Below are 110,056 nucleotides of genomic sequence, written 5' to 3' on the forward strand. Positions count from 1 at the left end.
CACCGACGAAATCGACGAACTGATGGAGGCCATCGACAGCGCGCGGCAGTTGTTCGCCTAATCCGACTCCTTTTTCCGGCTCTCCTGTGTTTCGGATGATATGAGACGGGAGGTGCGTGAACGCGCCGAGACGTACTTCGACAGCGTCTCGGCGAGCGAATCGAGCCGAGGCTCGTCAGAGCGAAGCTCTGACGGCGTCTCGCCCGCCCACGACTGGCATCACGTCGAGCGCGTGGCCCGAATCGCCGAGACGCTCACCGAGGAGTACGACGCGGACGAGGACGTGCTGTTCGCGGCGGTCTGGCTCCACGACATCGGCCGAGCGAGGGAGGACCGCGGCGAAATCGACGACCACGCCGAGTGGGGCGCGCGGGAGGCGGGCGAAATCCTCCGGGACCTCGGCGCGGACGCCGAGACCGTCGAGGCGGTCCAGCACTGCGTCCGGGCGCACCGCTACTCCAACGACGTGGAACCCGAGACCCGCGAGGCCGAGATTCTCTCCGACGCAGACAACCTCGACGCGCTCGGCGCGGTCGGAATCGCCCGGTGTTTCTCCTACGGCGGCGAACTCGGCAGTCCGATACACGACCCCGACCTGCCGCCGGAGGCGGACGACAGCCCGGTCGGCGAGACGCAGTTCAACCACCTCCACAAGAAAGTCCTCGCGCTCCCCGAGCGAATGTACACAGAGGCGGGCCGGGAAGTCGCCGAGGAGCGCCGGGCGTACGTTGCCGAGTTCGCCGAGCGATTCGAGCGTGAAGTCGCGGGGGATGCCTAAACGGTGACAGACGAGCGGTGACGGTGTACGAACGACGATATAAGCGACGTACAGGTGTCGATTTCCTATTCAGGAGTGTTCTCTCGACCGATATACTCGCTCAGTTATCCGGAAGTAACTTCGTGTGATGAATCGACAGCGAACCGTTCGGTTCGAACTCCGTATGACTACTGAGGCTGACATCTTCTTCGTCTGGCCGGACCTGTCCGACGAGCGTGGCGGTCATCTGCTCACTGAAGCGTGGTTCAGAAATCACTGTCTCGTCTCGTAATTCGTCGCCTTCGTTGAATTTGAGGACCATCCGCGTCGGTTCGAGGTCGTCGGTCGCTCCTGTAAGCTCCGTCCTGACCCGGATTCGTATTTCGGAGTCGGCCCACTCTTTGACGGTCGCTTCGAACGTCTGATTGACCGACTCCGGGAGGCTCGCGCGTACCTTCTGTGGCGGCCGTTGCGTCGGTCGGGATTCGGGCGACTTGGAGAGCCTGCCGAGGCACCCTCCGACACCGATTAAACTGTTTCCAAGTACCGAGCAGACGAACGTTCGTCTGGAGGGCATCATGTCGGTCCGACGTTTCGGCTCGTCGGACAATTATCTTACTTCGTGTCAAACTGCCACTAATATGTCGGGGCGAGGAAGACCATCCGGCCCGTTCGTCCGGAACCGGCCGCTTTTTGCCAGTTCCGTCACACACTCCGGACATGGTAGACTGGACTATCGCGTCCCTGATGGCGATTCACGTACTGATGGCCGTCCTCTGGACCGGCGGCTACCTCGTGACCGGGATGCTCGTCCTGCCCGCGGCCCGGCGAAACGACGCGCCCGGGTTCGCGCTGGACGTGCTGGACTCGCTGAAGTGGTTCGCGCTCGGCGGCATCGTGGTGATGGGCGCGTCGGGCGGCGGCGCGCTCTGGTACCTGTACGACAACGAACTCCCCGAGGGGCTTCGCGGGACCGCCCTTATCGCCATGATGACGCTCTACGGCGTCTTCGCGCTGACGAGCGTCTGGTCGTGGTACGAGACCAAGAGCGCCCGCGAGGCGAACGTCCGCGAACTCCCGACTCGACTGAAGATGGCGTTCCGGACGAACTCGCTGGTCGCCACCCTGCTCGTGGTGGACGCCGCGCTCATCAACTACGTGGTGTAGTCGCGCAATTGCGTCTGCGCAACCCTTTTACGCCGTACTCACCTATCTGCGTTCAACAATGGGCATGGGCTCGGACATGTATCGCCAGCAGATTCTCGACCACTACAAGAACCCGCGTAACTACGGGGAACTGGAAGAGAAGACGTTCTCTCACGCTGGCGAGAACCCGATGTGTGGCGACGAAATCACGATAGACGTACAACTCGACGAGGACGACGAGGTCATCGAGCGAGTCGCGTTCCGCGGCGACGGCTGCGCCATCAGTCAGGCCAGCGCGAGCATGCTGAGCAAGGAGCTGAAGGGCATGTCCGTCGCGGAGATGCAGGAACTCGACCGCGACGACGTCATCGACCTACTCGGGGTGGACATCAGCCCGATGCGGGTCAAGTGTGCGGTCCTCGCAGAGAAGGTCGTGCAGGACGGTGCGGAGATTTACGAGGGCGAGAAGGACCTCGACAAGACGACGACCGAAGACGACGACGAGTAACTCGGCGGTTCCGTTTTTCACCGCGAGCGAACGTAGCGATTCGTCTGTTCCCGTGAGCGACGCCATTCTGCGATTCTATACGCCCGAACCATCGGGGACCGGTCACGCGAGGTCGTAGTACTCCTCGAACACCTCGACGGTCGCCTTGAACAGCGCGAGGATGATGGGGCCGACGAAGATACCGATAGCCCCGAGGAAGTACGCCGCACCGAACACGCCGAGGAGGACGACCCCGGAGTGAAGCGACGACTCCTTGTCGATGACGAGCGCTCGCAGGTAGTCGTCGGTAATCGCGACGACCGTCATCCCGTAGACGACCAGCAGAGCGGCGGCGAGCGGTCGCCCCTCCACGACGAGATAGATGGTCGCACCGCCCATGACCGGAGCGACGCCGACTATCGGGACCATCGCCAGAAACATCATCACGACCGTCCAGAAGGCGGCGTCGGGGACTCCGAGCGCGAAGAGACCGAGTCCGGAGACGAACCCCTGTAGAGAGGCGACGAAGACGTGGCCCTTCAGGACCGCCCACGTCACTTCCTCGGCCGCGCCGTAGAGTCGGTTCTGCACGTCTTCCGGAAGCGGTGTGACGTCTTTGGCCCAGCGAACGAGGGTATCACCGTCTTTGAGCAGGTAGTAGAGCAGGAATAGGAACAGGAGAACGCCGAGGAAGACATGGACGCCGGTACTCGCCAGACTGGAACTCCGCTCGGCGACCATCGACCCGAGACTCTCGATGAACCCACTGACTTGGGGTCCGATTTGAACGCCGAAGGTTCGCTCGACGAATCGCTCGGCCGACTGAAACGTGGGGAGTTCGCTCAGACTCGTCGGCACGTCGCCGACGCCTTCCAACGCGGCCCGAATCAGGAACGCGGCCGGTCCAACGAAGAGGACGACCGTCACGGCGACGAGCAAGAGTGCGGAGACCCGCTCCCCGATTTCCGGTGCTAACCGCCGCTGGGCCGGTGTGAGTACGAACGCCACTAGCATCGCCGCGAGGAGATAATCGAGGAACGGCCTGACGACGAGTATCGAGAGAACCGCGAGAGTGCCGACTAGAACGACTGCGAACGCGGTTCGGGCCTTCATGTATCTCCATAGATGTGACTGGTGCGTAAAGGCAGACGGGCCGACTCGACAGCTAGGGTCGTGTGCGTACGCTTCGACCGACCAGTCTCGGCCATCTGTCACGCCGACCGAGTATCTACGACGAGAGAAGCGAAGAGTAGAAAACGAATACCGCCTTACTCGGGCTTCAGACCGCCGTCTTCCACGCGCATGACGGCCTCGCCGTCGGCGAGATTCGGCGCGTCCACGAGGCGGACGATACGCTTGTCGCCTTTCGATTTCCGGAGATAGATGCGGAACGTGGACTTGTGACCGAGGATGTTCCCGCCGATGGGCTGGGTCGGGTCGCCGAAGAACGAGTCGGGGTTCGACGCGACCTGATTCGTCACGACCACCGCGGTGTTGTGGAGGTTACCCACCTTGTCGAGGTCGTGGAGGTGCTTGTTGAGTTTCTGCTGGCGCTCGGCGAGTTCGCCACGGCCGACGTACTCCGCGCGGAAGTGGGCCGTCAGCGAGTCCACGCAGAGCAGGCGGACGGGATACTCGTCGTCTTGGGTCTCGTTGGCGAGTTCCTCAGCCTTCTCGGCAAGGAGCATCTGGTGGTTGGAGTTGAACGCCTTCGCGACGTGAATCTTATCGAGGAAGTCCTCGACGAGTTCCTCCATCGCCTCGTCGTCGTCGGGCGTGCCCTCGATTTCGCGCTCGTCCATCGCGGCCTGAATCGCCTCGTCCGGGAGACCCCGAACCATGTCGTCGATACGCTCGGGTCGGAACGTGTCCTCGCTGTCCACGAACATGGCGCTCCCGCCGAGACCGCCGTGTTCGCGCGGGAGTTGGACGTTGACCGCCAGCTGGTGGGTGACCTGCGACTTCCCGGCACCGAACTCGCCGTACACTTCGGTGATGGACTGGGTCTCGACGCCGCCACCCAGGAGGTCGTCCACCTCGTCGATTTTCCACTTGAGCTTACCGATTTTCTCGCGGCGTTCCAGCACGGCCGCGCCGGTCTCGAACCCGCCCACGTCGCGGCCTCGCGGGCCGCCTGAACGATGTCGGAGGCGGTCGAGTCGCCGACGTCGGCGGTGTTCGAGAGTTCGCTAGGGGCCGCGACCGCGAGGCCCTCGTAGGAGTCGAAGCCTGCGTCTCGGAGCTTTTCCGCCGTCGCCGGACCGACGCCCGGCAGTTCTTCGAGGTCTACGTCTGCTGCCATCGTACACTTCGCTTGTGCTCCCCATCATATAAACCCCCGCTAACACCATAGTGAAAGTGAAAATGGCAGACGTGACCGGGATGGACGAATACGCTTATCGGGATTTAAAAAGGATAATCGCGAGTCGAACGACATCAGCGAGTCCGTCGGGAACGCGTCTCACGAGGTCAGTTCCGTCTCTCCGAACTCACTAGAGGTCGGCGTCTTGGAACCGCCAGTACCCCGCGACGACCGGTACGACGCCCCACGCGACCAACACGACCGCCGAGAACCAGTCTTCGAGGTAGAACGGAACGTCGCCGGCGAGACGGTTGGCGAGTGCGAGTTGCTCGGGCGTGGCGGTGGCCGGGACGTCTTCGAGGGGGAACTGGGGAACCTCGCTCACCCGCCGGTCGAGGGCCGCGCCGGCGAGGACGCGGTACGCTTCGAGCGGGTTGAGGCGCTTCAGGAGGAAGTACCACGGTTCGGCGCGGAGACCGGGGACCGAGCCGGTAACCGCGTAGTAGGCCCCGACGGCCACCGGTTTCCAGAAGAACACCATCCCGACGAACGACCCGATGGTGAGCGTCATCGCCCGGCCCCGGGTCGCCGCCGCGGCGGACCCGCCGACGGCCACTCCCGTGAACGTCAGACCGACCAGTACGCCGGCGGCGACGAACCCCGCGAACGTCGCGGCGTCGGGGGCACCGTACAGTACCACGACGAGGACGCTGGCCGCGGCGAACCCGACCGCTAGCGCCGTGCCGGTGACAAGTCCTCGCCCGGCGAGCTTCCCCACCACCACGTCGAACCGGGAGAACGGGTAGCTCAGCAACACCCGCAGGCTCCCCGACCGGCGCTCGCCGACCACGGACATGTAGCCCGCGACCAGTGCGATACCCGGGACGAACAGTTGCGCCAGCATCGCCACCCCCGTCAGCGCCATCGCGGCGTCGACGGTCACGGGGTCCGGAAAGAGCTGTTCGGCCGAGAGCAGCGACATCACGAGGAAGGCCACGAAGACCGCGATGATTCCCCAGAGAAGCTTCGAGCGCACGGCGTCCTCGAAGTCCTTGCGGGCCACGTCCGCCCAAGTCGCCGTCACGCCGACACCCCCTTCACGGTGACCGGTTCCTCGTCCCCAGTGTCGGGACCGCCGTCCGTCGTGTACGCCGCGAACACGTCTTCGAGGGACGCCGCCTCCGAGTCCACGTCGAGTATCTCGACGCCGGCGTTCGCGAGTCGCGTGACGACCCGCGCTTTCGCACGCGAGTCCGAACACTCGACGCGGAGGATACCGTCCGCCGACGCCGCCGACTCGACGCCCGTGATGTCGGTCACGTCGAACTCGACGGGTTCAGTCACGCGTAGGCGAAGTTCGGAACCGGCACCGACGGTCCGCCGAAGCCCTTCGACGGTATCGACGGCGACCAGTTCGCCGTCGTCGAGGATTCCCACGCGGTCGCAGACCGCCTCGACCTGTCCGAGGACGTGGCTGGAGAAGAACACCGTCGTTCCGCGCGCGGCCTCCTCGCGGACGAGTTCCCGCATCCGCCGGATGCCGTTGGGGTCCAACCCGGCGGACGGTTCGTCGAGGACGAGCAGGTCTGGGTCGCCGACCAGCGCCATCCCGAGCGCGAGTCGCTGTCGCATGCCCTTCGAGTAGTCGCCGACCGACCGAGCGGCGTCGTCCCGGTCCAGTCCGACCCGGTCGAGAACCGCGTCGGGGTCGTCGGCGGCGTCCTTCCACTCGGTCGCGAATTCGAGGTGGCGGCGTCCCGAGAGGCGGTCGTAGAGACCGAACCCCTCCGGGAGGACGCCGACGCGTTTCCGCAGTTCCTCGGACTCCGCGCGAACGTCCATACCGAGTACCGTCGCGGTCCCCTCGGTGGGGCGCACGTAGTCCAGTAGCACGTCGATGGTCGTGGATTTGCCCGCGCCGTTCGGCCCGAGGAAGCCGAACACCTCGCCCTCCTCGACGCGCAGGTCGAGGTCGTCGACGGCCACGACGCCTCCGTCGAACCGTTTAGTGAGTCCGTCCGTCTGGATGGCAATCATCGTCGTGGCCGTACTGCAAGCGTGACCAAGGACTGTTCTCCGGATATGCTGGGACGATTTATATCCCCCACGAGCGACAGAGGAAACGGTCGCTCCGGGATGAGGGACTGCGTGGCACCTCACGATTTATTGGCTCTCGGGATGTGGTACCGGATATCATGAAGGAGGCCCGCGTCACAATCGACGACTCGGAGTTCGATGCGATGGGAATCGCGCGACTCGTGTCGCTCTGTCGCGAAGCGGGACTTCGGAACGTCGAGGAACTCGTCTGCCGCGGAACCGGTGCCGTCGTGCAGGTGGAGGTGGAGACGCCGCTCGACGAAGCGCGACTCTCGTCGCTCGACTGCGTGGACCGGTGGGAGCGCGTCGCCGAACTGGCCGACACGCGGCTCTACGTCGTCGCGTTCACGGCACCGAAACTCCCCGAACGCCTCGCGGACACCGCGGACGACCTCGTCGGCACCTGCGACCCGGCGGTTACCGACCGCGGTGCGACCGTGTCGTTCGTGGGACCGCAGGAGGCGATAGCCGGTCTCGTCGAGGAGTACGAAACCGCCGGCGTCTCGCCCGACCTCAGAAAACTGGGGGCGTACGCCGGCGACGACCGACCGCTCGACGAGTTGACCGACCGCCAGCGCGAGGCGGTACGGACCGCCTACGAGATGGGGTACTACGAGGTGCCGCGAGAGGCGACGACCGAAGACGTCGCCGCCGAGTTCGGCGTCGATTCCTCGACGGTCGCCGAACATCTCCAGCGCGCCGAGCGAAATCTGTTGGGCCACCACCTGTAGCGCCGACTGGCCGGACGCCGGTCTCGTTCGGGGAGACGCCGCGTCACTCCCACGGGTGCCGACCGCGAGTGTTCGGGAGGAGAGCGTACCAGTACTCCTTGTTCTCCTCGATGTCGAGTTCGCCGTCGAGATTGCTCTCCAGTTTGAACTCGGCGCTGGAGTCGCGGTCGTTCGTCCCCTTCGGCACGAGGGGGTAGTACGCGCCTCGCCGGAACGAGTACACCCAGTAGGCGTACTGACCGTCGGCGGTTCCACCGCCTCCCGTTCGATGCGTCTGCGACGCATCGCCCTTCTCGAACGCGAAGAGGGCCGCGAGCAAACGCGACCCGTACCCCCGCTCCATCAGCGTGTCGGCGGCGAAGTTGAGACTGGTCACGAGGTCCTCGAAGTCGTCGTCCCGGAGGATGACCCACGAGTAGCCGTAGTCGTCGGTGTGGGCCTCGGTCTCGGTGCCGGTCTCCTCCGCGCCGACCTCCAGAATCTCGTGTACCTCCTCGACCGTGTCCGCGAAGTCCGCGCTATCGACCTCGGAGAAGCAGAGCGCGGCCTCGCCGACTGCCTCGTAGCCCAGTTCGGCCTCCATCGTGATGTAGGCGGTACTCATCCCGAACAGGTCGTCGGGGTCGGCCTTCCGGGTCGCGTCGGTCTCGGCGCGGATACCCAGCACTTCCCGCAGTCCGTCGAGCAGTCCCATGGCTACGCATACGGACTCCCCGATAAAAAGCCGTGTCTCCCGGTCGCGCCACGCCCTCGGTCGCGCCGAACGTGCGAGGAATCGCGCGACAATCCGACGTGGGGCGGCCCAGACCGTCTCAGTCGTTCGAGACGTGGAACACCACCTTGTAGAGGCGGCCGTCGTACCCGATGCGTTCGCCGGTCGTCTCCTCCGGAAGCGCGCTCCCGAAGACGCGTTCGAGGAGCGCGCGGTAGTCGGCCGAGAGGTCGCCCGACTCGGCGTACTCGCCGGACGTAGCCCTCTCGAAGATGGTTCGCTGACTCCCCGAGAGGTTCGTCCCGTCTAGCCAGACGCCGACGACCTCCTCGCGGACGAACTCGCGGAACGCGGTCGTGGAGTTCGCCACCTTCGTCGCCGCGTAGGTGAACTCCATCTCGGTGAGTCGGCGGCGTTCGACGGAGAGCCGCACGACCGAATCGCCGTACTCGACGTACTCGTACTTCGGTTCCGGCAGGAGTTCGCTCACCTCGGGGTCGCGGTTACGGAGGACGTAGAAATCGCGCTCTCGCCCGGCCGCGTCGTCCGGGTCGCCGCGACTCGTCGCCTTCTTCGCAACTTGACTCACCGCGTGGTCGTCCGCCCGAGGATACGCCGACAACTCGACGGCCTTCCGCTCGGCCGCCTCGCTCTCGGCGACCGCACCGCGGAGTATCGGCCGCTCGTGCGTCCGCCGCCCGGTCTCCTCGACGGTGACGCGATAGAACCGACCGCCGTACTCGACCAGCGTCCCGTCGTCGAAGACCGTGTAGCCGTACGTCCGCGGGTTCCCGTCGAGCGTCGCCGAGAAGACGCTCAGTGCCTCGTCCGATAGCCCTCCGGCTTGCGTCGCGAAGGCTACTCGAATCCCATCGTCACCGATGGGGTGCGCCTCCAGCGCGTAGCTCGTACCGCGCGCCTCGGTTTCCGCCCGAGGTCGGGTACACCCGGCGAACCACGGGACCGCGGCACCGACGCCAGCGACGAACCGCCGTCTGTTCATGCGAAAGAACGTTCGGAGAAACGACGAATAATTTCGGGTTCGACTCGACTACATCTCGCGTTCGAGTTGGCGAAGTCGCTCGACCCGCTTCTCCGTGCTCGGGTGCGTGCTGAACACCTTGCCGATGAAGTCGCTCTTGATGGGGATGATGAAGAAGGCGTTCATCTCGGACTGCTCGCGGAAGTCGTCCTTCGGAACCTTCTCCATCCCGCTGTCGATGGTCATCAGCGCCGAGGCCAGCGCCGAGGGCTTGCCCGTGATGGTCGCGCCCCCGCGGTCGGCCGCGAACTCGCGGTAGCGCGAGAGCGCCCTGATGAGCAGGAAGCTGATTATCCAGACCACCAGCGACGCCGCGATAGCGACCCAGACCTGCGGTTGGCCCTTCTCGCGGTTCCCGCCGCCGAACCACCAGCCCCACCGGACGACGAGGAAGGCGATGGTCGAGAGGAACGACGCGATGGTCATCACCATCACGTCGCGGTTCTTGACGTGGGCGAGTTCGTGGGCCAGCACGCCCTCCAACTCGTCTTGGTCGAGCGTCTTCATCAGGCCGGTCGTCACCGCGACGGCGGAGTTCTTCTGGGAGCGCCCGGTGGCGAACGCGTTCGGGACTCTGCTGTCCACGACCGCCACCTTCGGTTTCGGCAGGTCGGCCTGCTGGGAGAGGCGGCCCAGCGTCCGATGGAGTTCGGGATACTCGTCCTCGCTGACCTGCTTCGCGCCCATGCTCCACAGCGCGAGTTTGTCGCTGAAGAAGAACTGGGCGATGGAGAAACTACCCAGTAGTGCGACCGCGAGGAAGATGTTGTTGAAGTACAACAACAGGCCGCCGACGAAGGCCACGTACAGCGCGAACAGCAGGAACATCGTGAGGGCCATCCGTCCCCGGAGTCCCCAGTCTGCTTTCCACTTCATGTGCGACCATAGGGTTTCACCCCGTTTAAACGTTCGTCGGCCGCCCGCGGTCGCTCCGCGCCGACACCGGCGGGCGGTTCGAGCGCCGCTAAATCTACTTGGTCCTCCCCGTGTCAGTTCTCGACGATGTCTCATCAGTCTCCGGACCCCGTCCGTCGCATCGGGGTCGCCACCGGACTCACCGTCCTCGGAGTCGTTCTCAGTGTTCTGTTGTCGATTCCGGCGCTCGCCGTCTCGCTGAACGCGCTCGCGCAGTTCGGCGTCGCGCTCGTCCTCTCGGAACTGGGGTTCGTCGCGGCCGCACTGCTGTTCCTCCGAGTCACCGACCGCGACATCGACTCGCTCCGCATTCGGGTTCCGACTCCGAGCGCGCTCGGGGTCGTCGTCGCGGGAACGGTCGCGCTCTTCGTCTATCGATTGGTCGCCATTCTGGCCGCGCAGGCCGTCGGTCTCCCGCTCGCGGGCAACTCCGTCACGCAACTCGCCGAACAGGGCGTCCTGAACACCCTGCTCCTGCTGGTCCCGCTGTCCGTCCTCGTCGTCGGCCCGGCCGAGGAACTCCTCTTTCGCGGGGTCATCCAGTCGTACCTCGACGGCGCGTTCTCGCGCGGGGCCGCCGTCGTCCTCGCCAGCGTCTTATTCGCGCTGGTCCACCTGCCGACGACGTGGGTCGCTACCCCTGACCTGCTCGCGGTCGGCGTGACGCTGACTATCCTGTTCGGTCTCTCGATTCTGCTCGGGTATCTCTACGTCTGGACCGACAATCTGGTCGTGCCCATTCTGGTTCACGGTCTCTACGACGCCCTGCTGTTCGGACTGGCGTACGTGGTGTTGTCGTCGGACGCGGTTTCGGAGGGCGGTTCGATGGTGGCCCTGAACGTTTAGGTCCGTCTGGTCCTACCTCTGTCCGTGTCGAAGCAAGTTATCGTCACTGGCGGTCTGGGACGCTCCGGTCGCTGGATAGCCGACCACCTCGCCGACGAGGGCTGGCAGGTCGTCTGCGTTGACCAGCACCACCCCGGGTGGGAGATAGACGCCCGCGAGAATCTGGACTTCCGGGCCGCGGACCTCACCGACCGCGGGCAGGCCCTCGACTTACTTGCCGACCTCGACCCCGACGCGGTGGTCCACTGGGCCGCGCTCCCCTCGCCGACGCGCCACGCCGGGGGTCGCGTCTTCGAGACGAACGTACTGGCGACGTACAACGTCCTCGTGGGCGCGGTCGGGCGGGCGCACGCGTCGCGTGGGCCTCCAGCGAGAGCGCTTACGGCTACGCCTTCGCCGAGGAGAAGCGCCCGCCGGACCGACTGCCAATCCGGGAGGCCCACGCCCTCCGGCCGGAGGACCCCTACGGCACCTCGAAGGTCGTCGGTGAGGAGGTCGGCAAGATGGTGGCGCGCCGGTTCGGCGTCTCCGTGGCCGCCATCCGACCGTCGTGGATACAGTACCCCGGCGAGTACGAGTGCGTGGACGCCCGCGAGGACCTCGCTGCGGGCGCGGGTAACTTCTGGTCCTACGTGGACGTGCGCGACGTGGCGACTATCGTGGCGGCGGCGCTGGAGGCGGACTTCTCCGGACACGAACCCTTCCACGCCGCCGCGGCGGACAACTACCTGACGACGCCCATCGAGGACGCGCTCCGGGAGTTCTTCGGCGAACTACCCGACGACTGCAACGTCTCGGGCGACGATGCGGCGCTCTCAGTGGGGAAAGCCGATGAAGTGCTGGACTGGGAACCGGACCACTCGTGGCGCGATGCGGCCGACGAGGCGGTCGAAGGGCCGGAGTTGGTGCGTCGGGAGTGAGTCCGGTCGCCCCCATCGTCGGCGTCGGCCGAACGCTCGTCCCACTCCCAACGCGGCATTACCTCGCGGTAGCGACGTGATTGGTTCCGCGTCGGTACCGTTACCGACGAATACCGAGTCGCCGGACAGTTCACTCCGGACCGCTCAGTGGCGGTTCCGATTTCGGCAACTCGGGCCGCGGTGGGTGAGTAACGACACCTGACGCTTCGTTTTCGACAGACTGAACCACGCTCGACCAGCGCGGTAGTCGTGAAAGCATGGGACGAATCGTACGGTCGGAGAGTATTCGCTTACCGAATGGGGGAACTTGGCGATTACGACCGCGTAACCTCGATGTGACGAAATGAGATATAATTATCCTCCCGAACGATGGTCGTGATTGAACTACCCCAGAGTGTGCCATGATATCATGGCACAAGATTGGGCGCCATCCACGACAGCATCCCGACGCACGGTCCTCGAACTCCTCGGCGCGGCGGTAGCGACGACAGGGAGCGTCGGCGCGGCGGCCGCGCGCGACCAGTCAGCGAGCGGTACGCTGGAGAAGGTCGGTCACTCGCTGCTCTCGAACGTCGAAGGGGGATACACCGAGGCCGCCATTCGAGACGACGGTCGGTTCGGTCTCACGGGGAGTTTCTTGGGGAGCGGGGGGAGTTACCTCGTCGACCTCGAAGACCCGAGCGACCCGACGGAAGTCCACCGACTCCCGTCGTCGCCGCTGGTCAGGAACGCCGACGTGAAGTTCGACAGTCGAGACGGACTCTACTACCGGTCGGAGGAACCGAACAGGGGCGACGTGACGGTGGACGGCGTCGCCGTTATCGACTACGGGTTCGCCGAAGGGTCCCCCGAAGAGCCGGTCTTCCTCTCGCAACTCAACGCCGGGCCGACGCACAACCTCTTCCCGCACCCGAACGCGCCGGTCGTGTACACAGTGAACGCCCATCACGGCGAGTTCGGCTTGGACGTCTTCGACGTCAGCGACCCCGCCAACCCGGAGAAAGTACGGGTGGCCGGACCGCCGGGCGAACTTCACGACGTCGTCGTCGACCCGGAGAACGAACACATGCACGCGGCGTACATCGGCGGGGAGACGCGAGGCTACGTCATCCTCGACGTGAGCGACCCACTGAAGCCCGCGGAAATCGGCCGGTTCAGCTACGAGAGGAAGCCGACGTACAGCGACGCGGGAATCGTCGGGTTCGAGAACTGCCACTTCGCGGACTACGACCCCGAGCGGGGAATCGGAATCGTGGGCGACGAGATGGCGTACGGCATCCCCGGCGGAAAGCACTTCTTCGACATCGGCTGGAAGGACGGGTCGCCGAGCGACCCGAGACACGTCGGGTTCACCCGGTCGCCAAACGCCGAAATGATGAACCCCGACCCCGACGAGGACGGCGAGGTCGAGGGATGGGAGTCCTACGACTGGACGACGCACAACCACGACGTGGTGCCGAGGGGCGACCGGTCGCTGCTCGTCAGCGGCGACTACCTCGAAGGGATGGTCCTCTACGACGTGACGGACCCGACGAACCCGACGCCCGTGGACCGGTACGCCACGGACGACATGGCCGACCAAGCCGAAGGGCCGATATTCGGCGTGGGGGGCGCGCCGTTCTGCTGGGGCGGTAACTACAACCGGGAGCGCGACCTCGTGTTCGCCAGCGACATGGTCACGGGCGTGTACACGTTCCGGGTCAACGCGTAGTCCCGCGCACCGACGACCGAACTCCGGCCCCGGCGGTTTTCCTGTCGGCGACCGACCACCCTCTATGAGTCGGCCCGACCGCGGAAGCGGTCTCCTCCTCGGCGCGGGGGCGTTCGGTTTCGGACTCGGCGCGCTCCTCGACGTGGTGGTCTTCCACCTGATTCTCCAGTGGCATCACCTGCTCTCGGACCGCATTCGGACGACGACTCTGGACGGTCTGCGGGCGAACATCTACTACGACGGCCTGTTCTCGCTGGCCATGGTCGGCGTGCTGCTGGTCGGCGCGGGCCTGCTGTGGCGGGCGCTGAATCGGTCGGCGGAGTCGCGCTCGGCGGTGCGAGCGTTCGGCGGTGTCCTCGTCGGTACCGGAGTGTTCAACGTCTTCGACGGAATCGTGGACCACTACGTGCTGAACATCCACGACGCGGTCCACGGGACGCAGGCGTTCAATCCCCACTGGGTCGGTGCGAGTCTGCTGCTCCTCGGGGCGGGTATTCTGGTCGTGACGAGGTAGCACCAGTCGTCGCTCTCTTCGTCCAGACCCCGAAATCGACATGCAGTCGGATTGGCAGGGGGACTCACTGCACGTCGGAGCGGGGAGTCCGGGTCGAAACGTACCCCTTCGCGGTGTTACGATTCGTGGAGACGTCTGTACAGTTCCGTCGGCAAGATTAGGACGCGAGGCGGTCCAGTTTCACCGCGGACGGGGAACATCGTCACGTTACCGACTTCGACTGCTCCGAGCACGTTCATCGTCGAGAGGTCGTAGCAGCGGTCCGAGTCGCCGACGCGATACATCTCACTCGTCACATCTACGGACCCCGAAAGTGGGACGAGTATCGAAAGGACGGCGTCGGCTACCTTGAGAAGTATCGGAACGAGAATCACCGCCGTTCCGAGGATGTGGTCCGGAACGTATGCAATCGAAGCTGCAGCGAACCACGCTCCCAGTACCACTGCCGCCGAGAGTCGGCCGATATCGATAGAATCGAATACACGCTTTCCATCGACTCCCATCACTGTGACGACCTGTCCAAGCGAACGTTTCCCGCCGAACATGTAGACTGTCAGCACGATACCGACGATACCGAGCGACGAAACGCCGGACAGCACGACGTACCGCCACGACTCGGAAACGAGGCGGTCTGACGACGGTGAGAGTAGGAGTAGTGGGACGTTCGAGAGGACGAACACGAGGAAGCCATACACTCCACCGAACTTTGCGTACGCGAACGCCCGAAGCGGTCGCCACGAATCGAAGTCGACTCGCCAACTGACGAGTCCCGGTCTCACGTTCTCGTTCGGTTCCATCGGTATCGCTGTCAGTCGAGACACACTCGACGAGGAGGGAGAATCTTGTGGTCGCTCGTGGAGTCGAGTTCTCAGACGAACGGTGGCGTCCACGATGTACTTGTCGATGCACTGAACGACAGTTCCGCAGTCCATGAAGTTCTAGAAGTCATCGCCACAGACGTGGGAGATACAGCTGAAACACGCCGCGTAATCTGCCCATCCGGCGAGTTCACCCGATTTACAAGCAAGTCTGCAGTAACTACAAGCGCTAGGGAACGCGAGGTCCGCAGCACACGCGCCGAAACTGACGAGACACTCTTCCTTGACGCCTTCGGGATGATAACCAGTACGGACTCGCCATCCGCTTCTTCAGACTTAAACCCTCGAAACCCCTACCTCCCTCCATGACTACCGAGGCCCGCGAGTTCTGTCCGAACTGCGGGGACCCCATCGAGAACGACCCCGCCGAGCGGACGCCCCTCCCCGACGCGACTGGCAAACGCGGCAGGGAACAGAAGCTCTGCGATTCGTGCTACTTCGACCGATTCGACCTCGTGGACGCGCCCGAGCGCATCGAGGTCCGCGTCTGCTCGCAGTGCGGTGCGGTCCACCGCGGCAACCGCTGGGTGGACGTTGACGCCCGCGACTACACCGACATCGCCATCGAGGAGGTCAGCGAGGCGCTGGGCGTCCACCTCGACGCCCACGACGTGTCGTGGCAGGTGGACCCCGAGCAGGTGGACCAGAACACGATTCGGATGCACTGTCACTTCTCGGGCATCGTCCGGGACACGTTCGTCGAGGAGGACGTGGTCGTCCCCGTGAAGATTTCGCGCCAGACCTGCGACCGGTGCGGGCGAATCGCCGGGGACTACTACGCCAGCATCGTGCAGGTCCGCGCGGTGGACCGCACCCCCACCGCCGAGGAGATAGAGCGCGCCGAGGAGATAGCCAACGAAATCGTCGCCGAGATGGAGGCGACGGGCGACCGGAACGCCTTCGTCACGGAGGTCAGCGAGACCGACGATGGCGTGAACCTCAAGGTCTCGACCAACAAGATAGGCATGAAGATATCCCAGAAGATAGTCGAGGAGTTCGGCGGTAGCTTCTCGGACTCCGAGACGCTCGTGACCGAGGACGAGGACGGCGAAGAGGTGTACCGCGTGACCTACGCCATCCGCCTCCCGCCGTACTCGCCCGGCGAAATCATCGACCCCGAGGACGGCGACGGTCCGGTCCTCGTCCGGAGCGTCCGCGGGAACCTGAAGGGGACGCGACTCACCACCGGCGAGGACTACGAGGCCCGCTTCGAGGACGGCGACGCGCCCGAGGCCCGGCGACTCGGCCGCATCGACGACGCCGAGGAGACGACGCTCGTCGCGGTCGAGGACGAGCGCGCGGTGCAGGTGCTAGACCCCGAGACGTACCGGACCAAGACCATCGCCCGCCCCGACTTCGTGGACGCCGACGCCGAGACGGTGCCGGTGCTGAAGAGTCGCGCTGGTCTCCACGTCGTGCCAGAACGAGACGAGGAGTAGGAGCGATGACGAGTCACCCCGACCTCGCCGCGGTCGTCCCCAAACCGGAGAGCGAGGCGACCATCGCGGCCTTGCAGGACGAAGGCGTCTACGACCCGACCCGGAAGGTCCGGGAGTTCGACGCAGAGACCGTCGCGCTTCCGGTGACCGACCCGCCACAGCAAACGTCGGTGCTGAAGGTGGTCGAACAGGTGGACCCCGAGCGCAGGCTGCCGGACCTCGACGCCCACCTCCGCGAGCGCGGGTGGTCCGAGGCGGAGATAGCGCGCGCCCCGGGGTCGTGGGCGGTCGTCGGCAGCGTCGTCCTCGTCACCTTCGGCGACGCCGACGACCCCGACGGAGCGGAGGGCATCGACCGCGAGGAAGTCGGCGAGGCCCTGCTGGACCTCCACGGCGAGGCCGACACGGTGCTGGCCCACCAGGGCGTCTCGGGCGAGCACCGCGAACCCTCCGTCTCGGTCGTGGCGGGCGCGGGCGACACCGAGACGGTCCACACCGAACACGGCACGCGGTACGCGCTGGACTTCGCCGAAGTGATGTTCTCGCCCGGCAACAAGGCCGAGCGCGCACGGATGGGCGAGGTAGTCGAACCCGGCGAACGCGTCTTCGACATGTTCGCCGGCATCGGCTACTTCACCCTGCCGATGGCCCGCGCCGGGGCCGACGTGACCGCGGCCGAGCGCAACCCCGCGGCGTTCCGGTTCCTCGTGGAGAACGCGATGCTCAACGACGTGTCCGACCGCGTCTCGGCGTTCCGCGCGGACTGCCGCGACGTGGCGGTGGACCCGCCCGCCGACCGCGTCGTGATGGGCTACTACGAGGCTTCCGAGCCACGCTCGGAAGACAGTCGGGCTTCGCCCGACGCTTCCTACGAATATCTCGACTCGGCGCTCGCGGCGCTGCGGCCCGGCGGCGTGGTCCACATGCACGAGGCGACGCCGGAGGACCTGCTCTGGGACCGGCCGGTCTCCCGACTCCGGGACGCCGCCGCGGACGCCGGGCGCGAGGTCGAGGTTCTCGACCGCCGCAAGGTCAAGAGCCACAGCGAGGGCGTCTGGCACGTCGTCGTGGACGCCCGCATCGACTGACGCCACTCGTCACTGGTCTTTCGCCCCTCGTCTCTCCCGCCCTCGGTTCAGTCCCTACGTTTAAGATTCGGCGTTCTCACGTCCGGGTATGCCCAAGTGTCCGTCCTGCGACGCCGACGTGGCGAACCCGAACTACCGCCAACAGATGGTCGAACCCAAGTCGAACCGAGACGGCGTCACCGTGACCGCGACCACCGGCCAGCGCTACTGGATGGTGTTGTGCCCGAACTGCGACGCCGTCCTCGGGATTCTGGAGGACGACTGAGCTATCGAACTCTCCTTCGTCACGAGGCGGAGTCGTCCGTGACCCAAACCGTTATTTCGGTCCCACCGCTTGCGTCCCGTATGGACGACGACACGCGACAGAAACTGATTTCGCTGTTCTTCGTGTTGCTGATGCTCAGTTCGGGCGTCGCCTACACGATTTCGATTATCTGAGCGGCGTTCGGCGCGGAACGCCGTCCAGTCCACCGCACCGACTCCCCGATAGCGTCGCCAGCGGGCAGCGCGGTGGCTTTCGGGGTTCCGGACGAGCGACAGACTGCCTTCGAGAAGGAAGCCGTCACGCCGCGCTGCGCTCGGTCACCCCGAATCGAACCCGGCCGTGAGCGCCATCGTCTCTAACGCTCGGCAGCCGATTTACCGTGGTATCTAACCGCAAGGATTTATTAGATACCGAATCCGACAACCAACCGTGAAATTCGAACTACTGCCAACCATCCTGCGTTCGTTCGAAAGCACGGTGGAGGGAACGGTGTGAGTCGGCGGCGCACCGCTGGCATGTTCGTCCTGCTCGGTTTCCTGTGGGGAAGTTCGTTCGTCACCATCGACCTCGGACTCCGCTTTTTCCCGCCAGTCCTGTTCGCCGCGCTCCGGTACTACATCGCCGGCGCGGCGGTCTTCGGCGTGGCGCTACTGACGACCGACTACTGGCGACCCCGAACGAGGAACGACGCGGCAGTCGTCGCCGTCGTCGGGAGTCTCATGATAGGGGGCCACCACGCGTTCCTCTATCTCGGACAGCAGTACGTGTCGGGACCGGTCGCCGCGGTCGTCATCAGCCTCGGTCCCGTCCTGACCGCGGTCTTCGCGGGCGTCCTCCTCGGCGACCGACTGACGCGACTCGGCGTCGCGGGGTTCGTCCTCGGTATCCTCGGCGTCTCGCTCGTCGCCCGACCGAACCCCGACCAGTTGCTCTCTTCGGACGTGACGGGTATCGCCATCGTCTTCGTGGCGTCCGTGTGTTTCGCGCTCGGTGCCGTGCTCACCCGTCCGTTCGACTCGGGGCTTCCCGCTCGGAGCGTCCAAGCGTGGGGGATGCTGGTCGGCGCGCCCCTGCTCCACGCCGTCAGCGTCGCCCGCGGCGAAACGTTCGCCGCCATCGAGTGGACGCCGGCGGCGACCGCCTCGCTCGCCTACCTCGCGCTGGTGGCCGGTGCCGCCGCCTTCCTCATTTACTTCGCGCTCTTGGACCGACTCGGGCCGACCGAGATAAACCTCATCGGCTACCTCGAACCCGTCGCGGCGACGCTCATCAGTTGGGTGGTGCTCGGCGAACTCGTCGACCCGCTGACCGCGGCGGGACTCGTCACCATCTTCGTCGGGTTCGCCTGCATCAAACGCCGCGCGCTGTCGGACCTCGCGGCGTCGGTTCCGTAACTACGAGATGGTCTCCATCGGGAGTGTGCGTCAACTTCGCCCCTCGCGGCCCTCTCAATCTCCTCAAAACTTCCTCTTCTGTCCTCACCGCACCCTCCTCACTCTACGTCCCACACGTCCGCCATCGGACTCTTGCGCCCGGTCGAGGTGTCGTCAGACGAATCGTCGCCCGACGACGGTCCTCCAGACGAACTACTGTCCGACGACCCGTCGCCGGAGGACTGCCCGGTCGCGGTCCGTCCGTCCGCGGAGCGGGACCCCGAACCGGACCCGCCGCGAGACCCCGCCCCGCGACTCCGACCGCCACGAGTAGTGGTCGCACCCGCCCCGGCCGCCGACTGACTGGCGCTCCGCGGGTCGAACTCCGGCAGGTCCGGGCGACTCATCCGCTCGACCTGTTCGGTGAACCACGGCGGCGTGTCGCTCTCCGCGCGGTCGAACACCTGCAGCAGACTCGAATCGGCGAGGTAGGTCGCGCCGTAGTCGTCGGGCGACCGGACCACCCGGCCGCAGGCCTGAATCACCGTCCGGAGCGCGGCCCGGTAGTACCACGCCCACTGGCCCTCTTCGAGTCGGTGGGCGACTCGGGAGTCGTTGGTGTTGAGGAACGGGGCCTTGCAGATGACCTGCCAGCGCGCCAGGTCGCCTTTGAGGTCGAGGGCCTCCTCCATCTTGACCGAGAGGAACACCTCTTCGCCGTCGCTGGCCTTCCACGACTCCAGTTCTGCGTCCCGGTTCTCCTTGCCGTGAGTCCGGACTCGGTCGCCGACGCCGAACTCGTCGAGGCGGTCGGCGAGGCGCTCCTGAATCGCGTAGGAGTGGGCGTGAATGATTCCCTTCTCACCGCGGTGTTCCTGCATCACCCGAACGACGGTCCGGGCTATCTTCGGCAGGGTGTCGTCACGGTGTTCGTAGGTCATCTTCCCCTGCGTCACGTCGTAGAGCGGTCGATTCTCGACGGGGAAGGTGTGGCCCACGTCCACCAGCGCGACGTTCGCGGGGTCGAGTCCGACCTGCCGACAGAACGCCTGCTTGTTCAGAATCGTGGCCGAGAGGAGCGCGAACCTGTTCCCGCGGTCCCAGACGGTGTGGTTCAGGTAGCGCTCGGGGTTCATCGGCTTGATGGTAATCGCGCCGCCCTCCCCGTCGGGTTGGTCCACGACCCACGTCGTCGCGCTTTGGGAGTCGCGGTAGTCCTCAACGAACCAGTCTAACTCGCCGATGAGTTCCTGCAGTCGGTCGCGCTCGGCGACCTCCTCCGGACTCAGTTCCTGTTCGGCTATCAGGTCGTCCTTCCGGCGCTCGCAGACGTTCTGGAGTCGGTCGGCGTACTCCACGGCCCGGTCCACCCCGGTCATCTCGGGCACCTTCAGGTCGTCCCAGATGGGGACCGTCCGGGGGTTGAGGTCGATGGCGGCGTACATCTCGGCCCACTCGGCGAGTCCGTGGGCCTCGTCGATGACCACGCAGTCGCGCTTCCGGAACACCTCCGACCCGGCGGTCCGCATGAAGTACGCCAGCGTCATCGCCGCTATCTCCCGACTGCTGGCGATGGCCCGGTCCGAGAAGTAGGGACACCGGTGCTTGACCGAGCAGTCGTACCCCTTCTCCCGGGCGCAGGGCGCGCGGTTGACCGGCGTGTTCGTCTCGCCCGGCAGGATGCACGAGTAGTTGCGCTTGCCCCGGATTATCTTCAAACCGTCCAGCAGGTCGTCCTCGGCCACGTCGTCCAACTGGGACACCTGCGGCGTGGTGTAGTAGGCCCCGGTCGCGTCGCTCGGCGCGGCCTCGTCCGGCGTCCGAGCGCACCCGGCGATGGCCCTCGCCAGCAGCGACTTTCCGCTCCCCGTGGGGGCGCGGACCAGCACCACGTCGTTCCCGTCGGCGAAGGCGTCCCTGATATCTCCGAGGGCGTCGCGCTGGTTACCGCGGTAGGAAGGGGCGGGGAACTCGTCGAAAATCCGCTCGGGGTTCACTGTCCGAAGTCACGGCAGTGCGATAGATAAAGGCTATTGATTCGGGCGATTCGCGGTCGGTCGGAAGGCGCAGGCGGTCCGATGCGGCGACCTTACGACTCCCCGAGCGCCGCCACGTCCTCGGCGGTCGGGTCGTCGGGCAACCTGTCGATGCAGTCGAAACAGAGGAAGTGTTCGGTCCCGTCGCTGTCGAACTCCAGCGTCATCCCGCCGGTCGCGTCGTGTTCGAGGGTCCAGAGGTTGGCGATACCGCCCGCGATTTTGACCTGTTCGCCGCACCCCTCGCAGGGTTCCGTCGCCATGACTGCACCCAGCGTCCCCAGCGTGAAAGCCCTGCCGACGAGGCGCTCGGACCGCCATTACCGTCGAGTCGTTTCGAGAGGATTCCGAATCGTATTTATCCTAGTTCGTGGTGAGCGTGTGTATCGAAGTCGGCCCCGGCCGACGTTGGAGAGAACCAATGCACGACACAGAACCTTCCGTAGCGACCGCAGTCGAACCCGGGAACCACTCGCCGAACGCCTCGCGGGCGTTCTACGACCCGGACGGCGACGCGACGCTCGTTCAGACCGTGCTGGACGCGCTGGCCGACGCCTCGGAACGCCCGAGCGACGAAGTGACCGTCTGCCTCTACGACGTCGTCGACCCCGACGCGCTGAACGACCTCTTCCGGCCGACGCGAAACGGACCGTCCCGCGACACCGGCCGCGTCTCGTTCTGCGTCGAGGAGTTCACGGTGGACGTTCACGCCGACGGGCGCGTCTTCGTCCGCCGGACGAACTGACTCTCGTCGGCCGAATCGACCTCCTCGGCCGAACTGATTCCGATTCGGCGCGACGTCGTCCCGGAGCCATCGCCTCGCGCTACACCTCGTCGTCGGGGTCGTGCCTGTCGGCCATCCGTGCGGCCTCGGCGGCGTACCGCTCGCGGCGCTCGGGGTCCTCGACCGATTCGAGGCGGTCGGCCGCCACCTCGACCGCGGCGGTCGTCGGTTCCACCAGCACCCGCTTGGTGCGGTTCCGCCGGAGGTACCGCCCGCCGTCCGTCGTCGCGTAGGTGATGACGATGTTGTGTTCGTCGCGTGCGTACGTGCGCTCGACCATCCAGACCCGGACGGTCTCCTCGTCGGCGTCGCCGACCGTCTGCTCTCGCTCCATGGCCGACGGTTCCCGTTGGGGGCGTTTAGTCCCGGTCCCGAACCTGTCGGGTGCGTTCTCCCCGATACCTTATGCTACTCGCCCGCATACTCTCTCGCGACAGCTATGGAGGTGAACTGCGAGGAGTGCGCCGGTTGTTGCATCGACTGGCGGGCCGTCTCGGCCGCGCCGAGCGACCACGAGCGTCGGGGGCCTCGCGTTCCCCTCGACGACACCTACAACCTCGTCCCGCTGACTCGCGGGGACGCCCGCGCCTTCCTCGACGCCGGACTGGCCGACGCGCTGACGCCGCGACTCTGGCGCGACGAGTCGGGCGTCGAAATCGACGGCGTGTCGGTGTCGGCCATCCACGGCAAACCCGCGTTCTTCCTCGGACTCCGGAAGTCACCCAAGCCCGTGGGTCCGTTCGGGACCGACCCGACGTGGCTCCCGACCTGCGTCTTCCTCGACCCGACGACGCTCCAGTGTCGGATTCACGGCGAGGACACCTATCCGGAGGAGTGCGCCGACTACCCCGGCCACAATCTGAAGTTGGAACACGAGACCGAGTGCGAACGCGTCGAAGCGGCCTTCGGCGGGAATCGTCTCGTGGACGACGACGTGCCCGCGGACCTTCCGGGGTTCCTGCTCGGCCCGCAGGCCGTCGGGCAGAAGGTGTTCGTCTTCCCGGACCCCGAGCGACTGGAGGGCGTCGTCGCCCGCGCGGCAGCGGGCGAACTCACCGACGAGGACCGCGCGCTGTTCGTCGCGGCCGCGGTGTCCGCCGCGCCCGGAACGACGACGGTGAACCGGGACCGATTCGAGTCGGCGCTCGCGACGGCCCGCGAAGCCGACTCGTGGGCGGGCCGGGCGATTGACGACTGGGAGGACCGCGCCGCCGAAACCGGAACCGCGGCCCCCGACCCCGCGCTGGCCGACCGAGTCGAACGCGGCGCTCCCGAGACCCCCGGTTGGGACGACTGAATAGCAAAACCATCGAGGCGCCCGCCAAGATTCCCGATACGGTCGGTCGGCGCGTCGCGCAGAATCAGAGACCCCTACTTGCCGGACTTTATCTCCTCGAACTTGTCGAGTAGCGCCTCGGCGGAGTCGCCCGAGTCGTACTCCACGGAGCCGTGATACGTCGTTCGGTCGTCGTCCTCGCTCACGTCGACGGTGTTGTTCTTGCGTTCCCGGCGTTCGTGTTCGTCTTCGTCATAGGCACCCATTGACATGGCAACCACACGCAAGGAGTAAGCCTCGGCAGGTAATGAATGTAACGGATATTCACATTCTTTTCGATTCTCGAAAACAGGTCACAATCAGCGGACGACGATTCGAGTCGATTCGGGCGAGTCGAAGCCCTCACGCCGACCTCTGACCGCCTCCGCCTCGGAGCGAGTCGCTCTCTCGAAACTGACCTCTCACTCGCCGCGTACTGACGAGTCGTCCGTCACGTCGCTCGGCTTCTACGTAGTACGGCGAGGGTGCGTTCGGGAGACGCGTCGGCGATAACGGTGACACAAGAGGTAAATTGCTCGCGTGACAAGATTCTCCCGTGGCTAGTCCGCTCCGCTTTCGCCGCTCCACGGAGCGGTGGACTGACGAGAAGGTCGAACGTGACCTGTACGCCCCCCTAGACGAGAAGTTCGGCGCGAAACTGGTGACGCCCCACTACGTCGGACCGTCGGGGTACGAGACCCGACGCATAGAGATGGGCAACGGCGACCTCGCGCTGTTCCTCTGGAACGACGACGAGGCGTTCTGGCTCGGCAACACCGAGACGCCCTCCACCCTCTGGCGCACCGAGAAGTACACCTTCGAAGAGATTCCCTACTCGGTCGCTCGGTGGGCACAGCGCGAACTGCTCGCCGACCTCCGGACCGAAGACCCGTGGCTGGCCGACTACGGCCACCTCTCGTGGTTCTTCCTCCCGGTCCTCTTCTCGAAGGACGGCAGGCACTCGACGCGGACGTTCTTCCGAGACCACGCCGCGGGCTTTCCGGACGCGACCAGCGACGACGCGCTCGCGTTCTACGAGGCGTTCCTCCGGACGGGCGCGCTCGACGAGTATCGCTACGAGATGGCGTCGAAACTCGGCACCAGTCCGCAGGTCGACCCCGTGCGGATGGCGTCGGCGATGAGCGAGTTCACCGCCGCGAAGGTCCTCACCGACGCCGGGTACGACGTGACGCCCGAAATCGAGGTGACGACCGGCCACTCGCTCGACTTCCGGGCGGAACCGCCGGGCGGCGGCGAGTCCCCGCTGGTCGAAGTCACGCGGCCTCGGCCCCCGACGCGACGCCACGCGGACACGCCGGTCGCCGCGGTGCGCGAGACGGCCGAGACCAAGACCTCCGGCCAACTCCAGAAGCACGGCGGCGGCGCGGTGCTGTTCGTGGACTGCTCGGGGTTCCGCGAGGACGAGTGGGCCGCCGTCAAGGGCGAGAAACCGGAAGTGCGTCACCGGCCCGCGGTCGTCCTCCGCGCGCGCCCCTCCGGCACAGTCGAGGCCTACCGCAAGGGGTCGCTGCCGCTGGACCTCGACGGTGCCGTCGAGTGGGTGTGAGTCGGTCAGTCCTCCGTACGCCGAAGGTTTCGGCGAATCTGTTCTCGCGCGTCAGTCTGGGAGGGGTGGCCACGTCGTCGCCACCGTCTCTTGAACGAGTCGGGTCTGAGCGCGGCGCAGCCGCTCGGACGCCGAGGACGCGGAGATGTCCAGTTCCGCGGCGACGGCCTGTAGGGAGGCCCGCCGCGGAATCTCGAAGTACCCCAATTCGTAGGCCGTGCGGAGCGCCTCGTGCTGGCGGTCTGTCAACCCGTCCCCCGGCGGTTCGGGTTCGCCATCGCGAGTGAGACGGTGCAGTCGGAACCCGCTGTTGCGCCGCCAGAAGGACGAGAACTCGTCGAACGCCGCTCGGTCGGCGAACCACCCCGTCTGTCGCCACCCGTCGGTTTCGACCTCGATACGCTCGATGATGGCGTCGGCCGTGGCGAGCGCTTCGAGGTCCGCGAGGTCGTCGAGACGGTCGCCGAGTTGCTCCTCTAGGCTGAGTGCCGGGACTACCTGATACCGACGGGTGTCTCCAGCCTGTCCGATGCGGGTCCACTCTCCGACGTCGAACGCGTCGTCGAGGCCGTTCTCGACGGTGGTCGAGGAACCCCCGGTCGCGGTGACGAGGAACAACGGCCGAGGACCGTGGTTGAACTGCAGTTCGAGGGTCAACGACGCCTCCGGTGCCGCCGCCGCGACCTCGACGAGCGGGAGAGCGTCGCACGGGATTCCGAACTCGGCGAGGAGTGCCATACGTCGTCGTTCCCGCCGATGCCTTTGGGAGTATCGAAAGGCGCTCGTCCCGGTCGCCGCCGGTTCAGTGCCCACCTCATTTAAATGGCCGCACGGCTGAGAGAACGGTTTAGCCCGGTCGCTCCCGAACGAACGGAGACATGCAGACGACACGTTCCGCAGACGGCACAGAGGTAGTCTACGAACGACACGGCGACGGTCGGCCCCTCCTGTTACTCCACGGGGGAATGGCTCCACGGGAGTACTGGAACCCGGTCGTTCCCCACTTCGACGAGTACGCCGCCGTCGTCCCCCAGCGACCGGGGTTCGGGACCTGCCTCGACGACCGGGCCGAGACGAGCGCAGACGAGGTACTGGAGCGCGAGGTCGAGTACGTGCAGGCACTCGTCGACGACCTCGACGGCGTTCCGGTTCTGTTCGGCCACTCCTTCGGCGCGCTCACCGCGGTCGAAGCCGCGGCGGACGCGGGGGTGGAAGCGGTCGTCGCCTACGAACCCGCGGTCCTCCCCGAGAGCTACCGGGGACAGGCCGACCTCGCCGAACGCATGGCGGCGCTCGTCGAGGCGGGCGAACCTCGCGAGGCGGTGAAACGGTACGTCGAGCAGGTCCTCCATCCGGATGGCATCGACGACCTCGACGCGTGGTTGGCGGAGTGGCCGGTCTGGCCGGACTGCGTCGGTCTCGTCGAGGAAGTCGTCCGGATGAACCGTGCGGTCGAACGGTACGAACTTCCGGACCGCCTCGGCGTCGATGCACCTGCACTCGTACTATCTGGCACCCGCGGTCCCGACTTCCTGCGCGAAAGCGCTCGTGCGGTACACGAAGCGCTTCCACGCAGTCGCCTCGTCGAGTTCGATGGTATCAGTCACAGCGGTCCCGCGGAAGCGCCGGAACCGATATCGGCAGAAGTCCGTTCGTTCCTCCGTGCGTAGTCGGTTGCATCGTGCGCCGCGTTCGACGGAGGCGATTCCGACGCGTACACGTCGAGCGAACGTCGGCTTTCCGGGGCACTCGTAAGAGTCGTCCCGAGAGTGAGAGGTTCGACCGCCGACCCCGGTTCAGAAACTGACCTGACCGGGACCCATCGTCCCGAGCGTCGTCGGGTCGCGGTCGCTGTACCCTTTTCGACCGATGGCTCCGCTGCTGACCGCCGAGTAGAGCAACTCCTCGGCCTCGACGGAACTGCTGAACGTCTCGGCTTCGACCCGGCGGAGTACTTCACCGAGCGTCTCGGTCCCGTTCGGGTGGTCGAGTTCGTAGTCGCCGTAGGAGTCGGCCAGTTGGTTCGTCGTCGCAGGGTAGTCGTGTTGACGGATGAGTTCCGTCGCCTGCTTCAGTGACATCGACAGCTTCTACATCAAAGTTAATTATAAACCTTCCTGCGGTAGGACATTGGAGAATATAAGGTATCTAAGGGCGGCGATTCCCGGCGTCGTCTCCCGTTTCGATAGCGAAGCGTTTTCGGAGACCCGCCACGTTCTCGGGGTATGAGCGTCTTCGCGGACCTCCACGTCCACACGACCAACTCCGACGGCGAGATGCGCCTGTCGGAGGTCCCCGAGGCCGCCCGCGACGCGGGCGTCTCCGTCGTGGCCGTCACCGACCACGACCGCCTCCACCCCGAACTCCCGACGCCGGTCACCGCCTTCGAGGGCGTGACGGTGGTCCACGGCATCGAGTTACGGGTCGAACCCGCCGCGGGCGAGCGCGTGGACCTGCTTGGCTACGGCGTGACGCCGACGCCGGACCTCGTAGACGAACTCGACCGGATTCAGGCCGACCGAAAGGAGCGGGGTCAGCGGATAATCGAGAACGTCGAGGACCGACTCGGCATCGACCTCGGTCTCGACGCGCGCGAAGGTCTCGGCAGGCCCCACGTCGCCCGCGCGGTCGCCGACCACCCCGAGAGCGGATACGACACCGTCGGCGACGTGTTCGACGACCTCATCGGCGACGGGGGTCCCTGCTACGTCGCCCGCGACGTGACCTCGTTCGAGCGCGGCGTCGAACTCCTCTCGGACGCCTGCGGTCTCGTCGGACTCGCCCACCCGCACCGTTACGGCGACCCCGAGGCGGCGTTGGAGTTGACGCGAGACCTCGACGCCGTGGAACGATACTACCCCTACGACGAGGAGGTGGACCCTCGGCCCGTCGAACGCGCCATCGCCGACCACGATTTGATTCCGACGGGCGGGAGCGACGCCCACGACGACACGCTGGGCCGCGCGGGCCTGTCGAAACCCGAGTACCGCCACTTCCGGTCGTCGGTGAGTCTGTAACCCGGTCGCGGCGAACGCTATTTTCGTCTTCTCGACGCTCTCTCGCCTATCGGACAGGTCCGACGGCCCGAACGCAGGGGTTAACTTCCGGCAGTCGCTACTTCGTGATATGCGGTGTCACTACTGCGACCGCGACGCGTCGTTCGCCCCCGAACTGAACGGCGTCCGGGTCGGTCTCTGCGAGACACACTTCCGCGAGCAGTTCGAGACCCTCGCGGAGACCGAGGCGCTGGCCTACCTCCGGCAGGAACTCGACGTGGACCGAGCGGAGTAAGGAATAAGACGAAGCCCTTCTCTGTTACGTGGTCGACTCCTGTTCCGGTGACTCTCCTCATAAGACTACGCTTCGGAGTGTATTCTCCACGTGAATATCGTCTCGAAAACGTAGTTGAATATCGACCCGACGCCGATTCCGGCGGTATTCGCTAATAGATACCACACACCGAGATAGTGATTCAGGAAATAGAGGACGCCTAGCGCGATTCCAACTCCGCCGAGACGAACGACGTTAGACCGGAGGAGTCGGCGGACGATAGCGCCGGGCGAGCGAGACGCAGTTCCGGCGAACGTCCACCATTCGTTTAGGACGAACATGAAGAGAATTGCGGCCTCCCCACTAATTATTTTCCCGACGACTGGAGTCAGATTCCCAACGTCCACGAGGCCGACAAGAACGAGATTGTCGAACACCGCTCCGACCGCGCCGACGGACAGAAACTGGCCAAACTGAACCCCTCGAAGCAGTGACTGTACTCTCTTCTCCATCAATCGTCACCGTCCGCGACGGTCGTAAGCGTCGATTCCGACGTTTGGTTCACGTTCACGTATCTTGGGCTATTTGCGATTGTCGTCGTCCGTCGCCGAACGTCTATCAGGGCACTTGCGAGTTCGACGGGCGTCGAAACGGGGTCGACAGTCGATTGCGGTCGATCCTCCCACGTAATCGGAACCTCCGCGATATCGTACCCTAACGCTCCGGCTACCGACACTAGCTCCATGTCCCACGCGAAGCCGGGTTCGTAACAGTGGTGACCAATCGACTCCCACGCAGTCGCTCGGACCGCCTTCGCTCCGCACTGGTAATCCCGACAGCGCGTGGGAAGCATCCACTTCGCGCACCCCGCGAAGATATCGCCCAGAAAGCGCCGGGTAACCGTCTGATGGGCCACTATCTCTGAATCAGGGTGACGGCGCGATCCGATACTCACGTCGGCGGTATCTTCCCGTATCTGTTCGACGACTCTGTTCAACGATTCGGTCGGAACACTTCCGTCCGCGTCTGAGAACGCCAGAATATCCGCGTTCATCTCGTCGAACCCGGACATGATTGCCGCTCCTTTCCCTCGGCGTTCCTCAACTGTGTTCACCTCTGCTACTGCTGACAGGCGTTCTTTCCCCTCCTCCTCGGGTTGGTCGTACTCGACGATGATTTGTTCCGGTCGTATCTCTCGTTTTATATCCTTAATATAGCTTACAACTGTCTCTACATTAGGTTGATAGGCTGGAATGACGATTCCGATACTGTCAGACATTTACTTCCCCCGAAGAAGTAGAGACGTAAGGCAACTACCGCTCGGCCACCTATGGCTATTTATTCGATGCAGTCGCCCAGACGTGTTCTCCATAGGAATAGCGCGGGCCGGTGTCATCTAGTATCTTATGAATGTGCGTTTATTACTAATATATGTCGATAATCATCCGTAACCCCGATAGTACTCTAGCTCGTCCTTCGCGGGTAGCCGTCTCGTTATCAGTAGGATGTTCCGACCTGTCCGTTAGGATAGAAAAGTTCAAACACGGACCAACCAAAACGCCAACTAAATTGATGAACCACAATACAAACCCTTCTGTCGGAACGCGAGAGTTCCCTCTCTCGCTGGACACGATTAAAACCAGTCTACCGGCCGTGCTCTTCGTGCTGGTCAGTCTGTTCAACGTTGGGCGACGGTTCCTCTTCGACTATCGGCTATTAACGGACGATGCGGCTTTCTTCCTCCACGGTGGATGGTACATGTCGCAGGGTGCAAATCTCTATACGAATATCTGGGACATCAATCCGCCAGTTCCGTTCGAGATTAGTTGGATATTCTCACTCGTAACTGGAGGGAACACGCGGGGAATGTACGCACTCGCCGTTCTAACTTCAATAGTGCTCGGTGCCGGTATTATCCTCTTGATTACGGATGTCGTTCTCGGAATGACAGAAGACGTAGAGGCAGCGATGTGGGCGGGTCTTTGTCTTCTCGTCGTTCCCGGTTTCCATTGGAACGCCAGTGCGGGTATCCATCCGAAGTATCTCGTCATGTTCCTCGGATTCGCCTCCCTCTACTTTGCGATTCGGTCACGACCGGCGCTCGCGGGCGCTTGCGTCGCTGCCGCGACACTCTCGTGGCAACTCGGTGCCTTCTTCCTTCCCCTTGCGTTCGGTCTCCTCCTCTCTGAAGACCGGATAACCAACACTGTCTGGTACATAACCGGAGGTATCGTCACCACGGCAGTGATTTTCGCTCCAATCGCCCTCACTTCGGGGGTACGTCCGTTTCTCCTCGAGGTAGTCATTGCACCCTCGAAGACGGGCGACGCGATAAGCATCTCTAACTTGGGAAAGATTCTGACGATGCTAGGTATCTCCTCCATCCCGATGGCTCTCGGAGTCTTCGGTGCGTTACTCCACGACAAGACGGATTCGTGGTGGATTCTCTGTGGCGGAACTCTCTTTCTCTTCCAACTCGTTGCGCTCGATTTCGACGGCCGAAGAGATATGTACGTCGGTCTCTGCTTCGCAGCCGTCGGTTTTGGTCTTCTCGTAGCCCACACTAATCGGGAACGACTTCTGAAAGCAATGGTGGCACTCCTCCTCGTCGTTTCCATCGGCCCACTCGGTGGGTTCGGAGTCGTCGATTACTCGGTTACTGCGAGTGAACAGGCGAGACCACCTCATCCTCTCTTCCAATCTAGTATCCACGCTATCGGCGAGACGGTCGGAGTCTCCGGTACTTCGTATCAGTCGCTATCGCGTCGAGACGAAATCTCTCAACAGAACCTATTCTGGAACACAATATCTCCGGACCATTGCCACTATATGATGAGCAGAGCAGAAATCCAGTGGATGGACGCCACGGGAGTGGGTCGTGACGAGTGCGGACAGCTACCGCTTCGACAGGTGTAATGTAGTCTCTCACGGAGTAACACCGCTTCTACCCTGTCTGCGAAGCGCGATAAAATAAGTTCCTGTCAGGCCCGACCGGCGTCCACGTCGATGGCGTCGACGGGACAGACGTCCACGCAGAGCATGCAGTCGATGCACTGGGCCTCGTTGGCGGGGTCGGCCTTCTTCTCGCTCTCGGGGTGGTCGGGGGTGTCCACCCACTCGAACACGTCCACGGGACAGTCCTCCAGACACGCGCCGTCCGCGATACAGAGGTCGAAATCGACGGCGACGTGCGTGCCGTGGATGCCGAGTTTCTCAGGTTCGTCGACCGGACCCCACACGTCGTGGCCCTCGTGAGTGTCTAGCTTCTCGCGGTTCTCGTGAAATTGCGGGTCGATTGCCATCGGAGTTCACCTACCACTACTTGGGCGACTAGGTACTTAAAACACGGTACTTCATTTAAACGTACCGGCGAGCGAACTCGGTTTAGGTCGGGCTAAAAACGCGTGACGGGACGGTTTTGGGTGTTTCGGCCGCGAGAGCACTCAGAAGATTTTAAGTTGAGAAACCGTCCGAACTCCGAGTTAACGCGGCGGACCTCACCTCCAGACGCGAACGCTCGGACGACAGCATCTCCGCCGTCCGCGGCTACCTGCGCTCGCAGTTCGGTTCCGGACCGAATCGACGCCACGCCAGTCCGAGAACGCCGACCGTCAGCACCGTCACGGACACCTGTACGACGTTCGCGCCCAGTCCGCCCGCGACCGCACCGCTCGCCAGCGCCGCCCCGCCGACCGCGCTCCCGCCGATGCAGCAGAGACTCGCCAGTCCGCCGATGCCGAGGAGTCGCCACGGCACGTCGCGTCGGGTCACGGGCGGAAATTGCGGGGCGCGGCCTTTCGCTCTTTTGTCCGAGTCGTTACAGGAATCTCGTTCAGCGAGCGTTTTTACCGGATGGCGGACAAGTCCGGGTCGAGTCGTGTCCGACCGCTCCCCCTCGCCCGCGTCGCTCGCGCCCGACCGCCTCCCGTCGTCGCCGGTCCTGAAGTACTACCTCTATCAGGCGACCGTCTCGTTCGGCTTCTTCTCGCCCGTGTTCACGCTGTTCCTGCTCGACCGCGGACTCGACTACACCGCCATCGCGTCGCTGAGCGTGCTGTACGCCGTGCTGACCGTCGTCGGTGAGATACCCACGGGCTACGTCGGCGACCGAATCGGCAGGCGGGCCAGCCTCCTTCTGAGTTCGGTGTTCATGACCCTCTCCATCCTCGGGTTCGCGCTCGTCCGCTCGTACCTCGGTCTGGCGGTCCTCTACGTCCTGTGGACGCTCTCGCTCGTCTTCCGGTCGGGGACGGGCGACGCGTGGCTCTACGACACGCTGGAAGCGCGACTCCGGTCGGACCGCTTCGCGCACGTCCGCGGCCGGGGCCAGTCGGTCCGGCAGGCCGTCACCGTCGTCACCATGCTCGCGGGGGGCCTCCTCTACAGCGTCCGGCCGACGCTCCCGTTCGTCGCCTCCGGCCTTCTCAACGGCGCGGGCGTGCTCGTCCTCCTGACGTTCCCGAAGAACCGCCAGTACGTCGATGGTGACAGCGGGGGAAGCGACGATAGAACCGACCGCTCGAACGACGCCCTCGACACCGTCGCCGCGCTCGGCGTTCTCCGCGAACAGTTGACCCGGCCGCGCCTCCGGTGGTTCGTCGCGTACGCCGCGCTCTTCTTCGGCGTGGTCGTGGCGGCCGACACCTACGTCCAACCCGTGAGCACGGAGACGCTCGGCGTCCCCGTCGCCTCGATGGGGTTGCTGTACGCCGCCTTCGCGGGCGTCTCGGCGGCCGCGAGTTACTACGCCGGGCCGGTGCGGGACCGCCTCGGCGTCCGGGGCGCGGTCCTCGCGGTCCCCGTCGTTCTCGGCGTCGCGCTGGTCGCGCCCCTGCTGTGGCCCCTCCTCGCGTTCCCGGCGTTCTTCGTCCTCAAGGGGTCGCGCTCGCTCCTCCACCCCATCGTCACCCAGCGCGTCAACGACGAGGTGGCGTCGGTCGGGCGCGCGACGGTCCTGAGCGCCGCGTCGATGGCGTACGCGCTGGTCAAACTCCCGTTGTACCTGCTCGGCGGCGCGGTCGCGGACGCCACCTCCGCGCTGGTCGCGGTCGGCGTCCTCGGCGGCGTCTTCCTCGCCGGAATCGCGGCGGTCCGGGTCTTCGCGTCGCCGCTCGCCGAGAGCGAGTCGGACCCGGTGTCGGGGTAGTCTCTCGGTCGGACCGTCCGCGTCGCTCCGTCGCTCGGCGTCGTTCTCGCTGGCGGCACGCGATTGCTCCGACGGGCGACGCCTTGCCGACGCGCGTAGCTTTTTCCGCGCGGCCCGACACCTGACGACCATGCCAACCATCCCGAGTCCCGGTCTCGGCACCTCCGGAAACGACGAATCGGACCAGTGCGCCGAGACCGTCCGACAGGCCCTCGAAATCGGCTACCGACACGTAGACACCGCCCAGATGTACGACAACGAGTCGGCGGTCGGCGACGGCATCGCCGCGAGCGAGGTGCCCCGCGAGGAGGTGTTCCTCGCCACGAAGGTCCACCCCTCGAACCTCGCGCCGGAGGACGTCCGCGAGACGACCGCCGAGAGTCTGGAGCGCCTCGGCGTGTCGGCGGTGGACCTGCTGTACGTCCACTGGCCGATGCGGGCCTACGACGCCGAGGCGACGCTGCCGGTCTTCGACGAACTCCGCGAGGAGGGCACGGCCGAGAACGTCGCGGTGAGCAACTTCACGACGGAGTTACTGGACGAGGCTCGCGAAATCTTGGACGCGCCGATAGCCGCCAATCAGGTCGAGATGCATCCCCTGCTTCCGCAGGACGACCTGCTCGACTACTGTCGGGAGCGCGACGTAACCGTCGTCGCCTACGCGCCCCTGATGCAGGGCGAGGCGGGCGACGTGGACGAACTAGCCGAGATTGCCCAGTCCCGCGACACCACGCCCGAGGCGGTCAGTCTGGCGTGGCTCCGCCAGCGCGACGGCGTGGTTCCGATTCCGAAGGCCACGGGGGAGGACCACCTCCGGGCCAACTTCGAGACGCCCGACCTCTCCGCGGAGGAGGTCGAGCGAATCGACGCCATCGAGGAGCGCGAGCGACTGGTGGACCCCGACGACGCGCCGTGGAACTGACTCGCGGACTCAGAGCGGTTCGACTTCGTCGCCGACCTCGATACGTCCCGACTCCACGACGTCGGCGCAGAGACCGCCCCGGTGGAGGAGCGCCGACACCGCGCCCTCCTCGGTCAGCGATTCGAGGTGGCCGCAGGGTTCGCAGAGTTCCACGCCCTCGCACACTACTTCGCCGACCCGGAACCGCTCGCCGACGAGGTGATTGAGCGCGGCGTCGCGGGTCGTGAGGTTCCGACGGTGCTCGCCGTCGCGCAGGTCGATGCCGTCCTCGGCGGCGGCGTCGAGTGCCTCGGCTTCGACGAGCGTCACGTCTGCGTTCTCCTCTCCGAAGTGCCGGTCGCCGCGTACTCCCTCGCCCGCGAGCGCCTCGACGGAGTCGGTCGGTTCGGTGTCCTCGCCCGAGTCGGGCGCGAGGTGGATTGCCTCTACGAGTCCGGTTCCGTCCATAGACCGTAGTCAGACCGAACCCACTTAATTCTCGCCCGTCGCACGCTGGCCCGCCGCTTCCTCGTTCGCCCCGTCGCGTTTCTCGGCCCACTCCAGCACCGGTTCGAGGCGGGCCGCCAGTTCCCGACCGTCGTCGGTCATCTCGTACTCGACGCGGGGCGGAATCTCGTCGTACTGCGTCCGAGTCAACAGGTCCGCCTCGGCCAGTTCGTCGAGTCGCGCCGACATCGTCGAGGTGCTGGCGTCGGGGAGGTACTCCTCGAGTTCCCGGAACCGCGTGGGGTCGGTCGCGTTCACGACGCAGAGAATCTGCATCGCGTACTTCCGGCTCAGGCGGTCCATAACGCCGCCGAGTCGGCAGTAGCAGGTGAGTTCGTCGTCGGTCGGGTCGGGTGTTGTGGGTTCGTCGTCCATCGCTTCGGTCCCTCGAAGTTGGTTCTATACTTCGGACTCGACAGTATAAGCACTTTGGGTATCAAAGTATAGTCGATGTCGGAACCAGACAGCGCGAACGTCGAATCGAGTGGAGAACCGAGCGATGTCGAATCGAACGAGACCGAATCGAGCGACCGACCGAACACTACCGGACGGAACGACGCCGCACCGGTCGAGGAGCGACGACTCCGGCCGGAAGTCGCGGAGAACCTCCGGACGCTGTTCGGCACCGACGACCGGCCCGAGACGTTCGGCGGATGGCTCGACACCCTCGCAGAGACGTTCGGCGACGACTGGCCGCCGGCCGTCCCCGAACTCTGCCACGACGAGGACGGTCGCCACCGCGCCGAGACCGACGACGAGACGTACCGGTTCGTCTGCGTCCTCGACGCAGTCCTGCTCCCGTTCCTCGTCGACGAGTCGGTCGAGGTGCGCTCGGCGGGACCGGAGACGGGCGAGACGGTCACGTCGGTCGTCTCGCAGGCGGGCATCGAGACCGACCCCGAGGACGCCGTGCTGTCGTTCGGTGTCGCGTCCGTCGAACCCGGCACGGAGGTGACGGCCCGGTTGACCTACGAGACGATGTGTCCCTACATCCACGCCTTCCCCGACCGAGACGCCTACGAGCAGTGGGACGAGCGGACCGACGCGCCGACGACGGCAATGCCGCTCTCGGACGGGTTCGCGCTGGCGCGGGCGATGGCGCGGGTCTGAGTCCTAACAGTCGGCCGAGAGCGAATCAGACCAGTTTTGTACCTCGGAGGAGACACTCCCAGTCGTGCCGCGGTTCGACTACCCCTGCCCCGACTGTCGGACGACGAGCAACCTCCACGGTCCCGACTGCGAGTTCGAGGGCGCGTCGTGGTCCGACATCGAGAAGGCCTACACAGACATCGTGGCGGTCCTCTCGGGCGGTCCGCTCCCCGACCACGCGCTCCCCGAGGCGGTCCACGGCCGCTGGAGTTCCGTCCACAAGGCCGCGCTGGACCGCCTGCGCCACGAGCAGCGCGTGGTGGAGGGCGAAGGCGGGCAACTCGAACTGCTGACCGCCGCGGAGTACAAGGAACACGTCACCGACCCGAACGTCGAACCCATCAAGACCGTCGCCGAGAAGGGGTCGGTGCCGGGTGCCCACGACAACGCCGTCTTCGCCATGATAGCGTGGTACGAGATGGTGGGTCTCTCGTGGGAGGAGACCCGCGACCGGGTCGTGGACTGGCTCCGCAACACCGGGACGTGGACCCGCGGCGGGTTCGAGGAGGCTTCGCCGCAGGAACTCGTCAACAAGAAGCGCCACGTCTACGAGTCGGGCTACGGGTGGAAGGAGAAGGCCGAGGCCGCGAAGGCGGTCATCGACCGGAGTCTGTAGTACCGGCGTCGATACCCACCGCGACGGTGGCCCGCGCTACTCGTTTTGGAGAGTCGAAAGAGAAGTCGAAGCGACCGGACCGACGTTAGTCGCTCTGGATGCGGGGCGCGAGCATGAAGGTGACGTTACCCTGCCCTTCCGCGATGTCGAAGTGGAGTTTGACGGGGAACTCCTCGCCGAGTTCGATGGTGACCTCCGCGTCCTTCGGGATGGCCTTGTTCATATCCTTGAGGTAGTCGAGGCTGAACAGCGACCGGGCGGGACCGGCCTGCAGGTCCACGAGGTCGTCGCGGTCGAGTTCGAGGCGCACGTCGTCGGTGTCGCCCTCGGCCTCCACGACGAACGTCTCGGCGTCGGCGTCCACCGCCAGCGCGATGTGGTCGCTGACCATGTCGGCGGCCGTGACCGAGCGGTCGATGTCCTTGCCTTCGATGACGATTTCGGCCGGGAGGTCGAGGTCCGGAATGTCGGGTTCCTGCCGGATGGAGTCGGGGTCGATGAGCGCGAGGGTGTACTCCAGTCCGTCGATTTGGATGTGGAGTTTGCGGGTCTCCTCGTCGAGTTCGAGGTGAATCGGCTGGTCGCCGCTGGCCATCCCGGCGATGTCTTCGAGTCGGTCGAGATTCACGCCGATGATACCGCCGTCGGCCTCGTAGGATTCGAAAGCAGACGCGTCGAGTTCGAGGTCCACCATTCCCACGTTCGCGGGGTCTACTGCACGAATAGCGAGACCGTCCTCTTCGAGGTGGATTTTACACTCGTCCACCAGCACGCCCACGGAGTCGATAGTGTCCTTGAGCGTGTCGGCGCTCACGATAGCCTTAAACATCTTGGAGAGTGGTACGAACCCCCGCCATAAAAAGTCCCCCCTTCGGGCGCGTGCGCGTGTGAACGACGGCCGAGCGCGGACGCGGCGGCCCGACGGCACCGACGCTTATCGACTCGCCACCTCTCTCGCCCACGTGTCGCGCCACTCGTCCACGTGTTCGGCCAACACGTCGTAACTGAACTGGACCGGTTCGTCGGGGACGTGGGCGTACTGTCGGAACTCCTCGGGGAGCGACGCGTTCTCGACCGTGGGGATACCGACGTTCTTCACCGCGGTCTTCCGCTGGACCTCGGGGTCGAGCAGGAACTCCGCGAACGTCCGGACCAGTCCGTCGCGGTCCGTGGTCGCGAACTTCCCCACGCCGTCCACGTAGGCGTACCCTTGGTCGTTCGGGAAGCCTATCTGGTGGCGACGCATGTCGGCGTCGTTGTTGGCGGCGTACACTTGGTCGGTCGAGTACGAGACCACCATCGGGGCCTCGCCGTTCGAGTAGGCGGCGTACGCGTCGCTCCACGACCCCAGCACCCGAACGTCGTTGTCCATCAGCTTCTTCCAGTAGTCGAGGTAGGAGTCACTGCCCTTCTGTTTGATAGTCCAGAGCAGGAACAGCAGGCCGGTCGTCGTGTTCCGCGGGTTCGCCAGCAACAGCGAGTCCCGGTACGAGTCACCGGTCAGGGCGTCGAGCGTCGGCGGGGCCGAGACCTTCCGCTCGTCGTAGACCAGACAGACGTACGACGCGCCCGTCGGCAGAACCCGCCGCTCGGGGTCGAAGTGGTACTCGTCGGCGATGTTCTCGGCGTTCCGAACGCTCCCGGTGTCGAACGACGCGAACAGTGGGTCGTCCAGTGTCCCGTTCGCCCGGACGAGGTCCTCGGGAGTGACGCCGACGTACGCGTCGGCCCCGAGGTCCACGCCCTCCTTGCGTCGCTGGACGAAACTCGTGAACTCGTTCTCGTTGACGACCCACTTCAGCGTCGCGTCGTGACGACGCTCGAACTCTTTCTTCACCCACGCCCCGGCGCTCGTGCTCGGCGCGTCCACGAACGACTTGTACGTCCCGACGCGGAGCGTGTCCGGCGAGGAGCGGAGCGCGCCGCCGAGGCAACCGCTCCCGGCGACGGCGGTGACCGCGGCCGCAGTACCCCCGAGGACGCCCCGCCGACTCATCGGTCCGGGTCGGTCGCTCGTCGGTGCGTCGGACGGTCGTTGGTCGGTCATCGGTCGCTCCGGGCGTCTCGTCCGAGATGCGTCTCGACGCGCTCGACCTTCTCCTCCGCCGCGAGGTCCTCCTCGCGGAAGTGGTCGATTTTCAGGTTCGTCAGCGTCCGGGAGGCGTCGATAGCCTCGGTCGCCGCCTGCGCCGCGGCGAACACCTCGCCGAGGTCGTCGGCCTCGATAGTCGTCTCCATCGGGTGCGTCTCGTAGCGAACGTCGAAGCGTTCCAGCGCGTCGATGGCCGCCGCGATTTCGGCGTCGAAGTCGGCGTCCGAGTCGTCCAGCGGTGCGACAGTCAACATCGCGGTCACGGTCATGGCAAGAGCTGGAGATTCGCGGATAATATAACCACGTGGTTACTGCCGGGTGGAACTGTTCGCATCTCGACGTGTAGCCGGGACCGGGTCCCATTCGCCATGCTTACGAGTTGTCGCCACGTACGACCGTCAACGAGTTACGCATCTATGAGTCACAAAGACCACTACTACAATAAATCGAAGCAGGAGGGCTACCGCTCTCGGGCCGCGTACAAACTCCAGCAGATAGACCGCGAGGAGAACCTGCTCCACGAGGGCAAGACCGTCGTGGACCTCGGGGCGGCCCCCGGCGGATGGCTTCAGGTCGCCGCCGAGGAGGTCGGCGAGGGGGGCACCGTCATCGGCGTTGACCTCCAGCGCATCGACTCCATCGACGGCGTCGAGACGGTTCGGGGCGACATGACCGAGGAGTCCACGAAGGAGGAGGTCCGGGACCTCGCCGGCGACTCGGTGGACGTCGTCCTCTCGGACATGGCTCCGAACATGACCGGCGAGTACAGCGTGGACCACGCCCGGTCGGTCCACCTCGCCCGGCAGGCGTTCGAGACGGCGCTGGACGTACTGGACTCCGGGGGCGACTTCGCGGTCAAGGTGTTCGAGGGACAGGACTTGGACGACTTCCGGTCGGACCTCGAACCCGAGTTCCAGTACGTCCGGACGCTCCGGCCCGACGCCTCGCGGGACTCCTCCTCGGAAGTCTACCTCGTCGGCAAGGGTCGGATGACCGCGCCCGTCGAGGCGGGCGACGTGGTGGAGGTCGAAATCGTGGATGAGGGGTCGGAGGGCGACGGCGTGGCCAAAGTCGAGGAGTACACGCTGTTCGTTTCCGGGACCGAGCAGGGCGAGACGGTCGAGGTGGAGGTCACCGAAGTCAAGCCCCGGTTCGGGTTCGCCGAACCGGTCTGAGCGTCGTCGTCGGGCGGTCGAGTTTCTCCTACCGCGAAATCCAGCAGTACGTCTGAATCCCGCCGAACAGAAGCGCCAGCACGCCGTTCTCTATCAATAGGAACAGGTGCGCCTGTCCCGGATTCAACTCCCGAACGACCAACAGCAGGACCGCGAACACCGTCGCGAGGACGAGGTTGTACTTCGCCAGCGCAGACCAGCACGACTGGTCGAGTTCGATGAGACCGTCGCTTCCCATGCGACCGCATCGACGCGCGAGCGGAAAAACCTACAGTCGCGCTCCGACCCCTGCCCACCGCACTAGCCCTCTGAAGAAAATGACCACGCCGACCAGAAACGCGGTCAGCGCCGCCAGCATCGACGTCGATTCGAGCGCCGCGCCGCCGAGGAAGGGACCCCGAACGAGCATCCAACCGCCGAACAGGGCCACGGCGAGACCGAAGACGGCAGTCAACCCACCGAGTAATTTTCGCATGTCCGTCTGGCTCACTCTACGCTACGAAAGAAACGTTTACGGCCGAAAATCGATACCGAGAATCGTCAGTTACCGGTCTGGTTGCGCGCCTCGTCGAGCCACGCTGGCTCGGCGACGGTGGTCTCCCCCACGTCCGAAATAGTCATCGAGTAGGTCGTCCGGAACTCCTGACCGTTGCGCGAACTCGTCGCCTCGACCGTCACCGAGTGGACGACGCCGCGCTCGTCCACGAGAATGGTCGCGTCGAACTCGCTGACGTTCGCTCGGTCGGTCGCAGTGGCGTTGCTTCCGTCTGCCTGCAACACGAGGAGCGTCGTTCCGTTGACCGTCCGGACGCCGGTCGGCGTGAAGTTCGCCATCCCGGCGAACTGGTCGAGGTATCCCGACCCGGAGTACGACGGAACGAGTCGCATCGCTTCTTGGCTGCGGTTGGTGACCTGATACGCGGCCTCGCTGTTGTCGCCGGTCGCGATGCGCGTGTAGCGTTTCTCCGGCGTTAGATACACCGACATCTGCCGGCCCGACGCGGAGCCGTTCACGAGGACGTTGTCGCGGGCGGACCCGACCGCGGCGTCCAGCACGACCGACCGATTCCCGGCCGAGGAGTTCACGGTCGAATCGATGCTGAGCGTGAGACTGCTGTTTTCGAGGGCCGACTCGTGGGCGTTCGCGAGCGCCGTCACGTTCGTCCCGTCGTCCGAGACGCCCGCGGGGTACGAGACGTCGCCGAGAGTCTGTTCGCCTGCGCCGTCGCCCGGGAGCGCACCGGAACAACCGGCGAGGGCGACGAGGCAACTGAGTACGAGTAACTGGAGGACTCTTCGTCGCATGTAATTCACCGTCCGAGAGCGGGATGAAAGATGTGTCGGTGTCCTGCTGGCGCGAGTATCAGTCGGCGGTCCGGGGCGCAGGCGCGGCCGACCCCCGCGACCGGAGGTAGCCCACCGCGGCGTAGACGAACGGCGTGTCCGCGAACGCGATGAGCAGTTTGAGGGCGTACTGGCCGACGACGAGTCCGAGGAGCGCGTTCAGCGCCATCGCGTCGCCGCCCCTGAGCGCGGGCATCGCGGCGAACCCGACGAAGACGAAGATGAGGGTGTCGAGCAGTTGGCTGGTCGCCGTCGAACTCACATTGCGCACCCAGAGGTAGTCGCCGTCGGTCAGTTCGCGGATTTTGTGGAAGACGCGAACGTCCCAGTGCTGGCTCACGACGTAGGCTAGCAGGCTGGCCACGACGATGTCGAGGCTCGCACCGAGGACGCGCTCGAACGTCGCGGGGTCCACGGAACTGAACGGTGCGGCGGGCGCGGCGATGGTCGAGTACACCAGCGCCAGCAGGACGAAGTTCATCGCGAAGCCGACGTTCACCATCTTGTGGGCCTCCTCGGGTCCGTAGAGTTCCGAGTAGCAGTCCGACGCGAAGAACGTCAGCGCGTACGCCAACGCCGCGCCGGGCATCACGAGCATGTCCTCCGTGAACGGTAGCTCGAACGGGATGGAGAACCCGAGCAGTTTCGACGCCGTGAGTTGGGCGGTCACCAGCGCGGTGACGAACAGCGCGACGAGCGCGATGCGACCGGTCGGAATCGACGCGGTGTCTCGGTAGTCGTCAGTCATCTTCGAGTCGGCCGTGTCGCTCGTCTATCTCGTCCAACACGTCCAGCATCTTCCGGACGGACGCCCGGATGGCCTCGCTGCGGTTGACGAACTTGCCGTCGTCGCCGACGTGGTCGTCCAAGTCGGCGAGCAGTTCGTCGGGCACTTCTACGCTTATCTTGCTCATGTATTCGCATGGTGCTATCGAGGTAATATATGATTCGGCTTTCTTTTGTCCAGTTGATGGCCAACTTAGCAATCCTCAGATATATTTAACACTGTTTGGTTCATATTCCGTTTCATGGCAAATCCGTCGTTAGTCCCCTATTCGATTAAATTACGGAAAAAGGGGGAAACGAATCAGTTCCTTGACCTCCACAACCTCACCTCGGTTTCAGGGTGGCCATCAACCGGCGGGACGAAATCGTTAGAAAACTTCGTTGAGTTCCTCGGTGACAACCTCCGTCTTTGGCACCGACAAACGTTCGTAAACGAGGAGGCGGAGCGAACCTTGACAGTTTCCGATTATGCAGTCTCTCCAAGTAAGGGGTTTGCTGAAGGCGTCCTCCGCTATGGCAAATTCGGTATAGAATCCAATCATTTCTCTCTTGAAGAAAGAACTAGAATTGATGTCGTACGGGACTCAGAGACGGCTGTGGAAAGTCCGTTCTACTTCTATACGCAAATAACCGAAGACAATCCAAAAAGAGGCATTATGTTCCTCGAAAGACGCGGCGGAAGGGGTGTAAAGACACTTGTCCAAGATGCACTTTGGAACGCCCTACCAGACAATTTGATTCTAGAAATCAATCCGGTACGTGGGACTCCGGATAATCCTCACTACATGAGTCACTTTATAGAGGGAATAGAGGCTAATCGAGATTCCAAAGACGAGATGTCCCCAGGCCGGGGTGGACCGAATACGTATTTTGAATCGCTGTACGAAGGAACAGTTTCCCCGTACAAGTACTCGGGATTCAGGCGGCAACAGTTGGTCTGGAAAGCAGTACTTCTACTGAGTGCTGCAGTAACTGATACAGGTGAACTCTCCGCGGAACTGAACGAGGAACAGAAAATAATCATTAGAACGGCTATCGCGATTATCGTAGGGGCAACGGTAGGAGCAACTGTTAGCTACGATGCGGGTATCGCAATTGGAGTCGGTGCATGGAGTACCTCCTTCTTAGAGGGTCTGTATCAAAACAAAAGAGGCGACTAGAGGTATCCACTGTTACCGCCGACCGCCGACCGTCACGACCCACAGACCGCCGAGTCCGATGAGGTACGCCACCGAAATCGGGATGGCGATGAGGAACATCGTGTAGAGGCTGTCGGGCGTGACCAGTCCCGCGACCGCGAAGATGGCGATGGTGACCTCGCGCCAGCGGTCTTTCATCGCGTCGAACGAGACGATGCCGCCGCGCTCGAACAGCCACATCGTGAGGGGGATGTCGGCCAACAGCCCGATTCCGGCCGTGGTGAAGAACACCAGCCAGAAGAAGTTGTTGACCCGGTAGGAGATTATCATCTCGGCGCGGACCGCGTCGGCGACCAGCCACGAGATGATGGTCGGCGCGACGACGGTGTAACCGAGCGCGCTCCCGGCGACCAGTCCCACCGCGATGACGCCGGTCCAGAGACCGAACACGCTGCGGTTGCCCGACGCGAGACCGCGCTCCTTCATCGCGGGCCACGCCCAGTAGAGCAGCAGCGGGAGCACCGCCACGGCCGCCAGCAGGGTCGATATCTTGACCTCGAACACCAGCGCCTCGACCGGGTGGAGCGTCACGATGTTCAGTATCTCCCCGCTCGACCCGGTTTCCGGCCGGACTTCGGCGGGAATCCGCGAGAGGAAGTCCTTGCGGATTATCCCGATACCGCCCCGGTAGAGGAACATGAACACCGCGGCGAGGACTATCATGAACACCGCGACGAGGTACATCATCTTCGAGGTGAGGCTCTCGAAGATGAACCGGAGGTCGTAGAACCACCCGCCGATGTCGTCCTCGGTGGTCTCGTCCTCGGTGAACGCGTCGGCCATGCCCGCGGCGGTACTTTCGAGGACGTTGCCCGACGACTCGGACTCCTCGCGCGGGAACGTCGCTTCGGTGGTCTCTCCGTCCGCATCGGCGCCGGCCGCCGCCTCGGCCCCCGCGGCCCCTGCGGCGGCGTCCGCTTCGCCCTCCTCGTCGTCCTCCGGGTGGAGTTCGTCGTAGCGGTCGAGGATGGCTTGAGCCTTCTCGGTGTCGTCGGCGTCCATCGCCTGACGGGCGTAGCCGACGGCCTCCTCCTCGCTCATGTCGGCGAAGACCTCGGGCGGTGCGGCCCGGACCGCACCGGCGTCGAGATTTTCGAGGTCGATGTCGGAGGGAGCGCCTGCCGCGGGCGCACCCACGCCAGCGGCCTGCGCGGCGCTCGCGGCCTCGTCGAGCGCCTGCGTGAGGTAGTAGAGGAACGCCACGACGAACGCGACCAGCGCGACGGCCCCGGACGCGACGAGGACCGCCTCGGTTCGCGGGAGTCCGAGCGCCTCGCCGACCGTCGGGAGCGCGTACTTCGACGGGAGTTCGGCGTTCACGGTCTCGACGCCTGCCCGCGTGAAGAACATGCGAACGACGAGGAACGCCAGCGCGGGGACGCCGAGTATCCGAATCCAGTTGTCCCGGATTACCCCGGCGAAACTGAGTCGTTCGCTCCCCCGCTTGAGCGTCACGACTATCTTCGTAAGGTAGAGGCTGAACCCGTACAGCAGGATGAGCGGCGTCGCCCACATAACCTGAGTGAACGGGTCCGGCGGTGAGGCGACAGCGCCGAACACGAAGATGCCCATGATGGCGTAACGCCACTTGTCGCGGAACGTCTCGTACGGGACGATGCCGGTGTAGCCCAGTCCGCTCATCGCCAGCGGGAGTTCCGCGGCCAACCCGAACGACAGCGAGAGAAACGCGATGAACTCGGTCCACTTCACGATGGAGTAGCGCGTCTCGAAGCCCGCAGTGATGGCGTTGTTGGCGAGGAACTTGAACATCAGCGGGAAGAACACGCCGTAGCCGTACAGCATGCCGCCGAGGAACAGTCCGAGCGCGAGCAGGACGAGCAGGGCGATTTTCCACCGAGCGATGGGTGCGCCCGGGTACCACGACTGTTGTCGGAGCGAGTCCCGCGAGTAGTAGAGTAAGACAGGTAGCGCGATGATGATGCCGGCGACGGCCCCGATTTTCGCCTGTAACAGGATGACGTCGAACGGCGTCACGGCGATGATGGTGACCGATTCGGCCAGCGATGGCGGCATCTGGGCCTTAGTGACGCTCTTGAGGAACGGCCACCCGACGGAGCGAAGCGCGTAGAAAGAGGCGACGAAGCCGACGAGGAAGACGATGAAGACCTTCTGGAGGTGGTCCTGTGCCGTCGAGAGCATCGCACCGACGGTCTCACGACCGCTGTTGACGGTACGGGCGGTATCCTCGTCGACGATGCTACTTCCGGTCCCAGACATCCTTTGAAAGGGGTAGCCGTGTCTTAGTTATCAATCTTCTCGTCCTTCCAAGAGAAGAAAGCCTATAATGACAGGACTGCTTAGACCGACTGAATGGCTGACGAATCGGAGGCGACGGCCAGCAATCTCTCGCCCGCGGAGGACACCGGAACCGCACCGCGAGAGACCGAAACGCTGAACGAGCCGGCACCGACGCCGGACGAGCCGTTGGAAGACGAGGAGATGCCGCTGGCCGACCACATCGAGGAGATGATAAAACGGCTGGCGGTCGTCATCGCCGTCGCGGGACTGGTCACCGCCGTCGCGCTCCCGTTCTCCGAGCAAGTCATCAACTTCCTCTGGTACAACATCATCCCGTTCGACCAACTCGGTCCGCAGGCGCGTCCGCGTCTCTACCACCCCTTGGCACTGGTCCTTACCGAACTGAAGGTCGCCAGTCTCGCCGGTGTCATCGTCGCGCTGCCGGTGTTCGTCTACGAGACGTACCTCTTCATGCGGCCGGGCCTGTATCCGCACGAGCGCCGGTACTACCTCGCGGCCGTCCCGACGAGTCTCGTGTTAGCCGTCGTCGGTGTGAGTTTCGCGTTCTTTCTCGTCCTTCCCGCGGTGTTCACGTACTTCATCTCGTACACCGAAGGGGCCGCTCAGTTGGCGTTCGGCCTGAGCAAGACGTTCAACCTCATCCTGATGCTGATGGGGTATCTGGCGGTCGTGTTCCAGATTCCGCTGTTCATCATGCTCGCCATCATGATGGGCCTCACGACCCGGCGATGGCTCGCCGACCGGAGGCTCCTGTTCTGGGGCGCGTTCCTCGGCATCTCGTTCCTGTTCACGCCCGACCCGACCGGGATGGCACCCATCCTCGTCACGCTGACGATGATTACCCTCTTCGAGGGGACGCTGTTCCTCCTCAAGTGGACGGACCGCTGACCGTTTCACCGGCCTCCCGCGATTCTCCGCGTTCCAACGTCCCGTTTCCGTCGGCGTAATCGGCGTATAACTAAGGGCCTACGCTACCAACGAAGTAGTAGCGTTCGCGCCTGCCACTTAGCTCGCGTGCCAGCAGCTATACACCGCAGTTCGCGTGCCAGCAAACTGCCACCCTGGGTGCGAACGCCCATGCCATTTCTGAACCTTTTTCGCGAGCGCCGCGAAAACGAGTCGATTATTCGGCGGTCGGATACTCCGATGCGAAGACGTCCTCGACGACGGGTTCGTCAGCGTCTGCCGTCTCGTCTCCGTCCAGTGTCGCGTCACCCGCTACGGCAGTCTCGTCTCCCTCGGGACTGACGCTGCCGGTCTGATAGCCGTGGAGGTCGAGAGTCACGTGGTCGAACCCGAGTTCGGTCAACCGTTCGCGGGCGGCCGCCACGAAGTCCGGGTTCAGCGCCGCTTCGAGTTCGTCTTCGCCGACTTCGATGCGGGCGAGACCGTCGTGGTCTCGGACGCGGAACTGCGAGAACCCCCACTGGCGGAGGAGGGTCTCGGCTTGCTCGACCCGCGAGAGTTTCTGCTCGGTCACTTCGAGACCCGTGGGAATTCGCGAGGAGAGACAGGCCATCGAGGGCTTGTCGGCCACCGACAGGTCGTAGGTGTCGGCCAGTTCCCTGACCTCCTCCTTGTCGATGTCGTGGGCCAACAGCGGCGAGTAGGCGTCGAGTTCCTCGACGGCTTGCAACCCCGGTCGGTGGCCGCCGTCGGCGTCGCTGGCGTTGGTCCCGTCGCAGACGACCGGAATACCGAGGTCCTCGGCGGTCTCGAACATCTTGCCGAGGCGCATCGTCCGGCAGTGATAACACCGGTCGTCGCCGTTGGTCACGAAGTCGGGGTCGTCCAACTCCGAGAACTCCACGATTTCGTGACGGACGCCGATTTCGTCGGCGACTCGCTTGGCGTCGTCCAGTTCCGCCTCCGGCAGAGTCTCGCTCTTGGCGGTACAGACGACGGCGTCGTCGCCGAGCGCGTCGTGGGCCAGCGCCGCGACGACCGACGAGTCCACTCCGCCCGAGAACGCGACGAGTACTCCCTCGCGCTCGGCGAGGTCCTCGCGGACCGCCTGCGCTTTCTCCGCTACTGAAGCCATGTCCCGATGGTTCGGGTCTGAGGGAGAAAAGCGCGTTGAACGCGGCGACGAACCGCAGTTTCTCCTCGGGACCGCTCGGCGCTCGACTCGCGAATCTATCGGACTCTATTATTCCGTCTAGCTGCCTAGATTTATCTACTAGTGTAAGATAATAACTGATGTATGTCCTCCCATAACGAAAGCGGTACGACCCGACGACGACTGCTCAGAAGTATCGGTGTGACGGGTCTCGCACTCGGCGCGACCGGGACCGCGAGCGCCGGGAGGTTCCGACCCGGGAACTGGAACGTGCCAGCGCCGCGTACGGGTCCCCGACCCGAGTGCGGTGGGCCGTCTCCGAGCACGCGCGCTCCGTACTGTCCGAACTCGCCGACCGAGACGTCCTTGACCGGGGCGACGTCACCGAACTCGACTTCGAGGACGTCTCGGTCGAACCCTTTTATCGAGGCGGAACGGCCGTCACTCACCTGACGACGGAGACGTCGCTTCCCGACGCGACGGTCGAACTCGCTACGCGCCCACAGACCGGTCGCGCCTACGCCACCGTCAGGACCGCCGACGAGACGTACACCGTCGAATCACCGGCGGGTAGCGACGACGTGACCGTCCGAAACTGTTACTACGAACACGACTGCACGAACTACGCCTGCAGCAGTAGCGGGTGCGTCTATCTGGAGCGTCAGTGCTGCAACTACGGCGACGGGTACCACTGTGACGAGTGGTCGAAGGACGGGTGCTGTTCCTGCTGACCGCCCGGACATATTTCTTCGGACGTCACGCCGAACATCGCCTAGAGCCACGTCGGAGTCCGGTGTGCGCTCGAAGTCGAGTGTGACTGCTCGACCGACGACTCTCCGCGAATATTTTTAAGCACGGGGTCGGTACTCCACGCCGAATGGAGTTGGAGGCGATACCGGGCGTCGGGTCGAAGACCGCGACGGCGCTCTCGGAGTTAGACGACCCTGAACGTGCGCTTCGGACGGGCGACGTCGCCGAACTCGCGAGCGCGCCCGGCATCACCGAAGGCCGAGCAGCGGCCATTGCGCGAGGGGCCATCCGGGAACGCCACGACGACCCCGGCGGCTTTCTGGCGACCGACCGAGCCAAGGAACTCTACCGCGACGCGCTCGGTCTGCTGAAAGACCGAACCGTCACGAGTTACGGCGAGAAGCGCCTCGAAACCCTCTATCCTAGCGGGGTCGAGTCCCGCATCGAAGAGGTCCGGGAGTTCGCCGAACGCGCGCTCGAGCGCGACCCGGACCCCGAGGTGCTGGACGCGCTCGCCGACGTGGAACCGCTCGCGGAACCCCGCGACGTGTCGGTCCGCGACCGGTGTCTGGCGACCGCCGACGCCGAGCGGTACAGCGAGGCTCAGCGAGCGATTCCGGAGTTGACCGTCGAGGTGGTCGAGGACGCCCGCGACCTCGCGGACCTCGCACGGGGCTACTCGACCGTCATCGCGCTCGACGAGGCGTTCGCTGGCGTGGCGGTGGACGGCGACGTGCGGGTCGAACCGGACGCGCTGGAGCGACCCGCAGAGGTCGTCCCCGAGCGCGTGCTGGCCTTCTACGCGTCGAACCGCGAGTGCCTGCAGGCCGCCGCGCGGGTCCACCGGGCCGCGGGCATCGACCCGCCGCTCGACTTGGAAGCGCTGGAGTCGGCGCTCGAACGCGTGGATTCGGAGGGGACCGTGGTCGGCGACGACGAGTTGGACCGACTCGCCCGCGCCATCGACGACCTCGACGCCGCGGTCTCGACGGCCGAGAGCGTGGCCAACGACGCGCTCCGGACCGCCATCGAGGAACAGGACGTGACCGTGGAGGGGTCGGACCTGCTCTCGCTGGTCGAACAGGGCGCGGGCGTCGATTCGCTACTGTCGCGCGAGTTGAGCGACGAACACGCCGAAGCCGTCGCGCAGGCCCGCGAGGAACTGATAGAGTCGCTGGACCTCGACTCGGGCGAGGCCGAGGTCGCCCGCCGGGCGTTCCCCGAGGAACCGACGTTCCCGGTCGAGCGCGACGAGGAGGTCGTCACCCGCCTGCGCGAGGACCTGCAGGCCGCGAAAGACCGCCGGGCCGCCCGCCGGAAGCGCGAACTCGCCGCCGACCTCGCGGACCGCCGCGACGACGCCGAGCGACTGGTTCGGACCGCGCTGGAACTGGACGTTGAACTGGCGATAGCGCGATTCGCCGCGGACTTCGACTGCGTGATGCCCGAGTTCGACTCGGAGCCGTCCGAATCGGGCGATTCGACCCGCAGTTCCTCGTCTCGCGGCGCGTGCGGGTTCGACATCTCGGGCGGGCGCTCGCCCCTACTCGACGTGGCGTTCGAGGCGGTCGAACCGGTCGATTACGACGTGTCCGGCGTGGCGCTCCTCTCGGGGGTCAACAGCGGCGGGAAGACCTCGACGCTGGACCTCGTGGCGCTCGTCACGATTCTGGCACACATGGGGCTTCCGGTGCCCGCGGAGTCGGTCCGAATCCAGCGGTTCGGCGAACTCCACTACCACGCCAAGACGCAGGGCACCCTCGACGCCGGGGCGTTCGAGGCGACCCTCCGGGAGTTCGCGGGCCTCGCGACCGGTGGGACCCGAACTTCGTCGAAGGACGCCGACGCCGGTGGGAATCGCCTCGTCCTCGTGGACGAACTGGAGAGCATCACCGAACCCGGTGCGAGCGCCAAGATTATCGCGGGCATCTTGGAGGAACTACGGGGACGGGACGTGACCGGCGTGTTCGTCTCCCACCTCGCGGCCGAGATTCGGGAGATGGCGGACTACGACGTCTCGGTGGACGGCATCGAGGCGCAGGGACTGGAGGACGGCGAACTCGTCGTGAATCGCTCGCCCGTCAAGAACCACCTCGCGCGCTCGACGCCGGAACTCATCGTCGAGAAGTTGGCTGGCGACAGTAGCGGGGAGTTCTACGACCGACTGCTGGAGAAGTTCTAGTCTCCGGCTTCACGCTGTTCCGCCCGTCGCTCGAACGGCGACGTATCGCCGTCTGCCGAGTTGGCGCTCGTTCGGTTCACGACCGGGCCGATGAGTCGCGACAACTACGTAACAGAGCGGCGAAAATCCGGCGGTTCACCGTACCAGTTTGTATACTGACACTCGTCACCCCGCGACTCGTCTCCCGGTCGCTAAGGACCGCTTAGCCGCCGTGACGGACCTCTCTTCCGTTTAATATTTTTGGCTGCCGAAAGGTTAAGTAGCTGGGACAGCGAGGTGAAAGTGATGGCAGACGACCCCGAGGAGGGGATGCTCTCGTGGGACGAATCCGTGTTCCGAGACGAACACGTATTCGAAATCGACTACGTTCCCGAGACGTTCGCCCACCGCGAGAGCGAGATGCGGAGCCTGAAGTACGCGCTCCGACCTGCCGCCCGCGGCTCCCGTCCGCTGAACGTCATCGCGCGCGGTCCGCCCGGCACCGGTAAGACGACGGCGGTCCAGAAGGTGTTCGGCGAGTTGGGTGCTCAGACCGACGTTCGGACCGTCCGCGTCAACTGTCAGGTCGATTCGACGCGCTACTCGGTGTTCTCTCGCATCTTCGAGGGTATCTTCGAGTACGAACCGCCGTCCTCCGGCATCTCGTTCAAGAAGCTCTTCCGCCAGATTACGGAGAAACTGGTCGAGGAGGACGAGGTGCTGGTGGTCGCGCTCGACGACGTGAACTACCTCTTCTACGAGGGCGAGGCCTCCGACACGCTATACTCGCTGTTGCGCGCTCACGAGGCCCACTCCGGCGCGAAAATCGGCGTCATCGTCGTCTCCTCGGACCTGAACCTCGACGTCATCGAGGACTTGGACGGCCGGGTCCAGAGCGTCTTCCGGCCCGAGGAGGTGTACTTCCCGGTCTACGACCGCGAGGAGATAGCCGACATCCTCCAAGAGCGCGTGGACCGCGGCTTCCACGAAGGCGTCATCTCGACCGACGTTCTCGACGACGTGGCCAAACTCACCGCCGAGAGCGGCGACCTCCGGGTCGGCATCGACCTGCTCAGACGGGCCGGTCTCAATGCCGAGATGCGCGCGAGTCGGACCGTCAACACCGAGGACGTCGAACAGGCCTACGAGAAGTCGAAGTACGTCCACCTCAGCCACAGTCTCCGGGCGCTCTCGGACAGCGAAATCGAACTGCTCGAAGTCATCGCCGAGAACGACGGCGAGCGCGCCGGTGACGTCTACGACGAGTTCCACGAGCAGACCGGACTGGGCTACACGCGCTACTCCGAAATCATCAACAAACTCGACCAACTCGACATCATCGACGCGACCTACACCAACGTCGAGGGTCGCGGGCGTTCACGGCAACTCTCCCTGCGCTACGAACCCGAGGCAGTGCTGAACCGACTCGAAGGGAGTTAGCCACCGACTGGTGCGACCGTGTTTGCGTATCGAGGGACCGACCGATTTCCTGTATCGACACGCCGACTCCGAGCGCCAAAAAGAGCACCGACCGCAAGCGTCCGAACTACCGCTCGCTGACTTCTATCTGAATCGAGTCGGGAACGTCCTCTTCGACGAGTTCGCCGGAGAACGCGAACCTGTCGTCTCCGGTCCCCACCGTGCCTTCCACGCGGGTCCCCTCCTCACCGAGGTCGGTGACCTCGTCGGTCGCTCCACCGGCGTCTTCGTCCGGTTCTAGATTCCGCGCGTCGCCGGTCACCCTGAACGTGTAGTTCACCGGTTCGTCGGTGCCGGGATTCGTGACGACTGCCTCCATCGGTAGTTGTTCCTCCTCTGTTCCGTCGCCCGTTTCTGCGTCGGTCCGCTGGCGAAGGACCTGCAGTAACTCGGCCAGCGTCCCGCTGGTCTGGAAGTCCGAGACGACCGTCTCGCCGCCCTCCGTGACGTCGGCGAACGACAGTTCGAAGCGAGCGTTCCGGACCGCCTCGCTCGTGTTCTCGGCGGTGACGCCCGCGTCCTCGGCGGCCGAACTAACCGCGGACGCCGACAGGTCCCCGTCGGCGGCCAACTGCCGGACCTGCGAGGCGAACTCGACGTGGGCCGCGGGTATCGTCTCCGGCGGCAGGAGGTCGAGGCTCATGTCGCTGAACTCGAACGTCCGGCCGGAGGCGCTCGCGCTCCCGCTCGGAGCAGTGATTGTGATTCCCCGACCCTGCCGTTCCATCACCACGTCGGTGGCGGTGAACTCGGTACTACCGCGCTGGACGGTCAGTTCGCTCCACTCCGCGGTGCCGAGCGCGGCGACTTCCTCCAGCGACGCGCCGTCTCGCAGGAGCGCGCGCGTTCCCTCGGGGACGACCGACCCCACCGTTCCGGTGGCGGCAATCTGGTCGGCGACCAGTTGGCCGTCCGTCTCCACCGACTCGGCGACGACCTCTACCGAAGCGTCCGGATTGACGTCCACCTCCGCGAGCGTGGCCAGCAGGGGCGACAGCGACCGTCCGCTGAACGACTCGACCATCGCCGCGCGAATCGTGGCGTAGGTCTCGGCGGACACGTCGTCGGCGGACACGCTGACCTGCGCTATCGACAGTGACTTGTCCGCGCCCTCCATCGTCCAGTCGCTGACTTGGAACTGCATGGTCCCGTCCTCGTAGGAGAAGGTCACGCGACCGACCGAGGAGGTGACTCCGCCGAGGCTTACGGTTACGTCTTCTATCTGTAGCGGTTCGGTCTCCTGTGCCGATGCGCTCGTCGTCGCGTTGACGACCCCGCCGAGCGAGAACGCCGCGGTCGCGAGTGCCGCCCCGAACTGACGTCGTTTCATGTCTCTCACGCCGAACAGTTACCGCGGTATCTGGGATAAATAGGAGATACCGTTTGAACCGTTCGACGGGATAAGCCGCGTTTTCCGCGTCGATAATGCGCGTGACTCCGGACTACGCCGGGTCGCGGCAGTTCCCGGCCGTGGTGTTGCATTCGGTCGATAACCGGCTGTTACGGTCCAGCCTCGGTCGTTAGGCTAATCGTTACTCGGTCGAGGACGGGGAGTGCGTCGCTCGCCGAACGAAGGCGCGGCGGAGAATCCGACGTTGACTGACAGCGCGTTGAGGGAGAAACGCGCTCGGGACTGAACGCCCGGCAGTGTCCCGGACTGCCGGGGCGGGTCGCGGTCGTCTCACCGTCGTCAGTCGTCCGTCGTCGACTCGATTTCGGTCGGGTCGTCGCGACATTCGTCGGTCTGCAGGACGAAGGTGCGCTCGGGCGGCGGCGCGACCCGGAGTTCCACCGTCTTGGCGAGGTAGTAGTACTTCCGGTTCCCGCGCTCGTAGTGGGCGACCAGTCCGGCCTCTTCCATCTTCGAGAGGTGGTGGACCGCCGTCTTGCCGTCCATGCCGACCGACTCCGCGAGTTGGGAGACGTACTGCGGTTCGCGCGAGAGTTCGCGGAGTATCTCGATTCGCGCTTTGCTCCCGAGCAAGTCCATGAGCGACACGATAGGTCGCGTACGACCTCCCGCACAAAAAATGAACGGGCGTTCGCGGGTCGCCTCGTCGCTCCGAGTCGCGGTTCGGACTCGCGGGTCGCGCCGGTCGGCGAGCGTGCGGGCCGAGCGTCGCGCGGGCCGGGCGATATTAGACGCGTCGGGCCGAACACCGACGACATGGGGGACCGGGTCAACCTGCCCGACGACAGAGACCGACAGCGAACCACCGTGACCGACGGCTTCTTCGAGCGCGAAATCCACCTCTCGCGGGACGCCACCGCCTCGTTTCTCCGGGAGTTGGCCGACCAAGTCGAGAACGACACCCGCCTCACGCTCTCCTCGCAGGAGTGGGAGATTCCGTTCGAGTACCGCGAACCGGTCGAAATCGAGGTCGAGTTCTCCGGCGGCCGCGAGGCCGAACTGGAGGTCGAGTTCGAGTTCACGGAACCGCGCGGCGGCGACGAACTGAGCGTGGAGTGACGGGAACTGGACGCGGCCGAACGAGCTGGACTGCGACGACAAACAGTGGACTGTCCGAGCGAGCTAGCTATTTCTCGAACGAGCTAGCTACTTGAGCAAAGGAGTCAGCGACCGCACCGTCACGGCACCGCAACCGCGAGAGCCTCGCGCCTCCCCAACCGCTTGCGGTCCTTGACCGCCGCTTCGCTCTGGTCTGCGGTCCTCAGCCCTCGCGCGGCTTGACGCGGCACCACGAGAGCGCCGCGCCAGCGCACGCCGAGAGAAAACGCAATAAAACCCCGAAAGCGAACGCCGCCGACCCCACGCATCGCCTCACTCGTACCGGAGCGCGTCGATGGGGTCGGTCTTGGCCGCGTTCCACGCCGGGTAGAGACCCGCGACGACGCCGACGAGGACGCCCACGGCGACCGCGATTGCGAACCACTCGTAGGGCAGGACGAGGCTCAGGCCGATGTACTCCCCAGCGGCGTAGGCCCCGGCGATGCCGACCGGGATACCCAGCACCGACCCGAACAGGCCGAGCAGGACCGCCTCCAGCAGGAACAACTGGAGCACGTCGCGGTTCTGCGCGCCGACCGCCTTCATGATGCCTATCTCCTTGGTTCGCTCGGTGACCGAGACCAGCATGATGTTGGCGATGCCGATGGACCCGACGACGAGCGAGATGACCGCGATACCGGTCACGAAGTTAGTGAGGGTGTTTATCAGTTCCTTGAGTTGGTCCACGAGGTCTTGGTCGGTCTCCACCGAGAAGGCGTAGCTCTCGGGCACGAGTCGGGCCGCGTCCGAGCGGTTCGTGAGGTACGCCCGCACCGCCTCTTTGGTCTCGGGCACCGCCGCGAAGTCCTCGGCGACGACCGTCACGGTGGGGTAGACGCGCTGGCTCTCGCCGGTGGTCGGACTCTCGATGGTCGTCCGGTAGAAGGGGTCGGTCGGCACGAACACGAGCGGTTCGGACCCGCCGCCGAGTCCCTCGAAGGCCCCGCCCGACGCCGAGGCGTTGAGGAGACCGACGACCTCCGCGTCTATCGACTCCCCGGAGGCGAGTCGGAGCGTGACGTTTTGGCCGACCGAGAGCGCCGGGTCGAACAACTGGGCGGCCTGCCGGTTTATCACGACCTCGCGCCGGCCCTCACGGAAGGCCCGGCCCGCCGCGAAACTCCCCGCGTCGAAGTGGCTCGGCGAGGTGGCGACGACCTGTCGCTGGGCGACCGTCTCGCCGCCCGCCGAGACGGCCGCGGTGGGTACCACCCCCCGCGGGACGACCGACTCGACCCCCGAGAGATTCCGAAGTCGGTCGAGGTCGTGGGTCGTGAACACCGGTTGCGCGCCCGCGCCCGGCCCGCCGTTCTCGCCCTCGGGGCCGGCCCAGACGTAGATGTTCGGCGTGCGGTCGGCCCCGACCTGCCCGAGGACGTCCGCCTGCAGGCTGGTCCCGAGGGTGACGAAGGTGATGACCGCCGCGACGCCGATGATGACACCGAGCGCCGTCAGCGTCGAGCGAAGCTTGTGACTCCGGATGGACCGCCAACTGAGACGCAGGCTCTCTGCGAACTCCATCAGGGACGGTCGGTCTCGACGCGCCGGGGGGACTCTATCTCCTCTATCCGTTCGACCGTGCCGTCGAGGACGTGAACCACGCGGTCGGCGTGTTCCGCGATAGGGCGCTCGTGAGTCACCATCAGGATGGTGTTGCCCTCGTCGTGCAACTGCTGGAACAGGCCCATTATCTGTTCACCGGTCTCTTGGTCGAGGTTCCCGGTCGGTTCGTCGGCGAGGATGATGGCCGGGTCGGCGGCCAGCGCGCGGGCGATGGCGACGCGCTGGCGCTGGCCGCCCGAGAGTTCGTTCGGCCGGTGGTCGCCCCGGTCGCCGAGTCCGACCTGCGCGAGCAACTCCTCGGCCCGGTCGATGCGCTCGCTCTTATCGACGCCCTGAAACACCAGCGGGAGCGCGACGTTCTCGGCCGCGGTCAGTTTCGGCATGAGGTTGAACGTCTGGAAGACGAAGCCGACCTCCTCACCGCGGACCCGCGTGCGCTTGCGCTGGGAGATGGCCGACACTTCGCGGCCGTTGACCCACACCTCGCCCTCGGTCGGCGTGTCGAGACAGCCGATGAGATTGAGCAGCGTGCTCTTGCCGGACCCGCTCGGTCCCATCACCGCCGTGTACGACCCCTTCGAGATAGAGAGGTCTACCCCGTCGAGCGCGTGGACGGGTTCGCCGAGGAAGTAGGTCTTCCTGACGTCGCGGAGCGCCACGGCCTCCTCCGCGGCGTCGCCGTGCGCCTCCTCGCCCTCCCCCCGCTCGGTCTCCACGTCGGACTCGGTACCCGAGTCGCTGGCAGCCATTGTCTTTCGAATCACGGGAGGGATTGCCAAAACACTAGCGCCCGTCCCGGGTGGAAACGTCCCGTTGCACTCGTTGGACCGCTCGTCGGTCCCCGTCGGACCGGACCCCGTTGCACTCGTTCGACCAGACTTTTCACCGCGGAACGCCCAGATGCGGGCATGAAGACGACCGGCGGAAGCGAGGCGGCGAAACGCGCGGCGGGCGAGAGCGCGGCCGAGGCGGTCGAAGACGGGATGGTCGTCGGTCTCGGCACCGGTTCGACCGCGGCCCACGCGATTCGCGCCATCGGCCGGAAGGTCGATAGCGGTCTCGACGTGCGCGGGATTCCGACCTCGTTTCAGTCCCGAGAGTTGGCCAAGGAGTCCGGGGTCCCGCTGACGACGCTCGACGAGACCGACGAGGTCCACCTCGCCATCGACGGGGCCGACCAGTTCTCCGGGCCGCATCTCGTGAAGGGCGGCGGCGCGGCCCACGCCCGCGAGAAAATCGTGGACGCGGCCGCCGACCGCCTGCTCGTGGTCGCGGACCCGAGCAAGTTCGCCGACGAACTCGACCACCCGATTCCGGTCGAGGTCCTGCCCGACGCCAGAACGACCGTGGCGGAGGACGTGCGCGCGCTGGGCGGGTCGCCGACGCTGCGGACCGCCGAACGCAAGGACGGCCCCGTCGTGACCGACAACGGCAACCTCGTGCTGGACTGCGATTTCGGTGATATCTCCTCGCCCGGCGTTCTCGCGGCCGACCTCGCCGAACTGCCTGGTGCGGTCGAACACGGCCTGTTCGTCGGCATGGCCGACGAGGTCCACGTCGGGAGCGACGACGGCGTCGAAGTCCGGCGGTTCTGACGGTCTCCGGTCGGTATCCCGCGGTCTCCTCACTGTAGCCTCCCGTTCTCGTCTCTCGAAGCGATAGCTCTCGGACCGACGCCTCTCGAAGACGTTCCTGAACGCCAGTTCCGAGCGACGAGCTATCAGCTACGGGGCGTCTACGTCGAAAAGAAACGAAGTAATTGCCGATTTACAGGTCGCGGGGCTGGACGGTCTTTCGGTCGTTGGCCTCGGCGCGGCGGGCAGCCTCGTCGAGGAGTTCTTCGACGCGCTCGTCGAGGGCATCGTAGAAGTCCGACGCCACGTTCTTGTCGTTCAGTGCGTCCTTGACAGCGGCTTTGACGATGAGGTCTGCCATACGACCATTTCTTTCCTGCCACCCCTAATAAAGCTTCTCAAATTCTCGGGCGAGCGGGCCTATGTCGGTCATTTCCCGGTCATCTATCAGGAATGCCAAAAGGAATAAATACTAGGGAGTTGTGTGGCGCCGTTCCGGCAGGTCGGTGGATAGGAGTACGTAGAGTACCGAGAGTTGGACATGCGTGATTTGCTCGAAGCGGTCGCCGCCGGTGAGGTGAGTCCGTCGGAGGCCGAGGCACGATTGGCGGGGTACGCGACCGGCGACGCCGGACGGTTCGACGCGGCCCGAGAGACCCGGAGAGGCGTCCCCGAGGCGATTCTCGGCGACGGAAAGACGTCGGAGGAGGCGGCCGCGCTCGCCGAGACCGCGGTCGAGACCACCGGCCGAGCGATTCTCACGCGGACCGACGACGACCAGCGACGCGCCGTCCGCGAGCAGTTGGCCGACGACCATCCCGACGCCGAGGTGACGGTCCACGACCGGGCGAACGTCGTGGTCGCCCACGCCGCGGACTTCGAACCGCCGGACCTCGCCGCGACCGTGGGGGTCGTCACGGCGGGGACGAGCGACGCGGTTCCGGCGGGCGAGGCCGCGGTGCTCGCCGAAGAGATGGGCGCGACCGTCGAACGGACCGACGACGTGGGCGTCGCGGCGCTGACTCGCATCGTGGACCAACTCGACCGTCTCCGGGGTGCGGACGTGCTGGTGGTCGCCGCGGGCCGCGAGGGCGCGCTTCCGACCGTGGTGGCGGGACTGGTGAACACGCCGGTAATCGGTCTGCCGGTCTCGACCGGGTACGGGTACGGCGGCGACGGCGAGGCCGCGCTGGCGGGGATGCTCCAGTCCTGCTCGGTGTTGTCGGTCGTAAACGTCGATGCGGGGTTCGTCGCGGGCGCGCAGGCGGGACTCGTCGCTCGCGCCATCGACGCCGCGGTCGGCGACGAGTCTCGACTTGAGTAGCCACGGAGACACTCTTTCGCCGGACGATACCGGCGACTTCGACCGGCCTATTCCACTCGCGCTGACAGGATTGGCGTTCAATTATCGCAAACGTTCTTTGCGTTTTCGGAAAACACGCTCACGTTCGGGAAGCATTTTTGGTGTTGTAGGACAAAGATTTGGATACTGGCAGTGACCCTGCCAGTTGAAACCCAATGCCAAAGTGTGACCACTGCGGCGCGCACGTCTCCGAACGATTCGAACGAGTGTTCGCCGACGAGGACGGTCGAGTCCACGCCTGCGTTTCGTGTTCGGCGAACGCCGGAATCGCGGAAGTCGCGCGCCAACGCGCCAGAGAGGCTCGAGCATAGCCCGCCGAACGGGCGGGAACCGAAAGGATAAGAACCACCACGCGAAGCCTGTAAGGCGTGTCAGTCCACTGGGTCTACATTATCGAGTGCGACGACGGCAGCTTTTACACGGGCTACACCACCGACGTGGAGCGCCGCGTCCGCGAACACGACCGCGGCGAGGGCGCGAAGTACACCCGCGGACGCACCCCGGTCGAACTCGTCCACCGGGAGCGGTTCGACTCGAAATCGGCGGCCATGTCCCGCGAGTACGCTATCAAGCAGTTGTCGCGGGCGGAGAAGGAACAGTTAGTGGAGCGCGACGGCGAGTCCGAAGCCAGCGATTAACGCAGGGGGTCGCCCTCGGGCACCGACGCCGGGAGACCGACCAGTTCCGCGCTCCGACGCCAGAGTCGGGTCCGGAGTTCCTCGTCACTCGCCGCTTCGGCGGGCGACGCCCGCTCTCGCCGGTCGAAGTACGCGCCGGACACGTCGGCAACTTCGTCGCTCGTCGTGAGGGAGACGAGCGCGTCGGCGGCCCCAGAGACGCTCTCGAAGGGTCCGACCGGTGCGACGCCGGCGACCAACGACGCCGCGCTGGTGAACAGGCACGAGAACCCCGTCGCGTTCCGGACGAGACGCGTACCGGGAATCCAACCGGGGTGGACGCAGTTCGCGGTGACGCCGGTCCCGGCCAGTCGGTCGGCCAACTCGCGGGTGAACAGGACGTTCGCCAGTTTCGAGTCGGCGTAGGCGTCGAGCGCGTCGAACCCCTCGCCGCGGACGATGGCGTCGATGTCCGACAGCGAACCGTTTTCGTGGAGTGAACTCGACGTTGTGACGACTCTCGCGGGTGCGATCGCGCGCAGGCGCGGCGCGAGCAGGTTCGTGAGCAGGAACGGCGCGAGGTGGTTGACCGCGAACGTGAGTTCGACGCCGCCCTCGGTCGTCCGGCGTTCGCTCTGGGAGGTGCCCGCGTTGTTCACTAGCGCGTCGAGGCGGTCGTAGTCGGTCCGAACTGTCCGGGCCAGTTCCCGGACCGCGTCGAAGTCGCCGAAATCGACCGGGTAGAACTCGCCGTCGCTCTCGGGTGCGGCCGCCCTGACCGCCGACAGCACGTCCGCACCTGCCTCGCGGTCCCGGCCCGTGAACAGTACGGTCGCACCGCGTTCGGCCAGCTTTCGAGCGGCCTCGCGGCCGATACCGCTCGTACCGCCGGTCAGGAGGACGACTCGGTCCACGCTGACTCAGTCGTCGGCGTCCGCTTCGGCCTGCTCGGCGTCGGCCCGTTCCTCGTCCACCCCGGCGTCCGGCGCGGTCACGTCCGGGTCGATGAAGGCGTACTCGACGGCCTGTTGGCCGAGTTTCCGGACGCGCTCCTCGATGTCCTCGTCGATTATCTCGCCGTCCTCTATCTTGTTGCGGGCGCTCCGGATGCCGACCTGATGGGGGAGGACCCACGCGTGGACCCCGCGGGCGGTGATGCGCATGTGGTCGAGGGTGCTGGCGAACGACCCGCCTCCGGCGGTCGCCAGCAGGCCGACCGTGGTGTCCTCGTACTCGTCGAACCCGCAGTAGTCGTGGACGTTCCGGAAGGCCGACGAGTACGACCCGTGGTAGACCGGACTCCCGAGAATCACCGAGTCGGCCTCCCGAATCTTGCGCTTGAGTTCGGTCGCCTCCGGAGGTTCGTCCTCGTCGGGGTCGAAGACGGGGAGGTCGTACTCGCGCACGTCGAGGAGTTCGGTCTCGGCACCGCGCTCCTCGGCCGCGTCGAGGACGTGCTTCAGCGCCACGCGAGTGTAACTTCCGTCACGCATGCTCCCGGAGAGTGCGACGACGACGGGGGTTGCGTTCATCTTGACCGGGACTAGGTGCCTGAACAGCAAAACCGTTTCCGGGATTCGATTTTTGTAAAAATCCGGAGGAGTGAGTGATGGATGACGGTTCTGGGGTGAGCGTCGGAGGGACGAGGGTCAGCGTCGGTTCGTCGTCACTGGGACGTCACCCTTGGGTTGGAGCGTGACCGCCGCCGAGAGTTCGAGGTCGTCGTAGTCCCGGGTCAGCGTCCACTCCTGCGCCATCGTCGCCAGCACGAGTTGGGCCTCGGTCATCGCGAACTGCTGGCCGATGCACCGCCGCGGGCCACCGCCGAACGGGAAGTAGGCGTATTCGGGTCTCTCCCGGCCCCCGTCGCCGAGCCATCGCTCGGGACGGAACTCCTCGGGAGCGTCCCAGAACCGCTGGTCGCGGTGGAGGACCCACGTCGGCATGACGAGCAGGGACCCCTTCGGTACGGCGTAGTCGCCGAACGTCACCGCTTCGGCGGGCGAGCGCCGAATCTCGTGGGCGGGCGGGTAGAGCCGCATCGCCTCTTTCACGACCGCTTCGGCGTACTCGAACTCGAAGACGTCCTCGATGGTCGGGCGTTCGTCCACGACGTCGGCCAGTTCCTCGTGGAGTCGCGCCTCCGCCTCCGGGTTGCGAGACAGCAGGTCCCAGACGTAGGTCAGGGTGAGCGCGGTCGTCTCGTGGCCCGCGAACAGGAACGTCAGCATCTCGTCGCGTATCTGCTCGTCGTCCATCTCGGCGTCCGCGTCGAGCAGCATCGCCAGCAGGTCATCGCGGTCGGAGTCGGCGCGACGGCGCTCGGCGAGGATGTCGAATATCTGGGCTTCGAGGTGGTCGTGGGCGCGGTTCGCCCGCCGGAGGAACGGCACGGGTGCCCAGTCGGGTGCGAGGAAGGTGATGGGCTGGTTCTGGGGTTCCAGCGGTCCCTGCATGGCCTCGACCGCGTCGTAGATGCCGCGCGCTTCGAGGTCGATGTCCTCGCCGAACATCGACTCGACCAGAATTTCGAGGGTCGTGCGGGTCATCTCCTCGTGCAGGTCAACCCTACCGCCGTCGCGCCACCGACCGACGGTGTCCTCGGTCCGCGAGACCATGATGTCGGCGTAGTTCTCGATGTGACTCATGAAGAACGCCGGTTGGATGGCCTCGCGCTGGCGCTCCCAGCGGTCGCCCTCGCTGGTGAGTAGACCGTCGCCGACGATTTCACGCAGTTTGTCGGTGCTGCTCTCGTGCTTCGGAAACGTCACGGGGTCCTCCAGCACGCGCTTCACGTCGTCGGTGTCAGTTAGCATGTAGGCGTCCCAGCCGATAATCTCGTAGTTGACCACTCGGCCGTACCGCTCGGCGCACCGCTCGCGGAAGTCGCAGGGGTCGCGCGCCCACTGGTGGGTGTTTCCGACGAACGGCAGGCCGCGCGGTCCCGGCGGCGATTGCGTCGTCATATTCGGATGTACAGGGTAGGTAACCCTGATTCTACTGCCGCGAATACGGGGTGCATTTATATAGGGCGGGCGTAGCCGAACCTATGCGATACGCGCGAGTCCGGGTCGCGCCGACCGAGGGGGCGGGCGACCACCCGCTCGGCGCGCGCCTCGCCGAAGTCGAGGACGTCGAGCGCGAGCGGGTCCACCGCATCGAACTCCTCGACGACGGGACCGGCCTGTTGCTGGCGGAGGCCAGCGGCGACCGGGACCGGTACGAGCGACTCCTCGCCGACAGTGAGTTCGTCCACGACTACACCGTCACTGGAACCGGGGGCAACTGGTACGCCTACGTCCACTTCGAACCGAACGAACAGGTCCGCGGGACGCTGGCCGAGTTCCGCGACTCGGAACTGATGATAGAGATGCCCATCGAGGCGCTGCCCGACGGTGCGCGGGAGATGACCTTCGTCGGCGACGAGGCGGCGTTCGCGGACGCGATTCCGACCGACCCCGAGCGCTACGACGTCGAACTGCTGGAGATGGGCGAGCGTCCGCCCCGAGCGGACGACTTGTTCTCCTGTCTCACCGAGCGCCAGCGGGAGGTGCTGGACGCCGCGCTCGAACGGGGGTACTACGAGAACCCCCGTCGGGCGACCCACGAGGAGGTGGCCGACGCGCTGGACGTCTCGCCGAGTACGGTCGGCGAACACCTCCGGAAGATAGAGTCGCGGGTCTTCTCGCAGTTCGCCCGCGAGCGGTGAGGTGACCGGTCGGCGGGCGCAGACGGACCGAGGAGTTCGTCGCCGCTCCGTCACCGTGCGACGGTGCCACGCGGTGGTTTTTTCGGCGGGGGTGGCGACGATACCCGTATGGAGACGCCGATTTCGTTCGGAACCGACGGTTGGCGAGCGACGCTGGACGAGTTCACCGCGCCCCGCGTCCGAATGGTCGGGCAGGCGGTGGCCGACTACCTGCGGGAGGTCGAAGACCGCGAGGGAGGCACCGTCGCGGTCGGCTACGACGCCCGCGAGACCTCGCGGGGGTTCGCCGAGGAACTGTGTCGCGTGCTGGCGGCGAACGGGTTCGACGCGCTGATTCCGCCGCGTGACTGCCCGACGCCGCTGGCGGTCTGGACCATCGCGGACCGCGAGTTGGCCGGTGCGCTGGTCGTCTCGGCCTCGCACAACCCGCCGAACTACAACGGCGTGAAGTTCTTCCCGCACGACGCCGCGCCCGCCCTGCCGGCGGTCACCGACGAGATTATGGCCCGCATCGCCGAACCCCGCGCGCTCCCCGAGGACGAACAGGGGAGCGTCCGGGAGGAAGACCTGCTCGAACCCTACGCCGAACACGTCTTCGACGTGGTGGGCGTCGGTCCCGACGAGGACGAAAATCTGGACGGACTCGAAGTCGTCTACGACGCGATGCACGGGTCGGGGCGCGGATTCACCGACGAACTGCTCGAACGCGCCGGGGCGACCGTCCACCGGCGACGCTGTGAGCAGGACCCCGAGTTCGGCGGGACGAACCCCGAACCGAGCGCGGAGAACCTACAGGGCTTGGTCGAGGCGGTCCGCGAGCGCGACGCCGACCTCGGCATCGCCAACGACGGCGACTCCGACCGCATCGCCGTCGTGACGCCCGACCGGGGCTTCCTCGACGAGAACCTCTTCTTCGCGGCGACCTACGACTACCTGCTCGAAGACGACTCGGGTCCGGCGGTCCGAACCGTCTCGACCACCTTCCTCGTGGACCGGGTCGCGGAGGCTCACGGCGAGGAGGTCGTGGAGACCGCGGTCGGATACAAGTGGGTCGCCGAGGCGATGGGCGAACACGACGCGCTCATCGGCGGCGAGGAGTCCGGCGGGTTCTCCGTCCGCGGCCACGTCCGCGAGAAGGACGGCGTGCTGATGGCCCTGCTCGCGGGTGCGGTCGAGAACGAGCGCTCATACGACGAGCGCGTGGACGGCCTGCTCGCGGAGTTCGGCGAGATTCACCAGTCGAAGGTCAGCGTGGACTGCCCCGACGACCAGAAGCAGCGCGTGCTGTCGGACCTCGAAGCCCAACTCCCCGAGGAGGTAGCGGGCGAACACGTCGAGGGAGTCAACGACACCGACGGGTTCAAGATTCTGCTCGAAGACGGGTCGTGGCTGCTGGTCCGGCCGAGCGGGACCGAACCGAAGATGCGCGTCTACGCCGAGGCCGCGAGCGAAGAGCGGGTATCGGAACTGCTCGACGCCGGGCGCGAACTGGTCGAACCGCTCATTTAAGCTTCTCCTTCTCCGAAGTCGAGCATTCCGCCGGGGTTCGCGTAGTAGACGTACGCCAGTCCCAGTCCCAGCACCACGGCCACCAGTCCGAGAACGTCGCTGACTCCAACCGTGACCCCGTCCGAAATCGTGACGTACCCCATCACGAACGCGAACGCGGTCCAGATTATCGCCACGCGTCGGCGTCGTCTCTCGTCCATGCCGGTGTTGGCGGAGTCCGAACAGTTGGTTCTATTGGAACGCGCTCGCGTCAGTCCTCGTTCGCACCGTAGCGACCGCGGAGGCGGTCCCCGTCCGCCTCGTCGCCCGAAATCTCGAAGCCGAGCGACTCGTAGAACGGCCGGACTCCGGGGTCGAACTCGGCGGTCAGCGGCGCGCGGCGCTCGGCCGCGGTCCGGACCAGCGCCGACCCGATGCCCCGTCCCCGGCGCGCCCGCCGGACCGCCACGGCGTCGATGTGCGAACCGTCGTCCGCGCCATCGACGTGCGAATCATCGTCCTCGCCAGCGACCAGTACGAGCGCACCCAGAATCGGACTGTCGCGGCCTTCCGCGTCTCGCGGCTTCGCCGCTCGATTCTCCGAGTCGCGTCGCTCCTCGTCCGCCACCAGCACGTCCCCGGCGTCGATTCGGTCGCGGAGGTCGTCGCGGACTTCGAGCATCGCGGCGTCGAGGACCCGCCGGACGCCGAGTCGGTCGTCGGTGGCGGCCTCCCGAATCTCGACGCCCGCCTCCGACGTCCCCGTCACGCTCGCTCGCCGGCGAGCATCCGGTCGGTCATCGCCAGCACGTCGTCCACCGACGGCCGGTCGCTCGGCTTCTCCCCGCGGTGGACGGCGTGGAGACGCAGTTCGCCGCCGCGGGCGTCGAGTATCGCCACTTCCGGCATCCGCCCGAGCAGGTCGTGGAGTGCGCCGAGTTTGCCGAACCGGGTCGGCTGCCCGTACGCCTCGGCGGCGCGCTTGTCCTCGTCGGCAACCAGCGGAAACGGGAGATGGTACTTCTGCTGCCACTTCCCGGCCTTCTCCTTCGACTCGGGCAGGACCGAGACGACCGCGACGTCGCGGTCGCGGAACTCGTCGTAGCGGTCCGCGAACTCCTGCACCTGCCGGCGACAGTTCCGACAGCGGTAGTCGCGCTGGAACAGCAGGACGACTGCGACGTTGTCGTCCGGCGGCGTCCGACCGCTCGGCGGGCGTCGGACTACTGTCTCGGAGTCGGCCGCGAGGTCCGAGAGGACGAGGGGGTCGGGACCCGCCCCGGCGTTGGGCAACTCGAAGTCGAGTTGCGAGACGCCGAGGTCCCTGCGCTCTCGCTCGAACTCGGTAACGGGTCCGGCCTCGGCCTCCACCATGGGTTCGCTCTCGCTCCGGCCCTCCGGCGTCCCCGCGCCGGCGTCTCCGTCGCGGCCGCTCCCGCCCTTGATGAGTCGCAGGACTTTCACGTGGTCGGTCTCGACGGGTTGGTCCTCCGGCACCGGGCGACCGTCCACCATCACCGAGACCTCGTGGGGACTGAGGTCCACCTCGTCCAGCAAGTCGGCGTAGGTCGCGTCCTCGACTTCGAAGTCGTGGCTCCCCTCGCCGACGACTTCGACGGTCACGTTCATGTACTGGGTTTCCGCGGCGCGAGTGGTAAGCGTGTCGGGAACGAGGGCGCGTCGGAAAGCCGTGTATCGAGAGCGACGTGAGACGTGGTATCGGGAACGACGAGACTGCGCCGAGCAAGAGTCGCCGCGCTACAGCATTTCCATGCCGGAGTCGGCCGAACGGGTTCCTCGTCCACGGTATCCACGCCACGCGCCGAGCGCGAACGCGCCCACCCCGACGAGGAGGACGAGGAACTGGACGATGCCACCGAGTATCGGGACGAAGCCAACAACCGAGACGGCGAGCAGTCCGGCGGCCAGCGCCAGCCACCGACTGTCGGTGTCGGCCAGACCGAGTCCCCACGCCCCGAGCGAAAACGCGCCGTAGACGTAGCCGACCCACAGCACGAGGGGGTAGAGCAGGACGACGAGCAGGCCCAGCGGAATCCCGACTAGCGAAATCAGCAGCAGAACGAACAGAACCGGAATGCCGACGAACGACAGCAGTCCGATGCCGCCGGAGCGAAGGGGGTTGTCGGCCGCTCGCTCCGCGGTGCCGTTCGAGAACCGCGGGAAGGCCAGCAGTAGAATCGCCCCGAGGACGAGATTCGCGAGGAAGCCGTACACGCCCGCGAGCCACTTCGGGACGACGAGTCCGGCCGGACCGACGGCGGCGTCGGGACTCGAATCCTGTCGAATCTCGCCAGCGACTCGCGCGCCATCGGCGCGGTCGAGGTTGCCGTCGTAGGTCAGGTCGCCGCCGATGACCGCGGTCGGTCCGAGCGTGATTGTGTCCGCGCCGATTTGGGCGTCGCCGCCGACTTCGCCGTCGAGGACGACGCTCCCCGCTCCGGCGTCCAACTGACCGCCGACTCGGCCGCTTTCGGAGAGAACGACGTTACCGCCGGCCGCGCTGACGTCGCCGGTCACGGTGCCGTTGATTCGGACGTTGCCGGACGCGGCTTGCAGGTCGCCGTTCACCCGGCCTTCGACGTTGACGTTGCCACCCATGGCGCTCAGGTCACCGTTCACCGTCCCGCGGACGACGACGGTGCCACCGAACGCCCGGACACTCTCGTTGACAGTCTCTCCTTCCTCGACGACGACGGTGCCGCCCGCCCGAGTCTCGTCCGCCGCGACGGGTGCGGGCACCGCCGCGAGAACTACCAGTGCGGTAAACAGCAGGGTGAATAGTTTATCCATACTGAAAATATTGGCGGGTAGTTATTTAATAGGTTAGTGGTTGGTCGCCGCGTCTGCGACTCGCACCACCGTTTCAAGTGGCTAGGGCCGTCCCGGCAGTGCGGTCCGACCCTCGACCGGGCATGAACCGCCGGGCGTTCGCCGTCCGTCCGAACCTCGGGGAGTTTAAGACCGGCTAGCACTTGGTGTGGCACATGAGCGAGGTCGAGAGCGAGGCCGACGAGGTGGCCGAGAGCGAACCCGACGAGGCCGAGGTGGCCGAGGCCGGGCGGGACGAGATATGGATTGAGAAGTACCGGCCCGGGACGCTGGACGAGGTGGCGGGTCACGACGACATCACCGCGCGCCTGAAACGCTACGTCGAGCGCGACGACCTGCCGAACCTGCTGTTCTCCGGACCGGCGGGCGTCGGGAAGACGACCAGCGCCGTCGCCATCGCCAAGCAGCTCTACGGCGACGACTGGGAGCAGAACTTCCTCGAACTCAACGCCTCCGACCAGCGGGGCATCGACGTGGTCCGGGACCGCATCAAGAACTTCGCACGGTCGTCGTTCGGCGGGCACAGCTATCGCATCATCTTCCTCGACGAGGCCGACTCCCTCACGTCGGACGCCCAGTCGGCGCTCCGCCGGACGATGGAGCAGTTCTCCAACAACACCCGGTTCATCCTATCGTGTAACTACTCCTCGAAGATTATCGACCCCATCCAGTCGCGGTGTGCGACCTTCCGGTTCGGTCCCATCGGTGACGAGGCCATCGCCGAACAGACGCGGAAAATCGCGGCCGAGGAGGGCATCGAGACGACCGAGGACGGCGTGGAAGCGCTCGTCTACGCCGCCGACGGCGACATGCGCAAAGCCATCAACGCGTTGCAGGCCGCGGCCGTGATGGGCGAAGTCGTGGACGAGGAAGCCGTGTTCACCATCACTAGCACCGCCCGCCCGGAGGAGATAGAGCAGATGGTCACCCACGCCATCGAGGGCGACTTCACTAAGGCGCGCAAGGTGCTGGACGACCTGCTCACGAACAAGGGGATGGCGGGCGGCGACATCATCGACCAACTCCACCGGTCGGTCTGGGAGTTCGACTTGGACGACGAGGCCATCGTGCGCCTGATGGACCGCGTCGGCGAGGTCGATTACCGCATCACCGAGGGTGCCAACGAGAGCGTCCAACTGGAGGCGCTGCTGGCGTCGCTGTCGCTCGAAGACGAATAGCCGCCAGACTCGCCCGACCCCGCCAGATTCGCGGCGGGTTAGCGCGATGCTAACCCGAGCGCAATCGCTCGTTTCGTCGGTAGCGGCGCTCGGGAAAACGGATTTCACCGGGAAAACGTCGCGTTGCTCCCGAAAACGGTCCCGAACGGCCACCTCTCTTATGTCCCGAACCGTCGTAGCCCCGACCGAGTACATCATGGGACGCTATCCACGTCAGGTACGGGACGCACAGGTCAAGTGCATCGACTGTAACGCGCCCGTCGTCGAGACGATAGAGGGCAACTACGCCTGCGTGAACTGCGGGTCCGAACCGCTCAGCGCGCGGTCGGAGGCGCCCCCGTCCGGCCGAGAGGACGCCGCATCTCCCGCGGACGACTGACGACTCGTTTCTCGTGGACGACCGGACGATTCGTCTCTCGCAGAAGACTGGACGACACTCGCCCGTGTCGCCACGAACCAGACTTTTGTCACTGGTCGGCGAACCGTAGCCTATGCGCCACCGCCCTCTCGAACGGACGACCGACGACGCCCGACGCCCGCGACCATGACCGCGAACGCGCCCATCCGAACCGAGTCGCTGACGAAGCGGTACGGCGACGAACTCGCGGTTCGGGACCTCTCGTTCACGGTCGAGCGCGGCGAGGTGTTCGGTTTCCTCGGCCCGAACGGTGCGGGCAAAACCACGACGATGCGGATGCTGACGACGCTGACCCGGCCCAGTTCGGGCGAGGCGTGGGTCGCCGGAGCGCCGATAACCGACCGCGACGCGGTGGTCGAAGAACTCGGCTATCTACCGGAGGAGCCGCCGATTCACGACGAACTCACCGGGCGCGAGCAGTTGGAGTACGTCGCCGGACTCCGCGACTCGCCGGAGACGGAGACCGACGAGCGCATCCGTGAACTGCTCGCGCGCTTCGACCTCGCCGCCGACGCCGACGACCGCATCTCGACGTACTCCAAGGGGATGAAACAGAAGACCGCGCTGATTCAGGCGCTCCTCCACGACCCCGCGGTGCTGTTTCTGGACGAACCCACGTCGGGACTCGACCCGCGGGCGGCCCGGACGGTCCGGAACCTGATAACCGAACTCCGCGAGGAGGGGATGACGGTCTTCCTCTCGACGCACATTCTCCCCGTCGTCGAGGAACTCGCCGACCGCGTCGGGGTCCTCCACGACGGCCGACTCGTGGCCGAGGGGTCGCCCGAGTCGCTGACCCACCGGGCCGAGTCCGGCGAGGAGTCAACCCTCGAAGAGGTGTTCCTCGAAGTGACGAGCGAGCGCCCCGGCGAGGCGTCTGACCCGGACGCGGAGCGGTCGGAGTTCGTCCGATGAAGCGCCCCAATCTCTCGCACGCGACCCGCATCGCCCGCGTCGAACTCCGCCGGAGCGTCCGGGCGATGCGGTCCAGCACGACGCGGACCGCCGCGTTCGGGTTCGCGCTCCTGTTCTGGGTCGCCCTGCCCACGGTCGGCGGCGGTTTCGCGGCGTATCGACTCGGGCGAGCGCTCCCCGAGGTCCCCGCGGCCCTCCCGATACTCGACCTCGTTCACGGCGGGGCGGCGGTCGGGTGGGTCGGTCTCGCGGCGCTCGCCGCGGCCCGGTCCGCGGGCAAGAAGGGGGAACTCGAATCGCCGGAGGGAATCCTGACGACGGTGCCCGCCCGGGACGCGGCACTCGGTCTCCTGCTGGCGGAGTACGCCCGCATGGCGCTGGTCGCCGCGATTCCGGTCCTGACCGTCGCTGCGGCGCTCGCGGTGGGTGCGGGCGTCGTCGCGCCGCTCCTCGCCGTTCCGGCCACCGCCGCAGTCCTGCTCGGCGTCGCGGTGTCCATCGGTTTTCCGGTCGGTCTCGGCGTCAAGTGGGTCACGCTCAGGTCGCCGTGGCTGGCTCGCCACAAGACCGCGCTGCTGGTCGCGCTGTTCGGTCTCTACTTCCTCGCGGTCACGTCGGAGTCGTTCGGTGCGGTACTCACCGCTCTCCAGCGAGCGCTCCGGGACACGCCGCTGGCGTGGTTCGGCGACGCCGCCCTGCTCGGACTGCCGGGCATCGAGGCGGTTCCGACCCGTGCGCTCGCCGCGGCGGCGCTGGCGGCGGTCCTGCTCCCGACGTTCGCGGCCGTCGGCGTTCGGTCGGCGACGACGCTGTGGTACACCGACCGCGCGCAGGGTGGGAGTACCGACCGCGTGCAGGACCAGAGAGACGAGGCGACGGCGCGGGAACGCGGGGACGACCCGGCGACGCCCGCAGACCCACCGCGGGAGGCCAGCGCGGGTCTCGGCGAGCGAGTCCTCTCGGGAGTGTTCTCCGGCGTCCTCGCCCGACCCACGCGGACCGTGACGCTGGCGGTGTGGCGGCGCACCCAGCGCTCGCCGATTCGACTGCTCTACGTCGCTACCCCCTGTTCTTCCTCTACGCGCCGCTCCGGACCGCGTTCGAGAGCGGCGTGCCGACCTCCCTGCCGGTGCTGGTCGCGCTCTACGGGACGTGGGCGGTGGGCGCGACGGCGCTCAACCCTCTCGGCGACGAGGGGTCGGTCCTGCCCGCGACGCTCCTGTCGGGTATCGAGGGCCGCCAGTTCGTCGCCGGGCACGTCCTGTCGGCGACGCTGGTCGGAGTACCGCTGGTGGCGGTGGCGACCGGCGTGACGGGTGCGCTGAGTCCGCTCGCCCCTGCGAAGTGGCTCGCGCTGACCGGCGCGAGCGCCGTCCTCGTCGTCTCCGGTACCGTCCTCGCGGTGGGCGTCGGCACCCTCTTCCCGCGGTTCGGCACGGTCGAGGTGTTCCGGAGTCGCGAGGTCACGATGCCGAGCAAGGGCGCGTTCGCGGCCTACTCGCTGGCGCTGTTGGGCGGCGCGGTCGGCGCGGTGGTGGCGCTCGTCGGACCGATAGCCGAGTTCGTCGGTGCCCTCGCCGGCGTCCCGCAGGGCGTCGTCCGTGCGGTCGGCGCGGCGCTGGCGGTGCTGGTCGGGGCGGTCGGGCCGGTGGTCGCGTACCGGTGGACGACGCGGGAGTTCGAGAGGTACGCACTGGACTGAGGGATTCAATATCAGAGTAGAGGGACGAATATACTAGTGAGCCTAGTACCGTCGGTCCAGCAGCGAGTTCGAGATAAGTAGTCCGACTGAATAAAATACTTATGTTGATTATATGTAGATGATGTCACATGAGGGAACTCCTGAGAAATAAGGAGTACATGTTGCTCTTTACTGGTCGGCTGACTACCAACATCGGAGATAGTCTCTATCTCATCGGTGCGATGTGGTTGGCTTTCGAACTTACTGGGTCGTCGTTCTACGTAGGAGTTGTCGGGTTTCTCACCAAGGCTCCGACTGCGCTACAGTTTCTCTTCGGTCCACTCGCCGACCGCTGGGAACTGAAACGAATTTTCGTCAGTACGCAACTGATTCAAGGATTGCTAGTACTACTCGTACCGCTCGCCGAGGTGATGAACTCACTGTCGATTTGGGTTCTCCTGTTTGTTATCCTACTAGTCTCCGTTACGAACCAACTCACGAGACCAGCGTTCTCGGCGACACTGCCGCTCGTCGTCGAGGACAAGAACATTACTCAGGCGAACTCGTTGTTCTCGACTGCGGCGCAAGGATTTAACGCGGTATTCAATGGACTGAGTGGACTATTGATTAGCCTCACAGGTACAGTTTTGCTGTTTACCATCGATTCGATTACCTTCTTCATCTCTTTGACGCTACTCGGACTCATGACGATTCCCGTAAGGAATAAGCAGGACGTTGAGGGAAGCGAAAAAGATTATCTCGGCGAACTACGGGAGGGTTTCGAATATCTTCATGGGTCGCTCGTTCTCCGGATTATAATCGCGGCTACCATAGCCAATTTCGGTTACGGAGCCGTGTTAGCGACTCTTCCAGAGTTCGCCGACTCGTTCGGTGGTCCGACCACGTACGGCCTCCTCATGGGTGCCGTGTCAGGCGGGTCCTTCGTCGGGTCGCTCCTTGCACTGAAGGTAGATGACGTGCCGTATGGGTGGTTCCTGATAGTCGGGTATCTCATCACTGCTGTCTCGATTTTTCTAGCAATGATTGTCGCCGAACCGTTGTTGACCGCGACGTTTTTTCTTCTTCGCTTCGATATCTCTCGGAGCGTACGCGGTACTCACCATGTCGATGATGCAATCAGTCATCGACAACAGACTCCTCGGCCGAGTCATGTCACTCTCCCAGAGCCTGTACGACGTGATGGTGCCGGTGGGTAGTATTGTCGGTGGTGCGATTGCCGCTACCTTCGCTCCGAGAATCACGTTCTATCTACTCGCATCGTTGTACACGGTTAACTTCGTCTACTTCCTCGTCCATCCACAACTTCGGTCTCTTCCGAAGATTGAGAGCATGGACGAAGACGTGCTGAATCTCGGTTCCTCTTCGTAAGCATCGAGACTTCGGTTGTTTCCGGTCGGGAGAGTGAACAAGACCGCTTCTTAGAACGTCTGTTAGGGTAGGACCCGCAAGACACCTCACAGGGCTTGTTACAACCATAAATAAAACCATCAGAAGTTAAAATATTCGAAACTTTTCATCGCAGTCTCGTTCGACGTGTCGGACTAGCAACTAGATTACGGCGTGATATACAGACGATGGTCCCATCCTTGGCTCGGCAGTCTGGGTGACTTCTCGAGACGAGAAGGCCGAGAAAGACTCGAAAATAGGAGAAAGGAGACGGTTTATCATCACTTGCGGCGAATTCCGAGACTACGAAACGGCGTAGTTGCGGAACTGTTTTACCCGTTCGTTGGCGAAATACGAACAATAATGAGCGAACTCGAAGAGGAGTACCGCCTCGATTATTTCGAGGAAGAGGGCTTCGTCAGGAAGGAGTGCACCGAGTGCGGTGACTTCTTCTGGACGCGCGACGAGGACCGCGAGACCTGCGGCGAACCGCCGTGCGAGACGTACCAGTTCATCGACGACCCCGGGTTCCCCGAGGCCTACACGCTCGAAGAGATGCGAGAGGCGTTCCTCTCGTTCTTCGAGGAGAACGACCACGAGCGAATCGACCCGTATCCGGTGGCCGCGAACCGCTGGCGCGACGACGTGCTGCTCACGCAGGCGTCCATCTACGACTTCCAACCGCTGGTCACCTCGGGCCAGACCCCGCCGCCCGCCAACCCGTTGACCATCAGCCAGCCCTGCATCCGGATGCAGGACATCGACAACGTGGGCAAGACCGGCCGCCACACGATGGCGTTCGAGATGATGGCCCACCACGCGTTCAACGCCCGCGAGGACCTCGAAGACCCCGACCAGTACGCGTATCAGGGCGAGGTCTACTGGAAGGACGAGACGGTGCAGTACTGCGACGAGTTCTTCGAGTCCATGGGGGCCGACCTGGAGGAAATCACGTACATCGAGGACCCGTGGGTGGGAGGGGGCAACGCCGGACCCGCCATCGAGGTCATCTACAAAGGTGCGGAACTCGCCACGCTGGTCTTCATGTCGATGGAGCAGGACCCCGACGGCGAGTACGAGATGAAGGACGGCAACCGGTACTCCAAGATGGACACCTACATCGTGGACACCGGCTACGGTCTCGAACGCTGGACGTGGATGTCTCAGGGCACGCCGACCGTCTACGAGGCGGTCTACCCCGAGATGATATCGTTCCTGAAGGAGAACGCGGGAATCGACCACACCGACGAGCAGGAGGAACTCGTCCACCGCGCCTCGAAACTCGCGGGTCACATGGACATCGACGAGGCCGAGGACATGGAGGCCGCCCGCGACAACATCGCCGACCAGTTGGACGTGTCCACGTCGGACCTCGAAGCCCTGCTCGAACCCCTCGAAGACATCTACGCCATCGCGGACCACTGCCGGACGCTGGCGTACATGCTCGGTGACGGCATCGTCCCGAGCAACGTCGGTACGGGCTACCTCGCGCGGATGGTCCTCCGGCGCACGAAACGCCTCTGTGACAACGTGGGCGTGGACGCGCCGCTGGACGAACTCGTGGACATGCAGGCCGAGCGACTGGAGTACGAGAATCGCGACACCGTCCGTGACATCGTCCGGACGGAGGTCGAGAAGTACCGCGAGACGCTCGAACAGGGCGGCCGCCGGGTCGAGCGCCTCGCCGAGGAGTACGCCGAGCGCGGCGAACCGATTCCGACCGACGAACTGGTCGAACTCTACGACTCCCACGGCATCCAACCGGACATGGTCGAGGAGATAGCCGCGGAGTTCGGGACGACCGTCGAGGTACCCGACGACTTCTACAGCGTCGTCGCCTCTCGCCACGACTCCGGGACGGCCTTCGAGGAGGAAGTCGAGGAGGACGACCGCCTCGCCGACCTGCCGACGACCGAGCGCCAGTTCTACGAGGACCAGTATGGCACCGACTTCGAGGCCGTGGTCCTCGACGTGTTCGAGCGCGAAGGCGAGGGCGAGGACGGAGAGACCGTCTACGACGTGGTCCTCGACCAGACGATGTTCTACCCCGAAGGCGGGGGTCAGCCCTCGGACCGCGGGACCCTGACCACCGACGAAAAGAGCGTGCAGGTCGAGGACGTGCAGATTCGCGACGGCGTCGTCCTCCACCGGACCGACGACGAGGTCGGCAAGGGCGACATCGTCCGCGGGAAGATAGACCGCGACCGTCGGCGTCGCCTGATGCGCCACCACACCGCGACCCACATCGTCATCCACGCCGCCCGCGAGGTGCTGGGCGAACACGTCCGGCAGGCGGGTGCCCAGAAGGGCATCGACAGTTCCCGCATCGACGTCCGCCACTACGAGCGCATCGACCCCGAGACCCGAGCGGAGATAGAGATGGTCGCCAACCAACTCGTGATGGACAACACCTCCGTCCAGCAGGAGTGGCCCAACCGCCACGAGGCCGAGGAGGAGTACGGCTTCGACCTGTATCAGGGCGGCATCCCGCCGGGACAGAACATCCGACTCATCCACGTCGCCGAGGACGTGCAGGCCTGCGGTGGCACCCACGTCCGACGGACCGGCGACGTCGGCACCATCAAAATCCTGAACACCGAGCGCGTGCAGGACGGCGTCGAGCGCATCACCTTCGCGGCGGGCGAGGCCGCCATCGAGGCGACCCAGCGCACCGAGTCCGCGCTCGCGGAGGCCGCCGAGATTCTGGACGTGGCCCCCGAAGAGGTGCCCGAGACCGCCGAGCGCTTCTTCGAGGAGTGGAAGGGCCGCGGCAAGCAGATAGAGGACCTGAAGGAGCAACTCGCCGAGGCCCGCGCGTCCGGCGGCGGAGGCGGCGAGGAGGTCGAAGTCGGTGACGCGACCGCGGTCGTTCAGCGTCTCGACGCCGACATGGACGAACTCCGGGCGACCGCCAACGCCCTCGCGGAGGAGGGCAAGATAGCGGTCATCGGGAGCGGCGCGGACGGCGCGACGTTCGTGGTCGCGGTGCCCGACGGCGTCGGCGTCAACGCCGGCGAGGTCGTCGGCGAACTCGCCCAGAAGGTCGGCGGCGGCGGGGGCGGCCCGCCGGACTTCGCGCAAGGCGGCGGTCCCGACGCCGAGAAACTCGACGACGCGCTGGACGACGCGCCCGAGGTGCTGAAACAGGTCGCAAACGTCTGATAATCACCTTCCTCGGTTTCTGATTATTTTCTATAGAGATTCCCAATAACCGTTCAGTAGCAAATAGCTACGGAGGTATCACATGCTGATAAATAATTATGTATAGTATGGTTAGAAAAGTATAACTTGTCTGGCTAATTAACTTACATGGAATATGGAAAAAAAAAAAAAAAAGACGATTCCAACCGTCGAGCGTTCCTTAAACGAACTGCGACCGCATCGGCGGCATTCACGATGCCCACTATCGGGTCGGCCGCCGCAAGCGAACAGAACCAAAGCGAAGCAGGAACCGCCAGCGCAAGCGGTCGAGTCGCCGAGAACACTGTCACGACACAAGGGACTCGACGTACACGCGGAAGCCGTGAAGCATTCGTAAACGCAATGCGTGAGAAGTATGGTCAAGAAGCCGTTGCACCTATTGACGACCGTTCAGAGATGAGTATCAGTAGTGCAATCGACTCTGCCGACATCGATGGCACTCGAATCGACGACGCAGGGTGCGACGGTTCGGTCTCGGTCGAAAACGGCTATGGCGATACGGTGGTGAGTGCCGACTTCATCATCGACATGTACGAGACCGACAACTATGATGGTTCCAGCGGAGATCGTCGGTACTTTTACCATCACTGGGCATCAGCACAGAGCCACAACCACAGCTATTTCAAGGGTAATATCTGGTCGTTCACAAATAGTATCGATTTCAGTAACGGAGATCTGAAGTGGTACAAGCCCGAGCAAAATTACTCTACGGGCGGCATTCCCGTCGACCTTAAGCTGAAAATTAGTGGAAAATCCAAGAAGGGAGTTAAAGCGACCGCAATAGGCAAGACCTCGTTCGATCTCCTCTCTGGGACGTTTCAGGTCAAAGGATCGGAAACTTCCATTGCGAACGACGAGTATGCAGTCTGGTGGGAAGGTGACCGTGAAGGTCAACAGACGGTCACCGGCCTCTCCGCTGAACAGCGCCCGTCCACCTCCGGATGGGATTACAACTACAACTTCGAACTGACTGGCGGAATGTATAAGAAAACGGCATAAATCTGAGGTTCGCTACTATCGACTATCCAAACAAAATTTTTAATGAGGGATAATTAAATAATTAGTTATGGAGAAATTTCCTGCCCAAAACGGTGCCCTCGCTGAACACTCGAATCGACGGGGGTTTCTCCAAAACGTCGCTACCGGCGTAAGCGCAATGGGCGTGGCCGGACTCGCCGGTTGCGTTGAATCGTCGGACTCGGCCACCGTCACTGATTCCGTCTCGGAGACTATCGACAGCGACTCAACGCCCCTCTCGCCGGACGAGTTCGACGAGTACGTCACCGAGATGCACGACCGATACGGCGACAGCGGGCCGTGGGGAAAACGTGGAATAGAACCCGACCACGGATTAACATACGTCGGAGCATGGACTGTACACCCAGAGAACTCGTCCACTTCAACTGATGGTCTTTCGTCGGACCACCTCGTCGCGCTGTATCGGATTCCGCCGGGAAAATCACGCGGTACATTCGATTACTATCAGTTCTGGATCTGGTCTGCAGTCGAACCGATAGACAGAGCAACCCTCAAGCGAGTTCGGCCGAAAGTGAAACTCTTGGGTGACGAACGTCGGATGCGGATGTACTCGCCAGCCGCAGAGGTTACGAACGGACCCATCCCAGTCGGATTGAGTCAGCCGACAGTCGACGGCCTGAATGTGACCATTCCCCTCACATCGGGGTCGATTCGAGTTAATCCAGAAGAGACACACGTCGGCGGGGCTGGAGCCTTTACTCCCGTCTGGTCGGGTTCGACCGGGAGCGTGCAGTCGGTCACGGCGACCTTCGAGTCGTCGTGGCCGAGTTCGCTCGGTCGCAAGTTCGACTGGACCGTCGAGACGACCGCCGAAGCCGACGGTTCGTAGACGAGAGCCGAAGTCCCCGTCACGAACCCGTGCGGAATCGAGCGGCCGACCGGTCCCGGCCTACTCGTCCCGACCGAGCGCCAACCGCTTCGCCCGCGCCCAGAGCGACTCCGAGCGACGCCGACGCTCCAGTCGCCGGGCGAGGTCGGCGTTGTTCTCCTTGAGGCGCGCCCGTTCTCGCCTGAGTCGCTCGTTCTCGGTTCTCAACCGCTCGTTCTCGGCGTCCAGTCGTTCCTCGGCGTCTAACCGCCCTACCTCGGCGCTCGGTCGGTCGAACGCCTCGGCGACGCTCTGCCGTTCGCCATCGCGTCTCGCCGCGGTCGATTCCGCCGGTTCGTCGGACCGGCCGGAGTCTCCGGTTCGCTCGAAGTCCTCGCTTCGCCCGGAGTTCGCCGTCTGTTCCGAATCTACACTCCACCGGCCGGAGCGGTCTCGGAACGCCGAGCGGGACCGTCTTCGGTCTCGGGTACCTCGAAGTTCTCCGGCACCTCGAAGTTCTCGGGCGTCCCCAGCGCGTTCTCGTCGCGGGTCCGGCCCGCCAGCACGGCGTTCAACACCCCGCCGACCAGCAGAACGAGTCCGCTGAAGTAAAGCCAGATGAGCAGCAGCAGCGCGCTCCCGAGGGTGCCGTAAATCGCCTCGTAGCGCCCGGCGTAGGCGACGTAGCCCTGAAACGCCGCCTCCAGCACTGCCCACCCGACGGCGGCGACGACGGTGCCGGGGAGCACCTCTATCGGCCGAACGTCGACGTCCGGAAAGACGTAGTAGACCGGGAAGAACGCGACCGTCAGTCCGGCGACGACTAACAGCGGGTTCACCACGGAGGGGTACGGCAGCGCCGGGGCCAGCGCGAAGACGACTCCGGCCGCGACGATGAGGGTGATGGCGACGGTCAGCGCCACTACGACGACGAGGGCGTCTCTGGCCTGCGCGACGAGACCTTTCTTCTCCTCGATGCCGTATATCTCCGAGAACGCGACGTCCAGCGCGCGGAAAATCCGCGAGGTCCCCCACAGGAGCGTGACCGCACCCAGTATCGAGACGCTGGTCCGCGCGTCGGTCGCGCCGAGCGAGTCCACCAACAACTGCCGAGCGTACGGCGTCAGTACCGACTCGGTGGCCGAGTAGAGGTACGCGGTCAGCGCGGCGTTGTCGATGGCCGAGAGGACGAACAGAGCGAACAGCAACAGCGGTAGCGTCGAGACGAACGCGTAGTACGCGATACTCCCGGCCATGAACGTGATGTTCTCGCTGTGGACCTCCCGTAACGTCGCGCGCACCACGCTCCCCACCCGGTGGTGAACCCCCATCGCACCGTGGTACGGCCGTGAGACCCAAAACGCCTCTGCCCGTCGCGGACCCGAAACGCCGGTCGTTCTCCCGCGTCCGCGGCGACGAAACGCGACCGGCCGGGTCGCCCGAATCTTCTTACATCGAGTCGTCGTGGAAGACTCGGGGGAGAGTCCATGACGACGCAACCGACACGACAGACCGAGCAGTCACAGCGCGGCCGAACGACCGGGCAGAGCGCGACGCGAGGGTCCCAGACGGGACGACGACCGCGGACGTTCCGGACCGCCGTTGGTCTCCCGGACGAGACTCGGCGGGCCGTCGTCGGGATGCTCAACCAGAGTCTCGCCGACACGACCGACCTGATGACCCAGAGCAAGTTCGCCCACTGGAACGTGAAGGGGATGAACTTCTACCAGTTGCACCTGCTGTTCGACGAAATCGCCGAGACCTTCGAGGAGCACGCCGACGTCGTCGCCGAACGAGCGACCGCGCTCGGCGGGGAGGCCACCGGTACCGTGCGAACCGCCGCGGCGAACAGTCGGATTCCGGAGATTCCGCCCGACGTGACCACCGGTCCGGAGTACGTCGCGGCGCTGGTCGAGCGCGTCGGCATCCACGCCAACAACCTCCGGCGCGAAATCGAACTCGCGGTCGAGCGCGGGGACGAGGACACCGCCGACATGTACACCGAACTCTCGCGCGAGGTTGACGAGCAACTCTACTTCCTCGAAGCACACCTCCAGAGCGTCACCCCCGAGGCGATTCCGGACAGTCCGGGGGCGTCGCCACAGGGCGGCGGTTCGCAGGGGGGCACCCCGTCGCAGTACCGCCAGCCGCCGGAGCGTTCACCGGAGTCACAGCGGGGCGGAACGCAGTCGCGCCAAATCGGTACGCAGACCCGGGGTCGGCCGGGAACCGGCGGGACCCGCCAGCGGGGACAAGGGTACGGTCGCCGGTAGCGGTACAGCGATACGGTCGCGGTACCGACGGCTCAAGTCTCGACGCCGAGGACTCGCTCGGCCGCCGCGCCGACCTCGGGAACCGTCTCTTCGGGCGCGTAGACCCCCAGACGCCACTGGGCGCGTCCCGCCGCGCGCAGGCCCTCGACCAGCGGCGACTCGTCGGCGAGTCGGCGGACCTCGCCGTCCACGACCACCCGGGTCGAGGACTCCGGCATGCCGGGTTCGCCGGGGGTATCGACCAGCACGTCTTCGGGCGACACGTCGGCCTCGCCCGCGGCGTCGGCGGTCTCCGCTATCTCCCGCTCGAAGGCACGGACCTCGTCGCGGTCGGCCGTGACGACGCCCTCGGGCACCGCGTCGAGTTTGGCCCAGACCGCCCGCTTGTAGAGGTCGCGGTGTTCGAGGCGGCGGGCGGCGTCGGCCGTGGCCGGGCAGTCCCGGAGCGCACCGAGCAGGCGGTCGTCGGTCATCCGCGCGAACTCCTCCGGGCGGAGGTCGGTCGAATCGAGCAGGCGCTCGCTCGCGCGTTCGAGCATCGCGCCAGCGATGCGCGAGACGTGGTGGCGATACACCGTCGCGTTCATCAGCGCACGGGCGACCAGCGTCCCCTCGGCGGTCTGGACGTTGCCCTCCGAGAGGACGAGGCGGTCGTCGCGGAACTGGAGGGCCGCCAGCAGGCGCGAGTGGTCGATGGTGCCGTAGGGGACGCCGGTGTGGTGGGCGTCCCGGACGAGGTAGTCCATCCGGTCCACGTCGAGTTCTCCCGCGACCAGTTGGCCGAGTCTCCCGTTGCCCGCCACGAGGTCGGCGACCTCGTCGGGGTCGAGACCGTGGGACTCCAACACCGCGCCCAGTTCGCCCGACGCGAGCAGGTCGCCCACCTCGTCGTGGTGGCGACCGAGTCGGCGCTCGATGATGCCCTCGGTCTGGTGGCCGTAGGGTCCGTGGCCCACGTCGTGGAGCAGGGCGGCGGCCCGGACCGCCCTCGCCCGGTCGTCCGCCACGTCGAGCAGCGAGCAGGTCTCGCGGGCGAGGTAGTAGACGCCGAGGCTGTGTTCGAATCGGGTATGGTTCGCAGAGGGGTAGACGAGACGGACTGTGCTGAGTTGCTTGATGTGGCGGAGGCGCTGGAGTTCGGGGGTGTCCAGCAGGTCCGCCGCGAGGTCACAGACGGGGATGTGGTCGTGGACGCTGTCCTTGATAGCCTTCATTACGTTCGGTTTGACAGAGCGGTGGCAAAAATGACCTGTCTCGTCGTCGCGCGTCGCGACTGTCTCGGACGCTCGCTCGCACGACGGAGTACAAAAAAGTGGCCGTGGTCGAGGTGGTCAGTCGTCGCCGCTCCGCGAGAGCAGGTAGCCCCCGAGACCGCCGAGTGCGGTCAGCACGCCGAACCCGGGCGCTCGAACCTGCTGGGCGAGTTCACCGGTGTCCACCTTCTGCGCCGCAGTGTCGTTCGCTGCCGTCGTCTCGGTTGTCGCCGTCGTCTGGTTGCCCACCGTCGTCTGATTGCCCCCTTCGGGGGTGTCGGTCGTGAGCGTCTCGCCTCCGGTCTCGGCGACGGCGCGAATCGGGCCGCGAAGGACGCCGTCGGGATGCTCGGCCGTGCTGACCTGCACGTAGACCTTGTCGTTGCGAATCGCCTCGACGAGTCGCAACAGGGTCTCCTGCGCGAAGGGTCCTCGGAGGTCCTCGGCGACCAGTAGCGAGTCCACCAGCGACCCCTCTATCTGGTCCGTCGGGTTCTCCGGTTGGAACAGCGGTGCGACGAGGGGGTCGCTTCCCTGCGTGTCGAGATAGATGCCCGCGCCGGTCACGTTCTCGATGTTCTGGAGATACAGCGAGTACATCAGCTTCGGTTCCTCGCCGTTCGGCGGATGCAGGACGAAGTAGGTCGTCCCCCGCGCGTTGGTCTGGACGCCGTCCGCCGGTTGGAACTCCGCGATGAACTTCTGTGGGTTCTCGCCGAACTCGTCGGCCAGCGGGTGGGTCGTCTCGTTCTCCGCCACCTCGGTCGGGTTCGGGATGGTCGTCGGCGTCTGGTTGGCGACGGTCGTCTGGTTGCCTTGGGGCGGTGCCGCGCCCATGGCTATCTGGCCCCGCATGGAGTTGGGGTGGACCTGACAGACGTACACGTCCATCTGCTCGCTCGCGGTGAACTGGGTCGTCTGGGTCGCGCCGGTCCCGGAGATTATCTCGGTCCGGAGCAACACGTCGCCGTTCTGTCCGATGATGGCGAAGTTGTGGGGCGCGCCGTCGAGATTCTTCCACGTGACCGCGTACCGCTTGCCCGCTTCGAGGTTCAACACCGGATTGACCGCCTGCGCGATGGACGGCGGTTCGATACCCTGCCAGCCCGCCACCTTGCCGCCGAGTCGGTAGTGGGTCGCGACGTCCTGCCGTCGGCCGGTGGCGAGGACGGTCCCCACGTCGGTGATGCTGCCGACGCCGAGGAGCGCGCCCGACGTCGCGGCGGCCGAGAGGAAGGTGCGTCTGGTCCGGTGGTCCGTCGAGTCGTCCGTCATGATTCGGCCTCCAGTGAGTACGCCGCGATGGTGTTCTGTCCGCCGCCACCGCCTTGGATGTAGACGTACTGCTTGTTGACCTTGGGGTCGACCCAACTGACGGGGTTGCCGTCGAGGCCCGCCGAGAGCTTGTCGGTCCAGAGCCGGTCGCCCGTCTCCGAATCGTAGGCGATGAACAGTCCGGAGGCGGTGCCCGCGAACGTCAGGCCGGTCACGGTGGACATCAGACCGCCCCACGGGTTCTTGGCCAGCCAGTCCTGCCACTTTATCTCGCCCGTGACGGGGTCCACCGCCGTGATGTTCCCCGCGGGCTGGTCCCAGCCGTCGATGTTCTGGCGCTGGCTCTCGTCGGCCGTGATGTAGGTCATCCCCTCGTAGGGTTCGCCGATTTCGTAGGGGATGTACTCCCACGACAGCTTCATCGGCATGTTCGTCGCCTTCAGGAACAGCAGATTGCGTTGGGGGTCGTACGACGAGGGCTGGGGGTCGGTTCCGCCGATGAGGTTCGGCAGAATCCAGTCGGACGCCTCTAAGCTCTGCTCTGGCATCGACCACGTGTTGGAGTGCTCCGAGAACTCGTCGCTCCGCTGGACGAGTTCGCCGGTTTCGAGGTCCACCGTGTACACCCACGCGGTTTTCCCGGGCCACGAGGCCAGTTTTCGGGTCTCGCCGTCGACCTCCGCCTCGAAGATGGCGGCCGGACTCGGCGAGTCGTAGTCCCACCAGTCGTGGGGCGACTCCTGATAGTTCCACTGGAACTCGCCGTCCTCCCAGTCGATGCCGACCTTCCCCGCGGTGTAGGGGTTGAACCCCGGCCGGACGGTACCGAACCACGGACCGGGGTTCGAGGTGGGGATGACCGCGGTCCCGGTCTCGGGGTCGAGCGCAGGGGCCTGCCAGACCGTCGAACCGCCGTGCTTCCACGCGTCGCCGACCCACTGGTCGGGCGGGGTCAGTCCTTGGTGCCACTTCTTGTTCCCGTCGGTCGTGATGCCGGAGGCCCAGCCGTGGACGCCCCACTCGCCGCCCATGCTCCCCTTGAGGAGCGTGTCCTCGTAGACGATGAGCGGGTAGTTCGAGGCCTCGCCGCGGTTCTTCTCCCACGCCTGTAACTCGTCGTGCATCGCCATCGACGGCGGCCCTTCGGCCTTCTCGTCGCGGTACTCGTAGGCCCCGTTGTAGTACCACTGCTCGTTGGCGTTGTACCGGTTGAGCGCCAGTACGCCGTAGTCCAGCGTGGCCTTGTACAGGGTGTCGCCGAGGACGGCCACTCCGCGGTTCGCGGGCGGTTCCTCGTACGCCACCGGCGACTTCGCGTGGTACATGTGGTACCAGAGGACGTCGCCGGTCCGGGCGTTGATGGCCCGGGTCTGCTCGGGACCGTTGACCTGATAGAGTATCGGCGGGTCGCCCGGCACGACGAGCGAGGTCCCCTGAAACCCGGCCGCGTCGCCCGCTCGCGGGAGGTTGTCTATCTCCCACTCCAGCGAGAGGTCCGAGACGTTCTCGGGCGTGATGATGTCGGCCGCCGTGTGGTGGTGGCGTTCGTAGTTGTTGCCGTACAACAGCCACCCTTCGGGGTCGTCGCCGCTGTCGAGGAGTTGCTGTTGGGTGATGTCGCGCTGCGGGATGTCGTCGATATTCTCGAACTGCTTGATTTCGGACGTCCCCGGTTTGGGAACTCGCTCCTCTACCATCGTCAGTCACCTCCCGTCCGCGGTGCCCGCATCTCGTCGGTGATGCGGACGAGGTCGTACTGCAGGTCCGTCTGGCTGGCTATCAGCATCGCGGTACTCCCGGACACGAGCGCTGTCAGTTCCTCGTCGGATATCTCCCCGCGGCCGAGTCGGTCCGCGGCCGCGCTCAGGAGGTAGAACCCGCCGAGCATCGCGCGGACGTCGGCGATACCGTCGTCGAGCAGTTCGTCGGTTAACAGCACCTGATTCTGGCGGAGGTGCTTGTCTAACCCGTCTATCCAGAGGAGAGCGCCGCTCGCCGCCCGTTTTTGGAGCGGCGAGACGTAGTCGGGATTCACTTCTTCGACCGGTGCCTCCTCCAGCACCCACGTCGGCTCCCAGAGCGCGAGTCGGTCGGCCTGACTCACCACGTTCGCGACCAGCGCCGTCTGTTCGTGCTCGCCGAATCCGACCTCCGAGAGGGTCTCGGCGAGCGACGCCGTGTGGACGAGCTGTTTCGTCATGCGCTCGATGTGTTCGGACGTGAACCGCGGGAGGTTAGCTTCGGCGCTCGCGTAGAAGCCGACCTCGGTCAGGTGGTCGTCGATTCGCCACGCAGGCGTCGTCAGTTCCGCGTACAGTTCCTCGCCGCGGTCCGGAACACCTGCGGCGCGTACCGCCGACAGGTCCGCTATCGCGTCGGCGACGCCCGCCATCTCCGTCGCCAGTAGTTCGGCATCGAGCGACCCGGAGAGGTCGTTTCGGATGGCCTCCCCGCGGCGAGCGAACTCGCCCGCCGACTCGACAGCGACGAGGTCCCGCAGGTCGCCCAGTGTCACGTCGTCGATGGCCGAACCGCCGGTCGCGGCGGCACTGGCCACGCCAAGGACCTTGAGGAACTTCCGACGCTCCTCGTCCGAAATCCGTGAATAGGGTTGTTCTCCTTGCATTATTACTCCTCATTCACCGGATAGCCGAGTGCGGTGAACCGAGACGAAGTATGTTAACTACACACATACCTACCGACAATCGTTCAACGCGAAACGTGAGATTCGATAGAACGCGGCGTCTCCGGAACGGTCCGGTAGAACTCAAAGACGCCGTTTCGGAATCTGGTGCGTGGGTATTGCTCGTCACTGGTCGTGACGGTCACGCAAACTCCGTCAAGTTTCGAGTAAGCGATACCGCGGGAGCCGCCAAGACGAGCGCCGACACGGCGGCGAAACGTCAGGGTTCGGACCTCACTTACCGTTCGAATCCGCCGGACCGCCTTCGCCAAGTCGCCCTCGACTCCGGGCGGTGAGCAGGTCTCGCGGGCGAGGTAGTAGACGCCCGGACTGTAAACGAGTACCGAGCGCCGGTCGTCGAACACGACGCCCGGGGAAGCGAACCGTCGAGGCCACGAGGAGAACCTCGGGAGGAAGGGGACCGCCGTTCCGAGGGCGTCCGACCCTATCGACGGCACAGACGACCGCCGCGGCGGTTGTAATCCCGACCACTTACCACGGCGATTTCGTATCGCTGGCTGTGCGACGAAAACAAAAGCGTTTTCTTGACACCTATATTACGTTTCGATTCCGTGCCATCGCATAACGCCTCGAAATCGGAACTCGCCGGAGGCCTGCTCGTACTGGGAGTCGCCGCGGCCGTCGGTCTCGCCTCCCTGACTGGTCTCCACGATGTCCCCTCCGACCTCCTCCCGATGGTCTCCACGTGGGCGGTCGTCGGTGGCTATCACGTCCTGAAAGCGACGTCGACGCGATTCCGGCGACGCTGGTTCGACCCGCGCGTCCGGAGCGTCCTCGCGCTCGTCGCGTTCGCGACCGCGGGGTATCTGTCCGCGACTGGCGGCCGAGCGTTGGCGGTCTTTCCGGCAATCTTCGGTGTCTTTTTCGCCGTCGGTGCGGCAGTCGAGTCCCACAAGCGCGGTTCGCTCCCGGCCAACCCCTTCTTCCGCCTGCTCGTGGGCGCGACCGGTCTCGGCTTCGTCGCGCTCGCGTGGCACCTCGTCCGGAACTACCCCTACGTCGGCGTCACCGTCATGGCGGCGACCAGCGCGGTCACGGGACTCGCGCTCCTCGCGTGGACGGTTCTGGTGACGAAGCGGGACTGAGACGGGGAGCGAACCACTGAAACGCCCCCGACTCGAAGCCCCCGCCATGCCTTACGCGGACAACGACGGCGTTTCTGTACACTACGAGGTCGGCGGCGACGGCGCGGTTGAGAGCGACGCGCCGGTCGTCCTACTGGCCGACGCGGGCTACGGTCCGTGGCAGTGGGGCTGGCAGTACTCGGCGCTCGCCGGTCCCTTCGAGGTCGTCGTCCCCAGCACGCGCGGGACGGGCGACTCGGGCGCCCCCGACCCGGACGCCACCGACTCCTACGGCATCGACGCGATGGCCGCCGACCTCGAAGCCGTCCTCGCCGACCACGGAGCGCGGAAGGCCCACCTCGTCGGCGCCGGGATGGGCGGGATGGTCGCGCTCCGGTACTCGCTCGACTTCTCGCGCGCCCGGTCGCTGGCGCTCCTCGGCACCTCGCCGGGCGGGCCGCGCGCGACCCCCGTCGCCGACGGCCTGCGCGAGCGACTGCTCGCGAGCCCCGACGATTCGGCGGCCCTCCGCGAATCACTCGAACCGGTCGCGAGTGCGGAACTGCTGGAGACCGACGACCTCGTGGAGCGAATCGTCGCGTGGCGGCGCGACGAGGACGCCCCGGAGGCGGTCCAGCGCGCCCACTTCGACGCGATGGCCGACTTCGACGCCAGCGACAGCCTCTACGAGATTACGATTCCCGCGCTCGTGGCCCACGGGAGCGACGACCGGGTGATTCCGGCCGCGGACGGCCGACTGCTGGCCGACGGACTTCCGAAGGGCGAGTTCGAGGCGTTCCCCGGCGAGCGACTCTTCTACGTCGAACGCTCGAAGGCGGTCAACGACTCGCTGGTGGGGTTCCTGACCGACCACGTCGAGGACTGAATCCGCAACAACGCCTACGTCCCGCGGCGTCGAACCACACTCCATGACGCTCTCGCTCGAACGCCGGGCCGCGCTCTGGGGGGACCGAACTGCGGTGGTGGACGAGAACGCCGACCGGCGGGTCAGTTACGCCGACCTCGAATCAGAGGCCGACGCGATGGCCCGACGGCTCTCGGCGCTCGGGGTCGAATCCGGCGACCCGGTCGCCGTCCTCTCGCGCAATCGCGTCGAGACGCTGGCGCTCCTGTTCGCGACGCGGCGACTCGGCGCGGTGTTCGCGCCGGTCTCGTATCGACTCACGCCCGCGACCGTCGAGCGCCCGCTGGCGGTCGTGGACCCGGCGGTGGTCGTCCACGAGTCGGCACAGCGGGACCTGATTCGGGAACTGCCCGACGACCTGACCTACACCTTCGAGGAGTTCGGCCGCCGCGACGGCGAGGCGTACGAGCGCGCCGACCCCGACCCAGAGGACTCGCTGCTCTACCTGCACACGAAAGCGGAGGCCGACCGCCCCGCCGTGGGCGAGGACGAGGGGAAGAATCGACCGGGCGAGTCGCTGAACGCGGACCCGACGACGGCCCCGCGCGTGGTGGACCTTCCGGCCAGCACGGTCGAGTGGAACTGCATCACCGCGGCCGCGGCGTGGGGTCTCGGCCGGGGCGACTGCGCGCCCGCCCTGCTTCCGCTCTCGGACGCCGAGGGACTCCTCCGACTCACCCTGCCGCTGCTCTACGTCGGCGGTCGAGTCGTCCTACTCCGGGCGTTCGACCCCGAGGACGCCCTGAACGCGGTGTCCGAGGAGGGCGCGACCGCGCTGTTCGCGGGGGCGACCGAGTACCGCGAACTGGTCGAGAGCGAGTCGTTCGCGGGGACCGACTTCGGGAGCGTCGAGTTGCTCGCCAACGGGTCGGCGCTCACCGCGGACGTCCGAGGCGCGCTGGCCCGGCACGCGCCCGTGGTCCGGACCTACGGCCGAGTCGAAACTGGGCCGAACAACCTCTTCGTCCCTCCCGAGGGCGGCGTTGGAGGTGGGTCCGGCGACGAGACGACCGACGGTGAGGCGTCCGACGACGCCGACCCCGACCGCGTGGGCCGACCGTTCCCCGACTGCGAGGCCAGACTCGTCGGCGAGGACGGAACCCCGGTCGCCGACGGCGAGGTCGGCGAACTCCAGTTCCGCGGGCCGGTGACGGCGCGGGGGTATCTCCCCGACGACGGAACGGCGGACGGCGACGGCGGCGAGACGTTTCCCGAGTGGGTGCCGACGCGCGACTTGGCCACCCGCGAGGGCGGCGACTACTACCTGCTCGGGCGCGCCAGCGAGACCTTCGACGCCGCGTCGGCCCGCGTCCACCCCCGAGCGGCCGAGCAAGCGCTCGAAGCGCGCGAGGGAGTGGACGCCGCGGGAGTGGTCCCCGACGCGGAGGGCGTGCTGGCGGCCTTCGTCGGCGACGCCGACCCCGGCGAACTCCGGTCGGTCCTCGGCGACGAATTGCCGGAGACCGTCGCCGTCCGGGAACTCGACCGACTGGAGTCGCTCCCCCGGCGCTCGACGGGCGAACTCGACCGCGCGGCGCTTCGGCGCGACCTCTCGGGCGAGGAGCGCATCGATAAGGAGTGAGTACCGTCCGATGCCAGCGTACAGCCCCGGCTTCCGCTCGCGCGAGTCCGAGTGCGACCGACTCGACGTACCCGTCGCGGGCGAGATTCCGGCGTGGCTCTCGGGGACGCTCGTGCGTAACGGCCCGGGCAGGTTCGAGGTCGGCGGCGAGCGCGTCGCCCACTGGTTCGACGGACTGGCGATGCTCCGGGCGTTCCGCTTCGACGACGGCACGGTGACGTACTCGAACCGATTCCTGCGGACCGAGACCTACCGGTCGGCCGTCGAGGAGGGCGAGCTATCGAGTCAGTTCGCCACCTCGGGGAGCTACCTCCGGCGGCTCAAGTCGTTCCTGACCGACCCGACCGACAACGCCAACGTCCACGTCGCGCGCCTCGGCGGCGAGTACGTCGCGCTGACCGAGACGCGCCGGCGCGTGCGGTTCGACCCGGCCGACCTCTCGACGCGGGGCGACTTGCGCTACCGGGACGACCTAACCCTCCACCACGTCACCGCCCACCTCCAGCACGACCCGGAGCGGGGCGAGACGGTCGGGTACGGGACCGAGTTCGGCCGCCGGAACCGGTATCACGTCTACCGGGTGCCCGACGACCGGCCCGAGCGCGTCCCCGTGGCGTCGGTCGAGGTGGACAGACCGGCGTACGTCCACAGCTTCGCGCTCACGCCGACGTACGCCGTCCTCGTCGAACCGCCGTACGTCGTGAACCCGCTCCGGTTCCTCCTGCCGGGCGGCGGCGGATTCATCGACAGCTACCGGTGGCGACCCGAGCGCGGCACCCGGTTTCGGGTCTTCGACCGCTCGTCGGGGGAACTGGTCGCCGACCGGTCCACGGCGGCCTTCTTCTTCTTCCACACCGCCAACGGGTTCGAGACCGACGACGAGGTGGTCGTGGACCTCGTGGCGTACGACGACGCGACCATCGTGGACAAGCTCTTCATGAGCGCGATGGACGGGGACGCCGAGAGCGGGTCGGCGGGAGGCCCGGAAGGGAGTCCGGAACTCGACGCCGCCGACGGGACGCTCGCGCGCTTCCGCGTGCCCCTCGACGATGGCGGCGACGGCGGTGAAGTCGAGCGCGAGACGCTGTATCGCGGGACGGAACTGCCCCGGGTGGCCCCGGCCGCACGCGGGAGCACGTACCGGTACGCCTACGGGCAGGCGACCCTGCGCGAGACCGGGAACGGACTGGCGAAGGTGAACGTCGAGACGGGCGAGGCGCTGGAGTGGTGGGAAGCGGGCGTCTACGCGGGCGAACCGATATTCGTCCCGCGTCCGGACGCGGACGCCGAGGACTGCGGCGCGGTGCTGTCGCTCGCGCTCGACGCCGACAACGAGCGGTCGGTCCTCCTCGTCCTCGACGCCGAGACGTTCGAGGAGCGAGCGCGCGCGACGCTCCCCCACGTCGTGCCCTTCGGCTTCCACGGGGAGTTCTTCCCGGCGGTCACTGACTGAAGCAACCCGCGGCGACGGGGCGTCCCGAATACCGGCAGAACTCCCCACAGCGCAACGCCTTTTGGACCCCGAGTGTTTTGTGACTGGTAATGAGTCGATTGCGAATCGCGTTCGTCAACGCCGCCCACGACGGCACCGACACCCGGCGAAACTTCCGCCGGGAGTTGGACGCCGACCTCGTGGAGTTCGACGCGACGGGCGGCGAACTTCCCGATACCCTCGACTTCGACGGTGTCGTGGTGTCGGGGTCTCGCTCGTCGGTCTACTGGGACGAAGAGTGGATAGAACCGACGAAAGCGTGGGTCCGAGACGCCATCGAGGCCGGACTCCCGTGCCTCGGCGTCTGCTGGGGCCACCAACTGCTCGCGGACGTGCTGGGCGGCGAAGTCAGCGACATGGGCGAGTACGAAATCGGCTACCGAGAGGTCGAACACACCGGCGACTCGCGGCTGTTCGACGGTATCGACCGGCGGTTCACCGTCTTCACGACCCACTCGGACGCGGTGGTCGAACTCCCGCCGGGTGCGGAGGAAATCGCGGCCAACGACTACTCCAACCACGCCTTCCGCAAGGACCGCGTGTTCGGCGTCCAGTTCCACCCCGAGTACGATATAGAGACGGCCGAGTCGGTCACGGAGGGCAAGGACCTGTCGGAGGAACGCATGGCCGAGGTTCTCTCGGGCATCGACGAGGAGAACTACCGGGCGGCCTGCGAGGCCAAACTGGTCTTCGAGAACTTCTGCGAGTTCGTCCGCGAGGTCCGCGACGCGGACCCCTCGGGCGAGAGCGAGACCGCTTCGGCGTAGCGACCCCCGAGCGTCACCCGCAGTCACGCCGCCTTCCGCCGATTCCGTATCGGACACTACTTAAACACCATTATCTGTGAACCAGCAAGCCCACCCGGGTTCGCGGAGTAACTTTTGAAAATGAACGACGACCTCGCCGACGGCAACGGCGGTTCGGCGTCACCCCGTCCGTCCTACACGGAACCCAGCATCGACGTTCCCCCGCTGTCCCAAGACAACCTCTTCGACGCGCTGTCCTCCCGGCGGAGTCGGTACGTCCTCGTCGCCCTCCGAGAGGCCGACGGACCCCTCGACACCCGGGAACTCGTGGACACGGTCGCGGCGTGGGAGACCGGCAAGCCCATCGACCTCGTGTCCGAGGAACACTGCAAGCGGGTGTTCACGTCGCTTCGCCACTCCCAGTTGCCGAAGCTATCGATGATGGGTCTCGTCGAGTACGACGAGGACGACGGGGTAGTCGCGCCCGGCCCGTACGTCGAGCAGGCCGACGCGTATCTGGACATCGCGGTGAGCCGAGACGACAACGTGGAGGTCTGACGGTCGGACCGGCACGACGCGGTCCGACCGCGCGAGCCTCGGCAAGAATTGCGCCGGAGTAGGAGCGTTTTTCACACTCCCCGTTCCAACGTCTGTCATGCTCGATTACGTCTCCCTAGAGGACGACCTCGACGAGGAGGAGCGCATGATTCGAGACACCGCGCGGCAGTTCGTCGAGGAGCAGGTCAAACCCGACATCGGCGACCACTTCGAGGACGGAACCTTCCCGACCGAACTCATCCCGGAGATGGGCGAGTTGGGATTCTACGCGCCCAACCTCGAAGGGTACGGCTCGCCGAACGTCAGCGAAACGGCCTACGGCCTGCTGATGCAGGAGTTGGAGGCGGGCGACTCCGGCATCCGCTCGATGGCGAGCGTGCAGGGCGCGCTCGTGATGTACCCCATCCACGCCTACGGCTCCGAGGAGCAGAAGGAGCGGTGGCTCCCGGGTCTCGGCACCGGGGAACTCGTCGGCTGTTTCGGCCTCACGGAACCCGAACACGGGTCGAACCCCTCGGGCATGGAGACTACCGCCGAGAAGGACGCGGGCGAGTACGTCCTCAACGGGTCGAAGACGTGGATTACCAACTCCCCCATCTCGGACGTGGCGGTCGTCTGGGCGCGGGACCGCTCGGCTGAAGACAACCCGGTTCGGGGCTTCCTCGTCGAGACCGACAAAGACGGCGTGACGACCAACAAGATAGACGACAAGCTCTCGATGCGCGCGTCGGTCACCGGCGAAATCGGCCTGAACGACGTGTACGTCCCGGAGGACGCGGTCCTGCCGGGCGTCGAAGGGATGAAGGGACCGCTGTCGTGTCTCACGCAGGCCCGGTACGGCATCGCGTGGGGCGCGGTCGGCGCGGCCCGCGACTCCTTCGAGACCGCCCGCGAGTACGCCACCGAGCGCGACCAGTTCGGCGGCCCCATCGGGCGCTTCCAGATTCAACAGCAGAAGCTCGCCGAGATGGCGACCCAGATTACGACGAGTCAACTGCTGGCCCACAGGCTGGCTGAGCTGAAGGAGCGCGGGGACCTGCGCCCCCAGCACGTCTCGATGGCCAAGCGCAACAACGTCCGCATGGCCCGCGACCAGTCGCGCATCGCGCGCGAGATGCTCGGCGGGAACGGCATCACGACCGACTACTCGCCGATGCGCCACATGGCGAACATGGAGACGGTCTACACCTACGAGGGCACCCACGACATCCACACCCTGATTCTGGGTGAGGACCTGACTGGCATCGCCGCTTACGAGTAGGAACGGACGTCTCCGTAATTTCCGTGAGGGTTTTTTCTAGAGTGGAGAAACGAAGACGGGAGCGAACGAGCAGCTAGCTACTGCCGACACCAAGGAGTCACCGCAACGCGGGCCTCGCACCTCCCAAGCCTCCTCGCTCACTTCGCTCCCGCGTCCCTCGCACAGCGTTGGCGGACCACGAGGGTCCGCCGGAAGACAAATCGTCTTCCGAGCAATCGCGCCACGGCACGATGACGCCAGCGCGCGCCGATGTAGACCCGTCCACGAGCGATAGCTGAACTACCTGGACCACTGGGCGGGACTGAAAGGGGCCGGTCGCTCGCGTTCACTGTAGTCGTCTCAGCGACCTCTATCCGAGGCGAACCGAAGGTGAGCCGAGGATATGTCGCTGAGCGACCGCGAGCGACCGGGGGCTTTCGAAGAAGTCACGGTGACTGTGTCGTTGTAGCTGTCCTCTTTCTCTCGACCTCCGTCGGTTCTCCGAGCCACTTTTCACCGCCTGCGACCAACCTCACGCCAGAGCAGTGAACCTTCACGTCCGCTACGAGGGCGACGACGACCCCGACAAGTGCACGGCCCGGAAACTCGCCCGGTTCGACCTCGCCAAACTCCACCGGAGCGCGTCGGCGACCCCATACGGCATCGTGCTGAACCCCCACGCCGAGCAGGCGCTCTCGCCCGCCGACCGCGCCGAGACCGACACGCTGGTCGCGCTCGACTGCTCGTGGGAGACCGCCGAGCGCGCGCTGTTCGAGATGCCGGGCGTCCACCGGGCGCTCCCGTTCCTCGTGGCGGCCAACCCCGTCAACTACGGCAAGCCCTTCCGACTCAACACGGTCGAGGCGTTCGCCGCCGCCCTGACGATTCTGGGCGAGCGCGACCACGCCGAGCGAATTCTCGCGAAGTTCACGTGGGGCGAGACGTTCCTCGAACTCAACGACGAACCCCTCCGGCGCTACGCCGACTGCGAGGATTCGACCGAAGTCGTCGCGGTCCAGCAGGAGTATCTCGACGCCGGAGCGGAACAGTCGGCGACCGACCCGTAGTTGCTCCGGCCGGTCGCGTTTCCTGCCTCCGCGAGTCCCTCGCCGACGAGCGCGAGGACCGTGCCGTTCCGACTCAGGTCTCCGAACTCGGCCGACGCGACGTTTCGCTCGGCGTCCGCGACCGACTCGACCCGTCGCCACCCCTCGCCCGCGTCGAACCGCCACAGCGACAGCGCGTCCTCGGTCGCACTGGCCCGGTCAACCGCGGCGTCGTCGTAACCGACCGACAGCGCGAGATGTGCGTCGTCGTCGGTCGGCACCGCCCGGAGCGGGACGCCGACGACCTGTCGCTCGGTCGGGAGCGGCGGCGCGTCCGTCGCGGGGTCGAGCGCCACGTCGCGGGTCTCGAACGAGAGCGTGGCGTCCCCGAGCGTCACGCGCTCGCCGGCCGCGGTCGAGTCGCGGGCCGCGTAAATCGCGGTCCCCGGCGCGTCGGCCACCGAGACGCGGGTGAGCGCGGCGTCGTCGGAGTCGTTCAGGTAGATACCGACCCTTCGACTCCGGGGTCTCACGTCTCCACCGCCCGTCCCTCCGCTCTCCCGCGCTATCGTGAGATTCCGGAGCGCGGCGTCGTCGGACCGCGAGAGGACCACGTCGGCGAACCCGTTGCCCGCGGCGGTGGAATCGGCGATAGTCGCGTTCGCCGACGCGAAGACGCCGAGACCGTACTGGGAACTCCCTGCGACGCGGACCCCTTCGACCGTCACGCCGTCGGAGTTCCGGACCGAGACGCCGGCGAGATTGTCGGTCAGGTTCAGTCCCGCGACGCGGGCGTCGGGAGCGTTCCGGAGGAAGAGTCCGGTGTTGCTCGCGCGGACGGTCCCGCCGAGGAGTTCGACGCCGGGCGAGTTCTCCACGAAGACGCCGTCGCCGAGGTTCTCCACGGCCGAGACGTTCCGGAGCGTCGCGTCGGTCGTGCCGAGGACGGCGACGCCCGCACCCCAGCGCGTCGTCGAGAGGTTCGTGACGGTGACGTTCGAGCGCCGCTCCTGTCTACCGGGGCGCGTGGCCCCCCGAACGAGCGTAGCCACCCCAGCCCTCGTTCGCGCGCTCACGAGGACCCCCACGACGCCGGGTCGCCCGCCGCGCTCGTCCGCCGCGACGGTGTGGCCGCCGCCGCGCAGCGTCACGTCGTCGGCTCGGATGGCGATGCAGGCCCCCAGACCGGTCCGCGGGCGAGTCGGCGACGCGTTCGTCACGTCGTCCGCGAGGACGTACACGCCGGACTCGGTGACGGTCGTGCAACTCGTGATTTCGGTTGCGCCGGTCGTTTCGGTCGTTTCGGTCCCGTCGGTCCAGTCGGTCGATACTGTCCCGACTGGTCCGGATTCCGCCGAGACGCCTGCGACCGCTCCCGCGGGACCGACGACGCCGAGCACGACAATCAGTCCGAGGAGCGTGGCGACGATTCCCTCCGACATGGCCCAGACGTCACCGGACGCGAAGTTATGGCTTGTCGCCGCCCGCGACCGACCGTCGGTCCGTCTCACTCTGCAAGACTTAAATGCGATGACGGCCAACGCGTCGGTATGGCTAGCTTCGAGAAAGCGACAGCGCGAACCCTCGACAAGACGATTTGCATGCGGTGTAACGCTCGCAACCCCAAGAACGCCGACAACTGCCGGAAGTGCGGCTACGGCAACCTCCGACCGAAGAGCAAGGAACCGCGGAACGCCTGAATCGTCACTCCGGCGTCCCGTTACTCCGTCCTACGGTCCGTCTTCTTTCGCGCGGCGTCGCCCGAGCAGTCGCGTCGCTCTTTCGCAGTTGCGACACGCGACCGCTTGTCGGCGGTCTCTACGCTTCCGACTGAGACAGCGACGGCGACGTGGCGAGTCCGGCGTTACTCTCCGGAACCGGGATCGCCCGTCTCCTCGATTCGCGACCGGTACTTCGCCAGCGCCTCGTCCAGCGCCTCGTCGGCGTCCACGTCGAGCGACTCGGCGACCGCGAGTAGGGAGAACAGCACGTCGCCGAGTTCGTCGGTCTTCACGTCCAACGCCTCGGGCGACGCGCCGTAGTCGGTCGAGTCGTTGACGTCCTTGGCGAGTTCGCCGACCTCCGAGGCGAGGTCCAGAATCTGATAGGCCGGTTCGCCCTCCATGTCGTGTTCCGCGAAGAACTCGGCGACTCTCTCTTGGGCTTTCATCTGTCGCAACTGAGACCCGGACGTCGAAGGGTAAAACGATTGTCGGTTACTCGTCGGCGACCGCTACTCCTCGGGATACTTCGGTTCGCGGCGCTCGGCGCGCTCCAGCGCGCGCTCGATTACCTCGCGTACGTCTCCGTGGAACTCGTCGCCGTGGCCCGCGTACATGTTCTCGACGCCCTCGGGCATCCGGTTCAGAATTTCCCGGATGCTCTCGATTTCGCGCTCGCGGGACTGACCGGCCGAGTCCGTCCGGCCGAAGCTCCCGTCGTCGAACGCGCCGTCGTTGTACACCACCACGTCGCCGCTGAAGAGCGTCGAGTCACTGACGAACGCGAGGTGGTCGTCGGCGTGACCGGGCGAGTAGACCGCCTCGAACTCCTCGTCGCCGATGCGGACGGTGTCGCCGTCGTCGAGTCTCCGAGTTCGGCGCGGGTGGTCGCCGTAACAGAGCAGTTCCGGGTCGTAGGCGTCCAGCACGGCGTCGAGTTGGCCGACGTGGTCGCCGTGCTGGTGGGTCAACACCACCGCGTCCACGTCCTCGACGCGGTCGGCGACGATGTCCGTGACGCCGGACATGCTCCCGGCGTCTACCAGTACTGTCCGGTCGCCCTCCACGAGATAGGCGTTACAGGTGAACGTCTCCGCGTCGGCGGTGACGTTGTGAACGTGCATGCCGGGCTGTTCGGCACCTCCCCTCAAAACGCTGACGGGCGGCGGGGGACTTTAGTGTTCGAAGCGCCAACATGCTAGTAGACATGGGCTTTGGGAGCTACGACGAGTCCGAACAGGACAATCAGGACTACGACGCCGACCTCGACGACAGCGGCGTCGATACGGAGGAGAACTCCCACGAGGGCAGCGTCGATTTCGAAATCGGTGCCTCGAACGACGAACTCATCGACCGACTACAAGACATCAAAGACGACGGACAGAGCGAGACCTGATAGGGTCGGTCGTAACTCTGTTCAGCACTGGTCGTCCACTAACGGTGTATCGAACGTGACACAATCAGACGACGGATTCGGACCGGGACGGAACTACGACCGACCCTACGAGCCGTGAAGTCCGGCGTCCGCGCGCTGGGTATCGCCGAGTCCTATCGCGAACGCCGTAGCACGCTGGCGGGCGTTGTCACCCGCGCGAGTCGCGTCACCGACGGCTTCGCCTACGAGTCCTGCACCGTCGGCGGGACGGACGCCACCGACGCCGTTATCGACCTCTTCTCGGACCTCGACCGCGAGGACGTGCGATACCTCTTCGTCGCCGGTATCGCGCTGGCGTGGTACAACGTCGTGGACCTGCACCGGGTGTCGGAGGCGACCGACCGCCCCGTGATTTCGGTGACGTTCGAGGAGAGTCCGGGACTGGTCGAGGCGCTGGAGACCGAGTTCGAGGGCGAGGAACTCGCCCGACGGAAAGCCGCCTTCGAGCGCCAACCGCCCCGAGAGCGACTCGCGGTGAACGACCAGACCGTCTTCGTCCGGTCGGTCGGCGTCGATTCGAGCGAGGCCCGCGACGCGGTGCGGGCGTTCACGCCCGAGGGCGGCCGGCCCGAACCCCTGCGAGTGGCGCGACTGGCGGCGCGGGCGGGCGACGACTTCCGACGGCAGGCCGCCGATTCTTAATACTCGAGACGCGTGGTCTCACCCATGGGAGACATGGACGGTCTCGAAGTGACCGAATGCACGCGCTGTCCCGAACTCGTGGACAGCAGAAGCCAAATCGTCAACGGCACCGGTCCGGCCGACGCCGACCTCCTGTTCGTCGGCGAGGGACCGGGCGCACAGGAGGACGAGCAGGGCGAACCGTTCGTCGGCCGGAGCGGGACGGTTCTGGACGACAAACTCCGCGAACGGGGACTGGCCCGCGAGGACGTGCGCATCACCAACTGCGTGCGGTGCCGCCCGCCGGAGAACCGCGACCCCACCGTCGAGGAACTGGAGAACTGTTGGCCGTACCTCGAGTCCGAGATAGAGCAGGTCGACCCCGAGGTGATAATCACGCTCGGCAAGGTGCCGAGCGAACACCTGCTGGACCGCGACGTGGCCGTCACGAAGGAGGCCGCGACCGTCGAACAGGTGGACCTCGGCGGCGCTGTCCGGGACGTCCTCGTCTGCGTCCACCCCGCGGCGACCTTCTACGACCGCAGTCAGGAGGAGTCGCTCGACGCCGCCTTCGACAAGGCCGCCGCGATGGCGGACGGCGACTCGAACGGCCAGTCCCAACTCGGCGACTTCTGAACCCCAAGCGGTCTCGCGCTTCCGACCCGGTGGTTCGTCTCGCTCTCCGACAGTAATCGCCGAATAACAATGGGACCGCCGTCGGAAGAACGGGTCCCATGCCGTTCCAGATTCCCGGTCTCGTCGCGGTGTCAGAATCGCTCACAGTCGTCGCAACTGCCGTCCTCGTGCCGTTCGTCCTCGCTTCGTTGGTGTATCTCGACGCCCGCTGGCGACGGAGTTCGGCGGGTTCGCGCGACAAGGCGCTCGCACCCCTCGCGTGGGGCGCGACGACCTTCCTCTCCGGGGTCGCGTGTCCGCTCGTCGCGGCGTGCTACGTGGCGGTCCGGGGCCGCTAGCGGTCCAGCGCGGCCCACCGGAACTCGTCGTCGAACGCCAGCGCCGTCTCGTAGCGGTCGGCCGGGTCGGCCACGAGCGCCCGGTCGAGGACGGGGTCGAGTTCGGCGGGGAGCGCGGGGTTCGCCGAACTCGCTGTCGCGGGGTTCGGCCCCGGAATCGCGCCCGTGAGCAGGTGGTAGGCTAACGCGCCGACCCGGTAGACGTCACCCGCGACGCTCGCCGCGTCGGTCTCCTGCATCGACGCTCCGGTTGCCTTCCGTGACGTCACGTCTCCCTGCAGTCGTTCGGGCGGCGCGTAGGGGTCGGCCGCGTCTCGGTCGTCGGCCAACACCTCCGCCAGAAACCAGTCGCCGACCAGCACGTCGCCGGCGGTCGTCAGGTCGCGCTGGCCCTCGTCCGACGCCTCGCGGAAGACGTGCCGGGGCGCGAGTCGGCCGTGTGCCGCGCCCTCGCGGTGGGCCGCGTGGAGCGCCCGGGCGACGCCCGAGACGACTTCGACGCGCTCGCGGTCCGCGACCGGCCATGAGTCGGCCAGCGACCCGCCCGCGACGAAGGGGGTCCGGAACCACGGAACCGGGTCGCCGTCCGGGCCGACGTCGAATTCCCGAATCGGAAGGACGCCGTCGGCCGCCCCGGAGAGGTCGGCCCACCGCTCGACGGCGTCGGCGACGGCCGCCGGGTCTCGGTGTCCACGCCGTCGCGGACGCGAGTCTCGGCGACCAGCGTCGGCCCGTCGGGCGTCCGGACGCGCTCGCGGTACGTCTCGGTGACGGGACCGCCGCCGAGTCGGTCGAGGCGGCCGAACTCCGCACCGGAGTCGCTGCCGGGGGTCTCGCGCGTCGCTCGGCGGTAGCCGACGCCGAGGAGACCGGCCCCGAGCAGGCCGAACAGTCCGAGTCCCGACGGGGAGGTGGCGAATCGCCCGGCCGCGGCCAGCGGTGCGGTGGCGAGCGGCGAGGGTCGGTCCACGGCGTACAGCGTCCCGCTCTGGGTCGCCACCAGCGCGAGGTCGCCGACGACGTCGGCCCAGAGTCCCCGGTCGTCCGCGAAGTCGAGTCTCCAGCGTTCGTCTCCCGACCCGGCGTCGATGGCGGCGGTCCCGGTTCTCCCGACCGCGTAGACGAGTCCGTCTCGCACGGTCCCCCAGTAGTTGTTCCCGCTTCCGGTGTCGGCGCGCCAGCGCTCGCGGCCCGACTCGGCGTCGACCGCGACCAACCCGTCGCCGACCGAGAAGTAGACACCGTCTCCGTCCGTCTCGACGCCGTGGCCTCGGTCGCCGTCGCCGCCGAAGGTCCACCGCTTCTCGCCGGTTCTGACGTCTATCGCGGCCAGCGACTGTCCCCAGACGAAGACGGTGTCGGCGGTGACGGTGCCCATCGCGGGGTGAGGCGGGAGTCGCTCGTGGGGTGTCCGCCAGCGTCTGGTTCCGTCGCCGACTCGGAGTCCGTAGACCGCTTCGTCGGACCACCCGACCAGCAGGCCGTCCCGCACTTCGGCGGCCCACGTCCGCTCTTCCTCGGGCGTCCGGGCGACCCACCGCTGACGACCGTCCTCCCGGCCGAGCGCGTAGTAGCCGCCCGTCCCGCCGAGGTAGACGCGCTCGTCGTCCAGCAACGGACCGGCGAGTCGGTCCTCGCCGTCGAGTTCGGTCGTCCACAACTCACCGCCTTGGGCGGCGTCGGTGGCGGTCACGCGTCCGTCGGCGGCGGTGACGACCGCGCCGTCGCCGACCACGACGTTCCGGTAATCGAGGTTGCCCGTGGCGACTCGCCACCGGTCGCTGCCGTCGTTGGCGTCGAGCGCCCGCAGTCGCTCGCCGTCCACGACGTACACCAGTCCGTCGGCGGCCTTCGGAAACGTCGAGCGGCCGTCCAACTCGCGTCGCCAGCGAGTCTGTCCCGTTTCGGCGTCGAGGGCGCACACCTCGTACTGCGACTCCCCGTCGGACCTGCTCCGGACGAGCGTGACGAGCGCTTCTCGGGTCCTGACCGGGGGGTAGACTGTCGCCGCCGCGTCGGTCTCGAACGTCCACCGAACTCGGTGGTCGGTGTCGATACCGGGAACGCCAACCGCCGGTTGCCCCGTCGCAGACACGCGGGTTGTACCGACCGCACGGGTGTCCGCCGCGGACCGACTCGCGCCACCGAGTCCGCCTGCACCGAGGAGGAACGTTCGCCGACTCGTCTCTCGGGAGACCATATCGGCTGGGGACGCTCTGCGGCCTTCATCGTTTGGGTGATTTGGCTCCCGACAGCCGCCAGTCACTGGAATGCGACGCAGTAGCGAAATATGGGCGGTGTAAACACGTGGTAGAAAGCGGAGAGTAGATGCGCGTCCCCGTCAGCCGACTGCGACGCGGGTCCCCGTCGAAAAGAAACGGAGATTCGGGAGAAAAGCGTTTAGGGCCGGTTCGAGCCGGTTCCGAGCCACTTACTTCCGTCGGCGAGGTCCCGGATGGCGTCGAGGATGGACTTGCTCTCGTGTTCGTCCGGGCGGAGTCGCGCGCGGATGCGCGAGGAGAGCAGTTCCACCGAGATGACGATGACGAACACCATGATGATGCCCGCCGCGGCCTTCTGATACTTGAACAGGTCCTGTCGCAGGCGGATGTACCGACCGATGCCGCCCGCGCCGACGACGCCGAGACTGATGGCGATGCGAGTGTTGATTTCGAGGATGTAGAGCGTCCACGCGACGTAGGAGGTCGAGACCTGACTCAGCATCCCGAAGCCGATGACCTGCGGGCGCGAGGCCCCCGTCGATTGGATGGCCTCGATGGGTCCGTCCTCGATTTCTTCGAGTTCGTCGGTGAACAGTCGGCCGAGATTTCCGACGGTGTCGGTGGCGATGGCCAGCACTGCGCTGACCTCGTTGATGCCCGCCAGCGGCACGTAGATGAGAATCCAGACCAGCGCCGGAATCGCCCGAATCGCGCTCATCGCGCCGCGGAAGATGAAGTTGAACGGGAACGGCGTGACCTGTTCGGACCCGAGCACGCCGAAGAACAGCGCGAGCGGGAAGCCCAGTACCGTGCCGGTGAACCCGAGAACGATGGTCACCATGCTGAGTCGCACCAGCGACGCGCTGTCGCTCGTCACGCTCTCGACGATGGGCTGACCGAAGTTCCGGAAACTGGCCGGAATCGCCTTCAGCCCGGTGATGTTGTTCTGCTCGGTGTAGATGGTGAAGTCCACGAAGTTCGGCGGCACGAAGCTCTTGATGAACTCTATTTCTTGGGGCACCTGCGCCCAGAGTTCCTTCGGGTCGAAGCCGATGAAGTCGAGACCGAAGTACGTCGCCGCGAGGACGACCGCCAGCATGGCCACGGCGAACAACTGTCGGATGCGTCGGCGTCGCTCCAGCACCTGCAGCGTCTCGTCGATTCGGGAACTACTCATCGTCCTCACCTCGCTCGGGTGCCGTGGTGGCGAGATTCTCCGCTCTCTCCTTGGCCGCCTCGTCGTCGCCGTAGTAAATCTGGTCCACGACGTCCATCGTGAGGTCCTCGCGGTCGCCGTCGAAGATGAGTTCGCCGTCTCGGACGCCGAGGAATCGGTCGCCGAACTCGCGGGCGATGTTGACTTGGTGGAGGCTGGCGACGGTCGTCAGGTTGCGCTCTTTGGCCGCCTCCTTCATGTACCGCATCACGTCCTTCGCGGCCTTCGGGTCGAGACTCGACACCGGTTCGTCGGCGAGCAGCAGGTCGGGGTCCTGCACCAGCGCCCGGGCGATGCCGACGCGCTGTTTCTGCCCGCCGCTCATCGACCCGGCGCGCTGTCCGGCCTCGTCGAGCAGGCCGACCGTGTCCAGCGCCTCCAGTGCGGCGCGTTTGTCCTCGTCCGGGTACATGGTGAGCGCGCTCTGTGCGAAGTTCGACCGGGAGAGCGCGCCGGTGAGCGCGTTTCTGAACGCGCTCATGCTCTCGATGAGGTAGTGCATCTGGAAGACCATGCCGACCTCGCTCCGCTCCCCGCCGACCGGTTTCTCGTTGATGATGACCTCGCCCTCGGTTGGTTGTGTCAATCCGTTGAGGACGCGTAGCATGGTGGACTTGCCCGCCCCCGACGGACCGAGGAGAACCACGAACTCGCCTTCGGGAATCTCGAAGCTGATGTCCTCCAAGGCGACCGTGTCCCTCCCGTAGACCTTAGTTACGTTATCGAGTGAGACTGCTGGCATCGGTGAAAAAACGAGTGTAACGGTTTATTTATCTATTTATTTCAGGACGTTTTGAAGTAGTCCGTGCCGACGCCGAGTTCTTTGGCGGCGTCGATGACCGGCTGATACTTGTCGGAACTGACCTTCCGAACGCCGTTGAACCAGAGGTCGTCGTCGGTGTCCTTCTTGCCGTCCTTTCCGAGGTAAATCTTGTCGGGAGCACTCGTGAAGGCCTCGACGAGCGCCGTCTTCTCTTCCTCGGTCAGCTTGGGACTCACGACGATGGGCGCGCGGGGCAGGCCCGTGTGCTCCTTGATGATGGTCGCGTTCTTGTCGAAGTTGTCCTGTAGGCCGGGGACGAACCCGCCGACTCCGGCGAAGTCGGCCTGTCCGTTCTTGAGCGTCTCGTACGCGCCGGTGTGGCTGGAGAAGTTCGGCGTGAACGAGGCGTTACTGCCGCCGCCCTCGGGCAGGTCGCCGATGTTGATACCGGCCTTCTTCAGGTCGTACAGCGGGAACAGACAGCCACTCGCCGAGAGTCGGTCGGCGAACGCGATGGTCGTGTCGTTGTTCTCGACGTACGTCTTCATCTCGTCGAGGTTGCTCACGTCCACCTCGTCGGCCGCGACGATGATGCTCTTGTACTCCCAGCTACCGTACCCCTTCCGCTGGAGCGCGATTTCGGCCTTTCCCGCCTCGACGCCCAGCGCGGCCGAGAACGGACCGGTCTCGGCCATGTCCGACGTGCCAGCGCCAAGCGCCTGAATGACGGCGCTGTAGTTGTTCGCCAACTTGAGTTTCGCGGGGACGTCGAACTCGTTCTGGAGGTGCTCCTTGATGGGCTGATACTGCGCTTGGAGTCGTTCCTGAGCGACGGCCGGAGAGACGTTGAAGTTAACCTCGCCGTTCTGGAAGTCCAGCTTCGCTTCCGTGGTCGTCTCCGTCGCGTCGCTCTCGCCACCCTCGGTGGTGTCCGAGGCGGTCGTGGTGGTCCCTTCGTCCGAGCCGCCACCACCCATACAACCCGCGAGTCCAACTGTCCCGATTACGCCAGTCGTCTTGAGGAATTTTCGTCGGTTTGCCATGACCGAATCGTATTATTCGTCAGACACACGTCGGTTAAGTCTTCCTATTTTTGCTATATACTTCACCTCCATTCGGGCCGTAGAAAGGCGACAGATGGCTAAATCGTCCCAATCGTCGGCAACCGAACGCCGCGCGCGGTCGAGGGAGTTCCTGCCACAAGGGAAAGCGACTTGCCTGCGCCAGCCCCACGTTCGAATATGAGTAGTCAGCGTACGCGCACGCAGGAGCGCGGAGACGCGGCGTCGGTCGTCGTCGTCGATTACGGACTCGGCAACCTGCGGAGCGTCACCCGCGGACTGGAGCGGGCGGGCGCGGACGTCGAGACCAGCGACGACCCGGAGCGCTTCGAATCGGCAGACGGCGTCGTCCTCCCCGGCGTGGGCGCGTTCCGCGAGGGCGTCGAGAACGCCGGGCCGTACCGCGAGGCCCTCCTCGACGTCGCCGAGAGCGGGACGCCCGTGTTCGGCATCTGTCTCGGGATGCAGATGTTGCTCACGTCGAGCGAGGAGGCCGAACACGCCGGAGAAGGGGACGTCCGCGGTCTCGACCTGATTCCCGGAACGAACGTCAGGTTCGCCGAGGGCCAGAAAGTCCCCCACATGGGCTGGAACCAACTCGACGTACAGCGCGACCACTCTCTCGTGGACGGTATCGACGGGAAGTACGCCTACTTCGTCCACTCCTACTACGCGGTGCCCGACGACGAGGACGCGGTCGTCGCGACGACCGACTACGGGCGAGCGTTCCCCGCCATCGTCGCCGACGACTCGGGCACGTCTTCGGCACTCAGTTCCACCCGGAGAAGAGCGGCGAGACCGGTCTCCGAATCCTCCGTAACTTCGTAGACATCTGCCGGGAGTAACGCCCGCCGTCTCCCTCCGACTCGGACTCGCTTTCCAGCGTTACAGGAAGTCCCGGACCTCCGAGTACCACATATCGTGGTCGTCTACCTCGTCCACGCGGCGCGCGATTGCGACGGCGATGACGTGCCAACAGAGGTCGGTCGGGTCCTCGGGGTCGAGGTTGTATTCGCTGTCCCGACAGCCACAGCCGCGACCCTCAACGATGTACTCGTCGTCGTGACCGACGACGACCGTGAAGTCCCGGTACTCTTTGATTCGGCCCTCCGAGACGGCCTCGATGGCCTGCGCGCCCCTGTCGTCGTGGACCGACAGGATGTGGTTGGTCACGCCGGGCGTGAGTTCGCCCGCCGCTTCGAGGTCCTCTTGCCACTCCTCGACCTCGTTCACGAGTACCACCGCCTCCGGGCAGCGACGGGCGGCGAGGAGCGTCGGGTGGCGTCGGCCGGGAACACGCCAGAGGGGTTTGGAGGGCGGGCCTAAACAGGTTCCGGTCGCGCGGTCGTCCGGAGTCGGGCGGGGACCGCCAGTCTACCCGAGGGAGGGCCGAACCGGAGCGGCCACCGGGAGAACTAGTGACTGCACCGCGAGCGACCGAAGGGAGCGAGCGGCTTTTTGGTCTCTTCGTGAACGACGCGAACGAAGGCTCGTCAGAGCTTGTCTCTGCCGGTGCAGATTTTTCGAGGAGGGTGCCCACAGCGCCGCAGGCGCGAGGACACCCGACGAGAAAAAGGTGGTTCTGCATCGGTTGGCTTTTCGCCGGGGAGCGACGAGTGGCGGTATGCGCGTCAGCGAAGGCGGAGTCGAGGTCGAGGTCCCCGAACAGGCCGACGAGGGAATCGGCGACGAGGTGTTCTTCAACCCGGTTCAGGAGCTGAACCGCGACCTGACCGTGGCCACGCTCCGGGCCTACCGGGACCGCGAGCAGCGCGCCGAGTACTACCTCGACGCGATGGCCGCCAGCGGCATCCGCGGCGTCCGCGCCGCCGCCGACGGCTGGAACGCCACCCTCGCGGACATCGACCCCGACGCCGTCGAACTCTGCGAGCGGAATCTGGAACGCAACGACCTCGACGGCGAAGTCGTCCAGCGCGACGCCAACGCCCTGATGCACGAGGAGGTGTTCGACGTGGTGGACATCGACCCCTTCGGGACGCCGATTCCGTTCGCGGACGCCGCGTTCGCCAACACCCGCGACCTCGTCTGCGTCACTGCGACCGACACCGCACCGCTCTGCGGGGCGCACTTCCACAGCGGCGTCCGGAAGTACGGCGCGGTCCCGCGAAACACCGACTACCACGCCGAGATGGGCGTCCGCGTCCTGCTGTCGGCGATGGCCCGGACCGCCGCGCGCTACGACGCGGGCGTGACGCCGATTCTCACCCACGCCACGAGCCACTACGTCCGGACCTACCTCGAACTCGACCACAGCGCCAGCGACGCCAACGCCGCCATCGACGAGTTGGGCCACGTCTACCACTGCGAGGACTGCCTCTACCGCGAGCACGAGTTCGGTCTCCTCGCCGACCCCATCGAGACGTGCCCGGAGTGCGGAAGCGAGCGCACGCTGACGGCCGGGCCGCTGTGGCTCGGTCCGACCCACGACGCCGACTTCGTCGCCGCGGTCCGCGAGGAGTTGGACGACTCGATGGGGACCGAGAGCAAGGTCGAGCGCCTGCTCGACACCCTCGAAGGTGAACTCCACGAACCGACCCACTACGACCAGCACCGCCTCTGCAAGGAGTGGGGCCGGGCGGCCCCGGCCATGGACGAGTTCCTCGGCGACCTCCGGGACGCGGGCTACGAGACGTCCCGGACTCACTACGGCGGAACCACGTTCAAGACGCCGGCGACCGTCGAAGCGATACGCGAGGCGACACGCGAGTCGTAACTCCGCGTTTCCGAACCGAATACCCGGCGTATTGCCAATGAATATTTGTATCTCGTTGGCGAAATGAGTCGCGTGCCCAGTCTCGGAAACGCTCTGAACGCCGGTCGCTCGGTCATCGAGGAGGCGCGCGCGCAGGAGATTACCTTCTTGGCGGCGAGTACCGCCTACTACTCGTTCGTCTCGCTCATCCCCCTGCTACTGCTGGCCTTCATCGTCGTCTCGTTCGTGGCCGGCGACCAGTTCGCGACGCAGGTCGTCAATCAGGCGTCGGGACTGCTGACGGCGACGGGGCAGTCGGAGCTACGGCAGTTCATCACCGACCCGACCGGACGCGGCGGGACGACCATAATCGGTCTCGTGGTGCTGATTTGGAGCGCAATCAAGGTGTTCCGGGGCTTCGACGAGGCGTTCTCGGCCATCTACACGACCGACGCCAAGACGGGAATCGCGGACCAAGTCAAGGACGCTCTTCTCGTGCTGGCCGCCATCGGGGTCGGTGTCGTCATCCTCGTGCTGGCGGGCGCGGCGACCGCGCTGTTCCCGCAGTTCCCGTTCGTCGGCGTCGTGGCGACGGTCGTCCAGTTGGTGGCGCTGGTGCCGGTGTTCCTCCCGGTGTACGTCGTCTTCCCCGACGCAGACGTGTCGATTCGGGAGGCGCTCCCCGGGGCCGTGCTGGCGACGGTCGGGTGGACGATACTGCAGGTGCTGTTCCGCGTCTACGCGGCGGCCTCTTCGACCGGCCCCTCCCAGTTTCTCGGGACCGCTCTCCTGCTGGTGACGTGGCTGTACTTCGCCAGCATTCTGGTGTTGCTCGGCGGCGTCGTCAACGTCGTCCTCGCCAATCGCGGAAGCTACGCCGAGCGAACCAAAGACCCGGAGGAACGGCGCATCGAACGCAAGCAGGAACTACTCTCCCAATACATGACCGACGACGACGAATCCGCTCCCGACATCGTGGAACTCCGCGACGAGTTGCGGGAGTTGCGAGCAGACGTGGAATCGTTCGAAGAGGACATCGAATCGCGCACGGTCGAGAAGCCGGAAGTCGAGTCCGAACTGAAGCAGTACGTCCGCAAGCGACTGCGCCGGGGCCACGCCCGCGGTTGGGGGCCGTATCTCGTGTTGCTGTACGGGACGCTCATGACTCTCGGCGCGTTCTTCTGGCTGGAGGAGTTCTGGGCCATCTTCGCCATGGGCGTCGTCTGGCTCTCGACGCTCGGACTCTACGCGCTGATGGTGATGCTCGGGTTCGGCGTCGGCGTGCTGACCCTCCCCAGTCGCATCAGCGACCGTATCGGCAACTTCCGGTCGTAGGCCGTCTCGACACCCTCCGGTCGTAGACCGTATCGATACCTTCCAGTCGGTGACCGCATCGATACCTTCCGGTCGGTGACCGCATCGATACCTTCCGGTCGGAGACAGTATCGGTAACACTCGGTCGAAAGGTATACCTGCCGCCGGTCTTACCCCCAGTCGATGACCGGTCGCAGCATCGGCGTCGCGGTCGCGTTCGACCGTCACCTCCCGCCGGCGGTCCGCGAACTGTTCGGCCTGCTCACGAACGTCGGCGACGTCGGCGTCTTGCTCGCCGCGGTCGCACTGTGCTACTGGTTCGGCGACCGACGACGCGGGGCGGTCGCGCTCGCGGGCGTCCTCGGCGCGTCCTCGCTGACGCTCGCGCTGAAGGGTCTCTTCGCGCTCCCGCGCCCACCGGCGACCCTCCGCGTCGCTCGCGCGACCGGCTACGGCTTTCCGAGCGGTCACGCCCTCTCCGCGACGGTGGCGTTCGCTCTCCTCGCGCTCGCTCTCGACCGACGTACTCGACGCAGTCGCACGGCGGTCGCCGCGGTCGTAGTCGCGGTCGTCTCCCTCTCCCGGGTCGTCATCGGGGTCCACTACGCCGTGGACGTGGTCGTCGGCGTCGGCGTGGGACTCGCGTACGTGGCGGCGCTCGTCGGCGTCAGCGACTGGCGACCGAGACGGGCCTTCGCCGTCGCGGGCGTCTTCGCGGCGGCCGCGCTTCTGACGAACGGACTCACGCCGGACGCGACCGCTGCGCTCGCGGGCGTCCTCGGTGCGGGCGCGGCGTGGACGGTGTTCGAGATACCGTCGGAGGCGTCGGTACGACCGCTCGCCGCGTTCGCAGGACTCGCCGTACTGGGTGCGCTCGGCTACGCCGGGAACGCGCTCGAACTGTCGCTCCCGGCACTCTTCGGCCTGAATCTGCTAGTTCCCGCGGGAATCGTGGCGCTCCCGCTGGCGGTCGAGCGCGTGCGAAAAGAGGAGTCGGCGACAGTGACCTGAACTGGGAGGCCGACTCAGAACTTCTCGAGGTACTTCTCTTTCTCCCACGCCGAGACGTGGGTCTTGTAGTCGGCGTAGTCGGCGCGCTTGGCCTCCACGAACTTCTCGGTGACGTGTTCGCCGAGGGCCTCTCGGACGACTTCGTCCTCTTCGAGCGCGTCGATAGCCCTGTCGAGGCTACCGGGGAGCGTGGTGATACCGTACTCGTCGAGTTTGGCGTCGTCGAACTCGTAGATGTCCTCGCGGACCGGGTCGCCGGGGTCGGCGTCGTTCTCGATGCCTTCGAGTCCGGCCTTGATGACCACGGCGAGCGCGAGGTAGGGATTACACGACGGGTCGGGACTCCGAATCTCGAACCGGGAACTCGCGCCCGCGGCGTCCGGGACGCGGATGAGCGCCGAGCGGTTCACGTCGCTCCACGCGACGTAGACGGGTGCCTCGTAACCGGGGACGAGGCGCTTGTAGGAGTTGACCGTCGGGTTCGTGACGGCGGTGAACGCCTCCGCGTGGTTCAGGACGCCGCCCATGAACTTGTAGGCGGTCTCGCTCAGGTTGAACTCGTCGTCCTCGTCGGCGAAGGCGTTGCCCTCGTCGTCGAAGAGGCTGATGTGGCTGTGCATGCCCGACCCGTTGATGGCGCTGATGGGCTTGGGCATGAACGTGGCGTGGATGTCGTTCTGCTCGGCGAC

At 65.8% G+C, this 110,056-nt stretch carries 118 protein-coding genes and 4 pseudogenes (2 of these 122 cut by a window edge); 63 read left to right on the forward strand and 59 right to left on the reverse strand.

All coding sequences use genetic code 11. The annotated features are described in order from the left end of the window. The 4 genes from FXF75_RS00575 to sufU form a co-directional block, all read left to right on the forward strand. Window positions 1-61, forward strand: partial view of an aminotransferase class V-fold PLP-dependent enzyme gene (locus FXF75_RS00575; RefSeq protein WP_375335522.1) — the 3' portion only. 1,178 nt of this gene lie to the left of the window's left edge; only the last 61 of its 1,239 coding nucleotides appear in the window; its start codon lies beyond the left edge, outside the window; the stop codon is at window positions 59-61. Between the two features lie 39 nt (window positions 62-100). Continuing rightward, entirely contained in the window at window positions 101-778 is a 678-nt protein-coding gene (locus FXF75_RS00580; RefSeq protein ID WP_163519638.1) for an HD domain-containing protein, read from the forward strand. A 699-nt stretch (window positions 779-1,477) separates the two neighbouring features. After that, window positions 1,478-1,924 carry a hypothetical protein gene (locus FXF75_RS00585; protein ID WP_163519639.1) on the forward strand — a complete coding sequence of 149 codons (447 nt, stop codon included), beginning with the start codon at window positions 1,478-1,480 and terminating at the stop codon, window positions 1,922-1,924. A gap of 58 nt (window positions 1,925-1,982) precedes the next feature. Then, entirely contained in the window at window positions 1,983-2,411 is a 429-nt protein-coding gene (gene sufU / locus FXF75_RS00590) for a Fe-S cluster assembly sulfur transfer protein SufU (RefSeq protein WP_163519640.1), read from the forward strand. Window positions 2,412-2,513: 102 nt separating this feature from the next. Here sufU and FXF75_RS00595 read toward each other — a convergent pair whose 3' ends face one another. The 4 genes and pseudogenes from FXF75_RS00595 to FXF75_RS00610 form a co-directional block, all read right to left on the reverse strand. Further along, on the reverse strand, window positions 2,514-3,503 hold the full coding sequence (locus tag FXF75_RS00595; protein ID WP_163519641.1) for an AI-2E family transporter: 990 nt from the start codon (window positions 3,501-3,503) through the stop codon (window positions 2,514-2,516). Window positions 3,504-3,658: 155 nt separating this feature from the next. Continuing rightward, window positions 3,659-4,692 (reverse strand): annotated as a pseudogene (gene radA, locus FXF75_RS00600) (DNA repair and recombination protein RadA). Window positions 4,693-4,882: 190 nt separating this feature from the next. Further along, complete coding sequence (locus FXF75_RS00605; protein ID WP_163519642.1) at window positions 4,883-5,776, reverse strand: ABC transporter permease subunit; 894 nt, start codon at window positions 5,774-5,776, stop codon at window positions 4,883-4,885. Continuing rightward, on the reverse strand, window positions 5,773-6,729 hold the full coding sequence (locus tag FXF75_RS00610) for an ABC transporter ATP-binding protein (protein ID WP_163519643.1): 957 nt from the start codon (window positions 6,727-6,729) through the stop codon (window positions 5,773-5,775). Before FXF75_RS00610 ends, FXF75_RS00605 begins: the two co-directional genes overlap by 4 nt. Before the next feature lie 158 nt (window positions 6,730-6,887). Here FXF75_RS00610 and FXF75_RS00615 point away from each other — a divergent pair, with 158 nt between their 5' ends. Then, entirely contained in the window at window positions 6,888-7,520 is a 633-nt protein-coding gene (locus FXF75_RS00615; RefSeq protein WP_163519644.1) for a helix-turn-helix domain-containing protein, read from the forward strand. A 43-nt stretch (window positions 7,521-7,563) separates the two neighbouring features. On the opposite strand, the gene FXF75_RS00620 is transcribed toward FXF75_RS00615, so the two are convergent. The 3 genes from FXF75_RS00620 to htpX form a co-directional block, all read right to left on the reverse strand. Next, complete coding sequence (locus FXF75_RS00620) at window positions 7,564-8,214, reverse strand: hypothetical protein (RefSeq protein WP_163519645.1); 651 nt, start codon at window positions 8,212-8,214, stop codon at window positions 7,564-7,566. Window positions 8,215-8,332: 118 nt separating this feature from the next. Then, window positions 8,333-9,235: a hypothetical protein gene (locus FXF75_RS00625; RefSeq protein WP_163519646.1), complete on the reverse strand. Its 903-nt coding sequence runs from the start codon at window positions 9,233-9,235 to the stop codon at window positions 8,333-8,335. Between the two features lie 48 nt (window positions 9,236-9,283). Beyond that, complete coding sequence (htpX, locus tag FXF75_RS00630; RefSeq protein WP_163519647.1) at window positions 9,284-10,150, reverse strand: zinc metalloprotease HtpX; 867 nt, start codon at window positions 10,148-10,150, stop codon at window positions 9,284-9,286. 126 nt (window positions 10,151-10,276) lie between these two features. Between htpX and FXF75_RS00635 the strand changes: the two genes are divergently transcribed. The 4 genes and pseudogenes from FXF75_RS00635 (at window position 10,277) to FXF75_RS00650 (ending at window position 14,180) form a co-directional block, all read left to right on the forward strand. Next, a complete protein-coding gene (locus FXF75_RS00635; RefSeq protein WP_163519648.1) occupies window positions 10,277-11,035 on the forward strand; it encodes a CPBP family intramembrane glutamic endopeptidase in 759 nt (252 codons plus the stop codon). A 24-nt stretch (window positions 11,036-11,059) separates the two neighbouring features. Beyond that, window positions 11,060-11,955: pseudogene (locus FXF75_RS00640) on the forward strand (NAD-dependent epimerase/dehydratase family protein). 409 nt (window positions 11,956-12,364) lie between these two features. Then, the gene (locus FXF75_RS00645) at window positions 12,365-13,666 is read left to right on the forward strand and encodes an LVIVD repeat-containing protein (protein WP_163519649.1); all 1,302 of its coding nucleotides are present in this window, start codon (window positions 12,365-12,367) and stop codon (window positions 13,664-13,666) included. A 64-nt stretch (window positions 13,667-13,730) separates the two neighbouring features. Continuing rightward, complete coding sequence (locus tag FXF75_RS00650; RefSeq protein ID WP_163519650.1) at window positions 13,731-14,180, forward strand: DUF2243 domain-containing protein; 450 nt, start codon at window positions 13,731-13,733, stop codon at window positions 14,178-14,180. Window positions 14,181-14,296: 116 nt separating this feature from the next. Here the strand turns inward: FXF75_RS00650 and FXF75_RS00655 are convergent, their stop codons facing one another. Next, window positions 14,297-14,977 (reverse strand): hypothetical protein, encoded by a 681-nt coding sequence (locus FXF75_RS00655; protein WP_163519651.1) that lies wholly within the window; start codon window positions 14,975-14,977, stop codon window positions 14,297-14,299. Between the two features lie 386 nt (window positions 14,978-15,363). Between FXF75_RS00655 and FXF75_RS00660 the strand changes: the two genes are divergently transcribed. The 4 genes from FXF75_RS00660 to FXF75_RS00675 all read left to right on the forward strand — a co-directional run bounded on the left by FXF75_RS00660 (window position 15,364) and on the right by FXF75_RS00675 (window position 19,244). Further along, window positions 15,364-16,497, forward strand: a complete 1,134-nt coding sequence (locus FXF75_RS00660; RefSeq protein ID WP_163519652.1) for a 60S ribosomal export protein NMD3 — start codon at window positions 15,364-15,366, stop codon at window positions 16,495-16,497. A gap of 5 nt (window positions 16,498-16,502) precedes the next feature. Beyond that, window positions 16,503-17,585, forward strand: a complete 1,083-nt coding sequence (locus FXF75_RS00665; protein ID WP_163519653.1) for a class I SAM-dependent methyltransferase family protein — start codon at window positions 16,503-16,505, stop codon at window positions 17,583-17,585. An 88-nt stretch (window positions 17,586-17,673) separates the two neighbouring features. Beyond that, a complete protein-coding gene (locus FXF75_RS00670; protein ID WP_163519654.1) occupies window positions 17,674-17,850 on the forward strand; it encodes a hypothetical protein in 177 nt (58 codons plus the stop codon). Between the two features lie 515 nt (window positions 17,851-18,365). After that, a complete protein-coding gene (locus FXF75_RS00675; RefSeq protein ID WP_205427250.1) occupies window positions 18,366-19,244 on the forward strand; it encodes a DMT family transporter in 879 nt (292 codons plus the stop codon). 98 nt (window positions 19,245-19,342) lie between these two features. Here FXF75_RS00675 and FXF75_RS00680 read toward each other — a convergent pair whose 3' ends face one another. Continuing rightward, window positions 19,343-21,220 carry a helicase C-terminal domain-containing protein gene (locus FXF75_RS00680; protein WP_163519656.1) on the reverse strand — a complete coding sequence of 626 codons (1,878 nt, stop codon included), beginning with the start codon at window positions 21,218-21,220 and terminating at the stop codon, window positions 19,343-19,345. Between the two features lie 92 nt (window positions 21,221-21,312). After that, a complete protein-coding gene (locus tag FXF75_RS00685) occupies window positions 21,313-21,522 on the reverse strand; it encodes a hypothetical protein (protein ID WP_163519657.1) in 210 nt (69 codons plus the stop codon). A 158-nt stretch (window positions 21,523-21,680) separates the two neighbouring features. Here FXF75_RS00685 and FXF75_RS00690 point away from each other — a divergent pair, with 158 nt between their 5' ends. Further along, window positions 21,681-22,004 carry a HalOD1 output domain-containing protein gene (locus FXF75_RS00690; RefSeq protein ID WP_163519658.1) on the forward strand — a complete coding sequence of 108 codons (324 nt, stop codon included), beginning with the start codon at window positions 21,681-21,683 and terminating at the stop codon, window positions 22,002-22,004. Window positions 22,005-22,083: 79 nt separating this feature from the next. Here the strand turns inward: FXF75_RS00690 and FXF75_RS00695 are convergent, their stop codons facing one another. Continuing rightward, window positions 22,084-22,377: a hypothetical protein gene (locus FXF75_RS00695; protein ID WP_163519659.1), complete on the reverse strand. Its 294-nt coding sequence runs from the start codon at window positions 22,375-22,377 to the stop codon at window positions 22,084-22,086. 105 nt (window positions 22,378-22,482) lie between these two features. Between FXF75_RS00695 and FXF75_RS00700 the strand changes: the two genes are divergently transcribed. Beyond that, entirely contained in the window at window positions 22,483-23,340 is an 858-nt protein-coding gene (locus FXF75_RS00700; protein ID WP_163519660.1) for a YkgJ family cysteine cluster protein, read from the forward strand. A 74-nt stretch (window positions 23,341-23,414) separates the two neighbouring features. Here FXF75_RS00700 and FXF75_RS00705 read toward each other — a convergent pair whose 3' ends face one another. Beyond that, window positions 23,415-23,591, reverse strand: coding sequence for a DUF5786 family protein (locus tag FXF75_RS00705; RefSeq protein ID WP_165881765.1), 177 nt, complete (start codon window positions 23,589-23,591; stop codon window positions 23,415-23,417). Window positions 23,592-23,914: 323 nt separating this feature from the next. Between FXF75_RS00705 and FXF75_RS00710 the strand changes: the two genes are divergently transcribed. Further along, window positions 23,915-24,925, forward strand: coding sequence for a DUF5784 family protein (locus tag FXF75_RS00710; protein ID WP_163519661.1), 1,011 nt, complete (start codon window positions 23,915-23,917; stop codon window positions 24,923-24,925). 51 nt (window positions 24,926-24,976) lie between these two features. On the opposite strand, the gene FXF75_RS00715 is transcribed toward FXF75_RS00710, so the two are convergent. Continuing rightward, window positions 24,977-25,663 (reverse strand): helix-turn-helix domain-containing protein, encoded by a 687-nt coding sequence (locus FXF75_RS00715; RefSeq protein ID WP_163519662.1) that lies wholly within the window; start codon window positions 25,661-25,663, stop codon window positions 24,977-24,979. A gap of 140 nt (window positions 25,664-25,803) precedes the next feature. Here FXF75_RS00715 and FXF75_RS00720 point away from each other — a divergent pair, with 140 nt between their 5' ends. After that, window positions 25,804-26,595, forward strand: a complete 792-nt coding sequence (locus tag FXF75_RS00720) for an alpha/beta fold hydrolase (RefSeq protein ID WP_163519663.1) — start codon at window positions 25,804-25,806, stop codon at window positions 26,593-26,595. A 126-nt stretch (window positions 26,596-26,721) separates the two neighbouring features. On the opposite strand, the gene FXF75_RS00725 is transcribed toward FXF75_RS00720, so the two are convergent. Further along, window positions 26,722-27,006, reverse strand: coding sequence for a DUF2795 domain-containing protein (locus FXF75_RS00725; RefSeq protein WP_163519664.1), 285 nt, complete (start codon window positions 27,004-27,006; stop codon window positions 26,722-26,724). 144 nt (window positions 27,007-27,150) lie between these two features. Here FXF75_RS00725 and FXF75_RS00730 point away from each other — a divergent pair, with 144 nt between their 5' ends. Beyond that, window positions 27,151-27,942 (forward strand): PHP domain-containing protein, encoded by a 792-nt coding sequence (locus FXF75_RS00730; RefSeq protein ID WP_163519665.1) that lies wholly within the window; start codon window positions 27,151-27,153, stop codon window positions 27,940-27,942. Window positions 27,943-28,051: 109 nt separating this feature from the next. Beyond that, a complete protein-coding gene (locus tag FXF75_RS21925) occupies window positions 28,052-28,216 on the forward strand; it encodes a DUF6757 family protein (protein ID WP_205427110.1) in 165 nt (54 codons plus the stop codon). 65 nt (window positions 28,217-28,281) lie between these two features. On the opposite strand, the gene FXF75_RS00735 is transcribed toward FXF75_RS21925, so the two are convergent. Both FXF75_RS00735 and FXF75_RS00740 read right to left on the reverse strand, forming a co-directional pair. After that, window positions 28,282-28,707 carry a GtrA family protein gene (locus FXF75_RS00735; RefSeq protein WP_163519666.1) on the reverse strand — a complete coding sequence of 142 codons (426 nt, stop codon included), beginning with the start codon at window positions 28,705-28,707 and terminating at the stop codon, window positions 28,282-28,284. After that, window positions 28,707-29,474, reverse strand: a complete 768-nt coding sequence (locus FXF75_RS00740) for a glycosyltransferase (protein ID WP_163519667.1) — start codon at window positions 29,472-29,474, stop codon at window positions 28,707-28,709. The genes FXF75_RS00735 and FXF75_RS00740 overlap by 1 nt, the downstream gene beginning before the upstream one ends. A gap of 293 nt (window positions 29,475-29,767) precedes the next feature. On the opposite strand from FXF75_RS00740, the gene FXF75_RS00745 reads away from it, so the two are divergent. Further along, on the forward strand, window positions 29,768-31,111 hold the full coding sequence (locus FXF75_RS00745; protein ID WP_163519668.1) for a DolP-mannose mannosyltransferase: 1,344 nt from the start codon (window positions 29,768-29,770) through the stop codon (window positions 31,109-31,111). A gap of 65 nt (window positions 31,112-31,176) precedes the next feature. On the opposite strand, the gene FXF75_RS00750 is transcribed toward FXF75_RS00745, so the two are convergent. Both FXF75_RS00750 and FXF75_RS00755 read right to left on the reverse strand, forming a co-directional pair. Then, the gene (locus FXF75_RS00750) at window positions 31,177-31,497 is read right to left on the reverse strand and encodes a ferredoxin family protein (RefSeq protein ID WP_163519669.1); all 321 of its coding nucleotides are present in this window, start codon (window positions 31,495-31,497) and stop codon (window positions 31,177-31,179) included. A 244-nt stretch (window positions 31,498-31,741) separates the two neighbouring features. Continuing rightward, window positions 31,742-31,966 (reverse strand): hypothetical protein, encoded by a 225-nt coding sequence (locus FXF75_RS00755; protein ID WP_163519670.1) that lies wholly within the window; start codon window positions 31,964-31,966, stop codon window positions 31,742-31,744. Between the two features lie 106 nt (window positions 31,967-32,072). Here FXF75_RS00755 and FXF75_RS00760 point away from each other — a divergent pair, with 106 nt between their 5' ends. Together FXF75_RS00760 and FXF75_RS00765 are read left to right on the forward strand one after the other, a co-directional pair. Next, window positions 32,073-33,341: an MFS transporter gene (locus FXF75_RS00760; RefSeq protein WP_309221731.1), complete on the forward strand. Its 1,269-nt coding sequence runs from the start codon at window positions 32,073-32,075 to the stop codon at window positions 33,339-33,341. Window positions 33,342-33,471: 130 nt separating this feature from the next. Continuing rightward, window positions 33,472-34,263, forward strand: coding sequence for an aldo/keto reductase (locus tag FXF75_RS00765; protein WP_163519672.1), 792 nt, complete (start codon window positions 33,472-33,474; stop codon window positions 34,261-34,263). Window positions 34,264-34,272: 9 nt separating this feature from the next. Here the strand turns inward: FXF75_RS00765 and FXF75_RS00770 are convergent, their stop codons facing one another. Together FXF75_RS00770 and FXF75_RS00775 are read right to left on the reverse strand one after the other, a co-directional pair. Further along, entirely contained in the window at window positions 34,273-34,710 is a 438-nt protein-coding gene (locus tag FXF75_RS00770; RefSeq protein WP_163519673.1) for an MOSC domain-containing protein, read from the reverse strand. Between the two features lie 24 nt (window positions 34,711-34,734). Then, entirely contained in the window at window positions 34,735-35,124 is a 390-nt protein-coding gene (locus tag FXF75_RS00775) for a helix-turn-helix domain-containing protein (RefSeq protein WP_163519674.1), read from the reverse strand. A 75-nt stretch (window positions 35,125-35,199) separates the two neighbouring features. Between FXF75_RS00775 and merB the strand changes: the two genes are divergently transcribed. Together merB and FXF75_RS00785 are read left to right on the forward strand one after the other, a co-directional pair. Continuing rightward, window positions 35,200-35,859: an organomercurial lyase gene (gene merB, locus FXF75_RS00780; protein ID WP_163519675.1), complete on the forward strand. Its 660-nt coding sequence runs from the start codon at window positions 35,200-35,202 to the stop codon at window positions 35,857-35,859. 64 nt (window positions 35,860-35,923) lie between these two features. After that, complete coding sequence (locus tag FXF75_RS00785; RefSeq protein WP_163519676.1) at window positions 35,924-36,514, forward strand: hypothetical protein; 591 nt, start codon at window positions 35,924-35,926, stop codon at window positions 36,512-36,514. 85 nt (window positions 36,515-36,599) lie between these two features. On the opposite strand, the gene FXF75_RS00790 is transcribed toward FXF75_RS00785, so the two are convergent. The 3 genes from FXF75_RS00790 to FXF75_RS00800 form a co-directional block, all read right to left on the reverse strand. Then, the gene (locus FXF75_RS00790) at window positions 36,600-37,343 is read right to left on the reverse strand and encodes a DNA polymerase sliding clamp (protein ID WP_163519677.1); all 744 of its coding nucleotides are present in this window, start codon (window positions 37,341-37,343) and stop codon (window positions 36,600-36,602) included. Between the two features lie 105 nt (window positions 37,344-37,448). Next, on the reverse strand, window positions 37,449-38,561 hold the full coding sequence (locus FXF75_RS00795; RefSeq protein WP_240334471.1) for a thiamine ABC transporter substrate binding subunit: 1,113 nt from the start codon (window positions 38,559-38,561) through the stop codon (window positions 37,449-37,451). Then, window positions 38,558-38,875 (reverse strand): thiamine-binding protein, encoded by a 318-nt coding sequence (locus FXF75_RS00800; RefSeq protein ID WP_163519678.1) that lies wholly within the window; start codon window positions 38,873-38,875, stop codon window positions 38,558-38,560. The genes FXF75_RS00795 and FXF75_RS00800 overlap by 4 nt, the downstream gene beginning before the upstream one ends. A gap of 147 nt (window positions 38,876-39,022) precedes the next feature. On the opposite strand from FXF75_RS00800, the gene FXF75_RS00805 reads away from it, so the two are divergent. Then, on the forward strand, window positions 39,023-39,781 hold the full coding sequence (locus FXF75_RS00805) for an SAM-dependent methyltransferase (protein ID WP_163519679.1): 759 nt from the start codon (window positions 39,023-39,025) through the stop codon (window positions 39,779-39,781). A gap of 28 nt (window positions 39,782-39,809) precedes the next feature. Here the strand turns inward: FXF75_RS00805 and FXF75_RS00810 are convergent, their stop codons facing one another. From FXF75_RS00810 to FXF75_RS00830, 5 genes are all read right to left on the reverse strand, one after another. Further along, window positions 39,810-40,019 (reverse strand): hypothetical protein, encoded by a 210-nt coding sequence (locus FXF75_RS00810; RefSeq protein WP_163519680.1) that lies wholly within the window; start codon window positions 40,017-40,019, stop codon window positions 39,810-39,812. A 30-nt stretch (window positions 40,020-40,049) separates the two neighbouring features. Then, on the reverse strand, window positions 40,050-40,256 hold the full coding sequence (locus tag FXF75_RS00815) for a hypothetical protein (protein ID WP_163519681.1): 207 nt from the start codon (window positions 40,254-40,256) through the stop codon (window positions 40,050-40,052). A gap of 65 nt (window positions 40,257-40,321) precedes the next feature. After that, a complete protein-coding gene (locus FXF75_RS00820; RefSeq protein WP_163519682.1) occupies window positions 40,322-41,086 on the reverse strand; it encodes a hypothetical protein in 765 nt (254 codons plus the stop codon). 58 nt (window positions 41,087-41,144) lie between these two features. Beyond that, complete coding sequence (locus FXF75_RS00825) at window positions 41,145-41,873, reverse strand: queuosine precursor transporter (RefSeq protein ID WP_163519683.1); 729 nt, start codon at window positions 41,871-41,873, stop codon at window positions 41,145-41,147. Further along, complete coding sequence (locus FXF75_RS00830; RefSeq protein ID WP_163519684.1) at window positions 41,866-42,039, reverse strand: ribbon-helix-helix domain-containing protein; 174 nt, start codon at window positions 42,037-42,039, stop codon at window positions 41,866-41,868. The genes FXF75_RS00825 and FXF75_RS00830 overlap by 8 nt, the downstream gene beginning before the upstream one ends. A 114-nt stretch (window positions 42,040-42,153) precedes the next feature. On the opposite strand from FXF75_RS00830, the gene FXF75_RS00835 reads away from it, so the two are divergent. Continuing rightward, window positions 42,154-43,071, forward strand: a complete 918-nt coding sequence (locus tag FXF75_RS00835; protein WP_163519685.1) for a hypothetical protein — start codon at window positions 42,154-42,156, stop codon at window positions 43,069-43,071. A 12-nt stretch (window positions 43,072-43,083) separates the two neighbouring features. On the opposite strand, the gene FXF75_RS00840 is transcribed toward FXF75_RS00835, so the two are convergent. Continuing rightward, window positions 43,084-45,348, reverse strand: coding sequence for a twin-arginine translocase subunit TatC (locus tag FXF75_RS00840; RefSeq protein WP_163519686.1), 2,265 nt, complete (start codon window positions 45,346-45,348; stop codon window positions 43,084-43,086). Window positions 45,349-45,441: 93 nt separating this feature from the next. On the opposite strand from FXF75_RS00840, the gene FXF75_RS00845 reads away from it, so the two are divergent. Continuing rightward, complete coding sequence (locus FXF75_RS00845; protein ID WP_163519687.1) at window positions 45,442-46,278, forward strand: twin-arginine translocase subunit TatC; 837 nt, start codon at window positions 45,442-45,444, stop codon at window positions 46,276-46,278. A 235-nt stretch (window positions 46,279-46,513) separates the two neighbouring features. On the opposite strand, the gene larE is transcribed toward FXF75_RS00845, so the two are convergent. Next, window positions 46,514-47,431 (reverse strand): ATP-dependent sacrificial sulfur transferase LarE, encoded by a 918-nt coding sequence (larE, locus tag FXF75_RS00850; RefSeq protein ID WP_163519688.1) that lies wholly within the window; start codon window positions 47,429-47,431, stop codon window positions 46,514-46,516. A gap of 320 nt (window positions 47,432-47,751) precedes the next feature. Between larE and FXF75_RS00855 the strand changes: the two genes are divergently transcribed. From FXF75_RS00855 to FXF75_RS00865, 3 genes are all read left to right on the forward strand, one after another. After that, the gene (locus FXF75_RS00855; protein WP_163519689.1) at window positions 47,752-48,180 is read left to right on the forward strand and encodes a hypothetical protein; all 429 of its coding nucleotides are present in this window, start codon (window positions 47,752-47,754) and stop codon (window positions 48,178-48,180) included. A 146-nt stretch (window positions 48,181-48,326) separates the two neighbouring features. Further along, window positions 48,327-50,381 (forward strand): helix-hairpin-helix domain-containing protein, encoded by a 2,055-nt coding sequence (locus FXF75_RS00860; RefSeq protein ID WP_163519690.1) that lies wholly within the window; start codon window positions 48,327-48,329, stop codon window positions 50,379-50,381. A gap of 285 nt (window positions 50,382-50,666) precedes the next feature. Next, a complete protein-coding gene (locus tag FXF75_RS00865) occupies window positions 50,667-51,800 on the forward strand; it encodes an ORC1-type DNA replication protein (RefSeq protein WP_163519691.1) in 1,134 nt (377 codons plus the stop codon). A 106-nt stretch (window positions 51,801-51,906) separates the two neighbouring features. On the opposite strand, the gene FXF75_RS00870 is transcribed toward FXF75_RS00865, so the two are convergent. Beyond that, window positions 51,907-53,169 carry a hypothetical protein gene (locus FXF75_RS00870; protein ID WP_163519692.1) on the reverse strand — a complete coding sequence of 421 codons (1,263 nt, stop codon included), beginning with the start codon at window positions 53,167-53,169 and terminating at the stop codon, window positions 51,907-51,909. A gap of 360 nt (window positions 53,170-53,529) precedes the next feature. Next, window positions 53,530-53,838, reverse strand: a complete 309-nt coding sequence (locus FXF75_RS00875; protein ID WP_163519693.1) for a winged helix-turn-helix domain-containing protein — start codon at window positions 53,836-53,838, stop codon at window positions 53,530-53,532. 168 nt (window positions 53,839-54,006) lie between these two features. On the opposite strand from FXF75_RS00875, the gene FXF75_RS00880 reads away from it, so the two are divergent. Then, entirely contained in the window at window positions 54,007-54,309 is a 303-nt protein-coding gene (locus FXF75_RS00880) for an amphi-Trp domain-containing protein (RefSeq protein WP_163519694.1), read from the forward strand. Window positions 54,310-54,621: 312 nt separating this feature from the next. On the opposite strand, the gene FXF75_RS00885 is transcribed toward FXF75_RS00880, so the two are convergent. Continuing rightward, the gene (locus FXF75_RS00885) at window positions 54,622-55,869 is read right to left on the reverse strand and encodes an ABC transporter permease (protein ID WP_163519695.1); all 1,248 of its coding nucleotides are present in this window, start codon (window positions 55,867-55,869) and stop codon (window positions 54,622-54,624) included. After that, window positions 55,869-56,660, reverse strand: a complete 792-nt coding sequence (locus FXF75_RS00890; protein ID WP_163519696.1) for an ABC transporter ATP-binding protein — start codon at window positions 56,658-56,660, stop codon at window positions 55,869-55,871. Before FXF75_RS00890 ends, FXF75_RS00885 begins: the two co-directional genes overlap by 1 nt. A gap of 159 nt (window positions 56,661-56,819) precedes the next feature. Here FXF75_RS00890 and rpiA point away from each other — a divergent pair, with 159 nt between their 5' ends. Further along, window positions 56,820-57,506, forward strand: a complete 687-nt coding sequence (gene rpiA, locus FXF75_RS00895) for a ribose-5-phosphate isomerase RpiA (protein ID WP_163519697.1) — start codon at window positions 56,820-56,822, stop codon at window positions 57,504-57,506. Between the two features lie 172 nt (window positions 57,507-57,678). Here rpiA and FXF75_RS00900 read toward each other — a convergent pair whose 3' ends face one another. Continuing rightward, the gene (locus FXF75_RS00900; protein WP_163519698.1) at window positions 57,679-57,846 is read right to left on the reverse strand and encodes a DUF1931 family protein; all 168 of its coding nucleotides are present in this window, start codon (window positions 57,844-57,846) and stop codon (window positions 57,679-57,681) included. Window positions 57,847-58,026: 180 nt separating this feature from the next. Here FXF75_RS00900 and larB point away from each other — a divergent pair, with 180 nt between their 5' ends. Then, window positions 58,027-58,809: a nickel pincer cofactor biosynthesis protein LarB gene (larB, locus tag FXF75_RS00905; RefSeq protein ID WP_163519699.1), complete on the forward strand. Its 783-nt coding sequence runs from the start codon at window positions 58,027-58,029 to the stop codon at window positions 58,807-58,809. Between the two features lie 407 nt (window positions 58,810-59,216). Next, a complete protein-coding gene (locus tag FXF75_RS00910) occupies window positions 59,217-59,486 on the forward strand; it encodes a GIY-YIG nuclease family protein (RefSeq protein ID WP_163519700.1) in 270 nt (89 codons plus the stop codon). Here FXF75_RS00910 and FXF75_RS00915 read toward each other — a convergent pair. The 3 genes from FXF75_RS00915 to FXF75_RS00925 form a co-directional block, all read right to left on the reverse strand. Next, on the reverse strand, window positions 59,483-60,379 hold the full coding sequence (locus FXF75_RS00915) for an SDR family oxidoreductase (RefSeq protein ID WP_163519701.1): 897 nt from the start codon (window positions 60,377-60,379) through the stop codon (window positions 59,483-59,485). The genes FXF75_RS00910 and FXF75_RS00915 overlap by 4 nt on opposite strands. Before the next feature lie 6 nt (window positions 60,380-60,385). Further along, window positions 60,386-60,997, reverse strand: a complete 612-nt coding sequence (locus FXF75_RS00920) for an NADPH-dependent FMN reductase (RefSeq protein ID WP_163519702.1) — start codon at window positions 60,995-60,997, stop codon at window positions 60,386-60,388. Between the two features lie 117 nt (window positions 60,998-61,114). Further along, on the reverse strand, window positions 61,115-62,431 hold the full coding sequence (locus FXF75_RS00925) for a cytochrome P450 (RefSeq protein ID WP_163519703.1): 1,317 nt from the start codon (window positions 62,429-62,431) through the stop codon (window positions 61,115-61,117). 83 nt (window positions 62,432-62,514) lie between these two features. On the opposite strand from FXF75_RS00925, the gene FXF75_RS00930 reads away from it, so the two are divergent. Further along, on the forward strand, window positions 62,515-63,174 hold the full coding sequence (locus tag FXF75_RS00930) for a helix-turn-helix domain-containing protein (protein WP_163519704.1): 660 nt from the start codon (window positions 62,515-62,517) through the stop codon (window positions 63,172-63,174). Window positions 63,175-63,282: 108 nt separating this feature from the next. Then, on the forward strand, window positions 63,283-64,683 hold the full coding sequence (locus FXF75_RS00935) for a phosphoglucomutase/phosphomannomutase family protein (RefSeq protein WP_163519705.1): 1,401 nt from the start codon (window positions 63,283-63,285) through the stop codon (window positions 64,681-64,683). Here FXF75_RS00935 and FXF75_RS00940 read toward each other — a convergent pair. The 5 genes and pseudogenes from FXF75_RS00940 to FXF75_RS00960 all read right to left on the reverse strand — a co-directional run bounded on the left by FXF75_RS00940 (window position 64,680) and on the right by FXF75_RS00960 (window position 67,473). Continuing rightward, on the reverse strand, window positions 64,680-64,883 hold the full coding sequence (locus FXF75_RS00940) for a hypothetical protein (protein ID WP_163519706.1): 204 nt from the start codon (window positions 64,881-64,883) through the stop codon (window positions 64,680-64,682). The genes FXF75_RS00935 and FXF75_RS00940 overlap by 4 nt on opposite strands. A gap of 50 nt (window positions 64,884-64,933) precedes the next feature. Then, window positions 64,934-65,431 (reverse strand): GNAT family N-acetyltransferase, encoded by a 498-nt coding sequence (locus FXF75_RS00945; RefSeq protein ID WP_309221732.1) that lies wholly within the window; start codon window positions 65,429-65,431, stop codon window positions 64,934-64,936. Next, window positions 65,428-66,036: a peroxiredoxin gene (locus FXF75_RS00950; RefSeq protein WP_163521032.1), complete on the reverse strand. Its 609-nt coding sequence runs from the start codon at window positions 66,034-66,036 to the stop codon at window positions 65,428-65,430. Before FXF75_RS00950 ends, FXF75_RS00945 begins: the two co-directional genes overlap by 4 nt. A 60-nt stretch (window positions 66,037-66,096) precedes the next feature. Next, window positions 66,097-66,291, reverse strand: a pseudogene (locus tag FXF75_RS00955) (ubiquitin-like small modifier protein 2); the annotation flags it as partial. Between the two features lie 129 nt (window positions 66,292-66,420). Beyond that, window positions 66,421-67,473 carry a polymer-forming cytoskeletal protein gene (locus FXF75_RS00960; protein WP_163519707.1) on the reverse strand — a complete coding sequence of 351 codons (1,053 nt, stop codon included), beginning with the start codon at window positions 67,471-67,473 and terminating at the stop codon, window positions 66,421-66,423. 194 nt (window positions 67,474-67,667) lie between these two features. Here FXF75_RS00960 and FXF75_RS00965 point away from each other — a divergent pair, with 194 nt between their 5' ends. The 9 genes from FXF75_RS00965 (at window position 67,668) to FXF75_RS01000 (ending at window position 78,179) form a co-directional block, all read left to right on the forward strand. Continuing rightward, on the forward strand, window positions 67,668-68,690 hold the full coding sequence (locus FXF75_RS00965; RefSeq protein ID WP_163519708.1) for a replication factor C small subunit: 1,023 nt from the start codon (window positions 67,668-67,670) through the stop codon (window positions 68,688-68,690). Window positions 68,691-68,886: 196 nt separating this feature from the next. Beyond that, entirely contained in the window at window positions 68,887-69,069 is a 183-nt protein-coding gene (locus FXF75_RS00970) for a hypothetical protein (protein ID WP_163519709.1), read from the forward strand. A gap of 165 nt (window positions 69,070-69,234) precedes the next feature. After that, on the forward strand, window positions 69,235-70,023 hold the full coding sequence (locus FXF75_RS00975; protein ID WP_163519710.1) for an ABC transporter ATP-binding protein: 789 nt from the start codon (window positions 69,235-69,237) through the stop codon (window positions 70,021-70,023). Then, a complete protein-coding gene (locus FXF75_RS00980; protein WP_240334472.1) occupies window positions 70,020-71,336 on the forward strand; it encodes a hypothetical protein in 1,317 nt (438 codons plus the stop codon). The genes FXF75_RS00975 and FXF75_RS00980 overlap by 4 nt, the downstream gene beginning before the upstream one ends. Then, a complete protein-coding gene (locus tag FXF75_RS22340; RefSeq protein ID WP_240334473.1) occupies window positions 71,315-71,725 on the forward strand; it encodes a hypothetical protein in 411 nt (136 codons plus the stop codon). The genes FXF75_RS00980 and FXF75_RS22340 overlap by 22 nt, the downstream gene beginning before the upstream one ends. A 128-nt stretch (window positions 71,726-71,853) precedes the next feature. After that, the gene (locus FXF75_RS00985) at window positions 71,854-72,921 is read left to right on the forward strand and encodes an MFS transporter (protein WP_163519711.1); all 1,068 of its coding nucleotides are present in this window, start codon (window positions 71,854-71,856) and stop codon (window positions 72,919-72,921) included. Between the two features lie 553 nt (window positions 72,922-73,474). Further along, the gene (gene alaS / locus FXF75_RS00990) at window positions 73,475-76,273 is read left to right on the forward strand and encodes an alanine--tRNA ligase (RefSeq protein WP_163519712.1); all 2,799 of its coding nucleotides are present in this window, start codon (window positions 73,475-73,477) and stop codon (window positions 76,271-76,273) included. Window positions 76,274-76,420: 147 nt separating this feature from the next. After that, the gene (locus FXF75_RS00995) at window positions 76,421-77,311 is read left to right on the forward strand and encodes a hypothetical protein (RefSeq protein ID WP_163519713.1); all 891 of its coding nucleotides are present in this window, start codon (window positions 76,421-76,423) and stop codon (window positions 77,309-77,311) included. Between the two features lie 67 nt (window positions 77,312-77,378). Next, window positions 77,379-78,179: a twin-arginine translocation signal domain-containing protein gene (locus FXF75_RS01000; protein ID WP_163519714.1), complete on the forward strand. Its 801-nt coding sequence runs from the start codon at window positions 77,379-77,381 to the stop codon at window positions 78,177-78,179. A 60-nt stretch (window positions 78,180-78,239) separates the two neighbouring features. Here the strand turns inward: FXF75_RS01000 and FXF75_RS01005 are convergent, their stop codons facing one another. Then, on the reverse strand, window positions 78,240-78,386 hold the full coding sequence (locus FXF75_RS01005) for a hypothetical protein (RefSeq protein ID WP_163519715.1): 147 nt from the start codon (window positions 78,384-78,386) through the stop codon (window positions 78,240-78,242). A gap of 200 nt (window positions 78,387-78,586) precedes the next feature. Next, complete coding sequence (locus tag FXF75_RS01010) at window positions 78,587-79,489, reverse strand: YihY/virulence factor BrkB family protein (protein ID WP_163519716.1); 903 nt, start codon at window positions 79,487-79,489, stop codon at window positions 78,587-78,589. Between the two features lie 156 nt (window positions 79,490-79,645). On the opposite strand from FXF75_RS01010, the gene dps reads away from it, so the two are divergent. Further along, complete coding sequence (gene dps / locus FXF75_RS01015) at window positions 79,646-80,431, forward strand: DNA starvation/stationary phase protection protein Dps (RefSeq protein WP_163519717.1); 786 nt, start codon at window positions 79,646-79,648, stop codon at window positions 80,429-80,431. A gap of 32 nt (window positions 80,432-80,463) precedes the next feature. Here dps and FXF75_RS01020 read toward each other — a convergent pair whose 3' ends face one another. The 4 genes from FXF75_RS01020 to FXF75_RS01035 all read right to left on the reverse strand — a co-directional run bounded on the left by FXF75_RS01020 (window position 80,464) and on the right by FXF75_RS01035 (window position 85,585). After that, window positions 80,464-81,645, reverse strand: a complete 1,182-nt coding sequence (locus tag FXF75_RS01020; protein WP_163519718.1) for an HD domain-containing protein — start codon at window positions 81,643-81,645, stop codon at window positions 80,464-80,466. A 117-nt stretch (window positions 81,646-81,762) separates the two neighbouring features. After that, entirely contained in the window at window positions 81,763-82,959 is a 1,197-nt protein-coding gene (locus FXF75_RS01025) for a CHRD domain-containing protein (RefSeq protein ID WP_163519719.1), read from the reverse strand. Continuing rightward, complete coding sequence (locus FXF75_RS01030; RefSeq protein WP_163519720.1) at window positions 82,956-84,656, reverse strand: PQQ-binding-like beta-propeller repeat protein; 1,701 nt, start codon at window positions 84,654-84,656, stop codon at window positions 82,956-82,958. The genes FXF75_RS01025 and FXF75_RS01030 overlap by 4 nt, the downstream gene beginning before the upstream one ends. A gap of 2 nt (window positions 84,657-84,658) precedes the next feature. Beyond that, complete coding sequence (locus FXF75_RS01035) at window positions 84,659-85,585, reverse strand: hypothetical protein (RefSeq protein ID WP_163519721.1); 927 nt, start codon at window positions 85,583-85,585, stop codon at window positions 84,659-84,661. 629 nt (window positions 85,586-86,214) lie between these two features. On the opposite strand from FXF75_RS01035, the gene FXF75_RS01040 reads away from it, so the two are divergent. The 8 genes from FXF75_RS01040 (at window position 86,215) to FXF75_RS01075 (ending at window position 94,337) form a co-directional block, all read left to right on the forward strand. Continuing rightward, window positions 86,215-86,748, forward strand: a complete 534-nt coding sequence (locus FXF75_RS01040; RefSeq protein ID WP_163519722.1) for a hypothetical protein — start codon at window positions 86,215-86,217, stop codon at window positions 86,746-86,748. A 46-nt stretch (window positions 86,749-86,794) separates the two neighbouring features. Then, window positions 86,795-87,613, forward strand: a complete 819-nt coding sequence (locus FXF75_RS01045; RefSeq protein ID WP_163519723.1) for an alpha/beta fold hydrolase — start codon at window positions 86,795-86,797, stop codon at window positions 87,611-87,613. 43 nt (window positions 87,614-87,656) lie between these two features. Beyond that, complete coding sequence (locus FXF75_RS01050) at window positions 87,657-89,234, forward strand: class I adenylate-forming enzyme family protein (RefSeq protein ID WP_163519724.1); 1,578 nt, start codon at window positions 87,657-87,659, stop codon at window positions 89,232-89,234. A 10-nt stretch (window positions 89,235-89,244) separates the two neighbouring features. Further along, a complete protein-coding gene (locus FXF75_RS01055) occupies window positions 89,245-90,687 on the forward strand; it encodes a carotenoid oxygenase family protein (protein WP_163519725.1) in 1,443 nt (480 codons plus the stop codon). Between the two features lie 89 nt (window positions 90,688-90,776). Then, complete coding sequence (locus FXF75_RS01060; RefSeq protein ID WP_163519726.1) at window positions 90,777-91,493, forward strand: type 1 glutamine amidotransferase; 717 nt, start codon at window positions 90,777-90,779, stop codon at window positions 91,491-91,493. 120 nt (window positions 91,494-91,613) lie between these two features. Then, complete coding sequence (locus FXF75_RS01065) at window positions 91,614-92,030, forward strand: hypothetical protein (protein ID WP_163519727.1); 417 nt, start codon at window positions 91,614-91,616, stop codon at window positions 92,028-92,030. A gap of 97 nt (window positions 92,031-92,127) precedes the next feature. Further along, entirely contained in the window at window positions 92,128-93,291 is a 1,164-nt protein-coding gene (locus FXF75_RS01070; protein ID WP_163519728.1) for an acyl-CoA dehydrogenase family protein, read from the forward strand. Between the two features lie 524 nt (window positions 93,292-93,815). Next, on the forward strand, window positions 93,816-94,337 hold the full coding sequence (locus FXF75_RS01075; protein ID WP_163519729.1) for a DUF367 family protein: 522 nt from the start codon (window positions 93,816-93,818) through the stop codon (window positions 94,335-94,337). Here the strand turns inward: FXF75_RS01075 and FXF75_RS01080 are convergent. Then, window positions 94,247-95,758: a NosD domain-containing protein gene (locus tag FXF75_RS01080; protein WP_163519730.1), complete on the reverse strand. Its 1,512-nt coding sequence runs from the start codon at window positions 95,756-95,758 to the stop codon at window positions 94,247-94,249. The two genes, FXF75_RS01075 and FXF75_RS01080, sit on opposite strands and share 91 nt — an antisense overlap. Window positions 95,759-95,866: 108 nt before the next feature. On the opposite strand from FXF75_RS01080, the gene FXF75_RS01085 reads away from it, so the two are divergent. Next, the gene (locus tag FXF75_RS01085; RefSeq protein ID WP_163519731.1) at window positions 95,867-96,016 is read left to right on the forward strand and encodes a 50S ribosomal protein L40e; all 150 of its coding nucleotides are present in this window, start codon (window positions 95,867-95,869) and stop codon (window positions 96,014-96,016) included. 164 nt (window positions 96,017-96,180) lie between these two features. Here the strand turns inward: FXF75_RS01085 and FXF75_RS01090 are convergent, their stop codons facing one another. Beyond that, window positions 96,181-96,486 carry a MazG nucleotide pyrophosphohydrolase domain-containing protein gene (locus FXF75_RS01090; protein WP_163519732.1) on the reverse strand — a complete coding sequence of 102 codons (306 nt, stop codon included), beginning with the start codon at window positions 96,484-96,486 and terminating at the stop codon, window positions 96,181-96,183. A gap of 63 nt (window positions 96,487-96,549) precedes the next feature. Further along, window positions 96,550-97,161 (reverse strand): MBL fold metallo-hydrolase, encoded by a 612-nt coding sequence (locus FXF75_RS01095; RefSeq protein WP_163519733.1) that lies wholly within the window; start codon window positions 97,159-97,161, stop codon window positions 96,550-96,552. Between the two features lie 83 nt (window positions 97,162-97,244). On the opposite strand from FXF75_RS01095, the gene FXF75_RS01100 reads away from it, so the two are divergent. The 4 genes from FXF75_RS01100 to FXF75_RS01115 all read left to right on the forward strand — a co-directional run bounded on the left by FXF75_RS01100 (window position 97,245) and on the right by FXF75_RS01115 (window position 99,067). Beyond that, on the forward strand, window positions 97,245-97,433 hold the full coding sequence (locus FXF75_RS01100; RefSeq protein ID WP_163521034.1) for a DUF5786 family protein: 189 nt from the start codon (window positions 97,245-97,247) through the stop codon (window positions 97,431-97,433). 114 nt (window positions 97,434-97,547) lie between these two features. Further along, window positions 97,548-98,114 carry a DUF99 family protein gene (locus FXF75_RS01105; RefSeq protein ID WP_163519734.1) on the forward strand — a complete coding sequence of 189 codons (567 nt, stop codon included), beginning with the start codon at window positions 97,548-97,550 and terminating at the stop codon, window positions 98,112-98,114. Between the two features lie 24 nt (window positions 98,115-98,138). Then, on the forward strand, window positions 98,139-98,729 hold the full coding sequence (locus FXF75_RS01110; RefSeq protein WP_163519735.1) for a uracil-DNA glycosylase family protein: 591 nt from the start codon (window positions 98,139-98,141) through the stop codon (window positions 98,727-98,729). Between the two features lie 98 nt (window positions 98,730-98,827). Continuing rightward, window positions 98,828-99,067, forward strand: coding sequence for a hypothetical protein (locus FXF75_RS01115; RefSeq protein ID WP_163519736.1), 240 nt, complete (start codon window positions 98,828-98,830; stop codon window positions 99,065-99,067). On the opposite strand, the gene FXF75_RS01120 is transcribed toward FXF75_RS01115, so the two are convergent. The 5 genes from FXF75_RS01120 to FXF75_RS01140 form a co-directional block, all read right to left on the reverse strand. Beyond that, window positions 99,064-99,429 (reverse strand): hypothetical protein, encoded by a 366-nt coding sequence (locus FXF75_RS01120; protein WP_163519737.1) that lies wholly within the window; start codon window positions 99,427-99,429, stop codon window positions 99,064-99,066. The two genes, FXF75_RS01115 and FXF75_RS01120, sit on opposite strands and share 4 nt — an antisense overlap. A gap of 14 nt (window positions 99,430-99,443) precedes the next feature. Then, window positions 99,444-101,267 carry a PQQ-binding-like beta-propeller repeat protein gene (locus tag FXF75_RS01125; protein ID WP_163519738.1) on the reverse strand — a complete coding sequence of 608 codons (1,824 nt, stop codon included), beginning with the start codon at window positions 101,265-101,267 and terminating at the stop codon, window positions 99,444-99,446. Between the two features lie 200 nt (window positions 101,268-101,467). Further along, a complete protein-coding gene (gene phnE / locus FXF75_RS01130; protein WP_163519739.1) occupies window positions 101,468-102,466 on the reverse strand; it encodes a phosphonate ABC transporter, permease protein PhnE in 999 nt (332 codons plus the stop codon). Beyond that, window positions 102,459-103,247: a phosphonate ABC transporter ATP-binding protein gene (gene phnC, locus FXF75_RS01135; RefSeq protein WP_163519740.1), complete on the reverse strand. Its 789-nt coding sequence runs from the start codon at window positions 103,245-103,247 to the stop codon at window positions 102,459-102,461. Before phnC ends, phnE begins: the two co-directional genes overlap by 8 nt. A 41-nt stretch (window positions 103,248-103,288) precedes the next feature. Next, entirely contained in the window at window positions 103,289-104,245 is a 957-nt protein-coding gene (locus FXF75_RS01140) for a PhnD/SsuA/transferrin family substrate-binding protein (RefSeq protein ID WP_240334474.1), read from the reverse strand. Window positions 104,246-104,509: 264 nt separating this feature from the next. Between FXF75_RS01140 and hisH the strand changes: the two are divergent. After that, window positions 104,510-105,174 (forward strand): annotated as a pseudogene (hisH, locus tag FXF75_RS01145) (imidazole glycerol phosphate synthase subunit HisH). A gap of 40 nt (window positions 105,175-105,214) precedes the next feature. On the opposite strand, the gene FXF75_RS01150 reads toward hisH, so the two are convergent. Beyond that, window positions 105,215-105,562, reverse strand: coding sequence for a hypothetical protein (locus FXF75_RS01150; RefSeq protein ID WP_163521036.1), 348 nt, complete (start codon window positions 105,560-105,562; stop codon window positions 105,215-105,217). A gap of 391 nt (window positions 105,563-105,953) precedes the next feature. On the opposite strand from FXF75_RS01150, the gene FXF75_RS01155 reads away from it, so the two are divergent. From FXF75_RS01155 to FXF75_RS01165, 3 genes are all read left to right on the forward strand, one after another. Then, complete coding sequence (locus FXF75_RS01155; protein ID WP_163519742.1) at window positions 105,954-107,063, forward strand: tRNA (guanine(26)-N(2))-dimethyltransferase; 1,110 nt, start codon at window positions 105,954-105,956, stop codon at window positions 107,061-107,063. 72 nt (window positions 107,064-107,135) lie between these two features. Further along, the gene (locus FXF75_RS01160) at window positions 107,136-108,377 is read left to right on the forward strand and encodes a YhjD/YihY/BrkB family envelope integrity protein (protein ID WP_309221733.1); all 1,242 of its coding nucleotides are present in this window, start codon (window positions 107,136-107,138) and stop codon (window positions 108,375-108,377) included. Between the two features lie 162 nt (window positions 108,378-108,539). Beyond that, on the forward strand, window positions 108,540-109,367 hold the full coding sequence (locus tag FXF75_RS01165) for a phosphatase PAP2 family protein (protein ID WP_163519744.1): 828 nt from the start codon (window positions 108,540-108,542) through the stop codon (window positions 109,365-109,367). Between the two features lie 14 nt (window positions 109,368-109,381). Here FXF75_RS01165 and glnA read toward each other — a convergent pair whose 3' ends face one another. Further along, window positions 109,382-110,056: the final stretch of a type I glutamate--ammonia ligase gene (glnA, locus tag FXF75_RS01170; RefSeq protein WP_163519745.1), read on the reverse strand. 696 nt of this gene lie beyond the right edge of the window; the window shows 675 of its 1,371 coding nt (coding positions 697-1,371); the start codon falls outside the window, past its right edge; the stop codon is at window positions 109,382-109,384.

The organism is Halorussus sp. MSC15.2 (assembly GCF_010747475.1).
In the GTDB taxonomy this organism is placed as follows: domain Archaea; phylum Halobacteriota; class Halobacteria; order Halobacteriales; family Haladaptataceae; genus Halorussus.

Bases quoted from the DNA above. Each gene is read 5' to 3' on its own strand.
- FXF75_RS00580 (WP_163519638.1), top strand. From the start codon at position 101: ATGAGACGGGAGGTGCGTGAACGCGCCGAGACGTACTTCGACAGCGTC.
- FXF75_RS00585 (WP_163519639.1), top strand. From the start codon at position 1,478: ATGGTAGACTGGACTATCGCGTCCCTGATGGCGATTCACGTACTGATG.
- sufU (WP_163519640.1), top strand. From the start codon at position 1,983: ATGGGCATGGGCTCGGACATGTATCGCCAGCAGATTCTCGACCACTAC.
- FXF75_RS00595 (WP_163519641.1), bottom strand. From the start codon at position 3,503: ATGAAGGCCCGAACCGCGTTCGCAGTCGTTCTAGTCGGCACTCTCGCG.
- FXF75_RS00610 (WP_163519643.1), bottom strand. From the start codon at position 6,729: ATGATTGCCATCCAGACGGACGGACTCACTAAACGGTTCGACGGAGGC.
- FXF75_RS00615 (WP_163519644.1), top strand. From the start codon at position 6,888: ATGAAGGAGGCCCGCGTCACAATCGACGACTCGGAGTTCGATGCGATG.
- FXF75_RS00620 (WP_163519645.1), bottom strand. From the start codon at position 8,214: ATGGGACTGCTCGACGGACTGCGGGAAGTGCTGGGTATCCGCGCCGAG.
- FXF75_RS00625 (WP_163519646.1), bottom strand. From the start codon at position 9,235: ATGAACAGACGGCGGTTCGTCGCTGGCGTCGGTGCCGCGGTCCCGTGG.
- htpX (WP_163519647.1), bottom strand. From the start codon at position 10,150: ATGAAGTGGAAAGCAGACTGGGGACTCCGGGGACGGATGGCCCTCACG.
- FXF75_RS00635 (WP_163519648.1), top strand. From the start codon at position 10,277: ATGTCTCATCAGTCTCCGGACCCCGTCCGTCGCATCGGGGTCGCCACC.
- FXF75_RS00645 (WP_163519649.1), top strand. From the start codon at position 12,365: ATGGCACAAGATTGGGCGCCATCCACGACAGCATCCCGACGCACGGTC.
- FXF75_RS00650 (WP_163519650.1), top strand. From the start codon at position 13,731: ATGAGTCGGCCCGACCGCGGAAGCGGTCTCCTCCTCGGCGCGGGGGCG.
- FXF75_RS00655 (WP_163519651.1), bottom strand. From the start codon at position 14,977: ATGGAACCGAACGAGAACGTGAGACCGGGACTCGTCAGTTGGCGAGTC.
- FXF75_RS00660 (WP_163519652.1), top strand. From the start codon at position 15,364: ATGACTACCGAGGCCCGCGAGTTCTGTCCGAACTGCGGGGACCCCATC.
- FXF75_RS00665 (WP_163519653.1), top strand. From the start codon at position 16,503: ATGACGAGTCACCCCGACCTCGCCGCGGTCGTCCCCAAACCGGAGAGC.
- FXF75_RS00670 (WP_163519654.1), top strand. From the start codon at position 17,674: ATGCCCAAGTGTCCGTCCTGCGACGCCGACGTGGCGAACCCGAACTAC.
- FXF75_RS00675 (WP_205427250.1), top strand. From the start codon at position 18,366: ATGTTCGTCCTGCTCGGTTTCCTGTGGGGAAGTTCGTTCGTCACCATC.
- FXF75_RS00685 (WP_163519657.1), bottom strand. From the start codon at position 21,522: ATGGCGACGGAACCCTGCGAGGGGTGCGGCGAACAGGTCAAAATCGCG.
- FXF75_RS00690 (WP_163519658.1), top strand. From the start codon at position 21,681: ATGCACGACACAGAACCTTCCGTAGCGACCGCAGTCGAACCCGGGAAC.
- FXF75_RS00695 (WP_163519659.1), bottom strand. From the start codon at position 22,377: ATGGAGCGAGAGCAGACGGTCGGCGACGCCGACGAGGAGACCGTCCGG.
- FXF75_RS00700 (WP_163519660.1), top strand. From the start codon at position 22,483: ATGGAGGTGAACTGCGAGGAGTGCGCCGGTTGTTGCATCGACTGGCGG.
- FXF75_RS00705 (WP_165881765.1), bottom strand. From the start codon at position 23,591: ATGTCAATGGGTGCCTATGACGAAGACGAACACGAACGCCGGGAACGC.
- FXF75_RS00715 (WP_163519662.1), bottom strand. From the start codon at position 25,663: ATGGCACTCCTCGCCGAGTTCGGAATCCCGTGCGACGCTCTCCCGCTC.
- FXF75_RS00720 (WP_163519663.1), top strand. From the start codon at position 25,804: ATGCAGACGACACGTTCCGCAGACGGCACAGAGGTAGTCTACGAACGA.
- FXF75_RS00725 (WP_163519664.1), bottom strand. From the start codon at position 27,006: ATGTCACTGAAGCAGGCGACGGAACTCATCCGTCAACACGACTACCCT.
- FXF75_RS00730 (WP_163519665.1), top strand. From the start codon at position 27,151: ATGAGCGTCTTCGCGGACCTCCACGTCCACACGACCAACTCCGACGGC.
- FXF75_RS21925 (WP_205427110.1), top strand. From the start codon at position 28,052: ATGCGGTGTCACTACTGCGACCGCGACGCGTCGTTCGCCCCCGAACTG.
- FXF75_RS00735 (WP_163519666.1), bottom strand. From the start codon at position 28,707: ATGGAGAAGAGAGTACAGTCACTGCTTCGAGGGGTTCAGTTTGGCCAG.
- FXF75_RS00740 (WP_163519667.1), bottom strand. From the start codon at position 29,474: ATGTCTGACAGTATCGGAATCGTCATTCCAGCCTATCAACCTAATGTA.
- FXF75_RS00745 (WP_163519668.1), top strand. From the start codon at position 29,768: ATGAACCACAATACAAACCCTTCTGTCGGAACGCGAGAGTTCCCTCTC.
- FXF75_RS00750 (WP_163519669.1), bottom strand. From the start codon at position 31,497: ATGGCAATCGACCCGCAATTTCACGAGAACCGCGAGAAGCTAGACACT.
- FXF75_RS00765 (WP_163519672.1), top strand. From the start codon at position 33,472: ATGCCAACCATCCCGAGTCCCGGTCTCGGCACCTCCGGAAACGACGAA.
- FXF75_RS00770 (WP_163519673.1), bottom strand. From the start codon at position 34,710: ATGGACGGAACCGGACTCGTAGAGGCAATCCACCTCGCGCCCGACTCG.
- FXF75_RS00775 (WP_163519674.1), bottom strand. From the start codon at position 35,124: ATGGACGACGAACCCACAACACCCGACCCGACCGACGACGAACTCACC.
- merB (WP_163519675.1), top strand. From the start codon at position 35,200: ATGTCGGAACCAGACAGCGCGAACGTCGAATCGAGTGGAGAACCGAGC.
- FXF75_RS00790 (WP_163519677.1), bottom strand. From the start codon at position 37,343: ATGTTTAAGGCTATCGTGAGCGCCGACACGCTCAAGGACACTATCGAC.
- FXF75_RS00795 (WP_240334471.1), bottom strand. From the start codon at position 38,561: ATGACCGACCAACGACCGTCCGACGCACCGACGAGCGACCGACCCGGA.
- FXF75_RS00800 (WP_163519678.1), bottom strand. From the start codon at position 38,875: ATGACCGTGACCGCGATGTTGACTGTCGCACCGCTGGACGACTCGGAC.
- FXF75_RS00805 (WP_163519679.1), top strand. From the start codon at position 39,023: ATGAGTCACAAAGACCACTACTACAATAAATCGAAGCAGGAGGGCTAC.
- FXF75_RS00810 (WP_163519680.1), bottom strand. From the start codon at position 40,019: ATGGGAAGCGACGGTCTCATCGAACTCGACCAGTCGTGCTGGTCTGCG.
- FXF75_RS00815 (WP_163519681.1), bottom strand. From the start codon at position 40,256: ATGCGAAAATTACTCGGTGGGTTGACTGCCGTCTTCGGTCTCGCCGTG.
- FXF75_RS00820 (WP_163519682.1), bottom strand. From the start codon at position 41,086: ATGCGACGAAGAGTCCTCCAGTTACTCGTACTCAGTTGCCTCGTCGCC.
- FXF75_RS00825 (WP_163519683.1), bottom strand. From the start codon at position 41,873: ATGACTGACGACTACCGAGACACCGCGTCGATTCCGACCGGTCGCATC.
- FXF75_RS00830 (WP_163519684.1), bottom strand. From the start codon at position 42,039: ATGAGCAAGATAAGCGTAGAAGTGCCCGACGAACTGCTCGCCGACTTG.
- FXF75_RS00835 (WP_163519685.1), top strand. From the start codon at position 42,154: ATGGCAAATCCGTCGTTAGTCCCCTATTCGATTAAATTACGGAAAAAG.
- FXF75_RS00840 (WP_163519686.1), bottom strand. From the start codon at position 45,348: ATGTCTGGGACCGGAAGTAGCATCGTCGACGAGGATACCGCCCGTACC.
- FXF75_RS00845 (WP_163519687.1), top strand. From the start codon at position 45,442: ATGGCTGACGAATCGGAGGCGACGGCCAGCAATCTCTCGCCCGCGGAG.
- larE (WP_163519688.1), bottom strand. From the start codon at position 47,431: ATGGCTTCAGTAGCGGAGAAAGCGCAGGCGGTCCGCGAGGACCTCGCC.
- FXF75_RS00860 (WP_163519690.1), top strand. From the start codon at position 48,327: ATGGAGTTGGAGGCGATACCGGGCGTCGGGTCGAAGACCGCGACGGCG.
- FXF75_RS00865 (WP_163519691.1), top strand. From the start codon at position 50,667: ATGGCAGACGACCCCGAGGAGGGGATGCTCTCGTGGGACGAATCCGTG.
- FXF75_RS00870 (WP_163519692.1), bottom strand. From the start codon at position 53,169: ATGAAACGACGTCAGTTCGGGGCGGCACTCGCGACCGCGGCGTTCTCG.
- FXF75_RS00880 (WP_163519694.1), top strand. From the start codon at position 54,007: ATGGGGGACCGGGTCAACCTGCCCGACGACAGAGACCGACAGCGAACC.
- FXF75_RS00885 (WP_163519695.1), bottom strand. From the start codon at position 55,869: ATGGAGTTCGCAGAGAGCCTGCGTCTCAGTTGGCGGTCCATCCGGAGT.
- FXF75_RS00890 (WP_163519696.1), bottom strand. From the start codon at position 56,660: ATGGCTGCCAGCGACTCGGGTACCGAGTCCGACGTGGAGACCGAGCGG.
- rpiA (WP_163519697.1), top strand. From the start codon at position 56,820: ATGAAGACGACCGGCGGAAGCGAGGCGGCGAAACGCGCGGCGGGCGAG.
- FXF75_RS00900 (WP_163519698.1), bottom strand. From the start codon at position 57,846: ATGGCAGACCTCATCGTCAAAGCCGCTGTCAAGGACGCACTGAACGAC.
- larB (WP_163519699.1), top strand. From the start codon at position 58,027: ATGCGTGATTTGCTCGAAGCGGTCGCCGCCGGTGAGGTGAGTCCGTCG.
- FXF75_RS00920 (WP_163519702.1), bottom strand. From the start codon at position 60,997: ATGAACGCAACCCCCGTCGTCGTCGCACTCTCCGGGAGCATGCGTGAC.
- FXF75_RS00925 (WP_163519703.1), bottom strand. From the start codon at position 62,431: ATGACGACGCAATCGCCGCCGGGACCGCGCGGCCTGCCGTTCGTCGGA.
- FXF75_RS00930 (WP_163519704.1), top strand. From the start codon at position 62,515: ATGCGATACGCGCGAGTCCGGGTCGCGCCGACCGAGGGGGCGGGCGAC.
- FXF75_RS00935 (WP_163519705.1), top strand. From the start codon at position 63,283: ATGGAGACGCCGATTTCGTTCGGAACCGACGGTTGGCGAGCGACGCTG.
- FXF75_RS00940 (WP_163519706.1), bottom strand. From the start codon at position 64,883: ATGGACGAGAGACGACGCCGACGCGTGGCGATAATCTGGACCGCGTTC.
- FXF75_RS00950 (WP_163521032.1), bottom strand. From the start codon at position 66,036: ATGGTGGAGGCCGAGGCCGGACCCGTTACCGAGTTCGAGCGAGAGCGC.
- FXF75_RS00960 (WP_163519707.1), bottom strand. From the start codon at position 67,473: ATGGATAAACTATTCACCCTGCTGTTTACCGCACTGGTAGTTCTCGCG.
- FXF75_RS00965 (WP_163519708.1), top strand. From the start codon at position 67,668: ATGAGCGAGGTCGAGAGCGAGGCCGACGAGGTGGCCGAGAGCGAACCC.
- FXF75_RS00970 (WP_163519709.1), top strand. From the start codon at position 68,887: ATGGGACGCTATCCACGTCAGGTACGGGACGCACAGGTCAAGTGCATC.
- FXF75_RS00975 (WP_163519710.1), top strand. From the start codon at position 69,235: ATGACCGCGAACGCGCCCATCCGAACCGAGTCGCTGACGAAGCGGTAC.
- FXF75_RS00980 (WP_240334472.1), top strand. From the start codon at position 70,020: ATGAAGCGCCCCAATCTCTCGCACGCGACCCGCATCGCCCGCGTCGAA.
- FXF75_RS00985 (WP_163519711.1), top strand. From the start codon at position 71,854: ATGAGGGAACTCCTGAGAAATAAGGAGTACATGTTGCTCTTTACTGGT.
- alaS (WP_163519712.1), top strand. From the start codon at position 73,475: ATGAGCGAACTCGAAGAGGAGTACCGCCTCGATTATTTCGAGGAAGAG.
- FXF75_RS00995 (WP_163519713.1), top strand. From the start codon at position 76,421: ATGGAATATGGAAAAAAAAAAAAAAAAGACGATTCCAACCGTCGAGCG.
- FXF75_RS01000 (WP_163519714.1), top strand. From the start codon at position 77,379: ATGGAGAAATTTCCTGCCCAAAACGGTGCCCTCGCTGAACACTCGAAT.
- FXF75_RS01010 (WP_163519716.1), bottom strand. From the start codon at position 79,489: ATGGGGGTTCACCACCGGGTGGGGAGCGTGGTGCGCGCGACGTTACGG.
- dps (WP_163519717.1), top strand. From the start codon at position 79,646: ATGACGACGCAACCGACACGACAGACCGAGCAGTCACAGCGCGGCCGA.
- FXF75_RS01020 (WP_163519718.1), bottom strand. From the start codon at position 81,645: ATGAAGGCTATCAAGGACAGCGTCCACGACCACATCCCCGTCTGTGAC.
- FXF75_RS01025 (WP_163519719.1), bottom strand. From the start codon at position 82,959: ATGACGGACGACTCGACGGACCACCGGACCAGACGCACCTTCCTCTCG.
- FXF75_RS01030 (WP_163519720.1), bottom strand. From the start codon at position 84,656: ATGGTAGAGGAGCGAGTTCCCAAACCGGGGACGTCCGAAATCAAGCAG.
- FXF75_RS01035 (WP_163519721.1), bottom strand. From the start codon at position 85,585: ATGCAAGGAGAACAACCCTATTCACGGATTTCGGACGAGGAGCGTCGG.
- FXF75_RS01045 (WP_163519723.1), top strand. From the start codon at position 86,795: ATGCCTTACGCGGACAACGACGGCGTTTCTGTACACTACGAGGTCGGC.
- FXF75_RS01050 (WP_163519724.1), top strand. From the start codon at position 87,657: ATGACGCTCTCGCTCGAACGCCGGGCCGCGCTCTGGGGGGACCGAACT.
- FXF75_RS01055 (WP_163519725.1), top strand. From the start codon at position 89,245: ATGCCAGCGTACAGCCCCGGCTTCCGCTCGCGCGAGTCCGAGTGCGAC.
- FXF75_RS01060 (WP_163519726.1), top strand. From the start codon at position 90,777: ATGAGTCGATTGCGAATCGCGTTCGTCAACGCCGCCCACGACGGCACC.
- FXF75_RS01065 (WP_163519727.1), top strand. From the start codon at position 91,614: ATGAACGACGACCTCGCCGACGGCAACGGCGGTTCGGCGTCACCCCGT.
- FXF75_RS01070 (WP_163519728.1), top strand. From the start codon at position 92,128: ATGCTCGATTACGTCTCCCTAGAGGACGACCTCGACGAGGAGGAGCGC.
- FXF75_RS01080 (WP_163519730.1), bottom strand. From the start codon at position 95,758: ATGTCGGAGGGAATCGTCGCCACGCTCCTCGGACTGATTGTCGTGCTC.
- FXF75_RS01085 (WP_163519731.1), top strand. From the start codon at position 95,867: ATGGCTAGCTTCGAGAAAGCGACAGCGCGAACCCTCGACAAGACGATT.
- FXF75_RS01090 (WP_163519732.1), bottom strand. From the start codon at position 96,486: ATGAAAGCCCAAGAGAGAGTCGCCGAGTTCTTCGCGGAACACGACATG.
- FXF75_RS01095 (WP_163519733.1), bottom strand. From the start codon at position 97,161: ATGCACGTTCACAACGTCACCGCCGACGCGGAGACGTTCACCTGTAAC.
- FXF75_RS01100 (WP_163521034.1), top strand. From the start codon at position 97,245: ATGGGCTTTGGGAGCTACGACGAGTCCGAACAGGACAATCAGGACTAC.
- FXF75_RS01110 (WP_163519735.1), top strand. From the start codon at position 98,139: ATGGGAGACATGGACGGTCTCGAAGTGACCGAATGCACGCGCTGTCCC.
- FXF75_RS01115 (WP_163519736.1), top strand. From the start codon at position 98,828: ATGCCGTTCCAGATTCCCGGTCTCGTCGCGGTGTCAGAATCGCTCACA.
- FXF75_RS01125 (WP_163519738.1), bottom strand. From the start codon at position 101,267: ATGGTCTCCCGAGAGACGAGTCGGCGAACGTTCCTCCTCGGTGCAGGC.
- phnE (WP_163519739.1), bottom strand. From the start codon at position 102,466: ATGAGTAGTTCCCGAATCGACGAGACGCTGCAGGTGCTGGAGCGACGC.
- phnC (WP_163519740.1), bottom strand. From the start codon at position 103,247: ATGCCAGCAGTCTCACTCGATAACGTAACTAAGGTCTACGGGAGGGAC.
- FXF75_RS01140 (WP_240334474.1), bottom strand. From the start codon at position 104,245: ATGGGTGGTGGCGGCTCGGACGAAGGGACCACCACGACCGCCTCGGAC.
- FXF75_RS01155 (WP_163519742.1), top strand. From the start codon at position 105,954: ATGCGCGTCAGCGAAGGCGGAGTCGAGGTCGAGGTCCCCGAACAGGCC.
- FXF75_RS01165 (WP_163519744.1), top strand. From the start codon at position 108,540: ATGACCGGTCGCAGCATCGGCGTCGCGGTCGCGTTCGACCGTCACCTC.